The 115,343-nt window shown below is 67.2% G+C and carries 101 protein-coding genes, 4 tRNA genes and 1 pseudogene (2 of these 106 cut by a window edge); 31 read left to right on the top strand and 75 right to left on the bottom strand.

The window, feature by feature from the left end:
• The 3 genes from HLH27_RS07340 to HLH27_RS07330 all read left to right on the top strand — a co-directional run.
• A protein-coding gene (locus HLH27_RS07340) for an undecaprenyl-diphosphate phosphatase (protein WP_182949124.1) crosses the window boundary here: on the top strand, positions 1-614 show its 3' portion. The gene continues 229 nt to the left of window position 1, outside the view; only the last 614 of its 843 coding nucleotides appear in the window; its start codon lies off the left edge, out of view; its stop codon occupies positions 612-614.
• Between the two features lie 32 nt (positions 615-646).
• The gene (locus HLH27_RS07335) at positions 647-1,456 is read left to right on the top strand and encodes a GDSL-type esterase/lipase family protein (protein ID WP_182949122.1); all 810 of its coding nucleotides are present in this window, start codon (positions 647-649) and stop codon (positions 1,454-1,456) included.
• A 144-nt stretch (positions 1,457-1,600) separates the two neighbouring features.
• A complete protein-coding gene (locus tag HLH27_RS07330) occupies positions 1,601-3,139 on the top strand; it encodes an APC family permease (protein ID WP_182949120.1) in 1,539 nt (512 codons plus the stop codon).
• A gap of 48 nt (positions 3,140-3,187) precedes the next feature.
• On the opposite strand, the gene HLH27_RS07325 is transcribed toward HLH27_RS07330, so the two are convergent.
• Entirely contained in the window at positions 3,188-4,357 is a 1,170-nt protein-coding gene (locus tag HLH27_RS07325; RefSeq protein WP_182949118.1) for a mechanosensitive ion channel domain-containing protein, read from the bottom strand.
• A gap of 174 nt (positions 4,358-4,531) precedes the next feature.
• On the opposite strand from HLH27_RS07325, the gene HLH27_RS07320 reads away from it, so the two are divergent.
• Positions 4,532-4,606, top strand: a tRNA-Met gene (locus HLH27_RS07320).
• A 183-nt stretch (positions 4,607-4,789) separates the two neighbouring features.
• Here HLH27_RS07320 and HLH27_RS07315 read toward each other — a convergent pair.
• From HLH27_RS07315 to glmU, 10 genes are all read right to left on the bottom strand, one after another.
• Positions 4,790-6,052 carry a cytochrome c gene (locus tag HLH27_RS07315; protein ID WP_220790322.1) on the bottom strand — a complete coding sequence of 421 codons (1,263 nt, stop codon included), beginning with the start codon at positions 6,050-6,052 and terminating at the stop codon, positions 4,790-4,792.
• Positions 6,049-8,202, bottom strand: coding sequence for a xanthine dehydrogenase family protein molybdopterin-binding subunit (locus tag HLH27_RS07310; protein ID WP_182949116.1), 2,154 nt, complete (start codon positions 8,200-8,202; stop codon positions 6,049-6,051). Before HLH27_RS07310 ends, HLH27_RS07315 begins: the two co-directional genes overlap by 4 nt.
• Complete coding sequence (locus HLH27_RS07305; RefSeq protein ID WP_182949114.1) at positions 8,202-8,657, bottom strand: (2Fe-2S)-binding protein; 456 nt, start codon at positions 8,655-8,657, stop codon at positions 8,202-8,204. Before HLH27_RS07305 ends, HLH27_RS07310 begins: the two co-directional genes overlap by 1 nt.
• A gap of 113 nt (positions 8,658-8,770) precedes the next feature.
• On the bottom strand, positions 8,771-11,392 hold the full coding sequence (locus tag HLH27_RS07300) for a cation:proton antiporter domain-containing protein (RefSeq protein ID WP_182949112.1): 2,622 nt from the start codon (positions 11,390-11,392) through the stop codon (positions 8,771-8,773).
• A 161-nt stretch (positions 11,393-11,553) separates the two neighbouring features.
• Positions 11,554-12,186, bottom strand: a complete 633-nt coding sequence (locus HLH27_RS07295) for a thiamine phosphate synthase (protein WP_182949110.1) — start codon at positions 12,184-12,186, stop codon at positions 11,554-11,556.
• Entirely contained in the window at positions 12,183-12,953 is a 771-nt protein-coding gene (locus tag HLH27_RS07290) for a thiazole synthase (RefSeq protein WP_182949108.1), read from the bottom strand. Before HLH27_RS07290 ends, HLH27_RS07295 begins: the two co-directional genes overlap by 4 nt.
• Positions 12,954-12,957: 4 nt before the next feature.
• A complete protein-coding gene (thiS, locus tag HLH27_RS07285) occupies positions 12,958-13,155 on the bottom strand; it encodes a sulfur carrier protein ThiS (RefSeq protein ID WP_182949106.1) in 198 nt (65 codons plus the stop codon).
• A gap of 38 nt (positions 13,156-13,193) precedes the next feature.
• A complete protein-coding gene (locus HLH27_RS07280) occupies positions 13,194-14,204 on the bottom strand; it encodes an FAD-dependent oxidoreductase (protein ID WP_182949104.1) in 1,011 nt (336 codons plus the stop codon).
• Positions 14,205-14,328: 124 nt separating this feature from the next.
• On the bottom strand, positions 14,329-16,152 hold the full coding sequence (gene glmS / locus HLH27_RS07275; RefSeq protein WP_182949102.1) for a glutamine--fructose-6-phosphate transaminase (isomerizing): 1,824 nt from the start codon (positions 16,150-16,152) through the stop codon (positions 14,329-14,331).
• Positions 16,152-17,528, bottom strand: coding sequence for a bifunctional UDP-N-acetylglucosamine diphosphorylase/glucosamine-1-phosphate N-acetyltransferase GlmU (gene glmU, locus HLH27_RS07270; RefSeq protein ID WP_182949100.1), 1,377 nt, complete (start codon positions 17,526-17,528; stop codon positions 16,152-16,154). The genes glmS and glmU overlap by 1 nt, the downstream gene beginning before the upstream one ends.
• Positions 17,529-17,644: 116 nt before the next feature.
• On the opposite strand from glmU, the gene gph reads away from it, so the two are divergent.
• The gene (gph, locus tag HLH27_RS07265) at positions 17,645-18,325 is read left to right on the top strand and encodes a phosphoglycolate phosphatase (protein WP_182949098.1); all 681 of its coding nucleotides are present in this window, start codon (positions 17,645-17,647) and stop codon (positions 18,323-18,325) included.
• A gap of 15 nt (positions 18,326-18,340) precedes the next feature.
• Here the strand turns inward: gph and HLH27_RS07260 are convergent, their stop codons facing one another.
• From HLH27_RS07260 to mutM, 7 genes are all read right to left on the bottom strand, one after another.
• On the bottom strand, positions 18,341-19,135 hold the full coding sequence (locus tag HLH27_RS07260) for a DUF3108 domain-containing protein (protein ID WP_246375595.1): 795 nt from the start codon (positions 19,133-19,135) through the stop codon (positions 18,341-18,343).
• A gap of 157 nt (positions 19,136-19,292) precedes the next feature.
• Entirely contained in the window at positions 19,293-21,722 is a 2,430-nt protein-coding gene (gyrB, locus tag HLH27_RS07255) for a DNA topoisomerase (ATP-hydrolyzing) subunit B (RefSeq protein ID WP_182949094.1), read from the bottom strand.
• Between the two features lie 86 nt (positions 21,723-21,808).
• Positions 21,809-22,972, bottom strand: a complete 1,164-nt coding sequence (gene recF, locus HLH27_RS07250) for a DNA replication/repair protein RecF (protein ID WP_182949092.1) — start codon at positions 22,970-22,972, stop codon at positions 21,809-21,811.
• A gap of 22 nt (positions 22,973-22,994) precedes the next feature.
• A complete protein-coding gene (gene dnaN / locus HLH27_RS07245; protein WP_182949090.1) occupies positions 22,995-24,119 on the bottom strand; it encodes a DNA polymerase III subunit beta in 1,125 nt (374 codons plus the stop codon).
• Between the two features lie 252 nt (positions 24,120-24,371).
• Positions 24,372-25,814 carry a chromosomal replication initiator protein DnaA gene (gene dnaA / locus HLH27_RS07240; protein WP_182949088.1) on the bottom strand — a complete coding sequence of 481 codons (1,443 nt, stop codon included), beginning with the start codon at positions 25,812-25,814 and terminating at the stop codon, positions 24,372-24,374.
• A gap of 428 nt (positions 25,815-26,242) precedes the next feature.
• Positions 26,243-26,512, bottom strand: coding sequence for a 30S ribosomal protein S20 (gene rpsT, locus HLH27_RS07235; protein WP_114728253.1), 270 nt, complete (start codon positions 26,510-26,512; stop codon positions 26,243-26,245).
• A gap of 139 nt (positions 26,513-26,651) precedes the next feature.
• Positions 26,652-27,524: a bifunctional DNA-formamidopyrimidine glycosylase/DNA-(apurinic or apyrimidinic site) lyase gene (gene mutM, locus HLH27_RS07230; protein WP_182949086.1), complete on the bottom strand. Its 873-nt coding sequence runs from the start codon at positions 27,522-27,524 to the stop codon at positions 26,652-26,654.
• A 29-nt stretch (positions 27,525-27,553) separates the two neighbouring features.
• Here mutM and HLH27_RS07225 point away from each other — a divergent pair, with 29 nt between their 5' ends.
• Genes HLH27_RS07225 through HLH27_RS07205 form a run of 5 tightly spaced genes read left to right on the top strand, consistent with a single transcriptional unit; the run spans position 27,554 to position 33,205 of the window.
• Positions 27,554-28,348: a class I SAM-dependent methyltransferase gene (locus HLH27_RS07225; RefSeq protein ID WP_182949084.1), complete on the top strand. Its 795-nt coding sequence runs from the start codon at positions 27,554-27,556 to the stop codon at positions 28,346-28,348.
• Positions 28,349-28,350: 2 nt separating this feature from the next.
• Positions 28,351-29,607 carry a bifunctional phosphopantothenoylcysteine decarboxylase/phosphopantothenate--cysteine ligase CoaBC gene (coaBC, locus tag HLH27_RS07220; protein WP_182949082.1) on the top strand — a complete coding sequence of 419 codons (1,257 nt, stop codon included), beginning with the start codon at positions 28,351-28,353 and terminating at the stop codon, positions 29,605-29,607.
• On the top strand, positions 29,604-30,062 hold the full coding sequence (gene dut, locus HLH27_RS07215) for a dUTP diphosphatase (RefSeq protein ID WP_182949080.1): 459 nt from the start codon (positions 29,604-29,606) through the stop codon (positions 30,060-30,062). The genes coaBC and dut overlap by 4 nt, the downstream gene beginning before the upstream one ends.
• 45 nt (positions 30,063-30,107) lie before the next feature.
• Positions 30,108-31,835, top strand: a complete 1,728-nt coding sequence (locus HLH27_RS07210; protein WP_182949078.1) for an ABC transporter permease — start codon at positions 30,108-30,110, stop codon at positions 31,833-31,835.
• A 23-nt stretch (positions 31,836-31,858) separates the two neighbouring features.
• Positions 31,859-33,205, top strand: a complete 1,347-nt coding sequence (locus HLH27_RS07205; protein WP_182949076.1) for an ABC transporter ATP-binding protein — start codon at positions 31,859-31,861, stop codon at positions 33,203-33,205.
• A 19-nt stretch (positions 33,206-33,224) separates the two neighbouring features.
• Here HLH27_RS07205 and msrA read toward each other — a convergent pair whose 3' ends face one another.
• From msrA to HLH27_RS07180, 5 genes are all read right to left on the bottom strand, one after another.
• Positions 33,225-33,797, bottom strand: coding sequence for a peptide-methionine (S)-S-oxide reductase MsrA (gene msrA, locus HLH27_RS07200; RefSeq protein WP_182949074.1), 573 nt, complete (start codon positions 33,795-33,797; stop codon positions 33,225-33,227).
• A gap of 325 nt (positions 33,798-34,122) precedes the next feature.
• Positions 34,123-36,819, bottom strand: coding sequence for a valine--tRNA ligase (locus HLH27_RS07195; RefSeq protein WP_182949072.1), 2,697 nt, complete (start codon positions 36,817-36,819; stop codon positions 34,123-34,125).
• Between the two features lie 172 nt (positions 36,820-36,991).
• Complete coding sequence (locus HLH27_RS07190) at positions 36,992-37,402, bottom strand: hypothetical protein (RefSeq protein ID WP_182949070.1); 411 nt, start codon at positions 37,400-37,402, stop codon at positions 36,992-36,994.
• Positions 37,403-37,450: 48 nt separating this feature from the next.
• Positions 37,451-38,884, bottom strand: coding sequence for a TolC family outer membrane protein (locus HLH27_RS07185; protein ID WP_182949068.1), 1,434 nt, complete (start codon positions 38,882-38,884; stop codon positions 37,451-37,453).
• A gap of 200 nt (positions 38,885-39,084) precedes the next feature.
• Positions 39,085-39,765, bottom strand: a complete 681-nt coding sequence (locus HLH27_RS07180; protein WP_182949066.1) for a protein-L-isoaspartate O-methyltransferase family protein — start codon at positions 39,763-39,765, stop codon at positions 39,085-39,087.
• A gap of 177 nt (positions 39,766-39,942) precedes the next feature.
• Here HLH27_RS07180 and HLH27_RS07175 point away from each other — a divergent pair.
• A tRNA-Cys gene (locus HLH27_RS07175) sits at positions 39,943-40,016 on the top strand.
• A gap of 46 nt (positions 40,017-40,062) precedes the next feature.
• Here HLH27_RS07175 and HLH27_RS07170 read toward each other — a convergent pair.
• From HLH27_RS07170 to HLH27_RS07125, 10 genes are all read right to left on the bottom strand, one after another.
• Positions 40,063-40,794, bottom strand: coding sequence for a tetratricopeptide repeat protein (locus HLH27_RS07170; protein ID WP_182949064.1), 732 nt, complete (start codon positions 40,792-40,794; stop codon positions 40,063-40,065).
• A gap of 32 nt (positions 40,795-40,826) precedes the next feature.
• Entirely contained in the window at positions 40,827-41,744 is a 918-nt protein-coding gene (locus HLH27_RS07165; RefSeq protein ID WP_182949062.1) for a type II secretion system F family protein, read from the bottom strand.
• Between the two features lie 2 nt (positions 41,745-41,746).
• A complete protein-coding gene (locus HLH27_RS07160) occupies positions 41,747-42,706 on the bottom strand; it encodes a type II secretion system F family protein (RefSeq protein WP_182949060.1) in 960 nt (319 codons plus the stop codon).
• Positions 42,703-44,160 (bottom strand): CpaF family protein, encoded by a 1,458-nt coding sequence (locus HLH27_RS07155; protein ID WP_246375593.1) that lies wholly within the window; start codon positions 44,158-44,160, stop codon positions 42,703-42,705. The genes HLH27_RS07160 and HLH27_RS07155 overlap by 4 nt, the downstream gene beginning before the upstream one ends.
• The gene (locus HLH27_RS07150) at positions 44,160-45,401 is read right to left on the bottom strand and encodes an AAA family ATPase (RefSeq protein ID WP_182949058.1); all 1,242 of its coding nucleotides are present in this window, start codon (positions 45,399-45,401) and stop codon (positions 44,160-44,162) included. Before HLH27_RS07150 ends, HLH27_RS07155 begins: the two co-directional genes overlap by 1 nt.
• A 6-nt stretch (positions 45,402-45,407) precedes the next feature.
• Entirely contained in the window at positions 45,408-45,743 is a 336-nt protein-coding gene (locus HLH27_RS07145) for a hypothetical protein (protein ID WP_182949056.1), read from the bottom strand.
• Between the two features lie 4 nt (positions 45,744-45,747).
• A complete protein-coding gene (locus HLH27_RS07140; RefSeq protein WP_182949054.1) occupies positions 45,748-47,163 on the bottom strand; it encodes a type II and III secretion system protein family protein in 1,416 nt (471 codons plus the stop codon).
• On the bottom strand, positions 47,150-47,980 hold the full coding sequence (gene cpaB / locus HLH27_RS07135; protein WP_182949052.1) for a Flp pilus assembly protein CpaB: 831 nt from the start codon (positions 47,978-47,980) through the stop codon (positions 47,150-47,152). Before cpaB ends, HLH27_RS07140 begins: the two co-directional genes overlap by 14 nt.
• Positions 47,981-48,135: 155 nt before the next feature.
• Positions 48,136-48,336, bottom strand: coding sequence for a Flp family type IVb pilin (locus HLH27_RS07130; RefSeq protein WP_182949050.1), 201 nt, complete (start codon positions 48,334-48,336; stop codon positions 48,136-48,138).
• Between the two features lie 101 nt (positions 48,337-48,437).
• Complete coding sequence (locus HLH27_RS07125) at positions 48,438-49,910, bottom strand: hypothetical protein (RefSeq protein WP_182949048.1); 1,473 nt, start codon at positions 49,908-49,910, stop codon at positions 48,438-48,440.
• Positions 49,911-50,340: 430 nt separating this feature from the next.
• Between HLH27_RS07125 and HLH27_RS07120 the strand changes: the two genes are divergently transcribed.
• Genes HLH27_RS07120 through HLH27_RS07110 form a run of 3 tightly spaced genes read left to right on the top strand, consistent with a single transcriptional unit; the run spans position 50,341 to position 52,830 of the window.
• Positions 50,341-50,940 (top strand): TadE/TadG family type IV pilus assembly protein, encoded by a 600-nt coding sequence (locus tag HLH27_RS07120; RefSeq protein ID WP_182949046.1) that lies wholly within the window; start codon positions 50,341-50,343, stop codon positions 50,938-50,940.
• Positions 50,940-51,542 (top strand): TadE/TadG family type IV pilus assembly protein, encoded by a 603-nt coding sequence (locus tag HLH27_RS07115; RefSeq protein WP_182949044.1) that lies wholly within the window; start codon positions 50,940-50,942, stop codon positions 51,540-51,542. Before HLH27_RS07120 ends, HLH27_RS07115 begins: the two co-directional genes overlap by 1 nt.
• A gap of 37 nt (positions 51,543-51,579) precedes the next feature.
• Positions 51,580-52,830 carry a TadE/TadG family type IV pilus assembly protein gene (locus tag HLH27_RS07110; protein WP_182949042.1) on the top strand — a complete coding sequence of 417 codons (1,251 nt, stop codon included), beginning with the start codon at positions 51,580-51,582 and terminating at the stop codon, positions 52,828-52,830.
• Between the two features lie 171 nt (positions 52,831-53,001).
• Here HLH27_RS07110 and HLH27_RS07105 read toward each other — a convergent pair whose 3' ends face one another.
• The 6 genes from HLH27_RS07105 to HLH27_RS07080 all read right to left on the bottom strand — a co-directional run bounded on the left by HLH27_RS07105 (position 53,002) and on the right by HLH27_RS07080 (position 56,786).
• Positions 53,002-53,502 carry an A24 family peptidase gene (locus HLH27_RS07105; RefSeq protein WP_182949040.1) on the bottom strand — a complete coding sequence of 167 codons (501 nt, stop codon included), beginning with the start codon at positions 53,500-53,502 and terminating at the stop codon, positions 53,002-53,004.
• A 90-nt stretch (positions 53,503-53,592) separates the two neighbouring features.
• Positions 53,593-53,805 carry a hypothetical protein gene (locus HLH27_RS07100; RefSeq protein WP_182949038.1) on the bottom strand — a complete coding sequence of 71 codons (213 nt, stop codon included), beginning with the start codon at positions 53,803-53,805 and terminating at the stop codon, positions 53,593-53,595.
• A 2-nt stretch (positions 53,806-53,807) separates the two neighbouring features.
• Positions 53,808-54,926 carry a hypothetical protein gene (locus HLH27_RS07095; protein ID WP_182949036.1) on the bottom strand — a complete coding sequence of 373 codons (1,119 nt, stop codon included), beginning with the start codon at positions 54,924-54,926 and terminating at the stop codon, positions 53,808-53,810.
• Positions 54,926-55,954, bottom strand: a complete 1,029-nt coding sequence (locus HLH27_RS07090; RefSeq protein WP_246375591.1) for a glycosyltransferase family 2 protein — start codon at positions 55,952-55,954, stop codon at positions 54,926-54,928. Before HLH27_RS07090 ends, HLH27_RS07095 begins: the two co-directional genes overlap by 1 nt.
• Before the next feature lie 253 nt (positions 55,955-56,207).
• A tRNA-Glu gene (locus HLH27_RS07085) sits at positions 56,208-56,283 on the bottom strand.
• 107 nt (positions 56,284-56,390) lie between these two features.
• Positions 56,391-56,786 (bottom strand): hypothetical protein, encoded by a 396-nt coding sequence (locus HLH27_RS07080; protein WP_182949034.1) that lies wholly within the window; start codon positions 56,784-56,786, stop codon positions 56,391-56,393.
• 66 nt (positions 56,787-56,852) lie between these two features.
• Here HLH27_RS07080 and HLH27_RS07075 point away from each other — a divergent pair, with 66 nt between their 5' ends.
• Positions 56,853-57,821, top strand: a complete 969-nt coding sequence (locus tag HLH27_RS07075; RefSeq protein WP_182949032.1) for an RluA family pseudouridine synthase — start codon at positions 56,853-56,855, stop codon at positions 57,819-57,821.
• A 250-nt stretch (positions 57,822-58,071) separates the two neighbouring features.
• Positions 58,072-58,959: an RNA polymerase sigma factor RpoH gene (gene rpoH / locus HLH27_RS07070; RefSeq protein ID WP_182949030.1), complete on the top strand. Its 888-nt coding sequence runs from the start codon at positions 58,072-58,074 to the stop codon at positions 58,957-58,959.
• 66 nt (positions 58,960-59,025) lie between these two features.
• Here rpoH and HLH27_RS07065 read toward each other — a convergent pair whose 3' ends face one another.
• The 5 genes from HLH27_RS07065 to argC form a co-directional block, all read right to left on the bottom strand.
• Positions 59,026-60,315 (bottom strand): adenylosuccinate synthase, encoded by a 1,290-nt coding sequence (locus tag HLH27_RS07065; protein WP_182949029.1) that lies wholly within the window; start codon positions 60,313-60,315, stop codon positions 59,026-59,028.
• A gap of 67 nt (positions 60,316-60,382) precedes the next feature.
• Complete coding sequence (locus HLH27_RS07060; protein ID WP_182949027.1) at positions 60,383-61,528, bottom strand: ATP phosphoribosyltransferase regulatory subunit; 1,146 nt, start codon at positions 61,526-61,528, stop codon at positions 60,383-60,385.
• 94 nt (positions 61,529-61,622) lie between these two features.
• Positions 61,623-62,804 (bottom strand): phosphoserine transaminase, encoded by a 1,182-nt coding sequence (locus HLH27_RS07055; RefSeq protein ID WP_182949025.1) that lies wholly within the window; start codon positions 62,802-62,804, stop codon positions 61,623-61,625.
• A gap of 17 nt (positions 62,805-62,821) precedes the next feature.
• A tRNA-Leu gene (locus tag HLH27_RS07050) sits at positions 62,822-62,905 on the bottom strand.
• Between the two features lie 77 nt (positions 62,906-62,982).
• Positions 62,983-63,927 carry an N-acetyl-gamma-glutamyl-phosphate reductase gene (gene argC, locus HLH27_RS07045; RefSeq protein ID WP_182949024.1) on the bottom strand — a complete coding sequence of 315 codons (945 nt, stop codon included), beginning with the start codon at positions 63,925-63,927 and terminating at the stop codon, positions 62,983-62,985.
• Between the two features lie 179 nt (positions 63,928-64,106).
• On the opposite strand from argC, the gene mazG reads away from it, so the two are divergent.
• On the top strand, positions 64,107-64,892 hold the full coding sequence (gene mazG, locus HLH27_RS07040) for a nucleoside triphosphate pyrophosphohydrolase (RefSeq protein WP_182949022.1): 786 nt from the start codon (positions 64,107-64,109) through the stop codon (positions 64,890-64,892).
• Between the two features lie 15 nt (positions 64,893-64,907).
• Here mazG and HLH27_RS07035 read toward each other — a convergent pair whose 3' ends face one another.
• The 8 genes from HLH27_RS07035 to dusB form a co-directional block, all read right to left on the bottom strand.
• Positions 64,908-65,744 carry an inositol monophosphatase family protein gene (locus tag HLH27_RS07035; RefSeq protein ID WP_182949020.1) on the bottom strand — a complete coding sequence of 279 codons (837 nt, stop codon included), beginning with the start codon at positions 65,742-65,744 and terminating at the stop codon, positions 64,908-64,910.
• A 42-nt stretch (positions 65,745-65,786) separates the two neighbouring features.
• Positions 65,787-67,073 (bottom strand): GTPase HflX, encoded by a 1,287-nt coding sequence (hflX, locus tag HLH27_RS07030; RefSeq protein WP_182949018.1) that lies wholly within the window; start codon positions 67,071-67,073, stop codon positions 65,787-65,789.
• Positions 67,074-67,080: 7 nt separating this feature from the next.
• Positions 67,081-67,377 (bottom strand): RNA chaperone Hfq, encoded by a 297-nt coding sequence (gene hfq / locus HLH27_RS07025; RefSeq protein ID WP_182949016.1) that lies wholly within the window; start codon positions 67,375-67,377, stop codon positions 67,081-67,083.
• Positions 67,378-67,490: 113 nt separating this feature from the next.
• Positions 67,491-68,882, bottom strand: coding sequence for a nitrogen assimilation response regulator NtrX (gene ntrX / locus HLH27_RS07020; protein WP_182949014.1), 1,392 nt, complete (start codon positions 68,880-68,882; stop codon positions 67,491-67,493).
• Positions 68,872-71,088, bottom strand: a complete 2,217-nt coding sequence (locus HLH27_RS07015) for a sensor histidine kinase NtrY-like (protein ID WP_182949013.1) — start codon at positions 71,086-71,088, stop codon at positions 68,872-68,874. The genes ntrX and HLH27_RS07015 overlap by 11 nt, the downstream gene beginning before the upstream one ends.
• Positions 71,089-71,182: 94 nt before the next feature.
• The gene (ntrC, locus tag HLH27_RS07010) at positions 71,183-72,631 is read right to left on the bottom strand and encodes a nitrogen regulation protein NR(I) (protein WP_182949011.1); all 1,449 of its coding nucleotides are present in this window, start codon (positions 72,629-72,631) and stop codon (positions 71,183-71,185) included.
• A gap of 90 nt (positions 72,632-72,721) precedes the next feature.
• On the bottom strand, positions 72,722-73,843 hold the full coding sequence (locus HLH27_RS07005) for a two-component system sensor histidine kinase NtrB (protein WP_408870811.1): 1,122 nt from the start codon (positions 73,841-73,843) through the stop codon (positions 72,722-72,724).
• Entirely contained in the window at positions 73,843-74,904 is a 1,062-nt protein-coding gene (gene dusB / locus HLH27_RS07000; RefSeq protein WP_182949290.1) for a tRNA dihydrouridine synthase DusB, read from the bottom strand. Before dusB ends, HLH27_RS07005 begins: the two co-directional genes overlap by 1 nt.
• 229 nt (positions 74,905-75,133) lie before the next feature.
• Here dusB and ispF point away from each other — a divergent pair, with 229 nt between their 5' ends.
• Positions 75,134-76,288 (top strand): 2-C-methyl-D-erythritol 2,4-cyclodiphosphate synthase, encoded by a 1,155-nt coding sequence (ispF, locus tag HLH27_RS06995; RefSeq protein ID WP_182949009.1) that lies wholly within the window; start codon positions 75,134-75,136, stop codon positions 76,286-76,288.
• A 203-nt stretch (positions 76,289-76,491) separates the two neighbouring features.
• Here the strand turns inward: ispF and HLH27_RS06990 are convergent, their stop codons facing one another.
• The 8 genes from HLH27_RS06990 to HLH27_RS06955 form a co-directional block, all read right to left on the bottom strand.
• Entirely contained in the window at positions 76,492-76,704 is a 213-nt protein-coding gene (locus HLH27_RS06990; RefSeq protein ID WP_182949008.1) for a hypothetical protein, read from the bottom strand.
• Positions 76,705-76,837: 133 nt separating this feature from the next.
• Complete coding sequence (locus HLH27_RS06985; protein WP_246375589.1) at positions 76,838-77,581, bottom strand: ATP12 family chaperone protein; 744 nt, start codon at positions 77,579-77,581, stop codon at positions 76,838-76,840.
• A gap of 17 nt (positions 77,582-77,598) precedes the next feature.
• Positions 77,599-80,043, bottom strand: a complete 2,445-nt coding sequence (locus HLH27_RS06980) for an AsmA family protein (protein WP_338029858.1) — start codon at positions 80,041-80,043, stop codon at positions 77,599-77,601.
• A 3-nt stretch (positions 80,044-80,046) separates the two neighbouring features.
• On the bottom strand, positions 80,047-81,024 hold the full coding sequence (locus HLH27_RS06975) for an RluA family pseudouridine synthase (RefSeq protein ID WP_182949006.1): 978 nt from the start codon (positions 81,022-81,024) through the stop codon (positions 80,047-80,049).
• Positions 81,021-82,373: a replication-associated recombination protein A gene (locus tag HLH27_RS06970; protein WP_182949286.1), complete on the bottom strand. Its 1,353-nt coding sequence runs from the start codon at positions 82,371-82,373 to the stop codon at positions 81,021-81,023. The genes HLH27_RS06975 and HLH27_RS06970 overlap by 4 nt, the downstream gene beginning before the upstream one ends.
• 131 nt (positions 82,374-82,504) lie before the next feature.
• Positions 82,505-82,780 carry a hypothetical protein gene (locus HLH27_RS06965; protein ID WP_182949005.1) on the bottom strand — a complete coding sequence of 92 codons (276 nt, stop codon included), beginning with the start codon at positions 82,778-82,780 and terminating at the stop codon, positions 82,505-82,507.
• Positions 82,777-84,234 (bottom strand): PepSY-associated TM helix domain-containing protein, encoded by a 1,458-nt coding sequence (locus HLH27_RS06960; protein ID WP_182949004.1) that lies wholly within the window; start codon positions 84,232-84,234, stop codon positions 82,777-82,779. Before HLH27_RS06960 ends, HLH27_RS06965 begins: the two co-directional genes overlap by 4 nt.
• On the bottom strand, positions 84,234-84,521 hold the full coding sequence (locus tag HLH27_RS06955; RefSeq protein WP_182949003.1) for a hypothetical protein: 288 nt from the start codon (positions 84,519-84,521) through the stop codon (positions 84,234-84,236). The genes HLH27_RS06960 and HLH27_RS06955 overlap by 1 nt, the downstream gene beginning before the upstream one ends.
• 189 nt (positions 84,522-84,710) lie before the next feature.
• On the opposite strand from HLH27_RS06955, the gene HLH27_RS06950 reads away from it, so the two are divergent.
• Together HLH27_RS06950 and sodC are read left to right on the top strand one after the other, a co-directional pair.
• The gene (locus tag HLH27_RS06950; RefSeq protein WP_408870810.1) at positions 84,711-86,948 is read left to right on the top strand and encodes a TonB-dependent receptor; all 2,238 of its coding nucleotides are present in this window, start codon (positions 84,711-84,713) and stop codon (positions 86,946-86,948) included.
• Positions 86,949-87,109: 161 nt separating this feature from the next.
• Positions 87,110-87,649, top strand: a complete 540-nt coding sequence (gene sodC, locus HLH27_RS06945; protein WP_182949002.1) for a superoxide dismutase[Cu-Zn] — start codon at positions 87,110-87,112, stop codon at positions 87,647-87,649.
• Between the two features lie 48 nt (positions 87,650-87,697).
• Here the strand turns inward: sodC and HLH27_RS06940 are convergent, their stop codons facing one another.
• From HLH27_RS06940 to fzlA, 3 genes are all read right to left on the bottom strand, one after another.
• Positions 87,698-87,928, bottom strand: coding sequence for a hypothetical protein (locus HLH27_RS06940; RefSeq protein WP_182948999.1), 231 nt, complete (start codon positions 87,926-87,928; stop codon positions 87,698-87,700).
• Positions 87,929-88,011: 83 nt separating this feature from the next.
• On the bottom strand, positions 88,012-89,202 hold the full coding sequence (locus HLH27_RS06935; RefSeq protein WP_338029857.1) for a BaiN/RdsA family NAD(P)/FAD-dependent oxidoreductase: 1,191 nt from the start codon (positions 89,200-89,202) through the stop codon (positions 88,012-88,014).
• Between the two features lie 3 nt (positions 89,203-89,205).
• Positions 89,206-89,874: an FtsZ-binding protein FzlA gene (gene fzlA, locus HLH27_RS06930; RefSeq protein ID WP_182949280.1), complete on the bottom strand. Its 669-nt coding sequence runs from the start codon at positions 89,872-89,874 to the stop codon at positions 89,206-89,208.
• Positions 89,875-90,030: 156 nt separating this feature from the next.
• Between fzlA and minC the strand changes: the two genes are divergently transcribed.
• From minC to minE, 3 genes are all read left to right on the top strand, one after another.
• Complete coding sequence (gene minC, locus HLH27_RS06925) at positions 90,031-90,753, top strand: septum site-determining protein MinC (protein ID WP_182949278.1); 723 nt, start codon at positions 90,031-90,033, stop codon at positions 90,751-90,753.
• 104 nt (positions 90,754-90,857) lie between these two features.
• On the top strand, positions 90,858-91,673 hold the full coding sequence (gene minD, locus HLH27_RS06920; RefSeq protein ID WP_182948997.1) for a septum site-determining protein MinD: 816 nt from the start codon (positions 90,858-90,860) through the stop codon (positions 91,671-91,673).
• On the top strand, positions 91,670-91,942 hold the full coding sequence (gene minE / locus HLH27_RS06915) for a cell division topological specificity factor MinE (RefSeq protein WP_182948996.1): 273 nt from the start codon (positions 91,670-91,672) through the stop codon (positions 91,940-91,942). The genes minD and minE overlap by 4 nt, the downstream gene beginning before the upstream one ends.
• 42 nt (positions 91,943-91,984) lie before the next feature.
• On the opposite strand, the gene HLH27_RS06910 is transcribed toward minE, so the two are convergent.
• Positions 91,985-92,788, bottom strand: a complete 804-nt coding sequence (locus HLH27_RS06910; protein ID WP_246375585.1) for a GntR family transcriptional regulator — start codon at positions 92,786-92,788, stop codon at positions 91,985-91,987.
• Between the two features lie 4 nt (positions 92,789-92,792).
• Entirely contained in the window at positions 92,793-94,592 is a 1,800-nt protein-coding gene (locus tag HLH27_RS06905; RefSeq protein WP_182948994.1) for an ABC transporter ATP-binding protein, read from the bottom strand.
• Between the two features lie 301 nt (positions 94,593-94,893).
• Between HLH27_RS06905 and HLH27_RS06900 the strand changes: the two genes are divergently transcribed.
• Positions 94,894-95,928, top strand: a complete 1,035-nt coding sequence (locus HLH27_RS06900; RefSeq protein WP_182948992.1) for a glycosyltransferase family 4 protein — start codon at positions 94,894-94,896, stop codon at positions 95,926-95,928.
• A 58-nt stretch (positions 95,929-95,986) separates the two neighbouring features.
• On the opposite strand, the gene HLH27_RS06895 is transcribed toward HLH27_RS06900, so the two are convergent.
• Entirely contained in the window at positions 95,987-97,180 is a 1,194-nt protein-coding gene (locus HLH27_RS06895; RefSeq protein WP_182948991.1) for an MFS transporter, read from the bottom strand.
• Positions 97,181-97,717: 537 nt separating this feature from the next.
• Here HLH27_RS06895 and HLH27_RS06890 point away from each other — a divergent pair.
• The 4 genes and pseudogenes from HLH27_RS06890 to HLH27_RS06875 all read left to right on the top strand — a co-directional run.
• Positions 97,718-98,056, top strand: a complete 339-nt coding sequence (locus HLH27_RS06890; RefSeq protein ID WP_182948989.1) for a P-II family nitrogen regulator — start codon at positions 97,718-97,720, stop codon at positions 98,054-98,056.
• Complete coding sequence (locus tag HLH27_RS06885) at positions 98,053-99,438, top strand: ammonium transporter (RefSeq protein WP_182948987.1); 1,386 nt, start codon at positions 98,053-98,055, stop codon at positions 99,436-99,438. The genes HLH27_RS06890 and HLH27_RS06885 overlap by 4 nt, the downstream gene beginning before the upstream one ends.
• 120 nt (positions 99,439-99,558) lie before the next feature.
• The gene (locus tag HLH27_RS06880; RefSeq protein WP_408870809.1) at positions 99,559-100,794 is read left to right on the top strand and encodes an outer membrane beta-barrel protein; all 1,236 of its coding nucleotides are present in this window, start codon (positions 99,559-99,561) and stop codon (positions 100,792-100,794) included.
• A gap of 60 nt (positions 100,795-100,854) precedes the next feature.
• A pseudogene (locus tag HLH27_RS06875) lies at positions 100,855-101,308 on the top strand (hypothetical protein); the annotation flags it as partial.
• Here HLH27_RS06875 and HLH27_RS06870 read toward each other — a convergent pair.
• The 3 genes from HLH27_RS06870 to HLH27_RS06860 all read right to left on the bottom strand — a co-directional run bounded on the left by HLH27_RS06870 (position 101,296) and on the right by HLH27_RS06860 (position 105,376).
• Positions 101,296-101,985, bottom strand: coding sequence for a tetratricopeptide repeat protein (locus tag HLH27_RS06870; protein ID WP_182948985.1), 690 nt, complete (start codon positions 101,983-101,985; stop codon positions 101,296-101,298). The pseudogene HLH27_RS06875 and the gene HLH27_RS06870 sit on opposite strands and share 13 nt — an antisense overlap.
• A gap of 14 nt (positions 101,986-101,999) precedes the next feature.
• Positions 102,000-104,327 (bottom strand): TonB-dependent receptor, encoded by a 2,328-nt coding sequence (locus HLH27_RS06865; RefSeq protein WP_182948983.1) that lies wholly within the window; start codon positions 104,325-104,327, stop codon positions 102,000-102,002.
• A gap of 362 nt (positions 104,328-104,689) precedes the next feature.
• Complete coding sequence (locus tag HLH27_RS06860) at positions 104,690-105,376, bottom strand: Fe2+-dependent dioxygenase (RefSeq protein ID WP_182948982.1); 687 nt, start codon at positions 105,374-105,376, stop codon at positions 104,690-104,692.
• 224 nt (positions 105,377-105,600) lie between these two features.
• Here HLH27_RS06860 and HLH27_RS06855 point away from each other — a divergent pair, with 224 nt between their 5' ends.
• The gene (locus HLH27_RS06855; RefSeq protein WP_182948980.1) at positions 105,601-106,371 is read left to right on the top strand and encodes a tetratricopeptide repeat protein; all 771 of its coding nucleotides are present in this window, start codon (positions 105,601-105,603) and stop codon (positions 106,369-106,371) included.
• Between the two features lie 4 nt (positions 106,372-106,375).
• Here HLH27_RS06855 and HLH27_RS06850 read toward each other — a convergent pair whose 3' ends face one another.
• The 5 genes from HLH27_RS06850 to HLH27_RS06830 all read right to left on the bottom strand — a co-directional run bounded on the left by HLH27_RS06850 (position 106,376) and on the right by HLH27_RS06830 (position 111,933).
• Entirely contained in the window at positions 106,376-107,485 is a 1,110-nt protein-coding gene (locus HLH27_RS06850) for an anhydro-N-acetylmuramic acid kinase (RefSeq protein WP_182948978.1), read from the bottom strand.
• Positions 107,486-107,568: 83 nt separating this feature from the next.
• On the bottom strand, positions 107,569-108,537 hold the full coding sequence (gene coaA / locus HLH27_RS06845; protein ID WP_182948976.1) for a type I pantothenate kinase: 969 nt from the start codon (positions 108,535-108,537) through the stop codon (positions 107,569-107,571).
• A 293-nt stretch (positions 108,538-108,830) separates the two neighbouring features.
• Positions 108,831-109,253 carry a hypothetical protein gene (locus HLH27_RS06840; protein ID WP_246375583.1) on the bottom strand — a complete coding sequence of 141 codons (423 nt, stop codon included), beginning with the start codon at positions 109,251-109,253 and terminating at the stop codon, positions 108,831-108,833.
• The gene (gene recA / locus HLH27_RS06835; protein ID WP_182948974.1) at positions 109,237-110,289 is read right to left on the bottom strand and encodes a recombinase RecA; all 1,053 of its coding nucleotides are present in this window, start codon (positions 110,287-110,289) and stop codon (positions 109,237-109,239) included. The genes HLH27_RS06840 and recA overlap by 17 nt, the downstream gene beginning before the upstream one ends.
• Positions 110,290-110,421: 132 nt before the next feature.
• Entirely contained in the window at positions 110,422-111,933 is a 1,512-nt protein-coding gene (locus tag HLH27_RS06830) for a gamma-glutamyltransferase (protein WP_182949271.1), read from the bottom strand.
• Positions 111,934-112,091: 158 nt separating this feature from the next.
• Here HLH27_RS06830 and HLH27_RS06825 point away from each other — a divergent pair, with 158 nt between their 5' ends.
• Positions 112,092-112,883 carry a DsbA family protein gene (locus HLH27_RS06825; RefSeq protein ID WP_408870807.1) on the top strand — a complete coding sequence of 264 codons (792 nt, stop codon included), beginning with the start codon at positions 112,092-112,094 and terminating at the stop codon, positions 112,881-112,883.
• A 59-nt stretch (positions 112,884-112,942) separates the two neighbouring features.
• Complete coding sequence (locus tag HLH27_RS06820; RefSeq protein WP_246375581.1) at positions 112,943-114,235, top strand: cation:dicarboxylate symporter family transporter; 1,293 nt, start codon at positions 112,943-112,945, stop codon at positions 114,233-114,235.
• 37 nt (positions 114,236-114,272) lie between these two features.
• Here HLH27_RS06820 and hemA read toward each other — a convergent pair whose 3' ends face one another.
• A protein-coding gene (gene hemA / locus HLH27_RS06815; RefSeq protein WP_182949265.1) for a 5-aminolevulinate synthase crosses the window boundary here: on the bottom strand, positions 114,273-115,343 show its 3' portion. The gene runs 177 nt beyond the window's last position; the window shows 1,071 of its 1,248 coding nt (coding positions 178-1,248); the start codon falls outside the window, past its right edge; it ends in the stop codon at positions 114,273-114,275.

Here is a 115,343-nt window from a genome sequence, read left to right as displayed (position 1 = left end):
GCCGCAACGGCAGCCAGCGCCAGGCGGAGAGCATCCACATCCTGGCCCTGCTGGTCGTGGCCACCATTCCTGCGGTCATCATCGGCGGGCTGCTGGAACACTGGCTACGCGCCCTGTTCGGCAGCGCCCGCTATGCCGCGATCTTCCTCGTCCTCAACGGTTTCCTGCTGCTCATCGCCGACCGGCTGCGCGGCAGCCAGTCCGTCCAGCTCGGCCGCCCCATCGCGTCGCTCACCTATGCCGACGCCCTGATCATCGGCCTGTGGCAATGCCTCGCCTTCTTCCCCGGCATCTCGCGCTCGGGCGCCACGATGGTCGGCGGCCTGTTCCGCAAGCTCAATCACGAGGGCGCGGCCCATTTCTCGTTCCTGATGGCCCAGCCGGTCATCATCGGGGCCGCGGTGCGCGAGGCCGCGCACATGCGCCACGTCGCCATCCCGCCCGGGCAGATGCAGCTGGCCACGCTGGCCGCCGTGGTGGCCGCCATCACCGCGCTGGCCAGCACCGCCTTCCTGATGCGCTATTTCCGCAAGCACGAGCAATGGGCCCTGCGCCCGTTCGGCTATTACTGCATCGCCGCCGGCGCCGTCGCCTACATCGTCCTGGGCCATTGACCGGCCACCCGGCCCCCTGCATTCCGGATACCATGACACGCTCCGCCCGCCTTCGCCCCCTGCTGGCGATCAGTACCCTGCTCGCCCTCGCCGCCTCCGCCGTCGCATCGGCCGCCGCCCCCAAACCCAAAGCGGCCCCCAACCTGGCCATCGCGCAGGTCTCGCGCATGGACACGCCCTGGTGGCACCGGCGCTTCGCCGACAAGCAGGCCGAAATTGCCGCCGGGCAGTACGACGTGGTGTGGCTGGGCGATTCGATCACCCAGAACTGGGAGCGCACCGGGCCGGAGCCGTGGCGCGATTTCGCACCGGTCTGGCAGCATTATTACGGCGACCGCCACGCCATCAACCTGGGCTTCAAGGGCGACAGCACCTGCCATGTCCTGTGGCGCCTGGCCCATGGCGAGCTGGATTTCCGCAAGCCCCCGCGCCTGTTCGTGGTCATGATCGGGGCCAATAATTTCGGCCATGTCCACACCGACGCGGTCCAGACCTATCCGGGCATCGCCCGCATCGTCGATGCGATCCATGCCCGCTTCCCCACCACGCAGGTCCTGCTGCTGGAGGTCCTGCCCTCCATCCGCTCGGCCTGGATCAGCGCGAACACAAGCCAGCTGAACGGCATGCTGGAATCCGACATCCGCCGGGGCCGCCCGTGGCTGCACGTGCAGGATGTCGGCGCGGCCGTCGGCGGCCCCGGCGCGCCCGACCGGTCACGCTTCCTCGACCCGCACCTCACCCCGCCCGACCCGCCACTCCACCCCACCGCCGCGGCACAGCAGGACATCGCGCGAATGATCGAGCCCACGGTGGCGGCGATCCTGGGCGACCATCGCCATTAAAAGCCTGACCGGAAATGTGCGCTGGTGGCGATCCGACGCGCGTCCCTCACGACCCATGCGGCAGTGCCGGCGCGGCCTGTGGTCTTGCGCGGGAACACCTTTTGCAACGATACAGGCTTTCCCCGATATGATATTGTGAAATTTATGTCTCTCCCTCCAGCTGCTACCAGTCGCCTACGGCTTCGCAAGACCATCCAGCAAATCGAATCCGAAAGCCAGAACCACGGGTTACGGCGCACGCTTGGCCCGATCCAGCTCATGATGCTGGGCGTGGGCTCGACCATCGGCGCCGGCATCTACGTCATGACAGGGACCGCCGCCGCCAATTACGCGGGTCCGGCCATCCTGCTCTCCTTCCTCGTCGCCGGCATGGCCTGCCTGTTCACCGCCCTGTCGTACGGCGAGTTGGCCTCGACCATGCCCGTCTCCGGTTCGGCCTACAGCTACGCCTATGTCTCGATGGGCGAGGGCGTCGCGTGGGCGGTCGGGTGGCTGCTGCTGCTGGAATATGGCGTGTCCTGCGCCGGGGTGGCGGCCGGGTTCTCCGGCTACGCCACCAGCCTGCTGCACGATCTGGGCGTCCATGTCCCCACCTTCCTCAGCACCACCCTGGTCCAGACACTGCCCACCGCCCATGGCGCCAGCCTGCTGGTGGCGCCCCGGATCGACCTGGTGGGCGCGCTGTCGGTGGTCGTGGTCACGGCGCTGCTGGTCCTCGGCATCGAGGAATCGGCACGGATCAACACGCTGATCGTGTTCATCAAGGTCGGCGTGCTGATGCTCTTCCTGTTCTTCGGCATCCGCTACGTCCACCCCGGGAACCTGCTGCCCTTCATCCCACCCAGCGAGGGCGGGTTTCATTTCGGGGTTCCCGGCATCTTCCGCGCCGCCTCGGTGATCTTCTTCGCCTATGTGGGGTTCGAAACGGTATCGACCGCATCCTCCGAGGCCCGCAACCCCAGGCGGGACGTGCCGCTGGGTATCATCGGCTCGCTGCTGTTCTGCACGCTGGTCTATATGTGCGTGGCCACGGTGCTGATCGGGGTCGTTCCCTTCCGCCAGTTGGGCGTAGCCGACCCGCTGGCCATCGCGGTCGACGCCATCGGCCAGCCCTGGCTGGCACTGCTGGTCAAGGTCGGCGCCGTGGTCGGCCTGTGTTCGGTGATCCTGGGCCTGCTCTACGGCCAGACCCGCGTCTTCTTCACCATCGCCCGCGACGGGCTGCTGCCGCCGATCTTCTGCCGCCTGCACCCCACCTTCCGTACGCCGTGGGTCGGCACCATGGTGCTGGGCGCGCTGGTGGCGGTCGCCACCGCCACCCTGCCGATCGACATCATCAGCGACCTGGTCAGCCTGGGCACGGCGGCCGCCTTCGGCATCGTCTGCTTCACCGTCATCTGGCAGCGCAACGCGCGGCCCGACCTGCCGCGCCCCTTCAGCGTGCCGCTGGGCGGCATCCGGATCGCGGGGGTCTGGATCGGCGTGGCCCCGGCGCTGGGCATCCTGTTCTGCCTGATCATGGCGGGCCCCCTGTTCGTGGACATGATCCGCGCCCTGTTCAACGGCAACCCGCTCCCGATGATCCTGCTGGGCACCTACGTGGTGCTGGGCATCCTCAGCTATGTCTTCTACGGCCATTCCCACTCGCGCCTGGGCCGCGAGGACAGCACGGCCATCGTCTGAAACACATGCGCGCCGGCACCTGTCCGGCGCGCATGTCCAACCGGCCGGCTACGGCCCGGCCGGGCCGGTATAGGCCCCCGGCGGCGGCCGATCGATCGGCGGCGCCACCATCAGCGCCTCGTGGCCGGCAAGCGACGAGACATGGGCCAGCCGCTCGCGCGGCAGGGCCTCGGGGCACTCATCGCGCAGAAACACGATGATCTGCTCGCGGATCTCGCAGCGCAGGTCCCAGCTCCGCATGGCCGTACGCGCGCTGGCGATGATCCGCACGGTCATGACATGGGCGCTGCAATCGGCCACCTGCACGTCGAACACCTTGCCGTCCCACAGCGCGCTGCCATGCACGATCTCGCGCAGCCGGACGCGGATACGGTCCATGGGCGCGTGGAAATCGACGTAGAGGAACACGACCCCGATCAGCGCCGCCGAATTATGGGTCCAGTTCTGGAACGGATTTTCCAGGAACCACGAAATCGGCACGATATGCCGCCGCCAGTCCCACACCCGCAGCACGACATAGGTGGCGGTGATCTCCTCCACCCACGCCCAGTCGCCGTTGATGATGATCAGGTCTTCCATGCGGATCGGCTGCGTCATCGCAATCTGCATGCCCGCGATCAGGTTGGTCAGCAGCGGCCGCGCCGCAAGACCCACCACCACCGAAGCCGCACCGGCCGACGCAAACAGGCTCAGTCCGTATTCCCGCACCGATTCGAACGTCATCAGCGCCGAACCCACCGTCAGCAGCCCCACCAGGATGTCGGCCATCCGCCGCAGCACCCGTACCTGCGTCATGTGGGTGCGCAGCAGGATATCGTCGCGGTCGTCCTTGCCGGTAATCCGCGCCAGATAAGCATCGGACAGGATCCGCATGGCCACGATCGCCGCATACCCCACCATCAGCACGAACAGCACCAGCAATCCGTGACCGCCCAGCTGCATCGTGCGGTAGGAAAAGCCCGAGGCCGGCAGCGCGGTCGCGACGAAGACGATCGCCAGCATCACCCGCGCCGGGCGCTGCATCGCCGTCGTGAACGACCGGACGAACGCCCCCCTCTTCTGCCCCGGAATCCGCAGGACCAGCTTGGTCATGATCCGGCTGCAGATCTCGGCCATCAGCGCCGCCGCGCACAGCACCAGCACCGAGGCCATGGTGCCAGGCAGCCAGTCGAAGGAGATACGAATCTGGGTCAGAAGGTCGATAAAGGCGTTTTTCACGAATCCGGGTTCACTCTTTCCGTAGGGGCGACGCGCTCTGCCGACGGCATGAATGGCGTCAAATCAATAAGGACGAGGTGCTTCTTTAACCATGATGGGAAGCCTCCCTCCAAACGCCATCCGTGGGTTGACTTTACCCGGACGGGGCGATATCTCCCACTTCACCGACGCGATGGCGGCGTAGCTCAGCGGTAGAGCAGGGGAATCATAATCCCTTGGTCGGCGGTTCAAATCCGTCCGCCGCTACCATCGGTCGGTTTTCCCATTCTTCGCCTGTGTTTGCAAAGCCGGCCTCCGGGGCGAACCCGCAGCGCCGCTTTACGCCCGGCGTGCCTTTGCCCGCCCCCGAAACGCAGACAATCCGCATAACCGTCCAGACCGGCGGGCCCACCCATGGCGGGCCCGCGCGCACGACCGTCACATGCGTCCCGCTCAGGACGGCGGAACGGCACCCCGGGCGGCGGCCACGTCCTGCGCCGTCACATGCCCGACCCGATTCCCGAAATGCCCAATGGCATAGTTCGCGATGTCGGCCAGGTCCTGGTTGCGATATTCGGGCCCGAACCCCGGCATGACCATCGCACCATGCGCGCTTTGCAGCGTCGCACCCTCCACCATGGTCCGCACCAGGTTCCGCCCGTCGGTCTCGCCCAAGCTGCGTGCGCCCCACACGGTGGCGAAGTCGACCTGCCGCCCCTGCCCGTCCGTCAGATGGCACCCGGCGCAGGCACCGGCGAACAGCCGCCCGCCATTGCTGTGGTTGGGTCCCGCCTGGGCCAGGGCCTCGGGCGAGACGACCGCGATGGTTTCGTCCGAGCGCCGGGCCGGCAGGCTGCGCAGATACGTCACCATCGCCGCGACATCCTCCGGCGTCAGGTAGCGCAGGCTGTGGCTGACCACTTCCGCCATCGGCCCCACGGCCGTCCCGCGCCCGTCGGCATGGCCGGTGGACAGGTAGGCTGCCAGTTGCGGGTCGCTCCACGCGCCAATGCCGCTATCGACATCCGACGAGATATTATACGCCAGCCAGCCATCGATCGTGGCCCCGGCATAGGATTTCGTCACCGACAGCGCCTGGAGCATGTTCCGGGGCGAATGGCACTCCCCGCAATGCCCGGCCGCATCGACCAGATAGCGCCCCCGGTTCCACGCCGCCGACCGCCCCGGCTCGTCCGCCAGCGGGCCCGACGGGCGATAGAGCAGGTTCCACCCGATCATCGCGAGCCGGATATTATAGGGAAAGCGCACCTGGTTGGCCGGTGCCGGCGCATGGACCGGCCGCAGGCTCATCAGATAGGCACGAATGGCGCGCACATCCTCTTCCGTCATCTTCGCGTACGACGCATAGGGCATGACGGGATAGAGATGCCGCCAGCCCGGCCCCACGCCGCGCCGAACGGCGGAATCGAACTGCGCGTCGCTATAGCGCCCGATCCCGGTTTCCGGATCGGGGGTGATGTTGGGGGCATAGATGGTGCCGATCCCCGGCAGGTCGAACGCCCGCCCCCCGGCATAGGGCACGCCCCCCTGCTTGGTATGGCAGACCTCGCAATCCGCCGCCTGTTCCAGATAGGCGCCGCGCCGCACCAGGTCGGCATCCTGCGCCCGCGCTACACTGCCCGTCAGCACGATTCCGGCCAGGACGGCCATGCCCGCCGCCCGGCGCCCGAGGCGCCGCATGGTCGCGCCGCTCATGCCTGCGGCCCCGTCAGGGGCAGGCGCCGATAGCGGCGGCCGGTGGCGGCGGCCATCGCATTGGCAACGGCGGCGGCGGCGGCGGCCGTCCCGGTCTCGCCGATGCCGCCCGGGTCCTCGGTGCTGTCGATCAGATGCACCTCGATGGCCGGGGATTCGTTCATGCGCAGGATCCTGTACGTGTTGAAATTCTTCTCCTGCACGCGTCCCTTCTCCAGCGTCACCTCGTTGAACAGGGCGGCACTCAGCCCGAAGATCAGCCCGCCCTCGATCTGCGAGATAACCTGGTCGGGATTGACCACCCGCCCGCAATCGACGGCAACGACGGCCCGGCGAACGCGCACGGTGTCCATCGCGGACATCTCGACCTCCATCACGGTGGCGAGGTACGAGCCGAAGACATATTGCAGCGCCACCCCGCGCCCCACCCCGTCCGGCAGCTTGGTGCCCCATTCCGCCTTCTCGGCCGCCAGGTCCAGCACCGCGCGGGCACGCGGATGGTCCGTCGTCATGCGGCGGCGGAACGCCACAGGGTCGACCTTCGCTTTGGCCGCCAGCTCGTCGATAAAGCTCTCGATGACAAAGACCCCGCGCGTGCCGCCGACCCCGCGCCACCAGGCCGTCACCACGCCCGGCGCCTCGCGCCGCGCATAGTCCAGGAACATCGCGGGGATGGCATAGGGCGTCTCGACCGTGGCCACCAGCAGGTCGTCATCGACACCGTTGGGCAGCAGCGCCTCGGGCGCCCAGCGGGCAACCACCGCCGGCCCGACGATACGGTGCGACAACCCGACCAGATTGCCATGCGCATCCAGCCCGCCGACCAGATGGTCGACATAGGCCGGACGATACCGGTCCATCGTCAGGTCCTCCTCGCGGCTCCAGACGATCTTGAGCGGATAGCCGACCTGGCGGGCAAACTGCACCGCCTGCGTGACATATTCATGCTCCAGCCGCCGGCCGAACCCGCCGCCGATATACTGGTTGTGCAGAAAGACCTTCTCCTTCGGCAGCCCCGTCACCTCGGCCGCCGCATCGCGCGCCCGCATCGGCACCTGGGTCCCGACCCACACGTCGCATCGCTCGGGCGTCACATGCACGGTGCAGTTGATCGGCTCCATCGGCGCATGCGCCAGCAAGGGCTGCTGGTAGACCGCCTCCACCCGCGTCGCCGCGCCGGCAATGGCCCCCTTCGCATTGCCCTTGGTGTGGGCGACGATGGCAGGCCCCTGCAACGCCTCATGCAGTTCGCGATAGACCGTGTCCGTGGAGACGGTGGCATTCACCCCCTCGTCCCAGGAAATCGCCAGGGCCTCCAGCCCCTTGCGCGCGGCCCAGTAATGGTCCCCGACCACGCAGACCGCATTGCCGATGGTCAGCACGTCGCGCACGCCGGGCACCTGCCGCGCCGCGCTGTCGTCGACATGCAGCAGCACCCCGCCCATGACCGGGCAGGCCGCGACGGTGCCGATCTTCATGTCCGGCTGCTGGACGTCGATGCCGAAGGTCGCGGTGCCGGCCACCTTGGCCGGCCCATCCAGCCGGTGCTGGGCATGGCCGATCAGGCGAAAGGCCGATGGGTCGCGCAACGCGACGGGGCTGGCGGGCACCGGGAGGGCCGCCGCCTCGACCGCCAGCTCGCCATAGGTCAGGGTCCGCCCGGTGGGCACATGCCGCACCACCCCGCCCCCGGTCTGGCACGAGGCCGGATCGACCACCCAGCGGTCGGCGGCGGCGCGAACCAGCAGGGTGCGGGCCACGGCACCGGCCTCGCGCAGGCTGGTCCAGGTCGCAATCGTCGAGGTCGAGCCGCCGGTGGCCTCGGTCCCCAGTTCCTTGGTCACATACGCCTCGTCCGGCGGCGCGGGCTCGATCTGGATCTGGTCCAGCCCCACATCCAGCTCCTCGGCGATCAGCATCGCCTCGCCGGTATAGATCCCCTGCCCCATTTCGACATTCGGCAGGATCAGGGTGATGCTCCCATCCGGCGCGATCCGCACGAAAGCATTGGGCGCGAACGGCCCGGTCTGATCCTCGACAATCCGCGTCGCCGCTCGCGCCCGCCCGCGCGGCAGCATCGCCGCCATCAGCAACCCGCCCGCCCCGGCCAGGGCGCCGCGGCGCGAAATCCCGATCGTTCCGACCGCCATCAGACCACTCCAGCCACGTTACGGATGGCCGCGCGGATCCGGCGATAGGTCCCGCAGCGGCAGATATTGCCCGACATCGCCTGGTCGATCTCGTCATCCGAAGGATGCAGGTTGCCCTTCAGCAGGGCCACGGCCGCCATGATCTGGCCAGGCTGGCAATAGCCGCACTGCACCACGTCGATATCCAGCCACGCCTTCGTCACCGCCGCCGCCACCTGGTCGTCGGCCAGCCCCTCGATGGTGGTTACGGGCCGGTTGCCCACCAGCGAGACCGGCAGCGAACAGGCCCGCACCGCCTTGCCGTCGACATGCACCGTGCACGCCCCGCATTGGCCGATGCCGCAGCCGAATTTCGTGCCCGGAAGCCCCATGACATCCCGCAGGACCCACAGCAGCGGCATGTCATCGGGAACATCCACCTGATGCGCCGCGCCGTTTACCTGCAATGTCAGCATACAAATCCTCCGGACCAGACAAACCGGGTCGCGGACCGGCGATCACCCGCCGGCCCGCCGTACCGATATCCGAACAGTATCGAACCGACCACGCCCGATGGCCACCCCTGTCGTCAGGGCGGCGGCCGATGCCCCGGCTCGTCGGCCGATGCAGGCAGCGCATCCGACAGGTCGGCCGTCGCCAGCGCGATCGCATCGTCCGAGGGCGTCAGCACCGCGCTGTCGCCCGCCAGCAGCGTCACCCCCGACCGTTCGGTCGTATGCCGCGCCCGCGTCAGCTCATCGAGATTGGCCAGGATGTCCGGATACTCGGCCACCAGCCGGCGGAAACGGCGCGTGCTCATGCTCAGGAACTGCCCGAACTGCAACGACCGCGTGACCGCCCGCGCCGGCATGCGCGACAGCGCATCGTCCGCGCCGATCACATCCCCGGCCCCGAACCGCACGTCATGCTCGGGGAAATGGGTCTCGGCCAGCCCCGCGCTGATGAAATAGACGGTGCGCACCCGCCGCCCGCGCCGGTACAGCCGCTCGCCCGGCGAGGTAAAATGGATCGACAATTGCGGCGCGAGCGTATGCAGCACCTCGTCCGACAGGCCCCGGAACACCGGCAGCGCCCGCATCCTGGCCTCGATCCCGGCCTTGATATTGAAGGTCAGGGGCGCGCCCAGATGCCCCCGCCGCCGTTCGACATCCCGATGCAGCTCGCGATGCAGCTCGTCGCTGATCAGCGATTCGGACAACAGCGAATCATATTCCTCGCCCTCCAGCCGCAGCGAGACCTGTTGCAGCAGGCGCATCTCCAGCGCCTCCGAATAGCCCTGGTAATGCAGCCGCAGCGTCTGCAACGCCTCGTTCAGCAGCTTGCGCTGCCGCTCCAGCACCTCGCCGACGATCTCGCCGATGCGGCTGCCCAGCGTCGGCTCCATGCGGGTACGCATGAATCGGATCAGCGACAGCGAGACGAAATAACTGATCATCAGCATCTCGAACCGCTCGCTCATGCACGACATCAGCGGCTGGTCGAAATGGAAGCGATGATGGATCGCCTGCGCGATCCGGAACCGCAGCGACGGCCGCAGCCGCCGGCGCAGCGCCCGGACATAGCCGAAGCGCCCTTCCAGCCGGGCCCCGTCGACCATCGCCTCGGCCGAGCGCAGCAGCGTCTCCATCACCGGGCGCGACAGCCCCTGGATACGGAACAGGTCCAGCAGGATCGAACGCTCGCGGTTGGCAATCACGATCAGCGCCAGCGTCACCCTCTGCCGGTCGCCCAGCGCGGTATCGAATGTATTGGCCTGCTCTTCCTCCTCCACCTGCCGGCCAAGCTGGCTGATGACGGTGTCGGACACGGCGCGGGAGAAGCCCAGCTCCTCGGCCACCTCGCTGGTGCGGTCCCGCACCTCCCCCAGGCCGATCCCCAGCACCTGGTGGCGCAGCGCCTGGTCGATGGGCGAAAGCTGGTCCAGCTTCAGGAACAGGACCAGATAGCGCAGCGTGGTCCCGTTGACGAACAGCGTGATCAGCACGAACCCGGTGGCGATGATCCCGATGAAATGCGCGACGGGGGTCGAGACATGCCGGTTCTCGGTCACGGCCAGCGCCAGCGCCAGCGTGATCGCCCCGCGCAGCCCGCCCCAGACCATCGTCACCTTGAAGGGCGTGGGCACCGGCGGCGACAGGCGCGTGGCCGCCAGCAGTGGCAGCAGGCCGAACACCACGGCCCCGCGCGCCAGCAGCCCGGCCCCCGTCGCCAGCAGGATCAGCACGCAGTCCCAGCGCGTCATGCCCACCAGCAGCCGCGGCACCAGCATAGACGCCAGCACGAACACCAGCGACCCGGCCCAGAATACCAGCTGCTGCCAGAGTTCATTGAGAAACCGCCAGGTCTGCGGCCGAAAGGTCGAGGGCCCATAGACCGACATGGTCAGCCCCGCCGACGCGGCGGCCACGACGCCCGAAAAGCCCAGGAATTCGTCGCAGAGGATATAGACGATATAGGGCAGCGCCACCGTCAGCGTGATCTCCGCCGCCGGCGCCGCGCCGATGGTGGTGATCATCAGCAGCGTCAGCCGCCCGAACAGCACGCCCATGACGATGGCGCCGATGAACGAGACCAGGAATTCCAGCAGCGCGCTGCCCGGCGCGATCCGGTGATGCGACGTCACGGCCGCCAGCAGCAGCGAGAAGATCGAGATCGCCGCCGCGTCGTTCAGCAGCGCCTCGCCCTCGACCAGCCGGGTCAGCCGGCTGCTGGCCCCGATATCGCGGAAAATCCCCGCCACCGCCGATGGATCGGTGGTCGCCACGATCGCCCCCAGCAGCAGGCAGACCGAAAGCGGCAGCCCGGCGAAGGGAAACAGCGCCAGCCCGATGGTCGCGGTCGACACCACCACCGCCACCACCGCCAGCAGCAGCACGGTCGCCGTCTCATGCGCCAGACGGCGGACATCGATGGCCAGCGCGCCCTGGAACACCAAAGCGGGCAGGAAGATCAGCAGAAACGCCTCGCTGTTCAGCGGAAAATCTAGCAGCGTCTCGGCGGCACCGTTGAACAGTTCGGTATAGGACGAGCGCAGCACCAGGTCGGCGCTGCCGCCCAGCACGATTCCCGCCAGCGCCAGCAGCACCGTCTCCGAGATCTCCAGGCGTCGGGCGACCGGCTGTACCGCGCTGACGACCACCAGAAGCGCGGCGATCGCCAGAAGAACCGCAGCCAGACCCGTCACCGCCATCCGTCAACACCTCCCTGTCGCCTCACGCCCAGCCTGTCCATCGTGGCATGAAAGTATGACATTCCGATGGCCCGGGGCCGCTCGACACGGCACCGTACCTTCGCCCGCGCACCTGCCCCGAAAAAGCATACCGGATGATTAGCGGCAACGGCCCCGGCCGGTCACGTTATGCTGCCATGCTGAAACACGGCCCCCTCGGCCGTGGCCGCCAGCCACGCCCGGACCTGGGCCTCGGGGTCCGGCTGGCCGATAAAGTCCGACACCGCCGAAACGCAATCCGCCCCCGCCGCAATGCACGACGCGGCCCGCGCCAGCGTAATCCCGCCGATGGCCACCAGCGGCACCGCGCCCACCAGCCGCTTCCACTCCGCCAGCCGTTCGACGCCCTGCGGCCCCCAGGGCATCTGCTTCAGCTTCGTCGGCCAGACCGGCCCAAGGGCGACATAATCCGGGCCGACCGAAAGCGCCCGGTCCAGCTCGCCCGTGGAATGGGTGCTCACGCCCAGCTTCAGCCCCCCGGCCCGGATCGCCGGCAGGTCGGCCTCGTCCAGATCCTCCTGGCCCAGATGGATGAAATCGATCCCCTCATCCAGCGCCAGCCGCCAGTAATCGTTCAGCACCAGACACACGCCATGCCGCGCGGCGTGGGCACGCGCGGCGCGGATTTCCGCCAGTAGGGCCGCGCCCTCCAGGTCCTTGACGCGCAGCTGGATCAGCCGCGCCCCCGCCCCGCCCAGCCGGTCGATCCACGCCGCCCGGTCGACGACCGGATAGATCCGCGAGGGCAGGCTCATGCCAGCACCGCTTGGCCAAGGACGGGGGTGGAGGGTGCTGCCATGTCGCGCTGCTCCATCGGGTCGGCCGTGCGGGCGATCAGCCCGGCCTCGACCGCCAGCCGAAACGCCGCCGCCATTCGCGCCGGATCGCCCGCCTGCGCCACGGCGGTATTGATCAGCACGGCGTCATAGCCCAGCTCCATCGCCTGTGCCGCGTGCGACGGCAGGCCGATCCCCGCATCCACCACCAGCGGCACATCGGGAAAATGCGCCCGCAGCGCGCGCAGGCCGAACACGTTGTTCAGCCCCTTGCCCGATCCGATCGGCGCCCCCCAGGGCATCAGCACCCTGCAGCCCGCCCGCAACAGGCGCTCGGCGCCCACCAGGTCCTCGGTCATGTAGGGAAAGACGTTGAACCCGTCCTCGCTCAGGATCCGGGCCGCCTCGACCAACGCGAACATGTCGGGTTGCAGCGTGTCCGATTCGCCGATGACCTCCAGCTTGATCCAGTCGGTCTCGAACACCTCGCGCGCCATGTGGGCGGTCGTCACCGCCTCCTTCACCGTGTGGCAGCCGGCGGTGTTGGGCAGCACGGGCACGCCGAGGTCGCGAATCAGCGACCAGAACGCCTGCCCGGCACGGCTGCCGACCGATTCGCGCCGCAGCGACACCGTCACCACCCCGGCCTGCGCCGCCCGCACCGAGTCGGCCAGGATCTCGGGCGACGGATATTGCGCCGTGCCCAGCATCAGGCGCGACGACAGTTCGGTACCATAGAACAGCATGGGCCTATCCCCCCTGCATGGGCGCGAGGATCTCGATCCGCGCACCCTCGTCCAGCGTCCATGAAGCGCGACGCGATGCGGGCACGAACGCCCCGTCCACCGCCGTCGCCACCCTGGCGTCGCCATAGCCCAGTTCGTCCAGCAGGCCGGCCAGGGTCGCCGTCGCGATCTCGCGCGGCTCCTCGTTCACCAGTATCCTCACGTCATTCCTCCCTGCCCCGCACGGCGCCCGGCGGGGCGTCAGGCGGCAGAGCCGCCGAACACGATGTCGCCCACCCGCCGCGCCCGCGAGGGCGACAGCAGGAAACCGTGGCGATACATCCCGTTCACATAGACCGTATGCCCGTGGACGGTCACGGCCGGCACATTGTCCGGATAGGCAGGCCGCACGCCGACCCCGGTCTCGACGATTTCGGCCTCCCCGAAGGCCGGATGCAGCACATAGGCGGCAGTCAGCAACTCCACCATCGAGCGCAAGGTCATGCTGGCAAGGCTCTCGCTCTCCACCATCGTGGCCCCCACCATGAACAGATGGTCCGCCCGGGGCACGATGTAAACCGGGATGCGCGGATGCAGCATGCGGACCGGGCGGCTCAGCGTCACGTCCTGGCAGCGCAGCAGCACCATCTCGCCCCGCACCCCGCGCAATCCGGTCAGCCGGTTTTCGGCCGAAATCCCGGTGCAGTCCACCACCCAGTCGGGCCGCGCGCCATGCCACGGGTCGTCGGGCATGCTGTCGGCCGGCGCATTGACGCTGATCCTCCCCCCCAGCGCCACCAGCCGGGCCCGCAACGCCGCCAGGGCCTTGCGCGGGTCGAGATGCCCCTCCTCGGGAAAGAACAGCCCCTTGTCGAACCGCCCTTCCAGATCGGGCTCCAGTGCTGCGATCGCGGCACCGTCCACGGTCTGGAAATGGCTGGTCCGCCGGGCAAACCGCGCGATATCCGCAACATCGCGCGGCGGTGCCAGAACCAGCGTACCGTTGCGCGCCACGTCGGGCACATGGGCCGCCCACCAATCGACCGATTCGAGCGAATCGCGCGTGACCTCCGGCGGCGCGGATTCGGCCTCGCACCACGGCGCGAGCATGCCGCCCGCCATCCATGACGCCCCGGACCCTTCCCGCCCGCCGATCTCGGCCAGCACCACGTCGGCGCCGCGTTCGGCCAGCGTCACCGCGCTGGTCAGCCCCGCCACCCCGGCCCCGCGCACCAGTACCCGCGGCCGCGCGCCGGATTCCACCTTCGTCATGGATATCGCTCCCTTCCCACCGCCGGGCCGGCCCGGCGGTTCGCGGTGCGAGGATGTTTCCTCCAGCCGACGAAGACAACAGCCCGGGGCGACAGGCCAGGCCAGACCGCCCGTGGGCGCCCGGCTACTCCACCGTTACCGACTTGGCCAGGTTGCGCGGCTGGTCCACATCCGTCCCCTTCAGCAGCGCGACCTCATAGGCCAGCATCTGCACCGGAATCGTCTGGATCACCGGGGCGGTGAATTCGCTCACCGTGGGCAGAGCGACCACGATTTCGGCCAGCCCGCGCAGGCGCGCTTCCCCCTCGGTATCGGTAAAGACCAGCAGCCGCCCGCCCCGCGCCCGCGCTTCCTGGAGGTTGGAGAGCGTCTTCTCGAACAGCCGGCCCGAAGGCAGCGTGGCCACGATCGGCACCGTGCTGTCGATCAGCGAGATCGGCCCATGCTTCATCTCGCCCGCCGCATAGGCCTCGGCATGGATATACGAGACCTCCTTCAGCTTCAGCGCCCCCTCCATGGCCACCGGAAAGGACGATCCGCGCCCCAGATACAGCACGTCGCGCGCCTCGGCGACGACCGCCGCCATCTCGCGGATCGCGGGCGCCTGGTCGAAGACCTCGTTCGCACGGCTGGGCAGGTCCAGCAGTTCGGCCACCAGATCCTGCTCCTGCGCCGCCGTCAGCGTGCCCCGCGCCCGCCCGATCGCGATCGTCAGGCACGCCAGCACCGAAAGCTGCGCGGTAAAGGCCTTGGTGCTGGCCACCGAGATCTCGGGCCCGGCCACGGTCCCCAGCACGACGTCGCTCTCGCGCGCCATCGTGCTCTGTTCCACGTTCAGTACCGACAGGATATGCTGCCCCCGCGCCCGCATCCCGCGCAGCGCCGCCAGCGTGTCCGCCGTCTCGCCGGACTGCGAGATCAGCAGGCCCAGCCCGCCGGGCGTCAGCGGCGGATCGCGGTAGCGCAGTTCGCTGGCCACATCGATATCGACCGGCAGCCCCGCCATGCCCTCCAGCCAGTAACGGCCGATCAGCCCGGCATAGAAGGCCGACCCGCACGCCGTGATCGCCGCGCGCGGCAGCCCGGCCAGGTCGAACGGCAGGTCCGGCAGCATGACCCGCCGGGTCGCGGGGTCGATCAGCCGCTGGAGCGTCTGCCCGATCACCACCGGGTGCTCGTGCAACTCCTTGTCCATGAAATGCCGATAGCCGTCCTTGCCGACCGAACCGGCGATCAGCGCGGTGGTGCGCACCGCGCGCTCCACCCGCTCGCCCGACGCGTCGAAGAATTCCGCGCCGTCCGGCGTCACCATCACCCAGTCGCCATCGTCCAGATAGGCGATGCGGCGCGTCAGCGGCGCAAGGGCAAGGCTGTCGGACCCGAGGAACATCTCGTTCTCGCCATACCCCACCACCAGCGGCGCCCCATGCCGCGCGCCGATCAGCAGGTTGTCGTGCCCGGCAAAGATCATCGCCAGCGCATAGGCCCCTTCCAGCCGGCGCAGCGTCGCAAACGCCGCCTCGCGCGGCGACAGGCCGCGCGCCAGATGGAAATCGACCAGTTGCGCCACGGTCTCGCTGTCGGTCTCGGTCACGAAGACGTGCCCGGCCTGCTCCAGCTCCCGCCGCAGGGTCTCGAAATTCTCGATGATGCCGTTATGCACCACCGACACGCGGGGCGTGCCGTGCGGATGGGCGTTGTTCTCGGTCGGCGCGCCATGGGTGGCCCAGCGCGTATGGCCGATGCCCGTCACCCCCGCCAGCGGCGCGCGCGCCAGCACGGCAGCCAGATTGTCCAGCTTGCCCGCCGCCCGACGCCGCTCGATCCGCCCGTCCACCAGCGTCGCGATGCCGGCGGAATCGTATCCGCGATATTCCAGCCGCCGCAGGGCGTCGAAGATGATCGGTGTGGCATCCCTGCCGCCGACGACGCCGACTATGCCGCACATCACCCCTGCTCCTTCTTTTTGCGGCGCAGGGCGTCGCGCAGCGCCGCCCCCCGTCCGTCCTTGTTTTCCTGCCGCGCCCGGCCGAAGGCCAGGGCCCCTGCCGGCACGTCTTCCGTCACCACGCTGCCCGCCGCGACCAGCGCACCGTCACCGATGGCCACCGGCGCGACCAGGATCGCATCCGACCCAATGAAGCAGTCCGCCCCGATCTCGGTACGGTGCTTGAACACGCCGTCGTAATTGCAGGTAATCGTGCCGGCCCCGACATTGGTTCCGGCCCCGATCGCCGCATCCCCCAGATAGGTCAGATGGTTGGCCTTCGCGCCCGCGCCCAGCGTCGTACCCTTCAATTCGACGAAATTGCCGACATGCGCGGCCGCTCCCACATCGCTGCCCGGCCGCAGCCGCGCATAGGGCCCGATCAGCGCCCCCGGCCCCACCATGCAGCCCTCCAGATGGCTGAAGGCGCGGATCTCCGCCCCACCCAGCACCCGCACCCCCGGCCCGAACACCACATGCGGCTGGACCAGCACGTCAGGCTCGAAAACGGTATCGACCGACAGAAAGACCGTCTCCGGCGCCACCAGCGTCACGCCCGCATCCATCGCCGCCGCGCGCAGCCGCTTCTGGACGCAGGCCTCGGCCTCGGCCAGCTCGGCGCGGGAATTGATGCCGCGCAATTCGTCCTCGGGCGCCTCCACGGCACGCACCTGCTGCCCTTCGGCCACCGCCAGCGCCACCACGTCGCCCAGATAATATTCGCCCTGCGCATTGTCGTTGCGCACCATCGACAGCCAGCGGCGGAAGGTCCCGGCCTCGGCACACAGCACGCCGGCATTGCACAGGCCGATCGCGCGTTCCTGCTCGCTCGCGTCAGCCCATTCCACGATCCGCCGCACCAGCCCGTCCTCGCTGACGATCCGCCCATACCGGCCCGGATCGCGCGGCCGCATCGCCATCAGGGCCAGCCCCACGCCGGGGGTCGCCCGGCAGGCCAGCAGGTTGCGCATGCTCTCGGGCGTGATCAGCGGATTGTCGCCATACAGCACCGCGACATCGCCATCGCCGAACAGGTCGGCCGCCTGGGCTGCGGCATGGGCCGTGCCCAGCCGATCCGCCTGCACCACCACGGCGTGCGGCGCGGCAAGGGCGGCCACCTGCTCCATGCCCGGCCCGACGACGACGACGATCCGGTCGAAAACCGTGGCCGCATGATCCAGCAGGTAGCGCAGCATCGGCCGCCCTGCGAGCGGATGCATCACCTTCGGCTGGGCGGATTTCATACGCGTCCCCATCCCCGCCGCCAGGATGACGGCGGTGGCGGGATGACGGGCGGACAGGTCCGCTGGCGTCGCGGACAGAGGCGGGGCATTCATGTCTTGCGGGTAGCGGGCGGGGATCGGCCCTGTCAAATAAAGGGGTGATCGCGGCCCATCACTTAGGTTTACGAATTACTGCATCCAGCCCGACAGCCCCGCCCCGGGAGAAGCCCATGCCCTCACAGACCCCACCCCGCCTCGCCGTCTTCGACATGGACGGCACGCTCCTGGACAGCCTGCCGGACCTCGCCGCCAGCGCCGACCGGCTGCTGAAGAGCTACGGCCTGCCCGGCATCGCGCCGGACCTGGTACGCGCCATGGTGGGCGACGGCGTGGCCGCCCTGGTGCGCCGCCTGCTGGCCCATGCCGGCGAAGCCGCGGCGGCAATCGACGCGCAGCAGGCCGTGGATCGCTACATGGCCGACTACACGCCCCGCTCCACCGAACAATCCCGCCTGTTCCCCGGCACCGACTACGCGCTCGACACCCTGCGCACGCAGGGCTGGCGGCTGGCGGTCTGCACCAACAAGCCGGTCGCCGCCGCCACGCGCATCATCGCGGCACTGGGGCTGGAGGGCATGTTCGACGCCATCGGCGGCGGCGACAGTTTCCCCGCCCGCAAGCCCAACCCCATCCATCTGCTCGGCACGATCGAACAGGCACGGGGCACGCCACACCGCGCCGTCATGGTCGGCGACCATCACAACGATATTGCTGTGGCCGAAGGGGCCGGCGTCCGCGCAATCTTCGCCCGCTGGGGCTATGGCCGCCCAGACATGGAAGCCGGTGCCACCGCCGGAGGCGATTCGATCACCGAAATCCCCCATCTCGCCGCCGAGCTTATCCCCAGTTGAAACCCTGAGAACGCCCTACACGGTATCGGGCAGCAGCAGCACCGTCAGGTGCCCAAGCTTGGGATGGTCGAAGGCGATGCGCACGATCGTCAGCCCATCCCCCGGCACCTCCTGAAACCAGACCGAACCGTTGACCGGCTTGCGCGCCGCCGAATCCGGCCCGTCGGTCTTCCGGAATCCGGCAACCTGCACGTCGCTGAAATCACACCGCAACGCCGCCCCCTGATAGGGCTGGTGCGAATCCGTCGCCATGTCCTGCGTGCCGACCGTATGGGCATCCATCCGCAACAGGCGCGCCCCGTCGAACACGGTGGCCGACCCGTCGCACTGGTGATGCGCCCGCACGGTCTGCTGCAGCCGCATCAGCGCGCTGAGCGAATCCATCGCCGGCGCCAGATCGGTGGCGGGAATCGGGTCCCGATTGGGCTCGGGCGGGGTCTGGAGCGCGATATGCGTCTGCCCGCCGCTGTAATCCAGCACGACATGCCGGTCCGCCCCGCGCGAATAGCCCGCGCTGTCATAGGTCAGCGGCCGCACCCCATCGGCCACGAACTGCCCCGTCGCCTGCGACGTGATGTTCATGTGCACCAGCAGCCCCAGCAACCCGCCGCTGCGGATCGTCGAACGCACGGCATAGCCGTCTGGCGTCACCGCATAGCGCGCGGCAATCGTCAGCGCCCGGAACCCGTGATTATACACACCATAGACATGCACGATCTGCGCGGGATCGTTCGCCGCCCGGGCGCCGGGCGCCCAGACCCCCAGCATGGCCGCCAGCACCAGCGCCGGGACCTTACGTGACAGACGCATCACGGCTCTCCACGAAACAGGACCAAACCAGCCCATCAGTCTTTCAGAGACGATTTGAAAAAACGGCCCGCCGGGCGGGCGTGACTTTTCAGGCCTCGGAGCGGAACGGCTCGGATGGCCGCCCGCCGCGAAGCGCAGAATGTGCAAACCGCTTCTCTCAGACGTCCAGGTTCGCGACCTTCAGCGCATTGCCCACGATGAAATCGCGGCGCGGCTCCACGACATCGCCCATCAGGGTCGAGAAGACCTGCTCGGCATTCTCGACATCCCCGACCTTCACCTGCAACAGCGTGCGCATGGCCGGGTCCAGCGTCGTTTCCCACAGCTGGGCATCGTTCATCTCGCCCAGCCCCTTGAAGCGATTGATCGAAAGCCCCCGCCGCCCCTGCGCCAGAATCCGCTCGTACAACGAGGCCGGACCGGCGGCCGAACGCGCCGTCCCGTCCAGCGTCAGTTCGACCGGGGCGGCGAAATCCACCCCCAGCCGCTCCGCACGCTCGGCCAGCCAGCGGACCTCGGCACTGCGCAGCGCCGCCGGGTCCAGGCGATAGATCTCGCCCACCCCGCGCACGCTGCGCGCCATTTCCAGCCCGGATTCGGCCGTGGCCGTCACCTTCCAGCCCCGTTCGTTGGGCAGCGAAACCTCATCCAGCCGCGCCTGCAAGGTCGGTACCCGCCCCTGCACCACCTGGGTGTCGGCGCTCAGCGCGCCGGTCACCGCCGCCTGCTCCAGAATCCAGATCGGCGCCCGCACCGACAGGCGCTGGATCGCGCGCGTCACGTCGCGGACAAAGATCACCTCGGCCGCCAGCTCCTCCCCCTGGAGCACGCGCCCGTCGGCATAGCGCATCGACGCGTTGGCCAGCGCCTTGTCCAGCAGATATTGCTCCAGCGCCGCGTCGTCCTTCAGATAGCGCTCGTCATTGCCGCGCTTGGCGCGATAAAGCGGCGGCTGGGCGATATACAGATGCCCGCGCTCGATCAGTTCGGGCATCTGGCGGAAGAAGAAGGTCAGCAGCAGCGTGCGGATATGCGATCCGTCGACGTCGGCGTCGGTCATGATGACGACGCGGTGGTAGCGCAGCTTGTCGATCGAAAATCCGCCCTGATCCACCTCGCCGCGCCCGATGCCAGTGCCCAGCGCGGTAATCAGCGTGCCCACTTCGGCCGAGCCCAGCATGCGGTCGAAACGCGCGCGCTCCACGTTCAGGATCTTGCCCTTCAGCGGCAAAATCGCCTGGAAGCGCCGGTCACGTCCCTGCTTGGCGGTGCCACCCGCCGAATCACCCTCGACGATGAACAGTTCGGACTTCGCCGGATCGCGCTCCTGGCAATCCGCCAGCTTGCCCGGCAGCGAGGAAACGTCCAGCACGCCCTTGCGCCGCGTCAGCTCGCGCGCCCGCCGCGCCGCCTCGCGCGCCGCCGCCGCATCCATCACCTTCGCGACGATGGCCCGGGCCTCTTTCGGATGGGTCTCGAACCAATGGGCGATCATGTCCGCCGCCGCCGCGTGCACCACCGGCTGCACTTCCGACGACACCAGCTTGTCCTTGGTCTGCGACGAGAATTTCGGGTCCGGCACCTTCACCGACAGCACCGCGGTCATGCCCTCGCGCATGTCCTCGCCCACCAGCGACTGGTTGTCCTTCTTGCTGGCGTTGCTTTCGGCATATTTGCCCACCACGCGCGTCAGCGCCTGCCGGAATCCGGCCAGGTGCGAGCCGCCGTCGCGCTGCGGGATATTGTTGGTGAAGCACAGCATCGTCTCGTGGAAACTGTCGTTCCACGACAGGGCGAACTCGACCTTGATGCCGTTTTCATCGTTCTGCAGGCTGCCGGTGATCGGCGGATCGACGATGGCGCTCTTGCCCCGATCCAGCCACGAGACGAAGGCGGCCAGCCCACCCTCATAATGGAAATTCTCCTCGCGCGTCGGCGTATGCCGCTCGTCGCGCAGGATGATCTCCAGCCCGGAATTGAGAAAGGCGAGTTCGCGCATCCGGCGTTCCAGGATGGCGAAATCGAACTCGACCAGCTTGAAGGTCCCGACGCTGGGCTTGAACGTCACCTGCGTGCCGCGCGGCTCGGCGCTCGGCCCGACGATCGCCAGCGGGGCATCGCGCTCGCCATGCTGGAAGCGGATCATGTGCTCCTGGCCGTTGCGCCAGATCCGCACCTCCATCCACTCGGACAGGGCGTTGACCACCGCGGCGCCCACGCCGTGCAGGCCGCCCGACACCTTGTAGGAATTCTGGTTGAACTTGCCGCCGGCATGCAGCTTGGTCAGCACCACTTCGGCGGCACTCACCCCTTCCTCGATATGCATGTCGGTCGGAATGCCGCGCCCGTTGTCGCGCACGGTCACGCTGCCGTCGCCGTTCAGCGTCACGACGCAGCTCGACGCGAATCCGGCCTGGGCCTCGTCCACGGCATTGTCGATGATCTCGAAGGCCATGTGATGCAGCCCCGACCCGTCGTCGGTATCGCCGATATACATGCCCGGCCGCTTGCGGACGGCATCCAGCCCCTTCAGGACGGAAATGGAAGCGGCATCATAGTCCGAATCGTCGGGCAAGGTCCCGCTCATGTCCGCATCGGGTTTCTGAACGGGATTGGATTGATCGGACATACCGGGCAGATGCTCCAGACAGGGATCGTGGTCGAACGCCGCGATCATACAGGCTTCGGGTCCATCGAACCAGCATCGGCCGGGGGATTTCCCCCCATGGGCCGAAGCACTCCGTCCGACAGCGTGCAGAACGCCGCGCGACCGCGCAGCGGGTAAAACAGGTCGGCATCGGTCCCGGTCATCAGAACCGTGCCCTCGGCGCCTTCGAGACTGCGAAACAGCGCCTCGCGCCGCCGCTCGTCCAGATGCACCAGCGGCTCGTCCAGCAGGATCACCGGGGCCTCCCCCCGGTGCCGCGTCATCAGCGCCGCATGGGCCAGCACCACCCCCAGCAGCAGCGCCTTCTGCTGGCCGGTGCTGGCCTGCGCCGCCGGCCGGCCGCTGGCCCGGTCCGACAGCGCCATGTCGGCCCGGTGCGCCCCCATGCCGGCACCCCCGCGCGCCGCATCCGCCGCCCGGCCGGCCGCCAGCCGCCCGCGCAGCCAATCCTCCACCGCCAGCGCCGGCCGGGCACGCAACTGCTCGGCGATCGGGCACAGAAGCTCCAGCCGCGCGGAAGGAAAACCCTCCGGCGCCCCCAGCGCCCCCTCATCGTTCAGCCGGTCCGTCAGCACCAGCCGCGCCGCCGTGGCGGCCACGGCATGGCGCGCCATCGAATCCTCCAGCGCCGCCAGCCACGCCGGGTCGGCGCGCCCGCCGGCCAGCAGCCGGTTGCGCTGCGTCACCGACTGGTCATGGGCCGCCAGCTCCCGCGCATGGCCCGGCTCCAGCGCCACCACCAGCCGGTCCAGAAACCGCCTGCGCCCCGGCAGCCCGTCCTGGAACAGCCGGTCCATCTGCGGCGTCAGCCAGACGGCGGACAGGGAATCGGCCAGCGCGCCCCGCCCGCGCACGGTCTCGCCGTCGCGACGAAAGGCCCGGCGCTCGGGCCGCGCCGGATCGCTGCCGGTGGAAAGGTCGGACGGCACGCCGTCGGGGGCGACAAAGCGCGCGGCCACGCCCCATAACGGCGCCCCGTACCGCGCCATCTCGGCCCCGCGCGCCCCGCGCAGCCCCCGTCCCGGCACCAGCAGGGACAGGGCTTCCAGCAGGTTGGTCTTGCCGGTGCCGTTCTCGCCGGTAATGACGTTGACCGCCGCCTCCGGCCGCCAGGCCAGACGCGCGTAATTCCTGAAATCCGTCAGCGCCAGCCGCTCCAGGCGCGCCATGATGCGGCCAGCGCCCCCGCGATCAGACCCGCATCGGCATCAGCACGTACAGCGCCGACGGGCTGGCGACATCACGCACGATGGTCGGGGCGGAACTGTCCGAAAACAGGAACTCCACGTCGCGGTCGATCTGGTCGGTAATGTCGTTCAGGTAACGGGCCTGGAAGCCGATCTCCATCGGTTCGGCGTCGTAGGTCACATGGTTCTCGTCCAGTTCCTCCTTCGCCGTGCCCTGGTCGGGGCTGACCGCCGAAAGCGTCAGCAGGTTGTGCCCGATCGACAGCTTCACGGGGCGCGAACGCTCCTGGCTGATCGCGGCGACGCGCGCGACCGCGTCGGAGAAATCCTTCTTCCCCACGCGCAGGACCCGGTCGTTGCCGCGCGGGATCACCCGGTCATATTCGGGGAACGTGCCGTCGATCAGCTTGGAGGTCAGCGTGACGGGCCCGACCGAGAACTGGATGCGGGTGTCGGACAGGCCCACCACCACATCCTCGGCCCCCTCGTCCAGCAGCTTGCGCAGTTCGGCGATGGTCTTGCGCGGCACGATCACGCCCGGCATCTCCTCGGCGCCCGAAGGCACCTCGGTCTCGACCCGCGCCAGGCGGTGGCCATCGGTCGCCACCGCGCGCAGCATCGGCCCGGCCTCGCCGGGGGCGACATGCAGGTAGATACCGTTGAGGTAGTAGCGCGTCTCCTCGGTCGAGATCGCGAAGCGCGTGCGGTCGATCAGCCCGCGCAGCACCGAAGCCGGCACCGTGAAATGGTTGGGCAGCGAACCCGCCGTCATCGACGGAAAATCGTCCACATCCAGCACGTTCAGGCTGGTCGTGTAGCGCCCGGCCCGCAGCGCCAGCGGCGCGTCCCCACCCGCATGGTCCAGTTCCACCGCCACCCCGTCGGGCAGCTTGCGGACGATCTCGTGCAGCACGGCGGCGGGCGCCGTCACCGCCCCGTTGCGTGCGGTCTCGGCGCCGATTTCCTCGACCACCGCGATTTCCATGTCGGTCGCCGTCAGCGTCAGCCGACCATCCGCGACATTGATCAGGACGTTGGCCAGAATCGGAATGGTATTCCGCTTCTCGGCGACGCTCTGGATATGCGCCAGAGCTTTCAGCAACGTCGCGCGGTCAGCCTTCAGCTTCATAGGTACAGACTCTCCTTGCCCGGCACATCCACCGGGATCATGGCCACCCCGGCCATCCGCCCGGGCAGCCAGATATGACCTTCGGTCCCGTGATTCTAGCAGTCCCGGCCGGGTGCGCAAAGACCCACCCGGCGGCAACATCGTTCAGGGCGAAAAACACGCGCCGGCTACCCAACGGCGGCAGTCAGGGGCACTCCCCGGAGGCGGCTTGAAAAATCGGATCGCCGGCAGGGTGACTTTGCAAGCCGCCTCTCAGCTTTCGAGCATGCGGCGCAACAGCTCGACATCCTCGGCAAACGCGGTATCCCGCTCCATCAGTTCCGTCACGCGCGCGACGGCATGCATGACGGTCGTATGGTCGCGATTGCCGAACTTGCGGCCGATTTCCGGCAGCGAGCGACTGGTCAGCTGCTTGGCCAGATACATCGCGACCTGCCGGGGCCGCGCCACCGCGCGCGCGCGCCGGGCCGAGGACATGTCGGTCAGCCGGATGTTCCAGTGCTCGGCCACCTTGCGCTGGATCTCCTCGATCGTCACCCGCCGGTCGTGGGCCTTGAGGATATCGTGCAGCACATCCTGCGTCGCTTCCAGCGTCACCGGGCGGCCGAACAGGTTGGCATGCGCAATCAGCCGGTTCAGCGCCCCTTCCAGCTCACGCACGTTCGAGGTGATCTTGTGCGCCAGGAATTCCAGCACCTTGGCCGGCACCGGCACACCCGACGCCGCCGCCTTCGATTCCAGGATCGAGATCCGCAGCTCGAAGGTCGTGGCATGGATATCGGCCACCATGCCGCACCCGAGGCGCGTGCGCAGCCGGTCCTCCAGCCCCGACAGGTCGGAGGGCGACTTGTCCGCCGACACGATGATCTGCCGCCCGGCATCGACCAGCGCGTTGAAGGTATGGAAGAATTCTTCCTGCGTATTGTCCTTGCCGATCAGGAACTGCAGATCGTCGATCATCAGCACGTCGACCGACCGAAGCTGCTCCTTGAACTCCATCGTCGATTGCGAGCGGATGGCGGCAATGAAGCGGTACATGAACTTCTCGGCCGACATATAGGCCACCGAGACCTTGCCGCCCCGCGTCAGCTCCGAACCGATAGCATGCATCAGGTGCGTCTTGCCCAATCCGACGCCGCCATACAGGAACAGCGGATTGAACCCGGGGCTGGACGGCCGCTCCGCCACCCGGCGGGCGCAGGCATAGGCAAATTCGTTGGGCTTGCCGACCACGAACGTATCGAAGGTAAAGCGCGGGTCCAGCGGCGCCGCCAGATCGTGGCGGCTCAGCTCGCTGCGCGCCTCGGCCACCCGCTCGTCCACCGCGCCCGCAACGGGCGCCGCATCGGCCGGGGCCTCGTCACCCGGCGCCACGGCCGGGTCGGCGACCGGATCGGGCCGGCCCACCTGCAATTCCACCCGGCGGATCGCGGGCAGCTCGGCATTCCACAGCGCACTCAGCCGGTCGCCATACTGGGTACGCACCCAGTCGCGCAGGAAGCGGGTGGGCAGATGGAGCGTGATCTCGTCGCCATCGACCGGGCCGATGCTGATCTGCTTCAGCCAGGTGCGATATTCGACCTCGCCGACCTCGGTCTGAAGCCGTGAACAGATCCGCGACCAGTGGATGTCCAGAACGTTCCGGACCGACCGGGCTTCCGCGACGGCATCATATCCACTCACTTCGCCCGTCATGTCCAATCCCGGCCTCCTGGAGACGGTACCCTTCCGGCTATACGGAAGATCCGTCCCTGCGTTTTCCGTCCCCGTCACACCGCGCATCCGCGCAGTCCATCAGCCGCCGGCCGTCACGCAAGGAAAACACGTCTCCCCTTGCCCGACACCGAAAAAGGCGCGGCCACCATGTCCTGCTCAGTCGTCACGGAATGAAGAAGCCGAAGATAGGTCACCGGCCCGATAGAGGCAACGGAAAACTGGGTCGGCGGGGCGGGAAAATCCCTCGGCGCGCACAACACGACCAGTTACCGAAACCTGAAGCAGCCAGCCGGGACTTCACCCCAAAAACAAAGGCCGCTCCTCTCCTTGGACGAGAGAAACGACCTTATGCCTAGTTCTGTGCGTCTATTTGCCGGTTTTTTAACAATACCGGCCGGCGCAGCCGATCAAGCCGCGACGAGCGCCTTGATACGGGCCGACAGGCGCGAAATCTTGCGCGAAACCGTGTTGGCATGGATCACACCCTTGCCCGACGCGCGCTGCATTTCCGGCTGGGCGGCGCGCAGGGCGCTGGTCGCCTCTTCCTTGTTGCCCGAGGCAATCGCCGCCTCGACCTTCTTCACGAAGGTGCGCATACGCGAGACGCGCGCCGTGTTGCGCGCGTTGCGGCGCTCGTTCTGACGGATGCGCTTGCGCGCGGAAGCAGTGTTCGCCATGGTTCTCAGTTCAAAAAAATATGGTTACGAGGTCCGTCGCCAGCAGGCCTCGGACATCCAGATCAGGGTGGCGATCTAGTCCAAGCCTTCCACCTCCGTCAAGACAACTCTTCTGCACGGCAGGAAATACCGCCATGCCTCACCCGGCCGCCGCCGGCATACCGGCCGGAAGCACCTGCCGCAGCGGGCAGAAAAACGTCGCGCGTCCCGCCTGCTCGATCCGCACCACACCCCCGCAGGCCTTGCCGCCGGGGCAATCCGGGCAACCCTGCCCAGTCCGGCCGTAGACGCGCCAGGCATGCTGGAAATAGCCCAGTTCCCCATCCGGTTGGGCATAGTCGCGCAGGCTTGATCCACCGGCCGCGATCGCCTCCTCCAGCACGGCGCGGATCGCCTCGACCAGCCGCCCCTCCTCGGCCGCGTCCAGCCCGCAGGCCATCCGCGCCGGATGGATCCCGGCGCGGAACAGCGCCTCGGAGGCATAGATGTTCCCGATGCCCGCCACCACCGACTGGTCCATCAGCGCCGCCTTGATCGACGTCCGCCGCCGCGCAAGCGCCCGGTGCAGCCAATCCTGCGAAAATCCGTTCCCCAGCGGCTCGGGCCCGAGTCGGGCCAGCAGCCGGTGCTTTTCCTCGTCCGCCGTCGCCATCAGGTCCACGGTGCCGAAGCGCCTGGGGTCGATCAGGCCGAAATGGATGCCGTCGGCGGTTTCGAACGACAGATGCTCGTGCCGGTCGGGCGCCGGCGCCTGCCCGGGCAGCGACAGCAGCACCCGGCCGGACATGCCCAGGTGCAGAAGCATGGTCTCGCCCCGGTCCAGCCGCATCAGGATATATTTGCCACGGCGGGCAAAACCGCAGATCCGCGCGCCTTCCAGCCGGGCGGCCAGGTCGGGCGGAAAGGGCGTGCGCATGCCCTCGCGCCGCACCGTCACCCGCGCGATCGTCTTCCCGTCGAGATGCAACCGCATCCCACGCATCACTGTTTCGACTTCAGGGAGTTCCGGCATGAGTGGATCTGAGGTTATATCCCTGAACCATGACCGACAATACCAAGCCCTCCGCCTTCGACGCCGCCGCCGTCGCCCCTCCCTCCGGCGCGGAGACGACCGATTTCGGCTTCCGCGACGTACCCCTGGCCGAGAAGAAGCCGATGGTGCGCGCCGTGTTCGACAGCGTCGCCACCCGCTACGACATCATGAACGACGTCATGTCGCTGGGCATCCACCGGGCATGGAAGAAAATCTTCGTGACCGAGATGGGCGCCCACCCCGACCTGACGCTGCTGGACCTGGCGGGCGGCACGGGCGACATCTCGTTCGGCTGGCTGCGCGCGGGCGGCGGCCGGGCCATCCTGTCCGACATCAACGCCAGCATGCTCTCCGTCGGGCGCGGGCGGGCGCTGGAGCGCGGGCTGATCTCCAGCCTGAATTTCGCGGTGATGGATGCCGAGGCGATTCCCCTGCCCGACCGCTCGGTCGATCGGGTCACCATCGCCTTCGGCCTGCGCAACTGCACCGACAAGGACGCGGTGCTGCGCGAGGCCCGGCGCGTGCTGCGCCCGGGCGGGCGCTTCCTGTGCCTCGAATTCTCCCGCGTGCAGGTCGCGGCCCTGTCGCCGATCTACGATGCCTGGTCGTTCCACGTGCTGCCGCGCATGGGTGCCGCCATCGCCGGCGACCGCGAGAGCTACCAGTATCTGGCCGAGAGCATCCGCATGTTCCCCGACCAGGAAACCCTGGCCGGCATGATGCGCAATGCGGGGCTGGAGCATGTGACGGTCCGCAACCTGTCGGGCGGCATCGCGGCCATCCATTCCGGCTGGCGGATCTGACGATGTCCGCCGCCCCGGCCCCGGTCGGCGGCCGCACGGTCCTGCTGATCGTCTGCGGGGGCATCGCCGCCTACAAGGCGCTGGAGCTGATCCGCCTGCTCACGGGCGCGGGCCTGCGCGTCCGCACGGTGCTGACGGCGGCGGGCCGCCAGTTCGTCACCCCCCTCAGCCTCCAGGCCCTGACCGGCGAGAAAGTGTACGAAGACCTGTTCTCGCTGACCGACGAGAACGAGATGGGCCATATCGCCCTCTCCCGGTCCGGCGACCTGCTGGTGGTCTGCCCCGCCACGGCCGACATCATGGCCCGCATGGCCGCCGGGCTGGCCGACGACCTGGCCAGCACGCTGCTGCTGGCCACCGACAAGCCGGTCCTGATCGCGCCTGCCATGAATGTCCGCATGTGGGACCATCCCGCCACCCAGGCCAACCTGGCCACCCTGCGCGCCCGCGGCGTCGCGGTGGTCGGGCCCGAAATCGGACTGATGGCCTGCAACGAGACCGGCCCCGGCCGCCTGGCCGAGCCCCCCGCAATCGCCGAGGCGATTTTCCGCCACCTCGCCGGGCCGGCCGCCTCCGGCTCCCTGACCGGCCGCCACGCACTGGTCACGGCCGGCCCGACGCACGAGCCGATCGACCCGGTCCGCTACCTCGCCAACCGTTCCTCCGGTCGCCAGGGCTATGAAATCGCAGCCGCCCTCGCCGCCCTCGGCGCGCGCGTCACCCTGGTCAGCGGCCCGGTCGACCTGCCCCCGCCCCCCGGCGTCACCCTGCACCGGGTCGAAACCGCCCGGCAGATGCTGGCGGCCTGCCGCGACGCCCTGCCCTGCGACATCGCCATCTGCGCCGCAGCCGTCGCCGACTGGCACGTGGCGCAGGAGGCCACCAGCAAGATCAAGAAGACCGCCGGTGCCCCGCCCCCGGTGCTGACGCTGGTACCCAACCCCGACATCCTGGCCGACCTGTCCGCCCCCGGCCCCACGCGCCCCGCCCTGGTCGTCGGTTTCGCGGCAGAGACCGACACGGTCGGGCAGCACGCGGCCGCCAAGCGCCAGCGCAAGGGCTGCGACTGGATCGTCGCCAACGACGTACGGCCGGAAACCGGCATCATGGGCGGGCAGGAAAACGAGATCATCCTCATCACCGATACCGGCGCCGAGCCCTGGCCCCGCATGGACAAGCACGCGGTGGCCACGCGCCTGGCCGGCCGGATCGCCGCCTTCTTCACCCCGGATATGCCTTCGGGCCGGAGCCCCTCATGACCGCCCCCATCGTTTCCGTCGCCGTCCGCCGCCTGCCCCACGCGGCGGACCTGCCCCTGCCCGGCTATGCCACGGCCGGCGCCGCCGGCATGGACCTGCTGGCGGCGGTGCGCGATCCCGTCGCACTGGCACCCGGCGCGCGCATGCTGGTGCCCACCGGCCTGTGCATCGCCCTGCCCCCGGGCTACGAATTGCAGATCCGCCCGCGTTCGGGCCTGGCGCTGAAACATGGTATCACCCTGCCCAACAGCCCCGGCACGATCGACGAGGATTATCGCGGCGAAATCGGCATCATCCTGCTCAACACGGGCGACACGCCGCTGCCGATCACGCGCGGCATGCGCATCGCGCAGGCCGTGCTGGCCCCGGTGGTCCGCGTCGCGTGGCAGGAGGCCGGCAGCCTGGACGAGACCACCCGCGCAACGGGCGGCTTCGGCAGCACCGGCACCGCCTGACGTTGCCGGCAGGCCGGTAGCATCGGGCAGACAGGAAAGAGGTTCATGACGGCGCGTTGGCTTCCCGCCTTTTTATCCCGCGACAGCCGGCCCAACCTGTTCGACCTGGCCGCCCTGCTGTGCATGCTGGGGCTGGCCGTCCTGCTGGCCACGGCCGGCCGTCACATGCTCGCCCCCATCACGGCACCGAATGCGGCGGTGATCCATCTCGATCCCGCCTGGCTGCCCGGCTATGCGGTGCGCACCACCCTGCGCATGTTCGCGGCCCTGGGCGCGTCTGTGCTGTTCACCTTCACCTACGCCGTCTGGGCCGCCAAGAGCCGCCGCGCCGCGCTGATCCTGGTGCCGGTGCTCGACGTGCTGCAATCGGTGCCGATCCTGGGGTTCCTGACCTTCACGGTCGTCTTCTTCATGGGCCTGTTCCCCGGCCGCATCCTGGGCGCCGAACTGGCGGCCATCTTCACCATCTTCACCAGCCAGGCCTGGAACATGGCCTTCAGCATGTACCAGTCCCTCCGCGCCGTCCCGCCGGACCTGGAAGAAGTCGCGCGCGGCTTCGGCCTGACCGCATGGCAGAAATTCTGGCGGCTGGACGTCCCCTTCGCCGTGCCGGGCCTGGTCTGGAACGCCATGGTCTCGATGTCCGGCGGCTGGTTCATGGTGGTCTATTCCGAAACGATCACGGTCGGGAACACCGACATCCTGCTGCCCGGCATCGGCTCCTATGTCGGCACCGCCATCGCGCAGCGCAATCTGTGGGCGGTGCTTTACGCCATCCTGGCCATGCTGGTGGTGATCCTGGCCTATGACCAGCTGCTCTTCCGGCCGCTGGTCGCGTGGTCGGGGCGCTTCGGCACCGCCTCGTCCGACGCCGCCCCGGCCTCCGACCCGTGGATGCTGGTGCTGCTGCGCCGCACCGCCCTGCTGCGCCGCATCACCGACGCCATCGGCGAGGGCCTGACCGCCATCGGCGGCCTGCCCCTGGGCCGCCGCCCGCACGAGGCCCGCAGGGTCCCCGTCCTGCCCTCCCGCCTGCTCGACCTGGGGTGGAGCGCCCTTCTGGCGGGCCTCAGCCTGCTCGCGCTGTGGCAGGTCTGGATCTACGCGCGCGCCACCTTCTCGCCGTCCGAGCTGCTGCATGTCGTGGGGCTGGGCGGGCTGACCCTGCTGCGGGTGATGGCGATGGTGCTGCTGGCCTCGCTGGTGTGGGTGCCGGCGGGGATCTGGCTGGGGCTCGATCCGGTCCGCGCCCGGCGCACCCAGTTCGTGGCGCAATTCATGGCCGCCTTCCCCGCCAACCTGTTCTTCCCGATCTTCGTGGTGCTGATCGTCCATTTCCATCTCAGCAGCGATATCTGGCTGACCCCGCTGATGATCCTCGGCACCCAGTGGTATATCCTGTTCAACGTGGTGGCCGCCGCATCCTCCTTTCCCGCCGACCTGCTGGAGGTCGCGCGCAGTCTTCAGGTGCGCGGCCCGCTCTGGTGGCTGCGGGTCGCCCTGCCGGGCATCCTGCCCCACTACGTCACCGGGGCGATCACCGCTTCGGGCGGGGCATGGAACGCCGCCATCGCCGCCGAGGTCGCAAGCTGGGGCAACGACCACCTGGCCGCCCACGGGCTGGGGGCCTATATCGCCCGCGCCACGGTCGCGGGCGACACCGCCCATGTCGGGCTGGGCATGACGGTCATGGCGGTGTTCGTTCTGCTGTTCAATCGCGCGGTATGGCGCCCGCTGGCCGATTACGCCCGCCGCCACTTCGCCTTCGTCTGACACTCACCGTCCGGGACCCCGCCATGACCCTGCCCCCCACCCCCCAGGTCGAGGATCAGGAGGACCTGATCCGCGTCATCGACTGCCGCCAGGCCTACCACAAGGGCGGCGCCGCCGACCTGGTCGTGCTGGACGACGTCAACCTCACCCTGCGCTCGGGCGAGATCGTCGGCCTGCTGGGCCGGTCGGGGTCGGGCAAATCGACGCTGCTGCGCATCGTGGCCGGCCTGCTGCCCCCTACCGAGGGCAGCATCCTGTGGAAGGGCCGCCCGGTCTCGGGCCCGGTGCCCGGCATCGCGATGGTGTTCCAGTCCTTCGCCCTGTTCCCGTGGCTGTCGGTGCAGAAGAACGTGGAGCTGGGGCTGGAAGCCAAGGGCATCGCCGCCGCCGAGCGCGACCGGCTGGCCGAGGGCGCAATCGACCTGATCGGCCTGGGCGGCTACGAAAACGCCTACCCCAAGGAACTCTCGGGCGGCATGCGCCAGCGCGTGGGTCTCGCCCGCGCCCTGGTGGTCCAGCCCGACCTGCTGCTGATGGACGAGCCCTTTTCGGCGCTGGACGTGCTGACGGCGGAAAACCTGCGCACCGACCTGATCGAGCTGTGGGCCGAGCGCAAGCTGCCGGTCAAATCCATGCTGCTGGTCACGCATAATATCGAGGAAGCGGTCCTGATGTGCGACCGCATCCTGGTCTTTTCCTCCAATCCCGGCCGCGTGGCGCACGAACTCGCCGTCCCCTTCGCCCACCCCCGCAACCGCGAGGATCCGGCCTTCCGCCAGCTGGTCGACCAGATCTATGCGCTGATGACGCGCCGGGCCCCGATCGTGTCCGAGGCCGAACTCCCCGTGGGCGAGGCCGCGCCGCAGCCGGCAACCCCGATCCAGGTCGCCCTGCCCGACCTGCCGATGAACACGATGGTGGGGATGATGGAAACCCTGGCCGCCGACCCGCTGGACGGCCGGGCCGACCTGCCGCTCCTGGCCTCGCGCCTGCAACTGGCGCTGGACGACCTGTTCCCATTGGGCGAATCGCTGCAATTGCTGGAATTCGCCGAACTGGAAGACGGCGACATCCTGCTGACGCCCGAGGGCGCACGCTTCGTCCAGAGCAGCCACGACGAACGGCGGCAGATCCTCTGGCACAGCCTGCTGCACAACGTCCCGCTGGTCCGCGTGATCCGCGCGGTGCTGGACGACCGGCCGAACCACCGCGCCAGCGCCGAGCGTTTCCGGGCGGAACTGGAAGACAGCATGTCCCCCGACTACGCCAAGCAGACCCTGCAAACCCTGATCGGCTGGGCCCGCTACGCCGAACTGTTCGATTATGACGAGGAAGCGGACCAGCTCTTTCTCGACGACGAGACCGAGTGATCCGCCGCAACCCCGGCGGTTACTGGCGCGCCAGCGCCAGCCGGTCGAAGAACACCCGCCGCACCTTCGCCACCTTGGGCGCGATCACGGCTGCGCAATAGCCGCGTTCCGGATGCTTGGCGAAATAATCGTGATGATAGGCCTCGGCCTCGTAGAACTGCGTCAGCTTCTGGATTTCGGTCACGATCGGATCGGGCCACAATTGCGCCGCCGCAATCTCGTCCCGCACCTCCTGCGCCACCCGCTCCTGCTCCGGCGTCGCGTGGAAGATGACCGAGCGATATTGGGTGCCCACATCCTCCCCCTGCCGGTTCAGCGTCGTCGGATCGTGAATCGTGAAGAAGATCCGCAGCAGGTCGGCATAGGACAGTATGGCGGGGTCGAACGTCACGCGCACAAGCTCCGCATGGCCGGTCTGCCCGGTGCACACCTGCTCATAGCTCGGGTTCGGCACATCGCCACCGGCATAACCCGGCGTCACATCCTCGATTCCCGCCAGCTCACGCAACGCCGCCTCGGTGCACCAGAAGCACCCGCCCGCCAGATAGGCGGTCTGCCAGGACGGGTCGTGCTCTTTCGTTCCGTTTGTCATCTCATGTCTCCCACGTCGGATTCGCACCGCATCGTCTGAAGATGTGATGCCCCGACATGGATTGAAAGAGAAGCACTCGTGATGGAGAGAACGTGACCATTGCCGGAGCCCGCCCGGAAACGCGCGCCTGATCGCCGCCAGCGCGCATTTCATTCAACCGTCCGGAGCCTGACCGAAATGTGGGCTGGTGAGCGAGAGCGCCGCAAAGCGGCGCGCCCGTCGTGCGTTTCCGAGCACCGAAGCGGAGCGGCCTGATAGGCCGTGAGCATCGGAGCACAGGAAACGCGCGTCGGATCGCCACCAGCGCGCATTTCGGTCAGGCTCCTCAGGCGAGGTATCCCAGCGCGGCTTCCACTCGCACCCGCTCGTCGCGAAACTGCGCCAGGCGCTCACGATTTTCCTCGACCACCTCGGGCTTGGCACGGGCAACGAAATCCTCGTTGCCCAGCTTGCGCTCCACCTTCACGATCTCGCCGTCCAGCCGGCCGCGCTCCTTCTCCAGCCGCTGCCGCTCCTGGTCCAGGTCGATGATGCCCGCCAGCGGAATCACCAGCGTCGCCTCGTCCACCACAAGCTGCGCGGCCCCGCGCGGCATCTCGCCGGCCAGGGGCTCGACCGCCGACACGCGCGCCATGCGGCCGATCGCCTCCGCCCAGCGCGTCGCGCGCTCCACGGTCCGGGCATCGGCATCGCGCAGCAGCACCGGTGCCAGACGCGAGGGCGGCACGTTCATCTCCGCCCGCACGGTCCGGATCGCGGAGATGAAGCGCACCACCCAGTCCAGCTCCGCCACCGCCTCGGCCGCATCGGCCGGGCGCTCGGGCGTCGGCCACGGCGCCACCATCAGGCTGCCACGCGCGCCAAAGCCGAACTGCACCCACAATTCGTCGGTGACAAACGGCATGACCGGCTGCAACAGGCGCAGGATCAGCCCCAGCACATGCGCCGCCACGGCACGGATCTCGGCCGCCAAGGCCTCGTCGCTACCGGTAAAGACCGGCTTGGCGAATTCCAGGAACCAGTCGCAGAAGCAGTTCCAGACAAACCGGTAGCAGACGGCCGCATATTCGTCGAAACGATAGGCCTCCAGCGCCGCATCGGCGTCGGCGACCGCGCGGGCGGCCTCGTCCAGCAGCCAGCGGCCCAGCGGCGAGGTCACGCTCTCGGGCCGGAAATCCGCGACCGGGGCTACGCCGTTCATCTCGCAGAAGCGCGCGGCGTTCCAGATCTTGGTCACGAACGACCGATATTCCTCGATCCGCTTCTGGCCCAGCTTCACGTCGCGGCCCAGCCCGGTCAGCGCACAGACGGTAAAGCGCAGGGCATCGGCGCCATACTGGTCGACCATGTCCAGCGGATCGATGCCGTTGCCCTTGCTCTTGGACATTTTCTGCCCGCGCTCGTCGCGCACCAGCCCGTGGATGAAGACGGTGCGGAACGGCACATCCTTCATGAAATGCAGCCCCATCATCATCATCCGGGCCACCCAGAAGAAGATGATGTCGAAGCCCGTCACCAGCACGTCGGTCGGATAATAGCGCGCCAGGTCCGCCGTCTTCTCCGGCCAGCCGAGGGTCGAGAACGGCCATAGAGCGGACGAGAACCAGGTATCCAGCACGTCATCGTCGCGCGTCAGCACTTCGTCCCGCCCGTAATGCACCCGGGCCTCGGCCTGGGCCCCGGCCTCGTCATGCGCCACGAAGACATGCCCGTCCGGCCCGTACCACGCGGGGATGCGATGCCCCCACCAGAGCTGCCGGCTGATGCACCAGGGCTGGATATCGCGCATCCAGGCGAAGAACGTGTTCTCCCACTGTTGCGGCACGAAGCGTACCTGCCCGGTCTCCACGGCCGCGATGGCGGGCCCGGCCAGGGTCGCGGCATCGCAATACCATTGCGTGGTCAGGCGCGGTTCCACCACCGCGCCGCTGCGCTCGGCATGCGGCACCTGGTTGCGATGCGGCTCGATCTTTTCCAGCCAGCCCAGACGCTCCAGCTCGGCCACCACGGCCTTGCGCGCCTCGTCACGGCCCAGCCCTTCCAGCCCGCGCGTAAAGGCGGGGTCGGCCAGCCCTTCGACCGCCTGCAACTCGTCGGCGATGTCCGCCAGCGTCACCCGCGCGTCCTCGTCCAGCACGCTGGGCATCGCCAGCCCGTGCCGCCGCCCGACCTCGAAATCGTTGAAATCATGCGCGGGCGTGATCTTGACCGCGCCGCTGCCCTTCTCGGGGTCGGAATAGCTGTCGGCCACGATGGGAATGCGCCGCCCGGTCAGCGGCAGCACGACCGCGCGCCCAACCAACCCGGCATAGCGCTCGTCCTCGGGATGCACCGCCACCGCCATGTCGCCCAGCAGCGTCTCCGGCCGCGTGGTCGCAACCGTGATGGTCCGCCCCTCCGCGTCGTCGGCAACCGGATAGCGGATATACCACAGGCTGCCCTGCACCTCGCGATTATCGACCTCGAGGTCGGAAATCGCCGAGCGGAATGCCGGGTCCCAGTTCACCAGCCGCCGGTCGCGATAGATCAGCCCCTCGCGATACAGGGTGACGAACACCTCCCGCACCGCGCTGGACAGGCCCTCATCCATGGTAAAGCGCTCGCGCGGCCAGTCGAGCGACGCCCCCAGGCGCCGAAGCTGGGTCGTGATCCCGCCCCCGGATTCACCCTTCCACTGCCACACGCGCTGCTCGAAGGCCTCGCGCCCCAGCGCCTGCCGGCTGGTGCCTTCCTTCTGCAAGGTCCGCTCCACCACCATCTGGGTGGCGATGCCGGCATGGTCGGTCCCCGGCTGCCACAGCGTGTCGCGGCCCTGCATCCGCCGCCAGCGGATCAGCGTATCCTGCAACGTCATGGTCAGCGCGTGGCCGACATGCAGCGTGCCGGTCACGTTGGGCGGCGGGATCATGATCGTATAAGGTTGCGCGCTGCTGCCCGGCACGGCCGAGAACGCGCCCTCGCGCTCCCATTCCGCATAGAGGGCGGGTTCGATCTCGCCGGGCGAGAAAGACTTGTTCAGCATCGCAAAACCAGACCTGAGCATGAAGGAAGATCGCCCGGACAGGGCCAACCCCGCCGGTCCGCCGCTTATAGCGAACTTCGCCCCGAAAGAAACGCCGCACGGGCAGCAATGGCCCCAGACCGGCCGGGACCGGCCGCCCGACAACCGCCGGCGGCCCTTTGCAGACAGAACGCTAGCGGGTCATCAGGGGGCTCGCCCCCTCATACGCCTCGCCGAACGGCGCCAGATACGTACCCGTCACCGGATCATGATCCGGGTCCGCACTCCCGCCCAGGCGGAATGTCCCCAGCGGGCCGAGCGGGATGCCGAAATCGCCGTCCCCCGCCGGCGCCCGGGCCCGCTCGTCGGGCACCGGTGCCGCCACATACGCCGTCCGCCTGCCGACCACTTCCACTTGCTCCGCTCCGCCTCCCGGCGACGCCGCGGCGGCGGCGGTAGAGGGCGCAGCTGCCTGCGACGGAATGGCGACATAGACATTGGTATCGATGGGCCGACGAGCCGGCCGGGCCGCGGCGACCGACGACAGGGCCACCGGCATCGTCAGCAACACCAGCATCATCCCCCGGCGCACCGTCATGGCCATGTCGCCCCCTTGCCCAGCAGCGCCCGGCACCGGCCGGACGGGATGACGTCAGCGCCCCGGCTGGTTCTCCGCCTGGTCGCTGATTCCCCATAGCCGACCCTTCACCGCCTTGTAATAGGCGGTCTCGTCATAGCGCGGCACGTCCAGCTTCAGATCCTGCGCCGTCAGCCGGCCGATGGCGGCGGCCACGCCGTACGATGCGGTCACGAGGTTGCTCAGGCTCTGCACCAGCGCCACCTGCGCCTGAAGCAGCGTCTGCTGCTGTTGCAGCACTTCCAGCGTCGTGCTGGTGCCGACGATCGCCTGGCGCTCGACACCCTCCAGAGCAACGATGTTCGACGAAATGGCAATCCGGTTGCTCTTGATCGCCGCCGTATAGGCCACAAGCTGCTGCCAGTTCGACGAGGCCAGCTGCATCGCCGCCCGGCGCTCGATATCCACCGCGCGATGCGCCTCGGACACCTGCTGGCGCGCCTGCCGCACGGCGGCATATTCCGACCCGCCCTGATAGAGCGGAAACTGGATGTTCACCGCCGCATATTTGTCGTCCATCAGCGACCGGCCGCTGCTCTGGTTGATCGCGCGCTCATAGGTCGCCTCGGCCGAAATCTTGGGCATGATCGCCGCCATGGCGACGCCCACCGCATCCTTCTGCGATGCCTCGGTAAACAGGGCGCCGATCACGTTCGGATTGTTCTGCACCGCCAGGGCAATCGCCTCGTTCTGCGAATGCGCCGGCAGCACCAGCGGCTGCGGTGGTACCAGGTTGGGCGGCGGCGACATGCCGATCACCTGGGCATAGGTCGCCTGCGCCGTCTGCAGGATGCCCTCCGCCTCCTGGCGCGAGGCCCGGGCGCTGGCCAGCGCCGCCTCGGCCTGGGCCACGTCGGTCCGCGTGATCTCGCCCACGCGGAATCGCTCCGACGTCGCCCGAAGCTGCTCCTGCAAAACTTTTTCGTTGTTGATGTTGAGCTGAAGCAACTGCTCGTTCTCGATCACGCCGACATAGGCGCTGACCACATCGCTGAAGACCTGCTGCTCGGTCGCGATCAGCCGCGCCCGCTCGGCCATCACGGCATTGACGGCCTTGTGGGTGCTGGCGGTGGTCCGCCCCCCCGAATAGAGCGGCTGCGAGATCGTGACCCCGGCCGTATAACCGGGCACGTCGTATTTGCGGTCGTACCCGGCATACCCTTCCTGCCGCGCCACGGTATTTACGCCGGAAAAATAGGTCATGCCGGCATTGCTGGTGACGGTGGGCCGCCAGCCGGCCAGCGCGGTGGGCACCTGTTCGTCGGTCGCGCGCAGGGTCGCGCGCTCTTTCTGCAAGGTGGGGTTGGTCAGGTAGGCCGCCGCCATGGCCTCCTGCAACGTGTGGGGGACAAAGCTCGGCGACCCGCTGCCATCATAGCGCTGCGCCCACGCGGCCGCGTTGCATAACAGGGCGGCCATGCCGACCCCGATTCCGCATCCGCGCTTCATTCGCCCCTCCCCGGAAATGCTACCCGGGGTTGGGTATCGCATTTCCGGGTAAAGAATATATCAAACGGTGTCAGGCCTCGGAGCCTGATCGTAAATGCGCGCCGGTGACGATCCGACACGCATCCGCCGCGCGCCGACACAGGCCGGGCGCGGCCCTGCGGGCCGCTCTCGCTCACCCACCCACAATTCCGGCCAAGCCCTCAGAACGCGAAGGCCGGCGCCGGTTCCAGTTCGGGCAGCAGCGGCAGCGCGACATCGAACACGGGCCGCGTCGCCAACCCGGTGGCGGAGGGCTCCCCGATGCTGGCCGCCGCCACACCGCCTTCGGGCCAGATCACGCAGACAACCCTGCCATGCGCCGCAAGCTGCCCTGCCAGGGCCGGCGGCACCGCGCGCACCGCGCCATCGATCATGATCAGGTCGAACGGCGAATCGCCCGCGGCACCGGCCGCCAGCTTGCCGTCCCGCCACACCACATCCGGCGCCTCGACGGCACAGAAACGCTTGCCGATCGCACTCAGCGCCGCATCCGATTCCAGCGCCACCACCTTCAGGCCCAGCCGGGCCAGCAGGGCGGCGACATAGCCCGTCCCGGCCCCCACCACCAGCGCGCGCTGCCCGGCCTCGGGCTCCGCGATCTGGACCATGCGGCCGGCAATGCGCGGCTCGGTCAGCACGCGCCCATGGCCCAGCTCCAGGCTCTGGTCGGCATAGGCAATGGCCCGCAGCGAATCCGGCACGCAGGCCTCGCGCGGCAGCACGCGCATCGCCGCGACGATTCGCGGATCGTTGATCTGCACGGGACGGATCTGGGCATCCACCATCCGCTGCCGCGCGGCATCGTAATCGAGGATGGCATCTCCAGGCGCGGACTGGTTCATGGCGTTCCCTTCGCAACGTAACCCACGGCACGGGCCCCTTCATCGACGGTTCCCAGGGGCAGTTCCCTAGCCTGAGCCCGTTTTATGTCCCCACGCGGCATCTGCCTAGCAGGTCGCGTGCACACAACGGCTTGACCAGCGCCGCGAGAGCGTGGATATAGCCAACGCACCATGTCGGGTCCGGTGGCAGAATGGTGATGCAGCGGACTGCAAATCCGCGTATGTGGGTTCGATTCCCGCCCGGACCTCCACCCGACCGTTCCACAAAAAATACAGTCTTCCTCACGGAACGCGCGGTTACGGTGTGCGCGACGTCGCCTTCAGCTGACTATACGTTCCCAGCACCTTGTCGGCCTGCTCGGGAGACATGTCGTGCATCAGCGTCTGGCGTGCCCCCGCCTCGTTTCCCGACATGAACTGCGCATAGGCCAGATTGGCACGAATCCGCGACGTGGCATCGGCAGAAGATGCCAAGGGCACCAGCATGGCCATGGCCTGCTCGTGCTGGCCGCTGACGGCGTAGGAAAGCCCCAGATTGTTCTGGGCCGACACCAGCAGCGGGTCCAGCTTCATAGCCCTGTAATAGGCCGCCTGCGCCTCCTGGTGACGCCGGGCATAATCGTACGCTACCCCCAGATCGTTCCAGATCTGCGCATCCTGCGGGAACCGGCGCTTCATGTCCTCCAGCCGCTGCAACGCGCGCGGGGGGTCCTGTAGCAGGTCGATCCGCGCCAGCCCCTTCTCCGCCTCGACGCAATTGCCGTCGTGCGTCAGCGCATCCTGGTAGAACAGAACCGCCGACTGGTTCCGCCCCAGCTGGGCATTGGCGCGCCCCAGCGCCACCAGGGTCGGCACGTCGTCGGGATGGTCGTGTATTCTCTGCTGCAACAGTTTCAGCGCCGCCATGGCCGCGCCGTTATCCATCTCCACGCGGGCGGTTTCCAGTTGCCGGTCGGCCTTCTGCTCCGCGCAGGCGGCCAGCCCCAGGAGCACGATCGCGGCCCCCCACCATCCAGCCCGGCCCGCCATGCGTTGCCTATATCCCGACATTCCGTCCCTTTTTATCGTAGCTTCAATGCGATAAGCGCCGGCCCGATGACCACGATGAAGATGACCGGCAGGATAAAGAGCACCATGGGCAGCGTCAGATACACCGAAAGCTGGGCCACGCGGCTCTGATAGCGCAGCATCGTGTCGTTCTTGACGTCTTCCGACAGCGTGCGCAATGCCTGCGCCAGCGGCGCGCCGACCTCGAAGGACTGGATCAGGACCGTGGCCAGCTGGTTCATGACGGCAAGCCCGGTCCGTCGCGCCATCTGCCGGAACACCCCATAACGGTCGGGCAGCACGCTCATGTCCCGCGACGTCAGGTTCAGCTCGTTGGCCGCGCTCTTGTTGATGGCCTCCATATCCTTCCCGACACGCTGGATCGCGGCCTCGATCGGCATGCCCGCATCCACGCAGATCGTCAGCAGGTCCAGCGCGTCGGCCATGCCGGCATCCACCTCCTTGAGGTATTTCTTGTGCATCGAATTCAGCACGTAATCCGGCGCTAGCAGGCCGACCACCGGCATCGCGACCGGAAGCACCAGATGGGTCAGAAACCCATCTCCCAACTCCAGGAAAAAATAGATCCCGAGAACCACGCCCCCCGCCAGCAGCATGATCTTCGCACCGATGAAGATATAGAAATTACGATATTGCGAAGCCCCCGAACTCGACAGGGACTGGAACATCTCATCGATGGTCTTCTTGGGAATGACGTTGAGCTGGGCGATATAATAGCCGACATCGTGGACCAGGTCATTCAGCGTCAGCTTTTTCCGGCTGACCGTCCTCTCCCCATCCGGCTTGTATTTTTCCAGATGGAGGAGACGTTCCTGCCTCTGGTTCCATTTTTTATTGTACAGATGCAATAAAAGGGTACAGCCGACCAACAGGAGCACCACCATCACAGCCAGGAGATAGCGGATCATCATGCTCAATTGACAACCTTGTTGGTGATGTACTTGATCGAACCCAACCCAAGCAGCCAGAGCCCGATGATCCCGGCCAGCAGATAGTGCCCTTCGGTCGAGGTGAACAGGATATTGAAATATCTCGGGTTCTGGATTTCCATGAAAGCGACGACGGCCCAGGGAATGCTGAGCAGGACATAGGAACTCAGCCTGGCTTCGCTGGACGCCGCGATGGCCTGCTTCTTCATCGCGGCGCGACGCCGCAGCGTGGACTCCAGGTTGGCCATGATGTCCGCCAGCATGCCGCCGGTCTGGGCCTGGACATCGACCACGGTCGCCAGGAAGATATATTCCGACAGCGTGACCCGCCCGGCCAGGTTCTGGAATGCCTGCGCCAGGGGAATACCGACCGACACGTCCTGCATGACGCGTGAAAATTCCAGCGATGTCGGATAAGTCGCCTCATCACGCACCAGCAGCAGCGCGCGCTGCAAGGGTACGCCCACCTTCAGCGAACGGACGATGATACCGATCGTATCGGGCAATTGTTCATACAGCTTGGCATTGTAGCGCCGGCCGACATAGGTATAGAACATGCGGATCAAAAGGACCCACGCCACCACGAGCGGCGGAAACCCCAGCAATCCGAAAAAATGAAAGACCGGCCAGGCCAGGATCAGAAGCACGGCGAGCGAGCCGAACACGACATAGTCGTTCTTCTTGATCGCCGCCTCCGCCAGGCCGTAATTGACCAGCGAATAGATGATTTTCCGCCCCCTGTCCCGAATCTCATTCAGGACATCGGCACTCATCTGGCCATACTGGTCGGACAGGTGAAGCGGCTCGCGGAATTTCTTGAGGGCATCCCCCAGGCGGGCCTGCCGCATTTTCTGCGCCACACCCATCCGGTAGGCGCCCCACGCCAACGCGCCCCATCCGGCAAAATAGACCAAGCCAAACGCAGCGATGGACCCGCGGTTCATATCTTGCTCTCTGCCAACGCCTCGTTCCAGAGCCTCTCCATTTGGTAATACTGAAGTTTCTCAAAAAAACTCGGCCGCACGTTCGAGATGTCATAATGGGTCAGCAGGCGTCCCTTGCTGTCCTCACCGTCGAATTCCAGCCGGAACAGGTCGTTGAGAACCACCACATCGCCTTCGAGGCCCGCCACATCCGTAATCTGCACGACCCGCCGCGCACCGTCGCGATGGCGGCCGATCTGGATGATCAGATCGACCGCACCCACGATCTGGGTCCGGATGGCACTGGTCGGCAGGCCCAGGCTGCCCATCTGCACCATGTTCTCGATACGGGTGATGGCATCCTTGGTCGCATTGGCATGAATGGTCGACATGCTTCCGTCATGGCCGGTATTCATGGCCTGCAGCATGTCGAAGGCCTCGGCGCCACGTACCTCGCCGATAATGATGCGGTCGGGGCGCATACGCAGCGCGTTGCGGACCAGATCGCGCTGCGTGACCTCGCCCTTGCCCTCGATGGATGACGGGCGCGTTTCCATGCGCACCACATGCGGCTGCTGAAGCTGCAGTTCCGCCGCATCCTCGACGGTAATCACGCGCTCGCTGAAATCGATGAAATTCGAAAGCGCGTTCAAAAGCGTCGTCTTGCCCGAACCGGTTCCGCCCGAAATGATCACATTCAGCCGGACGCGAGACGCGATTTCCAGGATTTTCGCCATGGACTTGGTCATGGCCCGGTTCTCGACCAGCTTGGCCATGTCGATCCGGTGCTTGGCAAATTTTCGGATGGACACATACGGCCCATCGAGGGCCAGCGGCGGAAAGACGATATTGACGCGCGAGCCGTCCTTCAGCCGCGCATCCACCATCGGGCTGGCTTCGTCGACACGCCGCCCCACCCCCGACGCGATACGCTGGCAGACGGAGATCAGATGCCGCTGGTCGCGAAAGCGTACGGGCGACAGAACCGTCTTTCCCTTCCGTTCGACAAAGACGCGCGTCGGCCCATTGACCAGGATGTCATTCACGCCCTCATCATCCAGCAACGGCTGAATCGGACCCAGACCATTGATATCGTTGACAAGCTCGACCGAAAGCTCTTTCTGCTCCCGCAGGTTCAGATGGATGCGCTGCTCCGACGCTACCTGATCGACCATCCGCTCGACGGCCTCGGAAAGCTGGTCCGGCGTAAGCGACAGGATAAAGGCCGGATCGAGCCGGGAAAGACAGGCAGCCCTCAGGGCGAGAGTCTGTTCGCGGGAAAAGCGCGATTCCGCATTTTCGGCGGGCTCGGCACCGGATTTCCCATCCTCGACCGGCACGATCACAGGCACGGCGACGGGCGCCGGTACGCTGCCGTCCCGCTGGTCGGAGGTCACGAGCACGCCCTGCATCGGCTTGAGAGATTGCAGGCGTCTCAGACGAAGGGCCCGTTCGCTTTCTGCCCCATTTCCCATTACCGCCTCCTCAGATTGCCCTTCAGGACCCTGTTCAGCCAGTTCGTGGCATCACCACTCCCTTCTGCGCCCAAGTGCAGCGACAGGCCATCGGAGGCCAGCTTGCGGATCGCGGCGCGATACTGCTTGCTGGTCTTGATGATCGGAACGCCGTTGATCTCGGCCTCGCCACATTCCTTCGGCAGGTACGGAATCACGATATCCGGTTCGGCATTCAGGCTTTTCCTGATTTCTTCCATCGAAAGCGTGCCCGGCCGCCCATACTGGTTCAGGACCAGGATCGGCATGGCCGACAGACGAACGCGCGGCAGCGCGGCCAGAAGGCGAAGCGTGTCGCGCACCGACACCAGGGTAGGATCGAGGACAAGCACCAGCGAACGCGCATGTTCCAGCAGGCTGAAATAGATTTCTCCCTCGCTCCAGTCCATTTCCGTCATGACGAAATGGAACTGCCCGCGCACGAAATCGATCAGCGCGCCAAGCGTGGCGGCAGGCAGGGGCGAACGCTGGCCGATATTGCCCAGGGACGAGAGCAGTTTCAGCCGATCCGATACCGGCTGAAGACTGCGTTCGACCAGCAGGTCATCCATCCGGTCCGGCTCGTCGATCACGACCTGCAACCCGTAATTATCCTCGGCATTCAGCAGAATACCAAGGCGGGAAGACTGAAGATTGAAATCGACCAGCAGCGTATGCCGCCTTACCTCCTCCGCCACATACCAGCCCAGATTGGCCAACAGGGTAGACGCGCCGACACCGTTGCGAATACCGGTCAGCATGACGAAGCTGCCCCCTTCCGGACTGGAAAGGGATTTCTGGCCATGCAGGATGACATCGCCGAAGAAGCGGACGACGAGATTGCGGTTGAGCGGACGGTACAGATACTCCGAAACGCCATAGCCATGCGTGACCGAGCGATAGAAATTCACATCCCCCCGGTCGCCGATCAGCATCATCTTGACGTCGGGCGGCACCAGCCCCTTGAAGGTCCGGACGGTCGCCAGCGGGTCGGCGCTGCCGCAGATATCCAGGATCACATAGGGCGGGCTGTCCTTGTGGGACAGATAATTCCGGGCCTGATCGACGGACATGCGCAGGAGCTGGCTTTCCTCCGGGCAGACCGTATTGAGAAAATCGGACAGGATTTCTTCCGTTTCCATGTCCTGGGCAATGGCCAGAACACGAACCGGACGTTTCTGCTCCTCCCCGCCGGCGGAAAACTGCGCGTTATTGTCAGCCATGACGCGTCAGTCTCCCCCACCGCCGCCACCACCGCCGGACGAGCCGCCCGAGGTAGCGTCCGACGTCTGTGTGGACGCCAGGTCCCGCAGCTTGTTGTCACGCAGGCGCTGCACCGCATCCGCCGCCTCATGCCCGTCACTGGGGCCGAGGGGGCGCCCGGAAACGAGATCGCCCGGCCGTTCGACCTCCGCCACCACATTGGCGTGGTTCGCCCCAAGCGGCCGCCAGCTATAGGGCTGGTCCAGCGGCTCCATGGTCGAACATCCCCCCAGCCCGGCAACCAGAAGAGCGCCGGCTGCATGGACTGCATATCGGCGCGCGGTCAGCGAATACCTGCCCATCTTCTCACTCCACCATGAAGCCGGCATCGCCGACATCCATCGTCTGCCACGGGCGGCGGCGATGGACATTCGTGCCGCTCTGACGCATCAGGAACATGCGCTCCATGTCGTTCGGCGGCGTCCATCCGTCATCGGGCCGATGCAGTTCCCGGACATTGTTGACCGGCTTCACCAGATACGGCGTCACGATAATCACCAGTTCTGTCTCATCCTTCTGGAAGCTGGATGATTTGAACAGCGCCCCCAGAACCGGAATGTCCGAAAGCCAGGGCAGACCTGTGGAATTGATCTTGGTATCGTCCGACAGCAGGCCGGCAATGGCGAAACTCTGCCCGCTTCCCAGTTCCACCATCGTATCGGCACGGCGCACCGTAATGGCGGGAATCTGCACCGACGAATTCCCGTTCTGCAACGTGACGGCTCCAGCCGTGGTCAATGCGCTCACCTCCGGCCTGACCCGCATGTTGATCCGCCCGTCCGCCAGGACGGTCGGCAGGAAATCCAGACCGATGCCATACCGCTTGAAGGTCACGTTGGTCGTCCCGCCATAGCTCGAGGTCGGGATGGGGTATTCACCGCCCGCCAGAAAACTGGCGGGATGGCCGCTGATGGTCGTCAGGTTGGGTTCGGCCAGACTATGGATCAGATTGTCCTGCGCCAGCGCGTCCACCACCGTCTCCAGCGTCACCTTCTGGTGCCCGATATTGAAGCGGGACAGAAAGCCCATGCTGTTCTGGATATCGGCCATGGTCGCAAGCGGGCTCTGGGTCGCCACGCCAATGGCCGCGGACGTGCCCAATGCGTTGACGTTCTGCCATTCCACACCCAGTTCCCGCACCAGGCTGCGTGCCATCTCGACAATCTGGACACGCAGATTAACCTGGAGGGAGCCGGGCACGGTCATGTAGTCCGCCACATACCCGTCCTTGTTGGCGGCAAGGGCCTTGGCCTTTTCGGTCAGTTTCTGGGCCGCCTGCGGATCCCTGGCCTGGCCGTCGAGGTTCAGCCCGTCGGGCGAGGACGCAATCCGCACATCGGGACTGGCAGGCGCTTCGTTCTGACGAAGAAACGAGGCATCATACGATGCCGGCATGATCCGCACGACATAGCGCGCGACCAGTTCCCCCTCCGGCGAACTCGCTTCGATGGTGGTATTGCCAGGCCCCACACCGAACACGAACATGCTGTGCGGACTGGCCGAACGGACTTCCGCCACCTTCGGATCGGCCGAGAACAGGCTGCCGGCTTCCTGCGGCAACTGGATCATCCGCCCGGTGCCCGCGGCCAGAACGATGCTGGCCTCTGGCGCAACCGCCGCGGACGAACCCGGCTCGGCACGAAGCGACGGGGCCCACAGGGCGACGGCAACCATCAGGATCGCGCCGGCGGCATGCGCGATTCCCTTTTTAAAACTCGACATTACTTGCACTCGCCGTCCCGTTATAGACCCGCACCGAAGACCGCCTGGTGGTGTTCTGCAGCTTCATGGATACTTTCTCGCCGTCGACCTGCGGTACCGAGGATGCCTGCCCTTCACTGCTCCGGGGGCGGATCGCAAGCACCAGATCCCCCATCTTGGATGCCACACTCAGAACCCCGACATCCTCCGGCGACACTTCCAGCGTGGCGGTCGACGGAGAGGGCATGGTCCCACCTGCCTCCTTCTTGGGGTCGACCTGGATCTTGCGCACGGATTGCCCCACAGCCAGGATGCGCGCGCTCGCCACCACGCCCTTGGCGCCTGCCGCGCCCTCATGGCCATCAGGGCCGTCATGGGCCTGCTGCACCAGCACCACATCCACCTGGTCGCCCGGCTCCACAAGGCCGGAAACACCCGTGACGGGCGTGATGAAGATACTGATCGCGCGCATGCCTGGCGCCAGGACTTCCCGCAGGAATCCGGTCTCATCCGGCGTCACGAACCCGTCCGCCTTCAGCACACCGTCCGCGGCAAGCTCCTGCCGTGCCACGGCCCCATCCAGGCCATGCCGCGCCTTCAGCGATGCATCAGCCGCCCCTTGCGGAATCTTTGAAATCGGGAACGAACGGGGGGTAAAATCAGCCGCACGCAGGAAGTCCCCCGGACGGACAGAATGCACCGCCACGAGAACCTCGCGCCTCGCCTCGGGCGCGGGCCCTGCGGGGAGCGGTGCGGGTGCGGAAAGAAGGCGGAAGAACAGAAACGCCCCCCCGCCTCCCATCAGAAGCAGGGCCAGCAACAAAATGCGCGGATTCAAGCCTTGACCCCCTCACGCCAACCAAGGCATGGGCAGCGGATCATGTCCGCCCTTCCACAGATAAAAGAAAGGGAGCACGACCCGCTCGCGGACATGCTCCCTTCCCCGCTCTCTAGCCTGTTTTCGTCCGCCGAAAACGCCGACTACAGCCACACTTAGCTACTGGTCGACGAACCAAGCTGAGCATTAATACTGCTGAACGTATTATTCAGCTTACCACCGATCAGCGACACCGACCCCATGATCACCGCCGCGATCAGGGCCGCGATTAAGCCATATTCCAGCGCCGTGACGCCACGCCGATCGCCGCGCAACCCACGAGCGACCGATACCAATCTTTTACTAACTCGTAGCATATGTATTCTCCTTACTCTTTCGCAATATACTAATTTTGGGCCTTTTTGCTAGTCCCCAACCTGGGCAGGAAAAAAAATTTAACTATCTTCCCGGAACCGTGTCATTTCGGTTTCGCGACGCCGTCGTCATCCGCGACGCGCATATGAACAACGGCAAACCGGTCGGAATAAACGCGCCGCCAGCCCGGCTGCGTATCCAGCATCTGCCCGATGGCGCTGTCAGACGGGAAAATGGTCCAGCCCAGATGGAAACGTTCGGCGGCGCGGGCAAAATCCGCATGGTCCGGATAGTCCGTCAGCCCTCGATAATCATTGATGAACGATCGATACATGTCGGCCCGCCCATCGACGAAAGGACGGATTCCCCTGAAGATCAGATACCCCCCGAATTGATAGGCATTCAGGACCGGACGAGCCGTGACGGCCGCCGGCAGGCTGTTCAGGGCCGAAATCGGCGTCATGTTGCTGTCGTCCAGCGTCACAGGACGCAACAGACGACCACCAGTCACCAGCAGCAGCGCACAGATCAGAACGACGACCTCACGCGCCGGATGCCCGGGCTTATGGAAAGCACCCTCCGCACCCTCCCGCCCGTCCAGCGCGCGACCCAGCGGCGCTGCCAGAATCAGTGGCGCAATCACGCCCACCACCATGCTGTTCCGCACATGGTGCAGGCAAAGATGAATTAGTCCCATCAGGATCAGCAGCCGGATCGGTGGCAGGCTCAGCCGGCGGGTCAGCGCGATATAGACCAGCGCCAGCAGCGCCACTTCCGGCGCCGGGTTTCGCGCGACGTTTATCGGTTGCCATTCGGCGATGCGCGCCAGTTCAGGCATGCGGATCAATTCCACCGGAAAAAGCAGCCCATGCCAGCCGTTCGGCGTCAGCCTCGCCGCCAGCACGGCCAGCAGAAAGAAGCCGCCCCATCGCCCTGCCGTCCGCAGGCGCGCATCCGGCCGGTCCGCCACGGCCTCGACGGCAAAGGCGATGGTCAGCGCCAGCCCCAGGGCAAAACTGCCATGCAGGTTGGCCCAGACTACCATGATGACCAGTACAGGCAGTCCCGGCGTGGTATTTCGGGCACGGGCCCGCAGCAGGGCAATCGTCCAGGCCGCCATGGCAGGCAGGGCCAGCATATGCGGGCGGGCCAGCAGGCTGGGCGTAACACAGCCCAGCGCCACCATGGTCGTCAGCCACGTGGCCAGCACACCCATGTAGCGGGCCAGCACGCCCGCCAGCAGGATAGCGGTCAGCGCAACGGCAAGGCTCGTCAGGATCAGGACGCCGCTCCACCCGGCCAGGTCGAAGGCCGCGGCAAACAGCACTTCCGACAGCCATTCATGCGCGGTCCATGGCTGCCCGACGAACGTGTACGAAAATGGATCGACATGCGGCACCGCCCGATGGGCCAGGATCCAGTTGCCGCTGGCAACATGCCAGAACGTGTCGCCGTCGCCCAGAAGGCCGCTCGAAAACAGTGCCAGCGCATAGATCGCCGGAATCATCAGGCCAGTCAGCGGCGGCATGCCCAGGCGAAAAGAGCGGAGCGAAAACGAAGCACGCGGATCCGTCATCAGGACACCTGACCACCAACATCGCCCGCGGGCACCATAGCGCCACGCCCCGGGACCAGACGCGCACGCAAACGCCCGATCACCTCCCCGGCAACGGCCACGATGAGATCCCTCACGTGCCTGACGACCCGATCCATTCGATTATTCATGCGGCCCGACGCCTTTCATTCGACGCCCCGCCCGGGGACACTACCGAGACCCACGCTAATTGACCCAGTATCCGCACCATGTCCAGACAGGACCAGCAAGGGCACAGACAATGTCATCCGGCACTTCCGGACGCCACACGACCACTGCCTCCGCTTTTTCCCGTTCCTGTACTGAAAGCCGGGACAAGAAATAAAGCTTCCACCGAAGCCCCCCACCCAGCTTGAGCACGCAAGCTGCATGGCGTATGGGTGATATCAACGATTGAAAAGGAACGACGCCCTTGGCGCTACCGCGCAGGATACGATGCCGCGAGGGTGACAGTTCATTTGTCCGGACCAAGATTCCCGCATTCCTGGCCTGCCGACGCGGTGTCGCCGCGCTGGAGTTCGGCCTTGTCGTCGTCCCCTTCATCGTCCTGCTCGTCGCCACCCTGGTCACGTCGCTCAGCTTTTTCATCCAGTCCTCGCTGCTCACCTGCGCCGAGACCGCGTCGCGATGGATCATTACGGGCCAGCAGCAGAAGCTGGATGCAGCATACAAGACCCAGACGGCGGCAGCGCTGCAACAGAATTTCCAGACTGAAGTCTGTGCTGTGCTGCCTGCCTTCATGCAATGTTCCAACCTGATCGTGCAGGTCGAAAGCGCGGCGAGTTTCGATGACATCGATACGACGCTGCCGACAGTCAGCGTCGGCCAGAACGGCACGCTCACAAGCAACGCCTCCTACACGCCCGGCGGAACCGGCGTCGTCGTTCTCGTTCGCCTGCTCTATTCATGGAACCTGCCATCCAGCATTCTGGGATATAATTTCGCGACCACGGCTACGAACGGGCAGCAATTCGTCGTGGCAACGCTGGTGGCGAAGTCGGAGCCCTTTTGATGAAGCGCAGGCCTCGCCCATTTCGTCCGTCCGGCCGGTTGCGGCATGACACATCCGGCGTGGTGGCGCTGGAATTCGCCCTGATCCTGCCTGCGATGCTCATTCTCTACCTCGGCGGCATCGTGATCCTGAACGCTATCGCATGTAATCGCAAAGTCACGATCACCGCCCGCGCCGTGGCCGACCTGGTGTCCCAAAGCACCGTCAGCTCAACCACCGCCGCGGAAGTCGATTCCGAACTGAGCACGGCCAGCGTGATCCTGGCCCCCTACAGCGTGACGAACGCAACGATCCGCATCAGCGAAGTCACGACCTGCCCCAATCTGAAATCCTATGTCATCTGGAGCCGGGGCCTTGTCGGCGGCGCCTCCGGCGCAGCCCTCACGCCTGGCACGACGGTCACGCTCCCCTCGTCCATGACTGTACAGGGCGTGTATTTCATTTTTTCCGAGATCAGCTACAATTACAGCCCCGCCGCCAGTTTTGGCTTTGCCGTTCCCAACCTGCTGGGCGACAATGTCTACATGGTGCCGCGTAATTTCACCAACATCCCCTGCGCCGATTGCAATGCGATTCCGTTCGATTGCAGCAAGGCCCAGTAATCGGACATTTCGACCACGCGAGCGGAAACCATACTCCATGCCCCAGCGCACGTTTTTACGCGGATTACGCAATGACCGGCGCGGCGGCGTACTGCTGATTTTCGCCTTCGCCGCCATCCCGCTCATTTTCGCCGTCGGCATGGCGATCGATTATTCGCGCGCGATGAAAACACGCACCAAGCTGGATGCAATCGCCGACGCGGCCGCCCTTTATGCCGTCAGCGCGCCGATGATGGAGCTGAGCGACGCGGACGCCCAGACCGAGGCAACGGCCCTGTTCTGCTCCCAGGCGGAAAAACAGACCGGCACCGCCGACCAGGCCGACGAATCCTGCTCCCAGATCCGGAGCCTGCCCAACGCCAGCGACTTCAAACTGGATTCCCTGACGGTCACGTCCTCCACCAGCGCGGGAAAGCGCGTGGCCTCCGTCAGCTACGTGGCGGAATCGCCCAACGCGTTTGCCACCGTCCTGGGGCGGCCCACCCTGACCGTGCGGGGGGAATCCGACACCACCAATTCCATCGCGCCGAACATGGATTTCTATTTCCTGCTCGATACATCGATGTCGATGGCCTACCCCACCACGACCGACGGCCTGATCGCGGTGGCCGGCTATAATAATTCCGGCTGCCGCTTCGCCTGCCATTATTCGAGCTTCACCAAAGGGAAGGCCGACCCGTATATGTGGGCCATAAGCCAGTCATCTTTCGATCTGCGTATCGACGCGGAAGGCAAGGCCGTTTCGCAGCTTTTCACCCTCGCCGAAAGCATGGCAAGCAAGAACAATACGATATACCGTATGAACATTTCAACATACGGCACAGCCAATACCGCCTATACATTCACCAATCTACAGAAAACCGATACTATCGATAACGTCCAGGCCAACTATAGCACCAAGGTTTCTCCCTATATCGTGCCCCCCCCTGTATGTTTCCGACAACAACCCGGGCAGCGCCAATCCGCACCTGTCGGGGGACAGCGATACGATGACCGCCGGGGCCCTTTACAGCATGCTGCAAAACGTCCTGCCCCAGCAGGCCGGAACCGGGATCAACGGCGATACGCCGCAAGCAGTCCTGTTCATCGTCACGGACGGCATGAGCGACGAACCCAACCCCAATGGCGCCTCCACCCCGCCTACCAGCGGATCGCGCATATACAAGCCGATCGGCCTGCCCGATCTCTATCAGTGCGCCAAGATCAAGGCGCGCGGCATCAGGATCGCGATCCTCTATACCGAATATATCCCGGACTCCCTGACTGGAGATTCATGGTCGGTCAATAATGTCGGGCCGGTCCTGAACAATAATTACGAAAACTATGTCTCTCAATGCGCCTCATCACCCGACCTGTTCATAACAGTTTCGACCGATCAAAGTATTTCAGACGCCCTGGCAACGCTTTTCCAGGCTTCCATCTCGTCGGCGCGCATCACCCAGTAAAAAGAGTCCCATCCCTACCGCCGCAGCAGCAGAAACAACCCGGCCGAGGCGATCGCCACCGCGTAGGGCAAGGGCCCGCGCCGGGCGATGCGCCAGCGCTCGGCCCGCGCCACCCGCGCCAGCACGCTCTTCCCCGCGCGCGCGCCCTGCGGGGCCTTAACGACCCGATGTAAAAACAGATAGATCAGCGCCAGGCCGCCGCCCATCAGAGCCGTCAGGAAAATGAAATCCGCACTGTCGGCCAGGGGAAAGGCCAGCATCCCGGCCGCCAGCAGCTTGACGTCTCCCCCACCCAGCCAGCCGCGAAACCAGCAGAACAAAGCCAGCAGGAACACAAGCAACGCCGCACCGCAAACGGCCGCAAAATCGCCGTGCAACAGCCTCAACGCCGCGCCGTCGACAAGCAGAAACAGGGAAATTCCATTCGGAATGGACCGGGTCGCCAGATCGTTCAGGGCAGCGGCCAAAAAGAACAGGGCGGCCGCGACTTGCAGGATAAGAATGCAGGACGTCATTTTATTCCCATATGCCGACCGCCATCATACGGTCAGGTGTGTCGATGCCCACGCCCGGTTATACCGGCATTTTAGGGGCGGCCGCCGTCGTCATTCTTTTGAACGATCCCTTATCTGCCGCCCTGGCGCGAAACTTTCCGGATCGGCCCCGCCCGCGCGCGCAGTCGCAAGATAAGCGTCCCTCGAAATCGTATGCCGCAGATAGAAATCCCGATACGCCGTCGAAACATGTGGACGGATCCCGCACAGAAAAGCGTAAGCATCAAAAGCCAGCAAAAGAACGATCAGGAATATCTGGCGCATCGTCACATCACCAGATAGCTGCCGGAATACCATAGCAGAAGCATTCTCACTGAAAGTACGCCCATGCCTGCCATGACCATTCCCCGCGCACGAGGCGGAAGGGAAATCACCATATAGGCCAGAAACTGTATCACCAGCGGATTGCCAAGCGCATATCGTTCAACCGACACGACACTGGTCGAAGTGGCGAGCAGCGTGGTCGTCCCCACCAACAGCGCACTCAGTGCCCAGACGGGTGTACACATCCGCCACACAAGCGCAAATGCCGCCAGAGCGTAAATCCCAAAGGGAATCAGCACGGAATCCAAGGCATACAGGACATGCAACAGGAAGAAGTGAAACTCCCTGCCCCACGCAGTTTCCACATGCACAAAACCAAATCCATCACCCGTCAGGTGAAACAGATACAGCACGAACACCGAAAGCCCGGCCCCTCCGGCTACGACCAGCAGCAGGCTTTCACGCACGCGGACCATCATGGATGCACGGGTGACAGACACACCGGAGGCAAGCCACCATCCGGCAAGGCAGACTGCCATGACGAAGCCCGTGGGCCGAGCCAGCGCCAGCAAAGCGCATGCCAGGGCAGCAAGGGCCACCTGTTCCTGCCGCAATGCGACAATCGCGGCCATCAGCAGGACACCATATAGCGCCTCTGAATATTGAACCATGTACCAGACGTTGAACGGATATAACACGAAGAACAGAACAAAAAGCAGACGGTCTACCCCGAGGCCGCGTAATTCGAGATCCCGCAGGCAAAGAAAGATCAGGACCGGCCATAACAGGATGTTGACCAGTATCTCCGCCAATACAGCATCGAGATGCAATCCCGATCCGACCGCGCGTGCCAGCAAGGGGTAAAGAGGAAAAAAAGCCCAGTTCGCCTGCGCCAGCCGCAAAGGGTCATCCAAGCGCGGCAGACGTGAATATCCGTTCCTGACGATGTCGGAGTACCAGAAACAGTCCCATTGGCATGATGCAGCGACCAGCCCACCCCATGGCAGGGCAAGCAACGCCTTTAAGACCACGGTGATGGCACAGACACCTGTCATGACCACGACCAATCCCGCGCTGCTCGCGGCGCTCAGGCGTCGCAGGGCCGCGAACAGCCCGGCCATCAAGAGCGATCTGCGGTGTTCACGGCGGATGCGATATGGAAATGCGGCCTTCGTTTAGTCTCAAGATAGATCTTGCCGATATATTCCCCGATGATTCCCAGAGAGAGCATTTGCACACCCCCCATGAAGAAGATCGCGATAATGACCGATGTCCATCCGCGTATCGAATAGCCGCTGGTCTTGACCGCCAGCGCATAGAGAACGGCCACCGCGGACAGGCATGAGATCATGAGGCCAGCCAGGGCGATCATCCGCAGGGGCGTGATACTGAACGAGGTGATCCCTTCCACGGCCAAGGCAATCATGCGGTGGAGCGGATACTTGGATTCGCCCGCACTCCGCGCCAGTCGCGCATACCGAACGATCGTCGAGCGGAAACCAACCAGAGGCACGAGTCCCCGCAGAAACAGGTTCCGCTCCCGATATTCGAGCAGCGCATCCAGCGCCGCCCGGTCCAGAAGACGAAAATCCGCATGATCGAGTATCAGTTCGACACCCGCCAGACGCATGAGGCGATAAAACAGGCCCGCGGTCTTTCGTTTGAAGAGCGTATCCGTCATCCGGCAGTCACGAACCCCATACACCACGCCAAATCCCGCGCGCCAGGCAGCCAGCATGGCCCTAATGGCGGACGGATCGTCCTGAAGGTCCGCATCGATACTGACGACCACATCGCAATCCGGAACAGCGGAAAGACCGGCCAGGAGAGCCGTCTGATGCCCGCAATTACGTGAAAGCCTGATCCCGCGTATGCGGCTATCGCGCTTTGCAGCCTGCGTAATCAGTTCCCATGTCGCATCGACGCTGCCATCATCCACGCACAGGACAAAGCTGCACTCACCGACACTCTCGTCTGCCATGACAGCAGAGAGAAACCCGGCGATCCGGCTCACTGTCCGGGGCAGAATGCTTTCTTCATTGTAGCAGGGCATCACGATCGCCAGACAGGGCGGGATCCGACGCGGCATTTCGGTATTATCGACGGCACCCGACGCATGAAACTGGGGCATTACCCGGCTTTTCGACAAGACGTCCCATTCCCCTATCGGCGGGCAATCGCATTCGGCAGCAACCCTATCACGGGCATCAGGGAACGAATACTGTGCGTGCCTTCGGTCGCGCATACATCAATGTGAAATGATGACACGAACGGACCAGACACCGCACCTGCGAACCATATGAGAGATCATGCTGAAAGCAGCAGCCCACTCGTACGACCCATATGGCGCACAAAGCGGGGAACCTGCATTTTTTATCAATAAAACCACACGCTTTGCGTGTTGGCGTCCCGTACGGGATTCGAACCCGTGTTACCGCCGTGAAAGGGCGGTGTCCTAGGCCTCTAGACGAACGGGACGTTGGACGAGGCAGCTTCTATGACATCGCGAGAGGGGACGCAACCCACCCCATGCAGGAAAATCGGCTCGCGATGCATTTTTTCCAAGATTGAAGCTTTTCAGGTGATTACGGAGCGGGCGCGACCGCCCCCGGCGCCGCATTCATGACCAGCCGGCCGATGATTCGCCGATGCGCGACATCCCACAACAGCACCCGGTCCGGCCCGCCGCCCGACAGCGCGACCGCCAGCAACCCCTCATCCTGTCGCGTCAGGGCCGTGACATGCGTGCCGGCCGGCTCGCCCAGCACCAGCTCGCCATAATCCCCCGCCGGCAGCGCCACCGGTTCGGCGGCGGGCCGGGCCATCGCCGCCGGGCGCGGATGCGCGATCCGATGGACCAGCACGCCGACCAGCACCAGCGATCCTACCGCCAGCAGCACGCCCATGCCGATCACGGCAGCCAGCAGCCCCCGGGACCCCGCCACGCCCGATCCAGCCCCACCCACGCCCTGTCCACTCATGATAGTCCCGATCCATCCAGGCCCGGCACGATGTTCCGACCGGGCAATTTCCGTTAAGAGCCGTGCATGACCGACGACACGCCCCCCCTCCGCCTCACCGCGACCGAAGAGCATGCCGGCCAGCGCACCGACCGCTTCCTGGCCGATGCGCTCGATACGCTGTCGCGTTCGCGCGTCAAGGCCCTGATGGAAGCCGGCCACGTGCTGCGCGACGGCCAGGTGCTGCGCGAGCCCGCCGATCCGGTGCGACCCGGACTGTGTTATGAAATCAGGGTCCCCCCGGCAATCCCCGCCACCCCCCAGGCCCAGAGCATCCCCTTCGCGATCCTGTACGAGGATGCCGACCTGATCGTGCTCGACAAGCCCGCCGGCCTGGTGGTGCACCCGGCCCCGGGCAACGAGGACGGTACGCTGGTCAACGCCCTGCTGGCCCATTGCGGCGACAGCCTGACAGGAATCGGCGGCGAGCGGCGGCCGGGCATCGTCCACCGGCTGGACAAGGACACGTCGGGGGTCATGGTCGTCGCCAAGACCGAACAGGCCCACAAATCCCTGTCCGACGCCTTCGCGACCCGCGATATCGACCGCACCTACCTGGCCCTGGCATGGGGGCTGATGACCCCGGCCAGCGGCGGGTTCGAGGGCGCGATCGGCCGCGACAAGCGCGACCGCAAACGCATGGCGGTGGTCACGCATGGCGGCAAGGCGGCCCTGACGCATTACCGCACCCTGGCCACCCATCATGGCGGCCTCAGCCTGGTGGAATGCCGGCTGGCGACCGGCCGCACGCACCAGATCCGCGTGCATTTCTCGCACGGCGGCCACCCGTTGGTCGGCGATCCGGTCTATCTGCGCCGCATCCCCGCCGCCGCCCGCACCCTGCCCGACGACGCAAAGCGCGCAGCGCTCGATTTCCCGCGCCAGGCCCTGCATGCCGCGCGGCTGGGCTTCACCCACCCGCGCACCGGCGAGCCCATGCTCTTCGAAACCGCCCCCCCGGACGATTTCAAGGCGCTGCTGGCAAAGATTGCTTAGTTTTAAGGCAATATCCAAGGAGCTTTCTTGACGCTCCCAGACCGGGCCGATAGGCTCGATCCATGCTCCGACGGGTGACGCTACCGTCGGAATGGACGTCTCGTGGTGGCGCAGCCCTCGGAGGGGGTGCCACGCGGGGACGTGAAGTCCATCCACGCGTCATACGGGCCGGCCATGCAACCCTGTCGCCAGATGTGCCTTTAGGACATCAGCGGGGCATGGCCTCCCTCAGGGAAAAGGAGTCCGACCAATGGCCTCTTCCGTTCTCAATGTTGGTCCCGAGACCAACCTTTCAAGGTACCTCCAGGATATCCGCAAGTTTCCCATGCTCTCGCCGGAAGACGAGCAGCGGCTGTCGCGGAGCTGGCGGGACAAGGGCGACACCAAGGCCGCGCACGCGCTGGTCACCTCGCACCTGCGGCTGGTCGCCAAGATCGCGATGGGATATCGCGGCTACGGCCTGCCGCTGGGCGAACTGATCAGCGAGGGCAATATCGGGATGATGCAGGCGGTCCGCCGCTTCGACCCCGATCGCGGCTTCCGCCTGGCGACCTATGCGATGTGGTGGATTCGCGCCGCGATCCAGGAATATATCCTGCACAGCTGGTCGCTGGTCAAAATGGGCACCACCGCCGCCCAGAAGAAGCTGTTCTTCAACCTGCGCCGCCTGAAGGGGCAGATGCAGGCCATCGACGACGGCGACCTGCAACCCGAACAGGTGAACCAGATCGCCAAGTCGCTGGGCGTGCCCGAACAGGACGTGATCAACATGAACCGCCGCCTGTCGGCGCCCGATCACAGCCTCAACGCCCCCCTGCGCGCCGACAGCGAAGGCGAATGGCAGGACTGGCTGGTCGACGAGCACGACAACCAGGAAGAAACGCTGGCGGAAAGCGAGGAATTCAGCGGCCGCAAGGCCCTGCTGGACAATGCGCTGAAGACACTGAACGAGCGCGAGCGCCACATCCTGACCGAACGCCGGCTGAAGGACGAACCCTCGACGCTGGAAGACCTGTCGCACACCTACAACATCTCGCGCGAGCGGGTGCGGCAGATCGAGGTCCGGGCCTTCGAAAAGGTCCAGGCCGCGATGAAGGCGGAAGTCGAGGCCCATCGCGGCGCCACCATGGTCGACTGACCGCCCGCCCCCGCTCCCCAACGAAAAAGGGCCGGACCATCAGGTCCGGCCCTTTCCGTATGGGCCTCAGCCCTCGAACGGGTCGCGCATCAGGATGGTATCGTCGCGCTCGGGGCTGGTGGAAAGCAGCGTCACCGGCGCCTCGACCAGTTCCTCGATCCGGCGGACATACTTGATCGCCTGCGCCGGCAGGTCGGCCCAGGAGCGCGCGCCACGGGTGCTGTCGGTCCAGCCTTCCATCGTCTCATAGACGGGCGTGACGCGGGCCTGCGCCGCCGGGGCCGAGGGAAAGCTGCGGATTTCCTTGCCGTCCAGCTCGTAGCCGACACAGACCTTGATCTCCGGCAGCCCGTCCAGGACGTCCAGCTTGGTCAGCGCCAGCCCATTGATGCCGCCGACGCGCACGGCGCGGCGCACCAGCATGGCGTCGAACCAGCCGCACCGGCGCGGACGGCCGGTCACGGTGCCGAATTCATGCCCGCGCGTGCCCAGGGTCCGGCCCATCTCGTCATGCAGCTCGCTGGGGAACGGCCCCTCGCCCACGCGGGTCGAATAGGCCTTGGCGATCCCGAGCACGAACCCGACGCTCCCCGGCCCGACACCGCTACCGGTCGCCGCATTGGCCGCGATGGTGTTGGAACTGGTCACGAACGGATAGGTCCCGTGATCGACATCCAGCATCACCGCCTGCGCACCTTCGAACAGGATGCGGCGCCCGGCCCGGCGCGCATCGTCCAGCAGGTCCCACACCGTGTCCATATAGGGCAGCACGCGGGGCGCCAGCGCGTTCATGTGCTCCAGCAGCGCGGCCTTGGTAAAGGTCGGCGCCCCCAGCCCGGCCAGCAGCGTGTTGTGATGCAGCAGCAGCTCGTCCAGCTTCCAGTCCAGCGTTTCCGGCTCGGCCAGGTCGCACAGGCGGATGGCCCGGCGCGCCACCTTGTCCTCATAGGCCGGGCCGATGCCCCGGCCGGTGGTGCCGATCTTGCGCGCGCCGCGTGCTTCCTCGCGGGCGCGGTCGATGGCACCGTGCACCGGCAGGATCAGCGGCACGTTCTCGGCGATGCGCAGGGTCTCCGGCGTCACCTTCAGCCCCTGTGCCGTCACGCGGTCGATCTCGGTCAGCAGCGCCTCGGGGTCGACGACGACACCGTTGCCGATCACGCCCATCTTGCCGCGCACCAGGCCCGAGGGCAGCAGCGACAGCTTGTAGGTCTGGTCACCGACCACCAGCGTATGGCCGGCATTGTGCCCGCCCTGGAAACGGACGACGATATCCGCCCGGCTGGCAAGCCAGTCGACGATCTTGCCCTTTCCCTCGTCACCCCACTGGGCGCCGATCACGGTGACGTTGGACATCAGAAGCTCCTCAGAAAAACGATCCGGCCGGGGCGCAACACGGCAGCCGCCCGGCTTAACAGGCGCATCACGTCAGCGCCACCACTCCATCGCCGGCCACGATCATATCGCATTCCAGGCGCTTCGCCTCGGCCCGGCTGTCCGCGACGGGCACCAGCCCGTCGACGGTCGCATAGCCCTCGGCCCGCAGCCGCCGGCCCAGCGCCGGGTCGCTGCCCACGGGCAGGAACACCCGCACCCGGCCCGCCCGGGCGGGTGCCGCGCGCAGCAGGGCTTCGGGCCGCAGGGTCAGGCCACAGGCCGGCTCGTCATTGTTCGAGACATAGCGCCCACCCCGGCCCAGCTCTTCATGCTGGCCACGGGCATACACCGTCACGCAGACGCCGGTATGATAATGCAGGCCCCGGAACTCGACCGGGTCGATGGTCACGCGGATATCGGGCACCCGCGCCTTGATGGCGGCGAAGGTGGCAGCCAGCCGTTCGCTCAACACCCGCACCGGCGCCGGCAGCACCAGCCCGCCCAGCACCGACAGGGCCCTCTCGGCCGGCCCGGCCGCATGCAGCAATTCGGTCAGCACCGGCGCCAGCCCCCCGGCCAGCTTCGCCACCGCTGCCGCGTCCTTGCGGTCCAGCGCCCGCATCAGCGCCTGCCGCTCGGCGGGGGTAAAGCCCACTTCCGCGATCAGCGCCGGCGCCAGCGGCGGCATGGTCAGGTCGAACGACACGCCGGGCACCCCCAGCGCCGCCAGCGCCTCGGCACCCAGCGCCACCACTTCGGCATCGGCTTCGGGCGTATCGGGCCCGATCAGCTCGATACCGGCCTGCGAAATCTGCCGGTCGCTCTCCCGCGCCCCACCGCTCGCCTGCACGCACAGCCCGGTATAGGACAGGCGCAGCGGGCGCGGCGCATCGGCCAGCCGCGTCGCGGCAATCCGCGCGATCTGCGGGGTAATGTCGGGCCGCAGCGCCATCATGCGCCGCGTATCGGGGTCCATCAGACGAAAGGCCTGGTCGGCCACCGCCGCCCCGGACCCGCTCAGCAGCGTGTCCTCGAATTCCAGCAGGGGCGGCTTCACCCGGCTATAGCCGTGCGAGGCAAAAACCCGCATCAGGCTTTCCATGCCGGCGGCCTCGGCCTCGGCATCGGAAGGCAGCAGATCGACAAAGCCTGCGGGCAGCAGGGCGGGATTGGGAGGCGGATCGTCCGTCATGCGCGCGCCTATACCATCCTTGCGCCCGTTCGTCATGTCCGCGCGGGCCGAATCCCGCGCTTGGCCACGACGACGCGCAAGCGCCGCCGGGCTCTCAGGAAAATTCGGTCCGCACCCGGGCCTCGGCCCAGTCCAGCCACGGCATCAGCGCGTGCAGGTCGTCGGCCTCCACGGTCGCCCCGCCCCACAGCCGCAGGCCCGGCGGCGCATCGCGATAGCTGCCGATATCCAGCGCAACCCCCTCGGCTTCCAGCAGCCCGACGATCCGCTTGGCCGCCTTCGCCTGCGTCGCCGCATCCAGCGCCACGAACCAGGGCGCCACGATGGTCAGGCAGATCGCGGTGCTGGAACGCTCGGCCGGGTCGGCGGCCAGAAAGGCCGCCCAGCCGGACCGCGCGACCCAGTCCGCCACCACGGCCAGGTTGGCCCGGCTGCGGGCAATCAGCGCCGGCAGGCCGCCGATCGCTTCCGCCCAGCGCAACCCGTCCAGCGCATCCTCGACGCAGAGCATCGAGGGCGTATTGATCGTATCGCCCTTGAAGATCCCCTCGATCAGCCGCCCCTTCGCCGTCAGGCGAAAGATCTTGGGCAGCGCGCGCGGCGGCGGGGTTTCCTCCAGCCGGCGCACGGCACGCGGCGACAGGGCCAGCATCCCGTGCGCGGCCTCGCCGCCCAGCACTTTCTGCCAGGACCATGTGACCACATCCAGCCGGTCCCAAGGCAGGTCCATCGCAAAGGCGGCCGAGGTGGCGTCGCAGATCACCAGCCCGTCCCGCTCGGCAGGAATCGCCGCCCCATCGGGAAGACGTACCCCCGAGGTCGTGCCGTTCCACGCCAGCACCACATCATGCGCCCAGTCCACCTGCCCCAGATCCGGCAGGCGACCATATTCGGCCGTCAGCACCCGCGCGGCCGGCGCGTGCAACTGGTTGACGATATCGTCGGCCCAGGTCGCCGAAAAACTCTCGAACGCCAGCACATCGACCGGGCGTTCGCCGACCAGCGACCACAGCACCATCTCCACCGCGCCGGTGTCCGATGCCGGCACGATCCCCAGCTTCCAGTCGTCCGGCAGGCCGAGAATGGCGCGCGAGCGGGTAATGACCTCGTTCAGCCGCGCCCGCCCCTCGGGCGCGCGATGCGAGCGGCCGAGCAGGGCACCGGACAGCGCATCCAGCGACCATCCCGGACGCTTGGCGCAGGGGCCGGAGGAAAAACACGGATTGGCAGGGCGCACGCCCGGTTTCGCGATCGCGTCGGAAGAGAGAGCAGACATCATCCGGTCCGGAGAAATGGTACGAGAGAGGGGACTCGAACCCCTATGCCTTGCGGCGGTCGATTTTGAGCCGACTACGTCTACCGTTCCGTCACTCTCGCCTGCGGGCCTGCTTATCAGCAAAATGGCCCGGCAGGCAATCGCGCAGCCACGATCGACCGATCATCCCGGCAGACGATCACCCGGCCCGGGGCGCGGGCGCCGGCAGGCCCAGCATCAGGGCGATGTTCTGGATCGCGGCGCCCGAGGCCCCCTTGCCCAGATTGTCCAGCCGCGCGGTCAGCACCGCCTGCCGCCGCGATTCGTTGGCGTGGACCCGCAATTCCATCAGGTCGGTCCCCGCCAACGTCTCGGCCGAAAGACCCGGCTCGGCCTCCGCCACGCCGATCCGGTCCGACCCGGCATAGAAATCGGCCAGCACCGCCCGCACGTCGCCCCCCGTCGCCGGCTGGGCCAGCAGGTCCAGATGCAGCGGCACCGACACGATCATCCCCTGCGCAAAATGCCCGACCGACGGCACGAAGACAGGCGGCCTCGTCAGCCCCGCATAGCGGGTGATCTCGGGCAGATGCTTGTGCTCCAGTCCCAGCCCATACAGTTCGAAGGCCGGGCCGCCTTCGCGCTCATGTGCCTCGATCATCGCCCGGCCGCCGCCGCTATAGCCGCTCACCGCGTTGATCGTCAGCGGCGCATCGGGCGCGAGCAGCCCCGCCTGCACCAGCGGCCGCAGCAGCGCGATCGCCCCGGTCGGATAGCAGCCGGGGTTGGAGACCCGCGCCGCCCCCGCGACCTCCGCCGCGCAGCCGACCCCCATTTCCGGAAAACCGTAAACCCAGTCCGGATCGACGCGAAACGCCGTGCTGGCGTCCAGCAGCCGCGGCGCCCGCCCCCCGGCGGCCGCGATCTCCGCCGCCATCGCGGCGGCCTCGCGTGAGGCCGCATCGGGCAGGCACAGCACCACCAGATCGACCGATTCCATCATCGCACGGCGGGCAGCGGCATCCTTGCGGTGTTCCGGCGCGATCGAGCGCACCGTCACCGGCAGCGCATCCAGGCGCTGACGAATGCCGAGCCCCGTCGTCCCGGCCTCGCCGTCAATGAAAACCGTCGCCTGTCCGTCCATGGTCCGTCCGCCTTTCCGGGTACCCCGTCCGGTACCCCTGATCCTGGGCGCGGGACTATAATCCCTGTCCGCCCCCCCAGCCAGAGAGCGCGCCCGCAAATGAGCACCACGCTGGACGCACCCGCACCATCCGGTGCAGACAGGAACCATCCCGCCGACCCCAGCACGGAGCCCCCCGGATGCAGGACGCCGCCCAGGCCCTCTCGCGCCTTCTCGACATCATGGCCCGCCTGCGCGACCCGGTAAGCGGCTGCCCGTGGGACCGCGAGCAGGATTTCGCCTCCATCGCCCCCTACGCGATCGAGGAAGCCTACGAGATCGAGGACACGATCGCCCGCCAGGACTGGACCGCCCTGCCCGACGAGCTGGGCGACCTGCTGCTCCAGGTCGTCTACCACGCCCGCATGGGCGAGGAGGCCGGATTATTCGATTTCGCCACCGTCGCCGGCATGATCGGCGACAAGATGGTCCGCCGCCACCCCCACGTCTTCGGCGACGCCGCCCTGGCCCCCGGCCAGTGGGAAGACGGCAAGGAACAGGAACGCCTCGCCCGGCGCGAGAGCGGCACGCTGGCCGGCATCCCCACCGCCCTGCCCGCCCTGCTGCGCGCCCGCAAGCTCTCGGCCCGCGCCGCCCGGGTCGGCTTCGACTGGCCCGATGCGAAGGACGTCGCCGAAAAGGTCGACGAGGAAATCGCGGAACTGAAGGTCGAGCTGGATTCCGGCGACCGCGAACGCATCGCCGACGAGCTGGGCGACGTACTGTTCACCCTCGCCACCCTGGCCCGCAAGCTGGATATGGATCCCGAGGCCTGCCTGCGCCAGGCCAACGCCAAGTTCACCCGCCGCTTCACCGGCGTCGAACATCATCTGGCCGAACGCGGCCAGACCCCGGCCGACAGCACGCTGGCGGACATGGAAGCCGCATGGCAGGCGGTCAAACGGCAGGAACGCGGCGAGGCCTGAGCCGACCTCGGCCTCTCAGCCCGGGTCCAGCAGCAGGTCACGCAGATCCTGCCAGCTCGCCCGGTCGGGGGCATACAGCAACCCACCGGCACGGTCGGTCGCGCGATAGGGCGTGCCATCGAAATGGGCGCAATACCCCCCGGCCTCGCGATGGATCAGCCAGCCGGCCAGATGGTCCCACGGCATGGTGCGGTTGAAGAGCAGGAAATGGCATTTCCCGTCCACCAGCATCAGATATTCCTGCGCGGCACAGCGGAAATCCCACGACCCCATCACGCGTGGCAGGTTGCGCGCCACCAGGTCGCGCACCGGCCGCGGCAGATAGCGCCACGAGGCATTGCCGCACATTTCGGCCGCCGGCACGGGCGGCGCGCAGCGTAGCGGGCGCTCGGCATCGTCTGGCCCCGCCAGCCACGCCCCCTCGCCCCGCACCGCCAGCGCCGCGACATTGCAGATCGGGTCGAGAATCGCCGCTCCCACAACCTCGCCCCGCCGCAGGACCGCCACCATGACGCCGAACAGCGGCACCCCCGCCGCATAATTCGCCGTGCCGTCGATCGGGTCGATCACATAGGCCAGGTCCGCATCCTCGATCGCATCCAGCAGGCCGGGCCGGGCACAGACCGCCTCCTCGCCGATCACCACGGCACCGGGGGAGAGGCGCAGGAAGGCCTCGGTCATGTCATGCTCGGCCGCCTCGTCGGCCACCGTCACCACATCCAGCTTGCTGGTCTTGCAGCGGATGGCGTCCGCGTCCAGGTGGCGGAAGGACGGCATGATCCGCTCCGCCGCCGCCTGCCGCATGATGTCCAGGACCGTGCGCATATGCGCGCCCGAAACCGCGACCGTCATGACATGTCCTCCCCTTCCCGGCCATCCGGCGCGGGCGGGCGCCTACCCGTCGCGACTGGTCCGTTGCTGTTCGAACCGCGCGCGATCGGCCGGCAGCAGCCGCACCGTCACCACGATAGCCTGCTCGCCATCCTCGCGCGACGTCACTTCGCCATGAGCATACAGCCAGGCCAGCAACGCCCCCTCCTTCACCGGGATGGTATAGTGCACGACCTCCATCGCCTCGGTCAGGCGCTGGTCGATCGCCGCCAGCAATTCGGGCAGCCCGTCGCCGGTAATGGCCGAAATCGCGACACTGCCCTCCCGGGGCGGCACCGCCTCGCGCCCGCCCAGCAGGTCGGCCTTGTTCTGCACCTCGATCACCCGCCGGCGCCAGTCGCCCTCCAGCGTGCCGCTGGCCGCCATGCCCTCCAGCACCTCCTCCACATCGGCGCGCTGCGCCGTGGTGTCGGGGTGCGAGATATCGCGCACATGCAAAATGATGTCGGCCTCGGCCACCTCTTCCAGCGTCGCGCGAAAGGCCGCGATCAGCTCGGTCGGCAGATCACTGATGAATCCCACGGTGTCCGAAAGGATGATCCGCCGGCCCGACGGCAGGCGGATACCCCGCATCGTCGGGTCCAGCGTCGCGAACAACTGGTCCTGCGCATAGACCGAGGCCCCGGTCAGCGCATTGAACAGGGTCGATTTCCCGGCATTGGTATAGCCGACCAGCGCCACGACGGGAAACGGCACCCGCCGCCGCGCGGCCCGATGCAGCCCGCGGGTGCGACGCACCTGCTCCAGCTCGCGCTTCAGCCGCACGATGCGGTCGCCGATCATGCGCCGATCGGCCTCGATCTGGGTTTCGCCCGGCCCGCCCAGAAAGCCGAAGCCGCCGCGCTGCCGCTCCAGATGGGTCCAGGTCCGCACCAGCCGGCTGCGCTGATATTCCAGATGCGCCAGCTCGACCTGCAGCGCGCCTTCCTTGGTGGCGGCGCGCTCGCCGAAAATATCCAGGATCAGCGCCGTCCGGTCGATCACCTTGCAGCCCAGCGCCTTTTCCAGGTTCCGCTGCTGCACCGGGGTCAGGCGGGTATCCACCACCACGACGGCCACCCGGTCCTCCTGCACCGCCTGGCGCAGGGACTCCACCTGCCCGCTGCCCAGCAGCGTGGCCGGCCGGCGCGCCCGCAGCAGCAGCACCGCCTGGCGCACGATCACCAGGCCGATCGACGCCGCCAGCCCCACGGCCTCTTCCAGCCGGGCTTCGGCGGCGCGGATCTCATCCTGACGGTCCGGCCGCTCCCATGGCAGGATGACGGCGGCCCGCGTGGGGGACTGCGCCACGCGCCCCTCAGACGAGATCGGAATCCCCCGCCAGATCCTTGTCCGACAGGTCGGCCGAGGCCCCTTCGGGGCGCGAGGGGTCGAACAGCACGACCGGCGTCGCCGGCATCACGGTGCTGATCGCATGCTTGTAGACCAGCTGCGTATGGCCATCACGCCGCAGCAGCACGGAAAAATTGTCGAACCAGGTGATGATGCCCTGCAACTTGACACCATTGACCAGAAACACCGTGACCGGCGTCTTGGAGCGCCTGACATGGTTGAGAAAGACATCCTGAACGTTCTGCGTAGGTTCTTTTGCCACGGTTGGGCCTTACTTGCTCTGTAGGCGAGGACGAACGCCAACCAAGCCGCTCCGTTCCCCGCCAATAATACGGTTGGCCCTCTCTAGCAGGCCCTTTCCCGAGGGGCAAAACCTCATCCTGCCCCCCGCTCGTCCGAGGTCACGCCCAACTGCTTCAGCTTGCGGTGCAGCGCGCTGCGCTCCATGCCCACAAAGCCCGCGGTGCGGCTGATATTGCCGCCGAATCGCAGCAGCTGCGCCTGCAGGTACTGGGTTTCGAACAGGTCGCGCGCCTCGCGCAGCGGCAGGCCCATCACGTCGGCGGCGGGGTCGAACTTCAGCAGCGTCGGCGCCCCCTGCCCGACCGAAGGCGGCAGCATCTCGGCGCGGATCGGGTCGGTGCCGTTCCCCGGCATCATGATCAGCAGCCGCTCCATCAGGTTGCGCAGCTCGCGCGAATTGCCGGGCCAGTCATAGCTCTGCAAGGCCGCGATGGCATCGCCCGACAGGTCGCGCAACGGCAGGCCGGCATTTTCCGCCGCCCGGTGCAGGAACATCCGCGCCAGGCCCGGAATATCCTCGCGCCGCTCCCGCAGGCTTGGCACCCGCAGCGGCACCACCGCCAGCCGGTAATACAGGTCCTCGCGGAACCGCCCGGCCGCGATCGCTTCCTGCAGGTCCCGATTGGTCGCCGCCAGAACGCGGACATCGACCTTCACCCGCGTCGCCCCGCCCAGCCGCTCGAAACTCTGGTCCTGCAACGCCCGGACGATCTTGCCCTGGGTCTCGATCGGCATGTCCGCCACTTCGTCCAGCAGCAGCGTGCCCCCGTGGGCGCGCTCCAGCACCCCCGTACGCCGCCCGCTGCCATCGGCAGTGCCCTCGATGCCGAACAGCTCTTCCTCGAACCGGCCGGGTGCCAGGGTGGCGCAGTTCAGGGCGACGAACGGCCCTTCTGCCCGGCGCGACCGGGCATGGATCATCCGCGCCGCGACTTCCTTGCCCGCGCCGGCGGCGCCCGAAATCAGCACCCGCGACCCGCTGGGGGCCACGCGCTCGATCTGGTTGCGCACGGCGGCAATGGCCGGGCTGTCGCCGAACAGCATGGCCTCCGGCCCCGCCCGCAGGCGCAGCTCGGCATTCTCCCGCGCCAGGCGCGACGCCTCCAGCGCACGGCGGACAACCAGCAGCAGCCGGTCGGACTGGAAGGGCTTCTCGATAAAATCGTAGGCACCGTGCTGCAGCGCGGCGACGGCCGTCTCGATGGTGCCATGGCCGGAAATCATGATGGTCGGAACGCCCGGCTCCTCGCCCTGGATCGCCTGCAGGATACCCAGCCCGTCCAGGCGCGATCCCTGCAGCCAGACATCGAGGATGACCAGCGACGGCCTGCGCGCCCTGAACGCGCTGATCGCCGAATCCGAATCTCCCGCCAGCCGGGTCTCGTAGCCCTCGTCCCGAAGAATGCCTTCGATCAGCAGCCGGATATCCGGTTCGTCATCAACAATCAGGATTTCATGCGCCATGCTCGTCCTTTACTGGCAGTATCAAGACAGAAACAGCTCCCCGTCCGTCTGGCCTGTCTTCCAGACGGATGCTTCCCCCGTGATCTTCCAGAATTTTCTTGACGATCGCCAGCCCAAGCCCGGTTCCCTTCGGCTTGTGGGTCACATAGGGCTCGGTCAGCCGACGCCTGTCTTCCTCAGGCAGACCGATCCCATCGTCGACGACCGCGATGTGGGCGGCCGCCCCTTCGATACGCAAGACAATCCGGACAGTGCCGACCGGTCCGGCCGGGCGATCGGCAGCATCACCATCTTTCGGAAGCATTGCAATGGCATCGGCGGCATTTTGTAACAAATTGGTCAAAGCCTGCCCGACCAGCCGCCGGTCGCACGAAACGATGGGCCCGTGGTCGGGCAGATCGGTATCGTAACGGATCTCGGGATGCGCGTTGCGTTGCAGGATCAGCGCCTCGCGCACGATTCGCGACAGGTCCTCGGGCCGGATGATCGGCTGCGGCATCCGCGCGAACGCCGAGAATTCGTCCACCATGCGCCCGATATCGCCCACATGGCGCACGATCGTATCCACGCACTGGCTGAACGTCTCGGGGTCCGAGGTGATCTCCCGCAGGAAGCGCCGCTTCAGCCGCTCCGCCGCCAGCTGGATCGGGGTCAGCGGGTTCTTGATCTCATGCGCGATCCGCCGCGCGATATCGGCCCACGCCGCCTTGCGCTGGGCGGCCTGCAAGGCCGTGATATCGTCGAACGTCACCACATACCGGTCGGGCGCCCCCCCGGTGGTCTCCCCCCCGATCCGGACCAGCAGCGTGCAGGCCTTGGTCCCCGATCCCACATGGATCTCGCCCGTCCACACCCGGTCGGGCGCGCTGGCCGCCTCGGTCAGCATCGGGCCGAACTCGGGCACGACATCGACCAGCCGCTGCCCGACATTGGCCGGCAGGTCCTGTTGCAGCAGCACCCCCGCCGCCCGATTCGGCAGCTCGATCACCTGCTGCGCATCCAGCCCGATCACGCCCGCCGATACGCCCGACAGCACCGCCTCGGTAAACCGCCGGCGCTCGTTGATCTGGCCATAGGCGATCATCAGCTCCGACCGCTGGCTGGAAAGCTGGTCGGTCATGCGGTTGAACGCGCGCGACAGGCTCGACACCTCGTCGTCCCGCTCCCCCTCCGGCACCCGCACCTTCAGGTCGCCGTCGCTGATGCGCTCCGACGCCAGGATCAGCAGCCCCAGCGGCCGCACGATCTGGTTCGCCAGCACCAGCCCCACCAGCACGGCGGCAAACAGCACCAGCAGCCCCACCAGCGCGAAGATCAGCACGAAGGTAAACTGGATCTTGGAGCGGTTGCGGTTCAGCCGCTGATAATCCGCCACCACCATCTCGGTCTTGTGCATATGCTCCAGGATCGCGGGATCGACCGGCCGGGTGATGACGAGCATCAGCGCCGGCGTATCGCCCAGCGAAATCACCGCCCGCACCGTCTTCTCGTCCGGCGAATCGAGAATCGCGATCTCGTTGGTCCGCGCCATCATGGTGGCCGAGGGCGGCGGCAGCGCCTGCATGTCTCCCGGCCGGCTCATCAGCCCACCCTTGGCGACCACGGTGTTGGTCAGCGGGTCGTAGATCACCGCTTCGTTCAGCCCGCGCAGGGTCGCCTGCGAATCCAGCACCTGGTCCAGCGCGTCCGGGTCGTGCATCAGGTCCGACCCGGACCCTTCCAGGCTGTTCGCCGCCCCGGCCAGGTAATTGGCCAGCGAGAACGCCTCGGTCCGGATATTGGCGTTATGTTCCTGCAGATACCCGCGCGAGGCCTGCAACGCCTCGTTCAGCGCCGTGTTGACCCGGTCGCTGAACCAGATCTGGATGCCGTAATGGAAGAAGATCGCGGCAAAGGTGCCCACCACCACCGTCGGCGCCACCGCGACGATGCCGAACAGCGTGACAAGCCGCACATGCAGCCGCGCCCCCGCCAGCCCGCTGCGCCGGTCGGCCATGACCCGCCCCAGCCGCTCCGCCAGCGCCAGCGCCAGCAGCAGCAGCACCAGGAAGTTCAGGATAAAGATCAGGGCCTGGACGCGCGGATAATGCGTCACCGACATGCCGCCCGACAACACGACAAAGGTCGCGACGCCGAAGCACAGTGCCAGCGCCACCAGCGCAATGGCGACATTGCGCCGCGCCAGCAGCCCGAACAGCCCGCGCATCAACCCCATTCCCGACGCCAGGCGCCGGATATCGAAACCGTGCCCGGGGGTCAGCACCCGATTGTCGCCCGACGCATGCAAACACTCATGGAACTCAGCTTACGCCGCGTACGACTGGAATTTCCAGATCCCGTATCTTCTTGCGCAGGGTATTGCGGTTCAGCCCCAGCATCGCCGCGGCCTTGATCTGGTTGCCCCGGGTCGCGGCCAGCGTCATCTGGATCAGCGGCCGCTCCACCTCCGCGATCACCCGGTCGTAGATATCGTGCAGCGGCATGCCGTCCTGCCCCGCCGCGAGAAAATGCCGGATATGCCGGGCCACGGCATCGGCCAGCGGCTCCTTGGCCAGGATCTCCGGCGCCTCGGCGTCCTGGTCGTGCGCCGTCTCCGCCAGTTCCTGGTCGATCAGGTCCGCCGTGATCGTCTCCTGCGGATACAGGGCCGCCAGACGCCGCATCAGGTTTTCCAGCTCGCGCACGTTGCCCGGCCAGCGGCTGGCCTGCAGCCGCTCCAGCGCACCGTCGGCCAGCAGCTTGGGCGGCAGCCCGTCCTCGCGGCACCGGTCCAGGAAATGCCGCGCCAGCAGTGGAATATCCTCCACCCGCTCGCGCAGCGGCGGCAGGCGGATCGGCACCACGTTCAGGCGATAGAACAGATCCTCGCGAAACGTCCCGTTGCGGATCGACTGGCGCAGGTCGCGATGCGTGGCCGCCACGATCCGCACATTAGCCCGGATCGGCTGCCGCCCGCCCACGGTCGTGAATTCCCCTTCCTGCAACACGCGCAGCAGGCGGGTCTGGGCCTCGGGCGGCATGTCGCCGATCTCGTCCAGAAACAGCGTGCCGCCCGCCGCCTGCTCGAAACGGCCGGGATTGCGGCTGGTCGCCCCGGTAAAGGCCCCCCGCTCATGCCCGAACAGCTCGCTCTCGATCAGCTCGCGCGGAATCGCGGCCATGTTGACGGCCACGAACGGCCCGCCCCGCCGCCGCCCGTAATCATGCAGCGCACGGGCCACCAGTTCCTTGCCGGTGCCGCTTTCGCCGTTGATCATCACCGTCAGGTCCGACGTCGTCAGCCGCGCGATGATGCGATAGATGTCCTGCATGGCCATCGACCGGCCGATCAGCGGCATCCGCTCCTCGGATTCGGGCGCCACCGGCTCGGCCAGCGTGCGGGCCGGCGAGGCCAGGGCCCGCTCCACCACCGCCAGCAATTCCTTCAGGTCGAACGGCTTGGGCAGATATTCGAACGCCCCGCGCTGGGTTGCCTTCACCGCCGTCATCAGCGTCGATTGCGCGCTCATGACCAGCACCCGCATGTCCGGCCGCGCCCGCTTGATGCGCGGGATCAGGTCCAGCCCGTTCTCGTCGGGCATCACCACGTCGGTAATGACCAGGTCGCCCTCGCCTTCCTCGATCCACTGCCACAGGGTCGCGGCGCTGGCGGTGGTGCGCACCTGGTAGCCGGCGCGCCCCAGCGCCTGGCTGAGAACGGTGCGGATGGAACGGTCGTCATCGGCAACAAGGATGGTCGGAAGGGGCATACGAAATCCGGTCTCTCACTCGAAACGGGCAGCAGGAAACAAAACGAAATTGAAACGGAACAAAAAAAGACGACCGCGCGGCGCCGCGGGTCAGGGGTGCAGCCGCCCCTCCGCCACCACGGGCAGATGCAGCAGGACCTCGGTCCGGCCCGGACGGCTGTTGACCTCGATCACACCGCCATGATCGCCGATGATCTTGCCCGCCAGCGCCAGGCCCAGGCCGCTTCCCCCGGCCTTGGTGGTCAGGAAGGGCTCGAACAGATGGGGCCGGATGCTTTCGGGAATGCCCGGCCCGTTATCGCGCACCGAGACCACCAGCGGCAGCTCGACCCGCTGCTCCATCCCCGGCACCGCCAGGCGCACGCCATGGCGATAGGCGGTGCCGAGCGTGATCTCGCCCGCCCGTCCCTCGCCGGCAATGGCCTCGGCGGCATTCTTCACCAGGTTCAGCAGCACCTGCACCAGCTGGTCGCGATTGCCCCAGACCGGCGGCAGCGACGGGTCGTATTCCTCGACAAAGCGGATATCGGCGGCAAAGCCCTGCTGCGCCAGCAGGCGCACGTGCTCCAGCACCCGGTGGATGTTCACCGCCCGCCGCTCCAGCGGCTTGTCGCTGAAGATCTCCATCCGGTCGACCAGATCGCGGATCCGGTCGGCCTCGTCGCGGATCAGCACCGCCAGTTCCCGGTCGCTCTCGCAGACCGAGCCCTCCAGCAGCTGCGCGGCCCCCCTGATGCCCGAGAGCGGATTCTTGACCTCATGCGCCAGGATCGCGGCCATGCCCGAAACACTGCGCGCGGCAGAGCGGAATGTCAGCTGCCGGTCCAGCGCCCGCGCCGCCGACGAATCGTGAAAGGTCAGCAGCACCCCGTCCGGATGCTCGGCCACCAGCGTCCCCTGCACCGTGATGCCACTGCGATGCAGCCGGGGCCCGTCCAGGGTCAGCTCATGTTCCGCGATCGTCACGCCGTCGCGCCGCACCTGCTCCACCAGCAGAAAGATCGGATGGTCCGCCGCCAGCACGTCGGAGAGATGCATCTGCACCAGATGCTGGCTGGACATGCCGAAGAACGGCTCGGCCGCGCTGTTGACGTGGCGGATGCGGTTGCTCTTCCCCACCAGCATCACCGGCAGGGGCATGGCGTCCAGCAGCGACGCGCCGTCCGGCCGCGGCAGTTCGTCGGATGCCAGGTCGGCTTGCATGATGGGCATCAGGCCGCCTGCGCGGCGTCCTGGCCGCCCGACGCACTGCCCCGGCGCTCGCGGCGCGAACCGGCGGCAATCTGCCGGTCATAGAATTCGCCGATCATCGCAATCGCCACCGCCGCATCGTCCACCCGGTTGATCGCGGCGCGGAATCCCGCCGAATCCGGCAGCCCGGCCGAGTACCAGGATACATGCTTGCGGGCCAGGCGCAGGCCCGGATGCGCGCCGAAATGCGACAGCATCATGTCGTAATGCTCCAGCACGATCGCCTTTTCCGCCGCCAGCTCCGGGTCGGGCACCTCCTCGCCGGTCGTCAGCGCATGGCCCACCTGCGCCAGGAACCACGGCCGCCCATAGCAGCCGCGCCCGATCATCACCCCGTCGGCGCCCGACTGCGCCAGCGCCTGCCGGGCATCGTCCACCGTCAGGATATCGCCATTGACGATCACCGGCAGCGACACCGCTTCCTTCACCGTGCGGACGAAGGCCCAGTCGGCGGTACCGGTATAGAATTGCTGCCGCGTGCGGCCATGCACCGTCACCATGCGAATGCCCGCCTGCTCGGCCATCCGGGCCAGCACCGGGGCATTCAGGTTGGCATGGTCCCAGCCCATGCGCATCTTCAGCGTCACCGGCACGTCCACCGCCCGCACCACGGCCTCCAGCAGCCGGCCCGCCAGCGCCTCATCGCGCATCAGCGCCGATCCCGCCTGCTGGCCCACGGCAACTTTCTTGACCGGACAGCCAAAATTGATGTCGACCATGTTGGCGCCACGATCGACGGCAATCCGCGCCGCCTGGGCCATCGCCTCCGGCTCGCACCCCGCAAGCTGCACCGCGTTCGGCCCGTCCTCGTCCGCGACCTCGGCCATGCGCAGCGTCGCCTGGTTCTCGCGCACCATGGCCCACGACGCGATCATCTCGGACACCACCAGGCCCGCGCCCAGACGGCGCGCCAGGCGGCGAAACGGCAGGTCGGTCACGCCCGACATCGGGGCGAGAATGACCGGGGTGCGCAGCACCACGCCCCTCCCCAGATCGACTGGACGCAACAATTCGGACGACATGGACGGCACGACCCCCATCTGGGCTGACAAATCCTGCTTCGTCCCATGGCGCTGCGCCGACGTGGACGAATTTCCAGCATGGATGCTCAGGATTTAAGCAGAATATCGAATTCGCGAGCATCACGCAATCGCGATAGCAGCCCCCCGGCACCGAAGACGGGCAGCGAATGCCCGAAACAAATACGCGCGGGCGCTTGACGACGCGGGGCGTCCGCCGCATTGCTCCGCCATGCGTGTTGCAGCCATTCTTCTTGCCGCGGGCGTGGGCCGACGTTTCAGCGCCACGACGGCATCGCCTGTCGCCAAGCAGTATCTGACGCTCGGCGGCCGGCCCATCATTCGCCATGCGGCGGATGCCCTCATTCCCCATGTGGACCTGCTCCAGCCGGTCGGCGACACCGCCGCGCTGGCCGAAGCCCTGCACGGGCTGGACACCCTCCCGCCCGTCGCCGGCGGCGCCACCCGGCAGGAAAGCGTGCGCGCGGGGCTGGAGGCGCTGGACCGCCTGCCCCCGTCCCAGCGGCCCGACCTGGTGCTGGTCCATGACGGCGCCCGCCCCTACGTCCCCGCCGAGGTCACGCAGGGCGTCATCGCGGCGCTGGCCACCCATCCCGGCGCGATCCCGGCCGTGCGGGTGGCCGACACGCTCAAGCGCGGGCATGACGGCGTGATCGCGGCCACCGTCCCGCGCGACGATCTCTATCGCGCCCAGACCCCCCAGGGCTTCCGCTTCGCGCTGCTGCGCGACCTCCATCGCGGTGCCGCCGCCCTCGACGCCACCGACGACGCCGCCCTGCTGGAAACGGCGGGCCACGCGGTCGCGCTGGTTCCCGGTTCGGAAGACAATATCAAGCTGACCTACGAGGAAGATCTGATGCGCCTGGAACGGCTGATCGGTCCGACATTGCTGCCGCGCACCGGCATCGGGTACGACGTACACGCCTTCGCCGAAAACCGGCCGCTGATCATCTGCGGCATCACGGTGCCCCATGATCGCGGCCTCGCCGGCCATTCCGACGCCGACGTGGGCATCCATGCCCTGTGCGACGCGATCTACGGCGCCCTGGCCGAAGGCGATATCGGCCGCCACTTCCCCCCCAGCCAGAACGAATGGAAAGACGCCGACAGCGCCCGCTTCCTCGTCCATGCCGGCCAGCGCATCCGCGACCGGGGCGGCATGCTGGTCAACGCCGACGTCACGCTGATCTGCGAACGCCCCAAGATCGGCCCGCATTCCGAAGCCATGCGCCAGCGCCTGGCCGACCTGCTGGAAGTCGGCATCGACCGCATCTCGGTCAAGGCCACCACCTCCGAACGCCTGGGCTTCACCGGCCGCGAGGAAGGCATTGCCTGCACCGCCAGCGCCACCGTCCTCGTCCCCTAGACCCTGCCCGGAAATGCGGGCTGGCGGCGATCCGGCGCGCATTTCCTCCGCTCCGATGCTCACGGCCGTCAAGGCCGCTCCGCTTCGGTGCTCGGAAACACACGCCGGCCGCGGCCCTATGGGCCGCTCTCGCTCGCCAGCCCGCATTTCCGGGCAGGGTCTACCTTTTTCAGACCCAACGGTTTGTTTTTGTCACGGACAGATCAGCCGTCGATCGCCATGATCACGACGACGACGGGTACGACGGCCAGCAGCACCCATGCACCCATGGCACAGGTCGCGACCCACTGCGCGATGCGCTGCCTCATCCGGCGCGACGACACAGGACGATCGACCGGGCCATTCGGGGCCAGATCCATCTCGTGCCCGGCAATACCCGGCATTTCCGAAAGCGGCCGCCAGTCGATCAAGGCCATGCGATCACTCCTGAGTCGTCGTGTGTCCATTCCTTCTACCGCGAAGCTCTGTAACAGAGTGTTTGGCTCGGTGTCGGAACGCAAACCGGAAGATGCCGACACTTTATGGCGGTTCCGTGACCGCGCCCCACCCTCACGAATCGGCGCGTAACAGTCCCAGAAACGCCGCCGCATCAACGACATCCAGCCCCAGCATCTCCAGGCGCCCGGCCTGCTCGGCATCGTGCCCCCACAGTTCCATCTGCGTCCGTTCGTCCAGCGTCGCGCACGCAATCGCCTGTTCCGCCGTCAGCCGGCCATCCGCCAGCGCCAGACCCAGCACCAGACTGCCCAGCGCCGGCACGGCGACACCCAGCGCCGCCAGCACCCCGTCGGGCAGCGCCTCCAGCACGGCCCGCAGCCCTGCCAGCGCGCCGGCGGGCTGGTCGACCGGCATCACCCCGTCCGTGGTCCGCAAGGCAACCCCATACCGGGCCCCCAGCCAGCCCAGCCACGGGTCCCATTCCTGCTGCTGGCGCTCGACCAGCAGCGCGGGATAGCGCACCCGGTAACACAGCAGTTCGTGGCGGGCGTATCCCAGCAGCCCATCGATGACGGCCGCCCGGTCAGGCGCGATCCGCTCCAGCATCGTACCCGCAATCCGCGTCAGCCTCAGTTCCGAAGGCGTGAAATCGCCCCCCTTCTGCCCATCCGCCGCGCCCTGCCACTCCGCCGCCAAAGCCTCGGCCAGCGCACGACTGCCGACACGCAGCACCGTCCCGCCCGGCAGCCGCACCGGCCGCCCATCCAGCCGCACCGAAAACCCGTCCGCCTCCGGCACCACCTCGGCACGATCCCAGAACCGGCGACGCGCGCCCGGGGCAGAAGGCCGAGGCATCACAGGCTTGCCGTCACTCATCGAAACAACCCCAACCCGCGCAGCACATCCATCACCTTCGGCCCCTTGCCCTTGGGCGCGGCATCCGGCGCCGGCCCCGGCTGCTCCTCGCGCGCGGCCTTCAGCGTATCGGGGCACGAATCGGCGCTCCCCGGAGGCCCGATGGTCAGCATGAAGCGATGCCCCGGCCCCGCCGGCTCCGGGCGCGGCTGCGGCGCCAGCAGCGTACCCGCCACCATGATCGGCATCGAGGCCCCCGTCCCCCCGATCAGCAATTGCGGCATCAGGTGCAGGTCCAGATCCTGCCGCGCCAGGCCGATGGTACCGTGGCCCGTGACCGTCAGCCGAAAGGTCTGCAACCCGATCGTATCCAGCGCCGCACGCCCGTCGCCCAGCGTCATGTGCACGCCCAGGCAGCGCAGCGCGACCGAAGTCCCCCGCGTGGCGGCGGCGGCATCCGGCCCCAGCAGGCGGCCCAGCGTATTGCCGTCGATCTGTCCCTTGACCATCGACAGGCCCACATGGCCGCCCAGGCCCGCGCGCAGCGCGGCCCGATCGCTCCCTTCGGTCTGCACGCTGCCGACCAGTTGCAGACTGCCGCGCAGCATCGGCGCCATGTCGAAGGCCTTGGCCAGCCACTCGGCCGGCAGGACCAGCGTATGCACATCGGCCGACACACGCGGCACTGGGCCCGACGCATCGACCGACAATTTGCCGTCCAGGCTGCGCCCGGATCCGTCGGCATGCAGCGGATCGATCGTCAGCCTGCCCCCGCGCAACACCAGATGGGCCGCCGCCGTGTGGTAATCCTCGCCATACAACCGCATCTGGTCGGCCGTCAGGTCCAGGTCCCCCTCCGCCTGCCGCAGACGCTCGAAGGGCAACGGCGCCGCATCCGCCGAATCCCCCCCCGACGAAGGCGAAGGCGCCGGCGCGGCCCCGGCCGGCGCGCCATCGACGGCGCGCAGCGCATCGATATCCAGCCGGCTGGCATGAATCCGCCCGTTCAGCAGCGGAACGCCATCCGTCCCCCCGTGCCGGAGAAAGGACAGTTCCCCATCCAGACTGGTCTGGGTGGAGGCCAGTTGCAGGCCGCTCAGCCTGACATCGCCCCCGTTCCGCACCTCCAGATGCGCATCGGCGGTCAGGTGGTCCAGCACCACCTCGCCGGGCAGCGCCAGCCGGCCGGCCGTCAGATGAGTATCCAGGGCCGATTGTCCGCCCCCGACCGTTCCCCCCACATGCAGCGACCCACCGGCCGCATCCAGCACCAGGTCCAGCGGCATCGGGCTGCCCAGATCGCTGCGCACCGCCGCCAGCGTCTCGGCGGGCGTGCCCACGGTGCCATGCAGCGCAAACGGCCGCCCGGCATATTGGCCGGCGGTCTCGATCGCCACATGATCGGCGGGCGTGGGCGCATCGACCGCCAGATGATCCAGCGTCAGCCCGCCCGCCAGCGGCAGGCCGTCGATGGCTCCGGTGCGCAGCCGCACCTGCCGCAGGCCGGGCATCGGCGCGTCGCCCCTCCCGAGCTCGACCACACGGGTCGTCAGGTCGATCTCGTGGATGTCGGGCAGGTTCGCATGCACGAACAGCCGGTTCAGGTCCGTCAGTTGCCCGATCGTCGCATGCACCCCGACATCATACCCACGCAGCCGCGCGGGGTCGGCAAGGCTGCCCTCCAGCGTGGCACTGCCCGCCTCCCGCCCATCCACCCGCAAGGCGGCTTGCAGGCGCACCGGCCATGCCGAAGGCGCCGGCATGAAGATCGGGCCGAACTGCCCCGACACCGTGACGACGGCCAGCGGATCGCCCAGCCGGTTCCCCTGCGCGGCGATGGAAGGCGCGGAACCCGTCAGCCCGGACAAGTCCAGCCGGCTCAGCGTCACCGCCCCGCTGGCATGCCCCCGCCGATCGTCCCAGCGCAGCGCGGCATCCCGCACGCGCACACTGCCGATCCGGATTCGCCAGCGGGTCGCGGGCGCCGATACCCCACCCGGCGGCCGGTCGGATTCGGCGGGCGGCTGCACCTGCCAGTTCGCACGCCCGTCCGCCAGCCGCTCGACCAGCAGGTCGGGATGGGTCAGGCGCACATCCTCCAGCCGGATCTCGTGCCGCAACAGCGGCAGCAGGGCCAGCCGCGCCTCCAGCCCCGTAGCCGTCAGCATGTCCGGCCGCGCCCCGTCCGCCATGTCCGACAGGGCCAGATCCCGGATCGAGACCGAGGGATAGGGCAGGATATGCACCTGTATCGCCCCCACCCGCAGCACGCGGCCGGTCTGGTGCCACACCGCGGCCACCGCCTGCTCGCGCAACCCGGCACGATCGATCAGCGCCCGCGCGGCCAGCATGCCGCCAGCCCCCAGCACCACCATTCCGGCAACAGGCACCAGCAGCCACAGCCCCGCCCGCCGTTTCGGTCGCGGCGGCTGGGGCTTGCCTTCCCATACGACCGGCAGCACGGCTCAGACCCGCCGCGCAGCCGGCGTGGCGCCAGCGGTAAAGCCAAGCTGCCGGAAGGTCTCGCGCATATGGGGCGGCAGTTCGGCCGACACCTGCAAGCGCCCGCCCGCCGGATGCGGCAGGTCCAGCGACCGCGCATGCAGGTGCAGCCGGTCGACGAACCCCTCCGGATGCGCGGCATCGCCGCCATATTTCGGATCGCCCAGGATCGGCGTCCCCAGCGCCTCGCAATGCACGCGCAGCTGGTGCGTCCGCCCCGTCAGCGGCGACAGCGCCAGCCAGGACAGGCGGCGCCCGGCGGCATCCAGAACCTCGTATTCCGACAGCGCGTGGGCCGCATCCTCGTCCTTGCGCGACGCCACCACGGTCAGCGCGCCCGGCCCCACCCCCAGCCGCGCCAGCGGCTGGTCGATCACGCCGCTGGCCGGCGTGGGCCGGCCGACCACGACCGCCCAGTAGGTCTTGCGCACATCGCGTCCACGAAAGGCGGCCGCCAGCTTCGCCGCCACGCCGGGCGTGCGCGCCAGCAGCAGCAGGCCCGACGTATCCCGGTCGATCCGGTGCACCAGGCGGGGGCGCGGATCGTCGTCATTCTCCTTCAGCGCATCCAGCATGCCGTCGACATGATGCACGATGCCCGGCCCGCCCTGCACCGCCAGCCCGGCGGGCTTGTTCAGGACAATGACCTGCGCATCGCTGTACAGCACCATGCCGCGGATCTCGCGCACCAGCCGGTCGTCCAGCACCGGCCGGGGCGGCGGGGCAGGCCGCGCGGCGGCAGGGATCGGCGGCACGCGCACCGCCTGCCCGGGCACAAGCCGGGTCGAGGTATCGGCACGCTTGCCATCCACCCGCACCTGCCCGGTGCGGCACAGTTTCTGCAAGGCCCCCTGGGTCAGGTGGGGATAATGGCGGCGAAACCAGCGGTCGAGGCGGATATCGGCTTCGTCATCGCTGACGGTCAGGGTCACTACACTCATGACTGACGGCTTTCCCGCAGTCTGGCCCACCTGTCCAGCCGTCGCGCGATCTCGGCCTCGAATCCGCGCCCGCTCGGCCGATACAGCGATTCGCGCCGCATGCCGTCGGGGAAGTAGTTCTGGCCGGAAAATCCTTCCTCCGCATCATGGTCGTATTCATATCCCTTGCCGTAGCCGAGATCTTTCATCAGCCCGGTCGGCGCGTTCAGGATATGGGCCGGCGGCATCAGGCTCCCGGTCGCCTTCGCCAGCCGCCGCGCCGCCTTGTAGGCGCTGTAGACGGCATTCGATTTCGGCGCGGTGCCCAGATGAACGACCAGTTGCGCCAGCGCCAGCTCCCCCTCGGGCGAGCCGAGTCGCTCATAGGTCTCCCACGCCGCCACGGCCAGCGGCAGCGCCTGCGGATCGGCCATGCCCACATCCTCGGCCGCGAACCGCGTCAGCCGCCGCGCGATAAAGCGCGGGTCCTCGCCCCCTTCCAGCATGCGCGCAAACCAGTACAGCGCCGCATTGGGGTCGGAGCCGCGCAGCGATTTATGCAGCGCCGAGATCAGGTTGTAATGTTCCTCGCGATCCTTGTCGTACAACATCGCACGCCGCGCCAGCAGGCTGGAAAGCCCCTGCCCATCCAGCGGCCGGTCGTCGGGCAGTGCCAGAACCTGCTCGACCATGTTCAGCAGATACCGCCCGTCCCCGTCGGCCATCGCCCGCAGGGTCGCCCGCCCGTCCGGCGTCAGCGGCAACGGCCGCCCCCGCTCGGCCTCGGCCCGGCACAGCAGCCGCTCCAGCGCCTCGTCGTCCAGCCGGCGCAACACCATCACCTGGCAGCGCGACAGCAGCGCGCCGTTCAGCGCGAAGGACGGGTTTTCCGTCGTCGCCCCCACCAGCACCACCGTCCCATCTTCGACCACGGGCAGGAATCCGTCCTGCTGGGCGCGGTTGAAGCGATGGATCTCATCCACGAACAGCAGCGTCCCCTGCCCGGCGGCCGCCCGCTGCCGCGCCTCCTCGAACACCCGCTTCAGATCCGCAACGCCCGAGAAAACGGCCGAAATCTGCACGAAACGCAGCCCCGCCGCATCGGCCAGCAGGCGGGCGATGGTCGTCTTGCCCACCCCCGGCCCGCCCCACAGGATCAGGCTGGCCAGCGTCCCCCGGTCCAGCATGCGCCGCAACGCGCCCTCCGGCCCCAGAAGATGATCCTGCCCCACCACCTCGTCCAGCGATGCCGGGCGCAGCCGGTCGGCCAGCGGCTGGGTACGCGCCGGCGCCGCACGCCCGCGACGCGCCTCCACGGGCGGCCCACCAAACAGATCCCCGCTTTCCAGCCCATCCCGCCTGCCTGCCATGCCGCCCCGCCCGTCCCGCATCCCGTCCGCGCCGCCATCCGCCGGCCCCATGACCACGCGTCCGATATCACGGCCACGGACAGAAATGGGGCCGCCACGCGGCAAATGCCATACCAACCCACCGATACGGGTCAGCACCCACCCCGCCGATACACCGCCACCGCCGCCAGCGCGCCACCGGCCAGCAGCCCACCGACCGAAAACGTGCCCACCCAGACCAGGATCGCAAGCGGCATGTCCAACCGCGCAGACACCGCCAGCGCCACCAGCGGCAGACCCAGCCGCATCACCCGCAGCATGCCCCGACGCCCGTCCCCGACATGCAGAAGCCGCCGGATTTTCGGCTGAAGCAACCCGTGCCCCAGCAGCGCCAGCCCCCAGCAGACCAGCGAGGCCAGGACGATCATCGCGCCCGCACCATCATGCGCTGCCCCCACAGGGCCAGCAGCCCGAACCCCAGCGCGCAGGCATCCACCCCCAGATAGAGATCCCAATGCAGCCTCACCCCCGTCCCAGAGCGTGACACGATATCGAGAAACGGCAACGCACAGCCCAGCACCGCAATCCCGCAAGCCTGCTCCCGCCACCCATGGCGGACAGCCCCGCGAAAGCAGCGCAGGGCGGCATGCACCAGCGCCCCCAGCCACAGCAGAAAGAAGATGCGCGTCTCCAGCTCCGCCCGATGCGCTAGGTCCGCCGGCAGCAGCCGATTGCCCCACAGGAACCCCAGCGCCGCAAGCGGCAGGCCCAGCGTGACCGCCAGCGCCAGCGTCTCCGCCAGGCCGAGCATGACCCCGCCGCCCTGCCCCCGCCGATGCTTCATGAGAAAGAGCACCAGCCCCGCCGACATCATCATGCTGCCGACGACACCCCCCACGAAATACAGCCAGCGAAGCCCCGGCGTCCCCCAGCGGATGAAATGCAGCCCCCGCATGGCGCCATCCAGCCGCCGCATCCCATGCCCGACGCGCGTCACCCCCACCAGCTTGCCATCGACGGCCGAGAAATCGGCATGGTCCCGCGTCATCGCAAAATCCGCCGCATCCGCCCTGTAGAAGGAGACCGTGCCGCTGCCGAACATCACGAAGCCGATCCGCCCCCGCCCGAAAATCTCCTCCGCCTGCGCGAAGATCGGGGCCAACGGCGCATAGGCCCCCCCATCGCGCCGCTCCCCGCCACCGGCCCGGCTCGCCGCCTTGGCGGCATGGCCGGCCCCGATCATCGGGAACAGCCGGGGCGCGTGGATGACGGCCCCCGTATAGGCCATCATGGTGACGAACGGCAGCAGTAGCACCCCCGCCATGATATGCGCGTCCAGCCACGCCCGCCCGGGCGCCGCGAAGGGCCGGAACAGCAGCAGGTCAGGCACGAGGTTCCGCCAGTGGATGATCACGCCCGAAATCACGGCGACGATCAGCCCGATGCCTGCGGCTTCCGTCATCAGATTACCCCAGACCGGCCCGCGATACAGCGACTGGTGCAGGTCGAAGAACAATTGCCCGCCCTCCGTCGCACGGCTCTTCACCTCGACCCCGTCGCGCGGGTCCAGCACCGGCCCGACGAACGCATGCCCGTCATAATGGAGAATCCGCAGCACCGGGTCGCGCGCCGACGGCAGGTTCAGGAACACGATCTGCCCCTTCTCGCGCAGCGCCCACACCTGCGCGCCCGCATGGTCCAGCGCCTGGCCGGTCATGGCGGCGGCAGGCAGCGCCGCCAGTTCCGGCTGCATCCAGCGCGTGATCTCGGTATCGAACAGCGCAAGCGTGCCACCGGTAAACGCCACCACCAGAACCAGCCCGCCGACAAAGCCGACCCAGGCATGCAGCCACCCCATCCGGGTCCGCAGGACATCGCGCATCAGAACAGGGTCGGATGCGGCAACGCCACGGCAAGCATCGCAAGGACCGACGGCCCCGTCCCACGCCCCGGCAGCGCAAACAGCGCGACGATCAGCAGCGGCAACCCACCGACCACGATGCTCTGGGCCAGACTCGCATCGAGTCGCCCCGAGGAGCCGGACATGAAAAAGAGGAATCCCACCGCGCAGAGATAGGCGCAGCCCACCCCCACCACGAAGCGGCCGAGCCACCGCTTCCAGAGTCCCCCCGTCGCGGACCGCGCTTTTCCGGTGAATTTAAGAGTCATTCGCATGTGTCTTTCGGGCAACATCGCTGTGGAGAATATCACGAAGACCGCTTCATGACCCACACCGTATTGCGACCCGTTCTCATTCGCGCGTATGTGTCCCCTCCTTTCAAGGCTTGTCCATTGAGGCCGCTCGTGCACGCTCGTTCCATTCTCGGTTCCCTCCGCCGCACCGCGGCCTGCTCAACGATGCTGATGCTGTCGGTGTCCATGCCCGCCCTCGCATCGGCCCAGGACCAGGCGCCGATCGCGGCCGGCGGCCGAAAGCCGGCCAAAATCGCCCCTACTTCCACACCGGCGCCCCATCCGGCCGCCAGCCCGGCGACCGCCACGGCGGCCGCGCCCGCCACGCCCGCGACCGGCGCGCCCCCGACCGACGAGCAGATCGTCGTGCAGGCCAAGCGCCGCAACCAGATGGAAGTCATCTCCGGCGGCCAGCTCGGCGCGCTCGGCACCAAGAAGGGGCTGGACGTGCCCTTCAACGTCCGCAGCTACACCTCGGCGCTGATCCTGAACCAGCAGTCGCAGACGCTCGGCCAGGTGCTGGAGAACGATCCATCGGTGCGCACCACCTACGGCTACGGCAATTTCTCCGAGCAGTTCGTGATTCGCGGCTTCCCCGTCTATGGCGACGACGTGTCGATCAACGGTCTGTACGGCATCGTGCCGCGCCAGCTCGTCTCGCCGCAGCTCTACGACCAGGTGCAGGTGCTCAACGGCGCCAGCGCCTTCCTCAACGGCGCGGCCCCCGGCGGCTCCTCGATCGGCGGCAACATCAACCTGATGTTCAAGCACGCCGACGACACCCCGGTCACACGCCTTACCGGCGATTACGAAAGTGCCGGCATGGGCGGCGGCAATATCGATGTCGGCCGCCGTTTCGGCGCCGACAACCAGTTCGGCATCCGTATCAACGTCGCGGGCAAGAGCGGCCAGACCGCAATCGACTTGGAACGCCGCCATTCGGTCGCCGTCGGCGGCGGCTTCGACTGGCGCAGCCGCGACGGCGCAACGCGCGTGACGCTGGACATGGATTACGAAAACCAGGGCGTCGAACAGGGCCGCCCCGGCGTACTGCTGGGCTCGGGTCTGACGAACGTCCCGCGCGCCCCCTCTCCCTCCAGCAATTACGGCCAGCCCTGGACCTATACCGAGCTGAACTACATTTTCGGCATGCTCAACGTGGAGCATGATTTCTCCAAGCACCTGACGGCCTACGCGGCCTTCGGCGGCCTAGGCGGCAACGAGAAGGGGAATTATTCGACCCTGACCGTCACCAACGCCGCGACAGGCGCCGCCAATGCCGGCTCGATGTACGTCCCCTACGTGCAGACCAACGAGAGCACGCGCGCCGGCATCCGGGCACATTTCACCACCGGCCCGCTGAAGCACGAGATCAACGCCGGCGGCTCCGGCCTGTGGTCCGAAAAGGACACGGCCTACGCCTTCTCGCTGACGTCGCTGGCCTCCAACCTCTACCGGCCGACCTTCTACCGGCAGTCGGCGCCCGAGACCTTCGTGGGCGGCAACGTCAACAATCCCCAGAAGGACGGGTACACCCGCCTCTACAGCCTGTTCTTCTCCGACACCGTCTCCGCGTTCGACGACCGCGTGGCCCTGACGGCCGGCTTCCGGTACCAGAACATGCTGGTGAACGATTACGGCTACGGAAACTACTTCACCCGCTACAATCAGGATGCCTTCACCCCCGTCGTCGGGCTGGTGGTGCACCCCACCCGCCAGACGTCCATCTATTTCAACCGGATCGAGGGTCTGGCCCAGGGGCCGCAGGCCAGCGGCAATGTCATCAATCTCGGGCAGACCTTCCCGCCCTACCAGACGGTCCAGTACGAAATCGGCGCGAAATACGATATCGGGCGCTTCAGCACCTCCCTCGCCTTCTACCAGATCGCCCAGCCCAATGCCTACGCGGTGCCCTACGGCAATGGCGGGCAGTCCATCTTTTCCGTCGACGGCCAGCAGCGCAATCGCGGCATCGAATGGTCGGTCAACGGCGAGATCACGAAGGGCCTGCGCTTCAACGGCGGCACGGCGATCATCGACGCGAACCAGCGGCGGACCTCGGGCGGAATGTATGACGGCAACCGCGCCATCGGCGTGCCGGGCTACACCATCAACGCCAACCTCGAATACGACCTGCCGTTCCTCAAGGGCGGCACGCTGACCGGCCAGGCCATCCGCACCGGCCACCAGTGGGCCGACAACGCCAACACCCTGCGGGTTCCGGGCTGGACGCGCTTCGACCTCGGCGCCCGCTACACGTTCCTGGTCGACCACAAGGCCCTGACCGCCCGATTCGGCGTCGAGAACCTGGCCAATACACGCTACTGGGCCTCGGCCTTCGGCGGCTTCCTGCTGCAAGGCATGCCCCGGACGTTCAAATTCTCGATCACGGCGGACCTGTAACCCCGCACGCCCCCCGCCCCGGGGCGGGACGACGTCACGTTTCGGTCAATGCGCCCGATCGCGACAACCCGCCCCGGACCCGGCGCGCGAATGATGCTAGGTTTTCAGGATATTGCGCGACCCGGCCCACGCCGGGCCGCACGAAACGCGAGGAGACAATGATGGCACATTCCTGCAGGAACCGGCTGGCGGCACTCGGCCTGGGGCTGCTCACCCTTCCGGGGTCCGCCCTGGCGGCCGACCGGCTGACGGGCGACCTCAAGGGCACCGACGGCGCCTCCCACGGCACGGTCGAGGTCACGGAAGCCCCCAAGGGCGTGATCCTGCGCATCGCCGCAACGGGCCTCGCGCCCGGCTGGCACGGCGTGCATTTCCACGAGAAAGGCAATTGCGCCCCGCCCGCGTTCAAGAGCGCCGGCGGCCATGTCCACGCGCATGATGTCGCAAAGCCGGTGCACGGCCTGCTGAACGCGAATGCCGACGATGCCGGCGACCTGCCGAACATCCATGTCGGCCCCGACGGCACCGCGACGGTCGAACTGTATTCGACCCTGGTCTCCTTCAAGGGCGATGGCGGCCGCCCCGCCCTGCTCGACGCCGACGGCGCATCGCTGGTCATCCACGCCAGGCCGGACGACTACCAGACCCAGCCCATCGGCGGCGCCGGCGACCGCGCCGCCTGCGCGGTCCTGGCCCAATAAACCCAACGCATGCGGGGAGGCGAGCGGCCCCCTCCTCCCCGCACGCTCCTAATGCACGTTCCCGTAAGACGGCGCCCCCAGCCCGGGGCATGAGCATGCCGCCCCCAGCGGCACCTGCATCGGCAGATGGCAGCTATAGACCCCGGCCTTGCAGAGATACCCATACCCGGCAATCGGCGTCCCCGGCGGCGGCGGATAGGCCTCCGCCACCCCCTGGCAGCCGGCCAGGGCAACTAGCCCGGCCAGCACCAGCCCGCGCGCAATGCGATCGATCGCCATTCCACCCTCCCGTTCAAACAGGCACACAGCCTGAACGCACAGCCTGAAACGGCCGTCGGGACCGGGTGGTTGCGCCGCCCGCGCTACCCTTTCCCGGCGATGGCACATCCCGCCGCATGGCCGCTGGCCCAGGCCCACTGGAAATTATAGCCCCCCAGCCAGCCGGTCACATCCACCGCCTCGCCCACCGCATACAGGCCCGGCACCGCCGCGGCCTCCATGGTCCGCGACGACAGGTTGCGGGTATCGATGCCGCCGCGCGTCACCTCGGCCTTGGCAAACCCCTCGCTGCCCGACGGCATCAGGCTCCAGCCGGCCAGCACCTGCCCCAGCCGGTTCAGCACGGCGTCGGCAACATCGCCCACCGGCCGTTCCGGCAGATGCCGCGCCGCCAGCGCCTGGGCAAAACGCTGCGGCAGCAGACCGGCCAGCATCGTCCGCCCCTCCACCCGTGGCCGCTGGCGCTTCGCCTCGCGCAGCACCGCCCCGGCATCGCAGCCGGGCAGCAGGTTCAGGCTGATCGCCCGCCCCGGCTCCCAATAGGACGAAATCTGCAGGATCGCCGGGCCGGACAGGCCGCGATGGGTAAACAGCATCGATTCGCGAAACCGCGCCCCGCCGCATTGGGCCAGCACCTCCAGCGAAACGCCGGCCAGCTCGCGCGTCCAGCCATCGGCCACCGCATCCAGCGTCAGCGGCACCAGGGCCGGCGCCGTGGGCGTCACGCGCAGCCCGAACTGGCGCGCCAGCGCATGCGACAGCCCGCTCGCCCCCATGCGCGGAATCGACAGCCCCCCGGTCGCCAGCACCAGCGACGGCGCGCGAAAGACCCCGCGATCGGTCTCGACCGTAAACCCCTCGCCGCCCGAAACATTCACGATCCGGTGCGACAGGCGGATATCCACGCCCCCCGCCGCGCATTCCGCCAGCAGCATGGCCACCACCTGCCGCGCCGATCCGTCGCAGAACAATTGCCCCAGCGTCTTCTCGTGCCACGCAATGCCATGCCGGCCGATCATCGCCAGAATGTCGGCGGGACGGAAACGGGCCAGCGCCGATTTGGCGAAATGCGGATTACCGGACAGGAACCGCCCGGCATCCGTATCCAGGTTGGTGAAATTGCAGCGCCCACCGCCCGAAATCAGGATCTTGCGCCCCGCCTCGGCCGCATGGTCCAGCACCACCACCCGCCGCCCGCGCTGGCCGGCCGCCAGCGCCGCCATCAGCCCGGCCGCACCCGCGCCCAGGACGATGGCATCGGTCTCGAACGTCACGGGTCAGAAATCGAGGTCGGCGTAATGATCCGGCGGCACGATCCCCGTCACCCGGTCATTCAGCAGCGGCCGGAAACACGGGCGCGATTTCATGCGGGCATACCAGTCCTTGGCGGCCGGCGCCTTGCTCCAGTCGACATCGTTGATGAAATCGAGGCAGGACAGGTGCGAGGCCGCGGCGAAATCGGCCAGCGACAGGGTCGGCCCCGCCAGCCATTTCCGCGTCTCCGCCAGCCAGTCCAGATAGGACAGATGATAGCGGATATTGGCATAGCCGGCCCGCAGCGCGTTGCCATCCGGGTTCCCGCGCCCGGCGATCCGCTTCATCACCTTCTCATGCAGCAGGTTCTGCGTGACCTCGCTGGCGAATTTCTCGTCGAACCAGGCCACCAGCCGCCGCACCTCCACGCGCTCGGCCAGCGTGCGGCCCAGCAGCGGGGTATCGGGGTAGGCTTCCTCCAGATATTCGCAGATCACCGACGAATTGGGAATCGACAGCCCGTTTTCCTCGACCAGCATGGGCACGGTCCCGGCCGGGTTGACCGACAGATAATCGGGCCGGCGTTCCCACACCCGCTCCATCATCGGTTCGAACGGCAGCCGCTTCTCGCCCAGGACCAGACGAACCTTGCGGCAATAGGGCGATAAAGGAAGATGATAGAGGATACGCATTGTCACACTTTATGCCATCGAATCCCGCCTCGCCAAGGGCCGCCGCATCCCGCGACGGAAATCGCGATCCAGGCCCTCGGATCGCTCGACAGCGCCCCGTTCTCACGGTAGCTGGAACGGGTTCCCTTCCCCGCAACGTGAAGGTCCGTGACGCCCTTGTCCGACGAAACCCGCCCGCTTCCCCGCATCCGCGCCCGTGGCCGCTCCTTCCTGGCGCTGGTGCTCTCCCCCGAGGCCGAACTGGACGACTGGCTGCGCGGGCTGGATGCCCAGATCGCGCGCTCGCCCTCCTTCTTCGTCGGCAAGCCGATCATCCTCGACCTGGGCCTGCTGGCGGGCGACGCCGAAGGCCTGGCGGGCCTCTACCCCGCCCTGCTGGAACGCGGGGTCCGCATCATCGGGATCGAAGGTGCCGACCCCGACTGGCCCGCCTTGGCGGGCTGGGACTGGCCGATGGGGTTCGAGGGCGGCCGCGCCGCCGGCACGGTCGAACTGCCCGATGAAGACGCGGGCGACACGCCGCAGCCCCCCGCCCCGCCGTCGGGCCCGTCATCGGCCCTGATCGTCGAGGGCCCGGTCCGGTCCGGGCAGGCGATCCAGAACCCCGACGGCGACGTGGTCGTCATCGGCTCCGTGGGCTCGGGGGCCGAAATTTCGGCCGGCGGATCGGTCCATGTCTACGGCATCCTGCGCGGGCGGGCGATCGCCGGCATGGGCGGCCAGACCGGGGCACGCATCTTCGCGGCGGGCATGAAGGCGGAACTTCTCGCGATTGACGGCTATTACATGATCGCCGAGGAAATCGACCCGGCCCTGCACGGCCGCTCCGCCCAGGCCATGCTGGAGGACGATACCCTGGTCGTCCGGCCCCTGAACTGACGACACGCCCCGCTTTCCCGTTGCCCTCATCATATTTTCGCCACTAGATTCATATTCAAAGACGACGCCGCAGACCGGCGATCCGGACATAAGGAAATACGCATATGGCCAAGGTGCTGGTTGTCACTTCGGGTAAGGGCGGTGTGGGCAAGACCACATCGACCGCTGCCCTCGGCGCGGCACTGGCCCAGACGGGGAAAAACGTCGTCGTCGTCGATTTCGACGTCGGATTGCGGAACCTGGATCTGGTGATGGGCGCGGAACGCCGCGTGGTGTTCGATCTCATCAACGTCGTGCAGGGCGACGCCAAGCTGGCGCAGGCCCTGATCCGCGACAAGCGGGTGGAAACCCTGTCGATTCTCCCCGCCTCGCAGACCCGCGACAAGGACGCCCTGACCCCCGAGGGCGTCGCGCGCGTCATCGAGGAACTGCGTGAGAAATTCGACTGGGTGATCTGCGACAGCCCCGCCGGCATCGAGCGCGGCGCCCAGCTGGCGATGTACCATGCCGACCAGGCCGTGGTCGTGACCAACCCCGAGGTCTCGTCGGTGCGCGACAGCGACCGCATCATCGGCATGCTCGACAGCACGACCGAGCGCGCCAAGAAGGGCGAGAAGATCGACAAGCACCTGCTGCTGACGCGCTACGATCCGGCGCGCGCCGCACGCGGCGAAATGCTGCGCACCGAAGACGTGCTGGAAATCCTGTCGATTCCCCTGCTGGGCATCATCCCCGAGAGCGAGGAAGTCCTGCGGGCATCGAACCTCGGCATGCCGGTCACGTTGTCCAATCCCACCAGCGCGCCTGCCCGCGCCTATTTCGAGGCGGTACGCCGCCTCGAGGGCGAGACGCTGGACGTCAGCGTGCCGACCGAACGCAAGGGCCTGTTCGACTGGCTGTTCAAACGGAGTGTCGCATGAGCTTCCTGACATCCCTGTTCGGACGCAAGAGTTCAGCCCCCGTCGCCCGCGACCGGTTGCAGATCCTGCTGGCGCACGAGCGCGCGGGCGAGGGCCAGTCGGAACTGATCGCCAAGCTCCAGGAGGAAATCCTGGAGGTCATCAAGCGGCACATCACGGTCGACCAGGACAAGGTCCAGATCAAGATGGATCGCGGCGCCGGCGTCTCGATGCTCGAAATCGACATCGAGGTTCCCGAATCCGCCAAGCCGGCCGCCAAGGCCGGCTGAGGAACGGGTCCGGACCGGCCGCGCCGGCTCCGGACCCTCCCCTTACTCCGCGCTCTCCAGCGGCAGCAGCGGCTCGATCCAGCTCCGGGCATAGTCGGCATCGCGGATCAGCGCCCGGGTGGCGGCCTCCGGATCATGCGCGCGCAATGCCGCGATCAGGTCGTCATGCGGGTGGGGTACGCCGGGCGGCCGCGCGGGCGGCGCGGTACGCGCCAGCGCATAGAGCGGCCCGATCCGCGCCCACAGATTATGCAGGATGTTCGCCGTCAGCGGCAGGCCGGCCATGGTCGCCAGCATGGCATGAAAATCGGCATTCCCCGCCGCCATCATGCCTTCGTCCTGCCGCGCGCAGGCCTGCTGGAACCGCTCGTGCAGCTCCGACAGCGCGTCCAGTTCCTCGGGCGTGGCGCGCAGCGCCGCCGCCTGGATCAGCCGGCTTTCCAGGTCCACGCGCAGCCGATGGATCTCGCGGAAGCTGGCGGGCGTGATCTCGGGCACGACGGCCGTATTGCGGTCGTTCAGGTCCAGCGCCTGTTCCGACACCAGGCGCAGCAGCGCCTCGCGCACCGGCGTGGGGCTCAGCCCCAGCTCGGCGGCCAGCGGGCGCAGCACCAGCCGCTGGCCCACCCGGTAGCGGCTGCGGATCAGGCCGCTGCGAATATATTCGTAGGCATCGGCACTCAGGGCCCGCCTGCCGCCCTCCACCGCCGCGCGGGCAGGCCGGCCCGGCCCGGCGCCCTGGCTCTCCTTCTCTCCGGCCGGCGCGCCGCTCTCCCGTCCGCCAGGCAATGCCGCTACGCGCAGCATGATGTCCTGTCCATTCCCGTCGGTACGATAGTTCGTCATCTCGTCACGCGGCGCCCTCGATGAACATGGACTGCCGTTCCAGAAAGTCGCGATAGGGTCCGGCGGTCCGTTCCAGCACGCTCACCGGCCCGTCCTGGACGATCCGGCCATGATCCATCACCACGATCCGGTCGAAATCGCGCAGGGTCGACAGGCGATGGGCCACCGCGATGACGGTGCGCCCGACCTTCAGCCGGTCCAGCGCCTCCTGCACGCGCTGCTCGCTCTCGCTGTCCAGCGCGCTGGTGGCCTCGTCGAGGATCAGGATCGGCGCATTGCGCAGAAACGCCCGGGCAATGGCGATCCGCTGCCGCTGGCCGCCCGACAGCTTGACGCCCCGGTCCCCGACCTCGGTCTGGAACCCCTCGGGCATCGCGTCGATGAAATCGCGACACCCGGCGGCGATCGAGGCGGCGATGACCTCGTCATCCGTCGCATCGGGCCGGCCATAGCGGATATTCTCCATCACCGAGCGCCGCAGCAGTGACACCTCCTGCGGCACCACCGACATGCAGGCCCGCAGGCTCTGCTCGTCCAGGTCCCGGATATCGACCCCGTCGATCTGGATCGCCCCGCCCTGCACGTAGCGCAGGCGCTGGATCAGGGCCAGGATGGTACTCTTGCCCGACCCGGACCGCCCCACCAGCCCGACCCGCGTCCCGGCCTCGACCACCAGGTTGAAATGCGACAGCACCGGCCGCCCGCCCGGATAGGCGAACATCACGTCGCGGAAGGCGACCTCGCCATGCACCGGCCCGGCAAAGCCGTGCGCGTTCGGGGAGTCGACCATCTCATGGGGCACGAGAATGGCGGAAAGCGCCTCGTCCAGCCGGGCGATATGCTGGATGGTCTCCACCAGCGCCACGGCCAGGTCGCGCGTCCCGTGCAGGATCATGAAGCCCAGGTTGGCCACCATCACCACGTCGCCGATGCTGGCCCGGCCCAGGTGCCACAGCGTCACCACCCAGAACAGCAGGCCCGCCGTCAGCACCGCCGTCAGCACGGCGTGCACCAGCCGCAGCTTTTCCATGTAGCGCAGCGACCGGCCACGGGCGCCCATTTCCTGGCGCATCGTCTCGCCCAGCCGCAGCCGCTCGTACCGCGTCATGCCGAACGAGCGGACCAGCGGCAGGTTGTTGACGATGTCCAGCATCTCGCCGTCCACCCGCGCCGCCTCGGCGGCATAATGCTGGTGCATGCCCCGCCCGCCGGCCGCCATGCGGAACATCAGCAGGCACAGCCCCGCCGACAGCGCCACGATCACCCCGGCCATGACGGGGCTGATCGTCAGCAGCAGCGCCACCGACAGCGCCACGTTCAGGCAGGGCGGCAGCACGTTCCATGCCGCCAGGTTCTCCAGCGTGAACACCGACATCGACGCGGTGGAAATGCGCGACGCCATGGCGCCCGACATCCGGTCGGCGAAATATCCGGCGGAATGGCTGGTCAGGTAGCGAAACAGGTCGCGCCGCACGTCGCCGGTCATGTCCACGAAGGCATAGGTCGCAAACCACCCGGCCACCCGCCACGACATGTTGTCGAAGGCAATGACCACGACCAGGATCGCGACGGCATTCCAGACGGGGTGCATGTCTCCCACACCGTGCACGGTCATGGTATCGACCAGGAACCGGGTGGCATATGTGGCCCCGACGGTGCAGCCGACGGCGACCATGACCGAAAGGAAGATCACGGCATGCAGCAGCGCATGACCCCGCGCATAGCGGAAGACGAAGGAAAGCGGCCGGCCCAGATAATGAACCAACTGGTCGTCTGAAATGGTGGTCTCTTTATCAGTCGCCAAAATCGGCTGCCCTCTCTGCTGCCGGCCTTTGTGCCGCCGGCGGGTCCGGTCGTCATGATGCGCGGAAAGTTCCACGCCCTTAAATGTTTATCTATCCGGATCGCGGGGAAGAAAGATAGGCTCTCGCTGCCCTTCCCCGCAGATGCCGGGCGGGCTGGCCCCGGGGATGGAACATCCTTTACCCCGCTTCGTTCCACCATTGCCCCGGCCCGCCCGTCCGGTGTGCCATCGATTTGCCGTTTCCGGATCGCACGCTAGCATCCCCTGTCCATTCATGCGGAAGAAAGAAGTGAACTGCCCCATGCGTATCGCCCAGATCGCGCCGCTCCATGAAGCCGTACCGCCCAAACTCTATGGCGGCACCGAGCGCGTCGTGTCTTTCCTGACGGAAGAACTGACGGCCATGGGCCATGACGTGACACTGTTCGCCAGCGGCGACAGCGTGACCTCCGCCCGGCTGACCGCCTGCTGGCCGCAGGCCCTGCGCCTCGACCCCGCGATTCGCGACCCGATCGCGCCGCACATGCTGATGATGGAACAGGTGGCGCGCGCGGCAGAGCAGTTCGATATCCTGCATTTCCATATGGATTACTGGCCCTTCACCTATTTCAGCCGCCAGAAGACGCCGATGCTGACCACGATGCACGGCCGGCTGGACCTGATGGAACTTCAGCCGGTCTTCGATGCGTTCCCCAGGGTGCCGATCGTCTCGATCTCCAACAACCAGCGCCTGCCCCTCCCCCAGGCCCATTATGTGCGCACCGTGCTGCACGGCCTGCCCGAGAAGCTGCTGACGCCCCAGCCGGGCCCGCGCGACTATTTCGCCTTCCTGGGCAGGATCTGCCCGGAAAAAGGCGTGGACAAGGCAATCCGCATCGCCCGCGCCCTCAACGTGCCGCTCAAGATCGCCGCCAAGATCGACAAGGTGGACGCCGAGTATTTCGAGCGCGAGATCGTGCCGATGCTGGGCGAGGGCGTGGAACTGATCGGCGAGATCAACGACCGCCAGAAGCCCGCCTTCCTGTCGGGCGCCCGGGCACTGCTGATGCCCATCGACTGGCCCGAGCCGTTCGGCCTGGTGATGATCGAGGCCATGGCCTGCGGCACCCCCGTCGTCGCCTTCCGCCGCGGCTCGGTCCCCGAAGTGCTGGAAGACGGGCTGACCGGCCTGATCGTGGATGACGAGCACGAGGCGATCGCCGCCTGCGCCCGCCTGCCCGAACTGCACGCCGACCGCATCCGCCAGCGATTCGAGGAACGCTTCACCGCCCGCCGGATGGCCGAGGACTATCTCGACATCTACCGCGAGCTGATCGAAGCCAAGAAGACCGCCTGATCCCGGCCCGGGCCCGGCTGGAAACGCGCGCCGGCTCGCCACCAGCGCGCCTTTACGGTCAGGCTCGCCGCCGTGCGGTTTCGCCGGCCAGCGCCTGCCGCCCCAGTGCAACCAGCGGCAGCACGGCGCCGGCGACCGAGACCGCCTGCCACCCGCCCTGGTGAAACAGGGCGGCCGCCAGCACCGATCCCGCGGCGCCGCACAGGAAGACGATGGTCATGAACAGCGCATTCAGCCGTCCCCGGATCTCGGGCCGCAGCAGGTAGATCGCCCGCATGCTGACCACCTGGTTGGTCTGCACCCCGGCATCCAGCACGATCGCCGCCACCGCCAGCGGCACCAGCGCATGGGCCGCCACGGCCGACAGGCCCAGCATGAAGGCCCCCGCCACCATCACCATCGCCCCGGTGGTGGCAACATTCGTCAGCCCCCGGTCCGCCAGCCGCCCGGCTACGGGCGCCGCCAGCGCACCCCCCGCCCCGGCCAGGGCGAACAGCGCAATGCCCGTCTGCCCCAGGTGAAAGGGCGCCGCGGCCAGTTGCAGCGGCACCGCCGTCCAGAAGATATTGAACGCGGCAAACACCGACCCCTGGTAGAAGGCCCGGCGGCGCAGCAGCGGCGTATCGCGCAGGATTCCGGGCAGCGAGGCCAGGATATGCCCGTAGGTCAGCCCGTCATGCACCGGCTGCCGGCGCGGCAGCCCGCGCGCCAGCGCCGCCATCAGCACCAGCGTCATCGCGCACGACGCCAGGAAGACGGCATGCCAGCCCGCATGATCCGCGACGACGCTGGCAAACGGCCGTGCGAGCATGATCCCGCCGATCAGCCCGCCCATCACCGTCCCCACCACCCGGCCGCGATCCTTCTCGGCCGACAGATGCGACGCCAGCGGCACCAGCACCTGGGTAGCGGTGGCAAACACCCCGATGGCAAACGCCATGAGCAGGAACGCCCCCGCCGACCGCACGAAGGCCGAGGCCAGCAGCGTCGCCGCCAGCCCGCCCAGCGCCACCAGCACCAGCCGCCGGTTCTCCACGATATCGGCCAGCGACACCAGGCCGATCATGCCGCACCCATATCCCAGCTGCGTCAGCATCACGATACTGCCCAGCCATGCCGGCGCCAGGCCGATATCCGGGCCGATCAGGCCGATCAGCGGCTGGGCATAATAGATATTGGCCACCACAAGCCCGGCGGCGCACGCGATCAGGCGAATGATCCCGGCGCCGGCCGGTGCAGAGGAAACTGTCATGTCGTCGTCCCGTCCTGAAGGGCGGCACTCTATCCCCCGATGGCCAACATTTAGAAGCCACGGCCGCGAAACCCGACCGTCCCTCGTCCGTTCGATACGCGCCAACCAACGTGACCGAACGGTGCATCCCCGATGTCCACTCAAGATCACTCTTTTGCGTTGACAAAACATTTCGATTATGCAACGCTTTTCGCGCAAAACTGGCAGCCCGGCACCAATCAATCAAGAACCGCCGGTTTCCCCGTTTTGAATCGTCGGGACCGAACGCCCCGGCAGGCGGGCCCCAATGGGCCGTCCCGCCGGAACATGGTCTCCATTATTCACTTGAACACCATGACGGGCCTATCGGGAGGCATCGCCTTCCCTTCCCCCCGACACGGTACCAAACCCCGCTGAACGGCTCATCGCCCGCAAGCGCTGCGCATTTCGGCGCCTTCGTGACCGCCCGATATCTGTATTCGGCTGCAAGCAGCCATCCCTGATCGTGTCGCATGACTCGAATCATGCGATGGCGAGCACTTCCTCAGCGAGGAAATCATGAAGCTGATCGTTGCAATAATAAAACCGTTCAAACTGGATGACGTGCGCGAGGCCCTGTCCGCCGTCGGCGTCGCAGGGATCACCGTCACGGACGTGAAAGGCTTCGGTCGCCAGAAAGGCCAGACCGAAATCTATCGCGGCGCGGAATATTCCGCCCATTTCGTTCCGAAATCAAAACTTGAAATCGCGGTACCCGACGCCCTCGTCGATCCGACGATGGAAGCCATCCGACTGGCCGCCAATACCGGCAAGATCGGCGACGGGAAAATCTTCGTTCTTGATCTGGAGCAGGCAATGCGCATTCGTACGGGAGAAACGGGGGAAAGCGCGCTATGAAAAGCCCCTCTTTCAAGATCCCAGCTTTCCGGCATGCAGGGTGGATCGGGGCCCTTGTTCCCCTGCTCCCCCTCCTTGCCCTGTCCACGCCTGCGCTCGCGGCCGACGCGCCGCCGGCGATCGACACCGGCGACACGTCGTGGATGCTGGCCAGCACGGCGCTGGTGCTGATGATGACGATCCCGGGCCTGGCCCTGTTCTATGCCGGCATGGTCCGGCGCAAGAACGTGCTGGCCACGCTGATGCAGTCCTTCGCCATCTGCTGCATCATCACCGTCGTCTGGATGGTGGCCGGCTACAGCCTCGCCTTCGGCACCGGCACGCCCTATATCGGCGACCTGTCGCGCTTCATGCTCAACGGCATCGGCGCCCATATCGCCAAGGGTGCGGATATCGGCTTCACCATGGGCGCGGGCACCCCCAACGCGGTCACGATGACGATTCCCGAAAGCATCTGGATGATGTTCCAGATGACCTTCGCCATCATCACCCCCGCCCTGATCGCCGGCGCGTTCGCCGAGCGCATGAAGTTCAGCGCCCTGTGCGTCTTTACCGTCCTGTGGTCGCTGATCGTCTACGCGCCGGTCGCCCACTGGGTCTGGAGCCCGCTGGGCTGGGTCGCGGGCCTGGGCGCCATCGATTTCGCGGGCGGCACCGTGGTCCATATCAATGCCGGTATCGCCGGCCTGGTCACGGCGCTGGTGCTGGGCAAGCGTCGCGGCTACGGCCAGGACGACCTGTCGCCCTTCAACCTCACCTATGCCGTCATCGGCGCCTCGCTGCTGTGGGTGGGCTGGTTCGGCTTCAATGCCGGCTCGGCCGTCGGTGCCAACGGGCGCGCCGGCATGGCCATGGCGACGACGCAGATCGCCACCGCCGCCGCCGGCCTGGGCTGGATGCTGGCCGAATGGGCCCGCACCGGCAAGCCGACCGTGCTGGGCATCATCTCGGGCGCCGTCGCGGGCCTGGTGGCCATCACCCCGGCGGCGGGCTTCGTGCTGCCGGGCAGCGCGCTGATCATCGGCATCGTGGCCGGCGTGGTCTGCTACTGGGCCGCCACCTCGCTGAAGCACATGCTGGGCTATGACGACAGTCTGGACGCATTCGGCGTGCACGGCATCGGCGGCATCGTCGGCGCGCTGCTGACCGGCGTATTCGCCTACGGCCCGCTTTCGGCCACCGATGCCAATCCCGGCGGGGTCGTCGGCTCGTTCGCGCAATTCGTCACCCAGGCCAAGGCCGTGGGCATCACCATCGTCTGGTGCGGCATCGCGACCTTCGTCCTGCTCAAGCTCGTCGACCTGACCATCGGCCTGCGCGTCACGGCGGATCAGGAAGATGAAGGGCTGGACATGACCCTGCACGGAGAACGCATCAGCTGACCACCAAAATTCAGACGCGGTTCCTACAATAAAGAGGGGGGACGCTATATCCTCCCTCTCGACAAAGAGAGGAAATGAAGCGTGTCGGACCCCCGAAACAGATCTGCCATCTCTGGATATGTGTCACTTTTCCTTGCGGTCGGTGGCTTTCTTCTTCCAGTTTGCGCCCAAGCACAGGTAGCGATCTTCGGCAACACGACGGGAAAGGACGGGTTCTCGCAATGGCTGAACGACGTCACCCTGGTCGGACAGATCGAAGGCGGGATCATGGCCAATCCGGCCCGCCCCGATAACGGGATCAATTTCGGCAACTTCCTCGCCGACCACGCCAACCAGGTCCAGCTCAACCAGCTCGAATTCACGCTCTCCAAGGCCATCGACCCGGGCAAGAGCGAATATCAGATCGGCTTCACGCTCGAAGGGCTCTACGGCTCCGACGCACGCTACTACCACCTGCTGGGCGTCTCCGACCACGCATTCTCCAACCGCTACCAGCTTATTCCCGCCCAGGCCCATGTCGATGTGCACCTGCCCTGGCTGACCGGCGGCGGGCTGGACATGCAGGCCGGCATCCTCCAGGCCCCGATGGGAGTCGAAACCCTCGACCCGACGACCCGCCCCTTCTACACGCTCGCCTATACGTCCGAATATTCGGTGCCGTTCGAACATGTCGGCGCGATGTTCAAATGGCATGTCATCCCGCTGCTCGACGTCACCTTCGGCGTCGACACCGGCAACCAGACCACCTTCGGCAAGAGCGATCCCAATCACGAGGCCGCGGGCTATTTCGGCTTCAACCTCAACGGGCTTGCCGGCGGCAAGCTGAATATCATCGAACTCAGCCGCATCGGTCCGGAAAACGCCGTCGCAGCCTTCGGGCGGCGCGCCGACAGCGACATGCGGTACTGGAACGACATCAACGCCGCCTACCAGGTCACCGACAAACTGTCGGTAACGGGCGAGTTCAATTACCTGCACGACGAAGGCTTGCGCGCCGATACCTACAGTTTCGTCAGCTTCCTGAGCTACAAGATCACCCCCTCCCTCACCTTCAACTATCGCGGTGAGATCTATCGCGACAATACCGGCCAGTTCGTCCTCAGCTTCCTGGACAACACCGCCTACATGCGCGCCTTCTCCGGCGCATCGGTGCCGGTCGAGGCAGCGCCTCCCACCACCTACGGCGCATTGACGCTGGGCGTGACCTACAGGCCGACCCTGGGCCACGGGCTCCGCGTCTTCGAACTCCGCCCCGAAATCCGCTTCGACCGCTCGCTCAACGGCACCTCCCCGTTCAATGACGGTCGCAACACCGGTGTCTTCACCTTCGGGATGGACGGCGTACTCGGTTTCTGAAAACCCGACCCAGCGGCGCACGCATCGGGCCCTGAGACGCAGGTAGAGGCCGCGCCGATGTTCCGACAACAGGATCCCCACGTCGAAACCGCGCTGCGCTCCACCGCCAAGCTGGCCGAGGCGTACCTGAAGTCGACCGGCTTGGGGCGATACCGCCTTCTTCAGTCCGGAAGCCGAATTCTTCATCTTCGACAACGTCAAGTTCGGCACCGGCCCGAATTTCGGCATCTATCAGCTCGACAGCATCGAAGGCCCCGGCGCGCAACCGCTCGGCCTCGTGCCGTATCCCCTACGCGACCAGCCCCAGGGCCAGGCGCGTCGAGGTGCGGTTCCCCGACCCGACCGCCAACCCCTACCTGGCCTTCGCCGCCATGCTGACCATGAGTTCCTGCTCGCCGGCGGCGTGTTCACCAAGGACCAGATCGAGAGCTATATCGACCTGAAGTGGCAGGAAGTGTTCACGTTCGAGCACACGCCGCATCCGGTCGAGTTCGCGATGTATTACTCCGTCTGATCCCGTTCTGGCGCCGGACCCTCCGCAAGAAACTGCTCCATCCGCGCCAGAAAACCCGGCGTCGCCCCCTCGCGCGCTCTCTCGAAATGCCACCGCGCCCGGGCCTGCTGCCCCTCGGTCAGCAGGAATCGCCCGAAATTGAAATGCCCGCGAAAATCCCCGCCATCGGCGGCGCGGGCATACCATGCCCGCGCCTGGTCCAGGTCCCTCGTCACGGCCCACCCATCTTCGTAAAAGCCGCCGATGATGTTGAAGGATTTGCAATGTCCTCGCGCGGCGGCCCGGCGGAACCAGGCCAGGGCCCGCGCATGGTCTGGCGGCCCGTCCCAGCCCAGGGTCAGGCCGGTGGCATAATTGTACATGCCCCAGTCCAGGCCGGCGCACGCGGCACGACGATACCAGCGCATCGCCTCGGCGGGCGCGGCCGGCATCCCCCAGCCCAGTTCGCAGCACCGGCCGACCATGTTGCACCCCATGGCATCGCCCTGCCGCGCCGCCGCCAGAAACCAGCCCAGGGCGGCACGCGCGTCACGCGGCAGCAAGGTACCGTCCAGCAGGATCTGCCCAAGCGCCAGTTGCGCATCGGCCAGCCCGCCGCCGGCCAGGTCGCAGATCGTCGCGACACTGGCCGCCGCCGCATCTCGTTCGGCCTCCGGCATCGCGGCGGCATCCTGCATGGGCGCCCGCCCGCTCAGAAATGAACGTTCAGGTTGACCAGCGCCGTGCGCCCCGGCGCCTGCATCGCGTAATGCGTGGTGTAGGCCTGAGTGAAATAGCGCATGTTGGCCAGGTTCTGCATGTTCAGCTGCAGGCTGTAATGCTTCATGAACTTGTAGGTGGCCATGAAGTCGAACCGCCAGTAGCCGGGCACGAATTTCGGCGCGGTCGGCGAATCCGTGCCGTAGACCTTGCTCATGTAGTAAACGCCGGCCCCAAGCGTGACGGGCTTGATGATGCGATAGGTCGTCCACAACGCCAGACTGTTCGCGGGCGTGTTCGGGGCATGGCGCCCATCCATCAGCCCGTTGGCGGCACCGGCACCACCGGCCTTGATCAGCCGCGCATCCAGATAGCTGTACCCGGCATTGATCGCCCACTCGCGGGTAATCTGCCCGTTCAGCCCGATCTCGAAACCGCGAACCCGCTTGGTGCCGCCATTGTCGATCCCGCCTGTCGCCGTCGTGATCTTGAAATTGGTGGCATCGATCTGAAACAGCGCACCGCTGACCAGCAGCCGGTTATGCAGCACGTTCCACTTGGTGCCGACCTCGATCGTCCGGTCCCGCTCCGGCTTCAGGACCGACCCGATATTACCCGACCGGTCCGCGCCCAGGCTGATATCGTCCGATCCCTGCCCGACCGAATTGCCCGGCGGGATCGCGGACGTGGCATAGGACGCATAGATCGACCCGTTGGAACGCGGCTTGTAGACCAGCGCCCCCTGGTAGGTGAACAGATTGTCCCCGCGCCCATACTCGCCCGCGGCCGAGCGATAGGTGCTCTGCACATTGTCGTAGCGCACGCCGACATTGGCCTGGAGCTGCTTCAGCAGCGTGATCGTATCGAACAGATAGACGGCCTTGGTATCGAAGCGCGTGCTGTTCGGGTTGCCCGTATGCTTCAGGTCGCCCGTCCACAACTGGCCCGGATCCGGGTTGAGCAGCGAGGTACAGGTGCCCGACGAAAAGGCCAGCGCGGTCGCGCAATGTGTGAAATTGGTGCCCGACGTCACGGCCTGTCCGTTCACGGTGGCCGTATACGTATCGTTCTTGCCCTGCTCGCGCGTAAACTCCGCGCCGGTCGCAAACTGGTTCTTGAATCCCGCCAGGTCGAACGACCCGTAGAAATCGGTCTGGTTGGTCGCGGTATCGAAGGTCGAGATACGGCTGTTCAGGCGGCGATAGACATAGCCGTAATAGATATTGCCCTGGCTGTCGTCCGGCATCGTCCAGCGGTCGTTCTGGGTCGTTTCGGAATAGCGCGTCGTATTGCGCAGATGCAGCGTGCTGCTGAAATCATGCTCCAGCCGCAACGTACCCATGTCGATGCCGTCCTGGTTGGCATCCCGATTTTCCAGCCCGTACCAGGTATCGAACGGCACCTTGACCGGCGCCCCGCTTCCCGTCGCCATCACCCGCTGCGCGCCATCGGTGCGCGCGTTGAAGGTCGGGTTGTTGTAGGGAATACCGACATCGGGCAGATCGTCATTCTGCATGTGGTAATACATCACGGTCACGCGGTTGGGCGTGCCCAGCCCGAACGATACCGACGGCGCCACGCCGAAACGCCGATAATGGGTGGGTCCGCGCCCGGCCACGCCCTGGTCGTCGCCCATCAGGTTCAGGCGGAACGCCCCGGTATCCGTAATCCGCCAGTTGCCGTCGAACGTGCCGCGCTTGTAGTCGGCATTGCCGAAGCCCAGATTGGCATCGATCGCATTCTTCAGCGTGGGCATCTTGGTGTTGATCAGGATCGCACCGCCGGCCCCGCCGCGCCCGGCGATCGAGCCGGTATCGCCCTTGACCACCTCGATCGATTCCACGTTGAACGTCTCGCGCGACTGCGCGCCCACATCGCGCAACCCGTCGACGAAGGTGCTCGACTGCGCGTCGAAACCGCGCAGGAACGGCCGGTCCCCGACCGGATTCCCGCCCTCGCCCGCACCCATCGTAATGCCGGGCACGTTGCGCAGCGCATCGGCCAGCGTGTTCGACGCGGTCTGGGTCAGCAACTGGCGCGAGATGATCGAAACGCTCTTGGGCGTATCCAGCAGCGAGGCCGTGAATTTCGGCGACATCTCATGCCACAGGCCGACAACCTCGATATGCTCGTGATGCGGATTGGGCCGGTCCTGTTCCGCCTTCTTCTTTTCCTCGTCGGTCAGCTTGTCCGACGACGCCACGCCCGGCGTCGCCGCCAGCCCCTGGCTCCCGATCATCGCCATCGCCAGACCACACAGGACCTGACCGCGCTGGGGCGCCACCTGCTGCACCGCACGCCATTTTCCAGTGACACCCATTCGTCCGGGTTTCCTCGATGCCATACATGATAATGCGAACAACTCGCATTTGCGTCGTATGTTTCACGACAGATACAAGCCGTCAAGAAATTCATTTGTGACAAAAAACGTCTACCGTGCCGCCATCGGCGGCCGACCGCCGTCGAAAAACCCCGTCAATCCTGAAATTATTCGTTTTTTCAGGATGAAAAAAAATCCGCCCCGGCCAGCCCACGGCTCCGGCCATCAGGCCTTGTTGCGGATGTTCCGAAGATCGACGGAACGCAACAGAATCCACATGCGCGAAGGCCTTCGAATCCTCCGGCACTCCCGGTCGGAGACGCACGCCGGGTCGCTTCCGGCGCACGTTTCCGGTCAGGCGCTCAGAGTTCGCACCATTGGCGCATGAGATTATGATAGCAGTTCACCAGTTCCAGAACCGCCGGGTCGTCATCCGCAAGGCGCGTGCGCAGATCCATGATCGTGCGATCCAGGTCGAACAGGATCCGCCGCCGCTCGACATCGCGTACCATCGACTGCGTCCAGAAGAAGGACGCCCAGCGGCTCCCGCGCCTGACCGGCGCCACGTCATGCAGCACCGTGGTGTCGTAGACGATCATGTCGCCGGCCGGCAGCTTGATCTCCTGCACGCCCGAGGCATCGTGTATCCGCAATTCCCCCCCCTCATACTCCTCCGGATCGGTCAGGAAGAGCGTGGAAGAAACATCGGTGCGGATGCGCATTCCGCCGGAATTGGGGATGGGCCGGATGGCATTGTCCACATGCGCCCCGAACGACATGCCCTCGTCATAGCGATTGAACAGCGGCGGCACGACACGCAGCGGCACGACCGCGCTGTTGAACAGATTGTTCCGCCCCAGCGCACGCAGCACGATCTCGCCAAGCGAACGATGCAGCGGATGGTCCAGCGGAATCTGAAGGTTGTTCTTGGCCGAAGCCGATTGCGGCCCCGCCGTCACCCTGCCGTCCGCCCACGTCGCGTCGGCAAGCGCGCGACGACAGTGCAGGACTTCGTCGGGCGAAAGAACATTCTGGATATGCAGCAGCATGGCGGTCTCGATTGATGGCGCCGGCAGGGTCCGGCACGGGCAGCGACGTTTCCCGCACAGGCTTCGACAATCGGCAGGCCGGGCGAAACCGACGCACGCCGTGCGGGCGACATGGCAAAGTCGCTGAATAGCTTCATTGCAACAGATTATCAATTGCATAAATAACCCGGCCATGTTTTGTAGCGCCCACTGCGAATCGTCCAATCGTCACGGGTCCTCACCACATGCGGATTTTCCACGGCCTGAAGCAGGCCGCCCTCCGGCGCCGCCGCGCCAGGGAAACACCCCCCGCCCTGCCCGACTTCATCGAGAACATCCGCATCCGGGCCACCCAGGGCCACGTTCCCGAGCAGGTGCGCTGGGGCGACATCCTGCTCGACAGCATCTACGTGCCGTCCGACCCGCAACAGGCCCGCAAATGGTACGAAATCGCAGCCTCCGCCGACTACGCGCCTGCCCATAACATGCTGGGCCGCTGCCATCATTTCGGCTGGGGCGGCCCGATCGACCTCCCGGCCGCCGCCGCCAGCTACGAAAAGGCGGCCCGCCTGGGCGATCTCTGGGGTTGCTACAATCTGGGCATCATGACGATGCGCGGCATCGGCATGCCGGCCGACCTGCGCCGCGCGCTGGCGCTGTTCCGCAGCGCCGCCGAACGCGGTCATGCCAAGTCCATGAACCTGGTCGCCCGCTTCACCGAGGAAGGCTGGCACACCGAACGCAATCCGGCCCAGGCCCTCGCCTGGTATCGCCGTTCAGCCGAAGGCGGCGATTATCGCGGCCAGCATAATTACGCCTCGGCACTGCTGGCGATGGGCGAGCACGCCCAGGCACTCGACTGGTGGCGCCGCGCGGCGGGCGATGCGACATCGGACGTGCTGCTGGCGATGGAGCGTACCCTCCACACACTCGGCCCCGACGGCGACGCCGCCCTGCTGCAACAGGTGCGCGACCGGCTGGACACCCTCGGCATCCCCCGCCCGACGCACGATTGACGCCCTATCGCCGCCGCAGCCGCTCCACCCCCTGCATCGCGGCGGCGGGCAGTCCCCGCCACTCCAGCCTGCCCCCACTGACCGGGCGACCGACCCCCGTCGTTCCGGGAAACGAGAGCGGCAACCCGCGCACGGTACGCGCGGCCAGAAAGCCGAAACACTGCGCCTCCAGCGCATCGCCCTGCCACCCCACGGCCTCGACGGGCTCGACGACCGCCCCCAGCGCATCCCGCAACCCGTCCATCAGCACCGGGTTATGGCGCCCCCCGCCGCAGACCAGCCAGCGGCATGGCCGAAACGGCAGCCTCAGACCGGCCACCGCCCGAACGGTAAAGGCCGCAAGCGTCGCCGCCCCATCCACCGGCGAGAGACCGGCCAGCAGGTCCATGGCCCGATGAAACGACAGCCGATCCAGCGATTTCGGCGCCGGCCGATCAAAGAACGGGTCGTCCATCAGCCGCTCCAGAACCCGCTCATCGACCCGCCCCGCCCGGGCCATCGCCCCGTCGCGGTCGCACGGCAGACCGGTATGGCGCATGGCCCAGTCATCCAGCAGCGCATTGCCGGGCCCCACGTCGCAGGCCAGCAATTCCCCCGACGCCCCGATCAGCGAGACATTCGCCACCCCGCCGATATTCAGCACGGCCAGCGGCTGTTCCAGCCCCCGCGCCAGGGCCTGGTGAAAGACCGGCACCAGCGGCGCCCCCTCCCCGCCCGCCGCCAGGTCGGCACTGCGAAAATCATGCACCACCGGCACCCCGGTTTCCGCCGCCAGCAGGCCGGCATCCCCGATCTGCCAGCTTCGATGTACATCGGGGCGATGCAGAATCGTCTGGCCATGAAAGCCGATCAGCTCGGCCGGCCAGTCCAGCGCACGCACGGCCGCGACATGCAGTTGCGTCAGCTCCCGCTCGACAGCCAGCAGATCCGGATCATCCGCCGCCAGGCTCCCCGCCCGGTCGAGAATGGCACGTGCCCGCGCGCGCAATCCGGGCGGAAAGGGAATGGTCGTCACCGGCCCGGCCGCGCCCACCGCCACCCCATCCGTCTCGATGGCAGCGGCATCGACCCCGTCCAGCGACGTACCGCTCATCAGGCCGATCACCCGGATCATCGGACTCACCCTCCCGAAACAGCCTCAAACCTATCGCACCGGGAGAGATTGCGGAACCTGACCGGCAGACGGCGCCGGGCCTCTTACAGATAGCGCAGCCGGACTTCGTTGATGGCGTGCGACCGCGCCTTGCGCATGATCAGCCGCGCACGTTCGCGCGTGGGCAGGATATTGGCTTCCAGATTGGGCAGGTTGATCCGGTTCCAGATCTGCCCCGCCACCCGCTCCGCCTCGGCCGGCGACAGGTCGGCATAATGATGGAAATAGGATGTCGGCTTGCGAAACGCCGTGCGCTGCAACAGCTGGAACCGCTCCACGTACCACGATTCGATATCGCTGGTGGTCGCGTCGAGATAGATCGAGAAATCGAAATAATCCGACGCCACCATCGACCGGTCGGTGCCGGTCTGCAACACGTTTAGCCCCTCGAAGATCAGGATATCCGGCCGGTCCACCGTCTGGAACCGGTCGGGCACGATATCGTAGGCCTCATGCGAATAGAGCGGCACCTGCTGCAACCGTTCGCCCGCCTTCACGGCGGCCAGAAAGGCGATCATCCGCCGCAAATCATAGCTCTCGGGGAAGCCCTTGCGCTGCATCAGGCTCCGTTCCTCCAGAACCCGCGTCGGCAGCAGAAACCCGTCCGTCGTCACCAGATCGACCCGCGGATGGTCCGGCCAGCGCGACAGCACGGCCTGAAGCAGGCGGGCAAATGTGCTCTTGCCCACCCCCACGCTGCCGGCGATGCCGATAATGAACGGCACCGAAATGCGCGGACAGCCCAGGAACGCACTCTCGACCATGCTGTTCAGCCCGCGCGAGGCCATGACATACAGGTTCAGCAACCGCGACAGAGGCAGATAGACCTCGGTGATATCGGCCAGCGACACGGGCTCGTTCCGTCCCCGCAACGCCGCGATATCCTCCTCGGACAGCGAAAGCGGCACATTGGCCCGCAACGCCGCCCAGTCCGAACGCGAAAAGGTCAGATACGGAAGCGGCGGATCGCCATCACGCGACACCGACCCCCATGGAGGCATGCGGAGCATCATGATCTAGGTCCGGCCCGGACAAATGCCGCCGGATTTCGTGCCAACCGTCATGAATCCACTTCCCCAGGAAGGACCGTCATTCCGGCCTCGCTCAGCGCGGCGTAACACCAACGGATGGACCGATCCAGTGGACCCCGTCCTCCACCCCAGCACATTCGGTCAGGAAATGGCAGAAAACCGCCATATTCCGGCCATCTCAATGACAGAGACGTGACTCGGAAGCCGGCAGGGAAAGACATGCGGAGCACCACACGCGCCCCTTTTTCCCATCGAAAGCCCCCAACCGCCCGGCCTCAAGGTCCCGGCGTCGTCTGCCCCCGGCCCCGTGCGCCGTAGCTCACCTGCGTATCGGGTATGACGAAATGCCCGGAATCTTCCTTCTGCCCGTCATCCCCGGCGGCATTGGAATCGAAGCCGGACGCGATCATCTGCATGCCCCAGGCATCGGGAAGCGGCTGGTAGTCGGGCTGCCGCCCCGCCGGCGCGGCAGACATGGGCTGCGACCCGTCATGCTTCTGCTGCCCGGCGGATGCGGTCTGGGCCGAGCCCGGCCGTTCCTGCCCGCTGAACAGGGTCAGGGGCGGCACATCGATCGAATCCCCCTCCGGCCGCTTGAGCGCGCAGGCCGACAGACCGGCCAGCAGAACCAGCAGTCCCAGGCCGCGCGGCCCCGCCTGCCGGCTCCTCGCCCCGCGCCGGTCACTCGGCGTCGGCAAGATCCTGTTCACCGGGGGACACCAGCATGGCCTCGGCCACCACGCCCGCCTGCTCGCGCACGCGCCGTTCGATATCGGCCGCCATTTCAGGATGCTCGCGCAGGAACTGCTTGGAATTCTCGCGCCCCTGGCCGATCCGCTGACTGTCATACGAGAACCAGGCCCCCGATTTCTCGACAATGCCCGCCTTGACGCCCAGGTCGATCAGTTCGCCCATCTTGCTGATCCCCTCGCCATACACGATGTCGAATTCGACCTGCCGGAACGGGGGGGCCATCTTGTTCTTGACCACCTTGACGCGGGTCTGGTTGCCCACGACCTCGTCCTTGTCCTTGATCTGCCCGATCCGGCGGATATCCAGGCGCACCGAGGCATAGAATTTCAGCGCGTTGCCGCCCGTGGTCGTCTCCGGGCTGCCGAACATGACGCCGATCTTCAACCGGATCTGGTTGAGGAAGATCATCATGGTGTTGGAGCGCGAAACCGTGCCGGTCAGCTTGCGCAGCGCCTGGCTCATCAGCCGGGCATGCAGGCCGACATGGCTGTCGCCCATGTCGCCTTCCAGTTCCGCGCGCGGCACCAGCGCCGCGACACTGTCCACCACCAGCACGTCGATGGCGCCCGAACGCACCAGCGTATCCGCGATTTCCAGCGCCTGCTCGCCCGCATCCGGCTGGCTGATCAGCAGATTGTCGACATCCACCCCCAGCTTGCGGGCATAGCCGGGGTCCAGCGCGTGCTCGGCATCGATAAACGCGCAGACGCCGCCCTTCTTCTGGGCCTCGGCGATCGCATGCAGCGCCAGGGTCGTCTTGCCCGAGCTTTCGGGGCCGTAGATCTCGACGATACGGCCCCGCGGCAGCCCGCCGATCCCCAGCGCGATATCCAGCCCGAGCGAGCCGGAGGAAATCACATCCGCCGCCTCGTTGGGGCGCTCGCCCAGGCGCATCACCGACCCCTTGCCGAACGCGCGTTCGATCTGGCTCAGCGCGCCTTCCAGCGCCTTGCTCTTGTCAATGCCCGGTGCCTGCGCCATCGCCTTCAATCCCGTTCCGATATCATGAAAACCCCGGGTCCCACCCGCCGCGCCACGGCGGTCCCGACCAAACCAAAACTAGAACAAAACATGATCATCCACAAGCGGCGACACCGGCCCCGGCCCGCGCCATCAGTCCGATCCCACCGACAGGCCGGCCGAACGCGCATCGGTGCCGCCGGCACAGCTCACCTCGCCGCCCGGCAGCCCCGCCGGGCAGGAAATCGCATTGATACGCCCATCCGCCGTCACCGGCCGCGCACCCGGCTTCTCGCCCGCCAGGACCTGCTTCATTTCCACCGCGACCGCATCGGCGGCATCGTTCTGCCCCGACCCCGTCACGGCGGCCCGGAACCGGCTGCCCTCGCTGGCGATCGCGGCGGTCAGCAGCGGCGGCGGCAGCCGGCGCGGCGACGCCCCCATCACAATCCCCGTGCCACCCGCGACGCGCCCGGTGCCGAACAGATTGTCCATCGTCAGGCTGCACGCGACAGCCCCGCCATGCCGGTCGACCACGGCGAACGAGGTCGAGGCCGGCAGATGCGGCAGGCTTCCCCCAGCCGGCACGGTGCCGGAATCGACCACCGCCTGCGCCCGGGCAATCAGCTCGGCGGTGGATTGCGTGCCGGCCGCCTGCGCGCGCCAGGCCGCCACCGCCGACTGGCCGGCCCGGTCGCCCTGGCCGCCATCGTTCAGGGCATGAAACGCCACCGCGCTGCCCAGCCCGCCATCGGCCGGCGGCGGCAGGAAGCTCACCGTCACCTGCCCCGCACGCACCGTCAGCGGATCGGTCTCGACCGGCACGGCACCCCGCAGGTCCGCCACGGTCAACCCGCCGCCGGCCCCCTGGCTGCCGGCGACGAACGAGCGCGCCAGCGCGCCGTTATACAGGTCGCCCACTCCCATGCTGCTGATCTGCTCCAGCACGCCGGTCAGGCGCTGCTGCACCAGCGTATCGCCCTCGGCCAGCACCTTGCCGTCGCCCCGGCTGAAGATCGCCCGCGCGCCCGGATCGGCCAGCAGCGGCCCCTGCACGGCCGCAAGATCGGTCGCCAGCGCCCGGCTGACCGAGATCCCGCCGCGCGCCAGCTCCAGCGCCGGGGTCAGGGTCTCGGCAAACTCCACGCTGCCATAGCGCAGATGCATCAGGTACAGCCCGCGTGCCAGCATCGGCGCCGCCGCCGGCCGGTCCACCGGCGCACCGCCCTGCTCCGGCGTCGTCGATCCCGCGACCGGCAGGAACAGGAACGCCCGCCCACCGCCGGAATCGCCCGAACGCCACGCCAGGCACGCACCGCCCCCGCCCAGCGAGGCCCGCGAGGGCAGCGTGACCGCCAGCGTCATCCCCATCGCCGCCGCCGCGTCGGCGGCATTGCCGCCCCGCGCCAGCACGTCACGGGCAACCATGGCCGATTGCGGCTCGTCCGAAACGACATTGCCGATATAGCCGGTCAGGTAGGTCGGCCCCTTCGGCGTGTCGGAACCGCCGCCGAACAGGGCGTGGCTGGCCGTCCCCAAGGGGTCGTTGAATGTCTTGGCCGAACACCCGCCAAGCGCCGTGGCCAGGACCGTGGACAGCAGCAAGGCCCCGCAACGACGCAACGGGTGGTTCAGGGGACGTTCACGCACGCACAGATTCTCCATTGCCGCCGTCATGCCCCGACGCGAAACCACCGGGCTATCGGGAATTAGCGGTCTTCTGGAGCATCGGCAACTCGCCTTGTCCCCCGCCGCCCTTCCGCGCCACCCCATTCTGCTCTACAGACAGCCCCGATACGGAACCCGAGCGCCGGAGGCCGCCCTTGTCATTTTTCTCGTCCCGCAGCCTCGCCAGGCTGCGCACGGCCCTTCCGGCCGGCATCGGCCTGATGCTGGCCCTGTCGTCCGCAGCCCCGGCCCATGCCGACGACAATGGCTTCACCCCGGCCCAGCGCAAGGAAATCGTCGCCATCGTCCGCGACGCGCTGAAGACCGATCCCTCGATCCTGTCCGACGCCATCGCCGCCCTGCGCGCGGGCGCCGAGGCGCAGGAACAGACTCGCACCCGCGACGCCCTGCTCGCCAACCGGGCGGCCCTGACCACGCCCGCGCCCAGCGACGCGATCCTGGGCGCCCCCCGCGCCCGCACGACGGTGATCGAATTCTACGACCCGCGCTGCCCCTACTGCCGCAAGGTCCTGGCCGACATCGACCGCCTGGTCCATGACGACCCCGACGTCCGCATCGTGGAGAAAGTCGTGCCGGTGCTCGGCCCGGCCAGCCTGCTGACGGCGCAGGCCATCGCCGCCGCGGCCCTGCAAGGCGGCCAGGACGCCTATTTCCGCATGCAGCACGCCATCATGACCGACACGACCAAGCCCGACGCCACGCGCATCCGCCTGCTGGCCAAACAGGCCGGCCTGGACCCGGACCGGCTGGTGTCGGACATGGCGGGCACCGCCGTCGCCGCGACCCTGCGCGCCAATTCCGAACTGGCCGAGGCGATCCACCTCGAAGGCACCCCCACCTTCGTCTTCGACGCCCGCTACGTCATCCCCGGCGCGGTCGATTACGACGCCCTGAAGGCCGCGATCGAGAAAACCCGGCGCAGCTGAGCGACTCCGCCCCTCCCCACCGAAACGATCTCGAAGCCGGCCCGCCACCAGGGGACCCCATGAGCGAGACGACCCTCCCCGCGACACAGGCCGCCCGGCCCCGCCGCCCCGGCATGTTCCTCCAGGTCGTCATCGCCACCCTGCTCGGCCTGGCGCTGGGCCTCCTCGCGCCCGGCCTGGCCGCGCAGACACGCTGGGCGACCGATCTCTTCCTGCGCCTGATCGTGATGGCGGTCGGCCCGCTCCTGTTCTGCATCGTGGTGACGGGCATCGTCGGCGCCGGCTCGCTGCGCACCGTCGGGCGGCTGGGCGCCAAGGCGCTGCTCTATTTCGAGGCCATGACCACGCTGGTCCTCCTCGTCGCCACAGGTATCGCGCTGCTGGTCCAGCCCGGCCGCGGCATCGTGTTCACCCCCACGCCCGACGATGCCCGCGCCATCTCGTCCTACGCCCACAATGCCCATGTGATGCACCAGGGCGGCGTCACCGAATTCCTGCTGGCCCTCATCCCCCACACGCCGGCCGACGCCTTCGCGCAGGGCAATGTGCTCCAGATCCTGTTCTTCGCGATCCTGTTCGGCTGCTGCCTCAGCCAGACCGGCGAGGCCGGGGCGCCGATCGTCCGCCTGATCGATTCCCTGTCCGCCCTGTTCTCGCGCATGATGCACATCATCATCGCGCTGGCCCCGCTCGGCGTCTTCGGCGCCATGGCCACCACCACCGCGCGCTACGGGCTGAACGCCATCTGGCACCTGGCCACCTTCGTCGCCCTCTATTGCGTGCTCGTCACCCTGTTCGTCGCCGGCGGGCTGGGCCTCTGCCTGCGCCTGTCGGGCGTCAGCCCGCTTGGCTTCTTCCGCTATTTCCGTACCGAATTCGCCATCACCTTCGCCACCACGGCGTCGGATTCCGTTCTGCCCAGCGTCATGGCCAAGCTGGAAGAAATGGGCGTGGACCGCCAGGTGGTGGGGCTGGTGGTGCCGGCAGGCTATTCCTTCAACCTCGACGCGCTGTCGATCTATCTGGGGCTGGCCGTCATCTTCCTGGCCCAGGCAACCGGCACGGTGCTGGACGCGTGGCAGATCCTGATCGTGCTGGCGACCGCGCTCATCACCTCCAAGGGCGCGCACGGCGTACCCGGCATCGCCATCGTCGTGCTGGCCGCCACATTGCAGGCGATTCCCTCGATTCCCGTCGCCAGCCTGGTCATGCTGCTGGCCGTGGACTGGTTCGTCGGCATCGTGAGGGCAGTGGGCAACCTGGCCGGCAACTGCGTGGCCCCGGTCGTGATCGGCGCCTGGGAAGGCAAGCTGGACCGCAAGCGCGCCGCCGAAATCCTGGCCCGCCCCTAGGCCGCACCGATCCCCCGCCCGCGAACGGGCAACCGGATCAGGCGGCCTCTTCTTCCGCGTGGCGGGCATTGATCCGCAGCAGCTTGGCCAGCGCCGAGACCATCTCGTCCATCATCTCGTCCGTATGGTGCGGCCCCGGCGTCAGCCGCAGCCGCTCGGTCCCGCGCGGAACGGTGGGATAGTTGATCGGCGTGGCATACAGCCCGAAATCCGACAGCAGGCGCCGGCTGATCTCGTTGCAGCGATCGGCATCCCCCACCGGAATCGGCACGATATGGCTGGGCGTCGGCATGAACGGCACGCCCGCCTTGTCCAGCCGCGCCCGAAAGGCCGCCACGCGCTCGAACATCTTCTCCCGCCGCCACGCCTCGCGCCGCACCATGCGCACGCTGGCCAGCGCGGCCGCGACCACCGACGGCGGCAGCGCGGTGGTGAAGATGAAGCCCGACGCGGCACAGCGCAGATAGTCGATCAGCTCCGCCGACCCGGTGACATAGCCGCCATGGACGCCGAACCCCTTGGCCAGCGTGCCCTCGATGATGTCCACCTGGTCGGCCACGCCGTCACGCTCGGCCACGCCGCCGCCCTGCGGCCCGTACAGCCCCACGGCATGCACCTCGTCCAGATAGGTCATGGCACCGTATTTGCGCGCCAGCGCGCAGGTGGCGCCAATATCCGAGACGTCGCCATCCATCGAATAGACGCTCTCGAACGCCACCAGCTTCGGCGCATCTTTGGGCGCGGCGGCCAGCTTGGCCTCCAGGTCCGCCAGGTCGTTATGCTCGTAGATGACGCAGGTCGCGCCCCGCGCCCCCTTGATCCCGGCGATCATCGAGGCATGGTTCTGCCGGTCGGAAAAGCAGATCCAGCCGGGCATGCTGGTCAGGATCGTCTGCAGGCTGGCCTGGTTCGACACATAGCCCGAAACGAACAGCAGCCCCGCCTCCTTGCCATGCAGGTCGGCCAGCTCCGCCTCCAGCGCCGCATGCAGCGGGCTGGTGCCGGCAATGTTGCGGGTGCCCCCCGCCCCGGCCCCATGCTCGCGGATCGCGGCGATCGCGGCCTCGGCCACCGCCGGCTCCACGCCCATGCCCAGATAGTCGTTGGC

The sequence above is a fragment of the Gluconacetobacter takamatsuzukensis genome (assembly GCF_014174275.1).
Taxonomy (GTDB): domain Bacteria; phylum Pseudomonadota; class Alphaproteobacteria; order Acetobacterales; family Acetobacteraceae; genus Gluconacetobacter; species Gluconacetobacter takamatsuzukensis.
This window is presented reverse-complemented; position numbering and strand designations above follow the sequence as displayed.

Bases quoted from the DNA above. Each gene is read 5' to 3' on its own strand.
- HLH27_RS07335 (WP_182949122.1), top strand. From the start codon at position 647: ATGACACGCTCCGCCCGCCTTCGCCCCCTGCTGGCGATCAGTACCCTG.
- HLH27_RS07330 (WP_182949120.1), top strand. From the start codon at position 1,601: ATGTCTCTCCCTCCAGCTGCTACCAGTCGCCTACGGCTTCGCAAGACC.
- HLH27_RS07315 (WP_220790322.1), bottom strand. From the start codon at position 6,052: ATGAGCGGCGCGACCATGCGGCGCCTCGGGCGCCGGGCGGCGGGCATG.
- HLH27_RS07310 (WP_182949116.1), bottom strand. From the start codon at position 8,202: ATGGCGGTCGGAACGATCGGGATTTCGCGCCGCGGCGCCCTGGCCGGG.
- HLH27_RS07305 (WP_182949114.1), bottom strand. From the start codon at position 8,657: ATGCTGACATTGCAGGTAAACGGCGCGGCGCATCAGGTGGATGTTCCC.
- HLH27_RS07300 (WP_182949112.1), bottom strand. From the start codon at position 11,392: ATGGCGGTGACGGGTCTGGCTGCGGTTCTTCTGGCGATCGCCGCGCTT.
- HLH27_RS07295 (WP_182949110.1), bottom strand. From the start codon at position 12,186: ATGAGCCTGCCCTCGCGGATCTATCCGGTCGTCGACCGGGCGGCGTGG.
- HLH27_RS07290 (WP_182949108.1), bottom strand. From the start codon at position 12,953: ATGCTGTTCTATGGTACCGAACTGTCGTCGCGCCTGATGCTGGGCACG.
- HLH27_RS07280 (WP_182949104.1), bottom strand. From the start codon at position 14,204: ATGACGAAGGTGGAATCCGGCGCGCGGCCGCGGGTACTGGTGCGCGGG.
- glmS (WP_182949102.1), bottom strand. From the start codon at position 16,152: ATGTGCGGCATAGTCGGCGTCGTCGGCGGCAGGGATGCCACACCGATC.
- glmU (WP_182949100.1), bottom strand. From the start codon at position 17,528: ATGAATGCCCCGCCTCTGTCCGCGACGCCAGCGGACCTGTCCGCCCGT.
- gph (WP_182949098.1), top strand. From the start codon at position 17,645: ATGCCCTCACAGACCCCACCCCGCCTCGCCGTCTTCGACATGGACGGC.
- HLH27_RS07260 (WP_246375595.1), bottom strand. From the start codon at position 19,135: ATGCGTCTGTCACGTAAGGTCCCGGCGCTGGTGCTGGCGGCCATGCTG.
- gyrB (WP_182949094.1), bottom strand. From the start codon at position 21,722: ATGAGCGGGACCTTGCCCGACGATTCGGACTATGATGCCGCTTCCATT.
- recF (WP_182949092.1), bottom strand. From the start codon at position 22,972: ATGGCGCGCCTGGAGCGGCTGGCGCTGACGGATTTCAGGAATTACGCG.
- dnaN (WP_182949090.1), bottom strand. From the start codon at position 24,119: ATGAAGCTGAAGGCTGACCGCGCGACGTTGCTGAAAGCTCTGGCGCAT.
- dnaA (WP_182949088.1), bottom strand. From the start codon at position 25,814: ATGACGGGCGAAGTGAGTGGATATGATGCCGTCGCGGAAGCCCGGTCG.
- rpsT (WP_114728253.1), bottom strand. From the start codon at position 26,512: ATGGCGAACACTGCTTCCGCGCGCAAGCGCATCCGTCAGAACGAGCGC.
- mutM (WP_182949086.1), bottom strand. From the start codon at position 27,524: ATGCCGGAACTCCCTGAAGTCGAAACAGTGATGCGTGGGATGCGGTTG.
- HLH27_RS07225 (WP_182949084.1), top strand. From the start codon at position 27,554: ATGACCGACAATACCAAGCCCTCCGCCTTCGACGCCGCCGCCGTCGCC.
- coaBC (WP_182949082.1), top strand. From the start codon at position 28,351: ATGTCCGCCGCCCCGGCCCCGGTCGGCGGCCGCACGGTCCTGCTGATC.
- dut (WP_182949080.1), top strand. From the start codon at position 29,604: ATGACCGCCCCCATCGTTTCCGTCGCCGTCCGCCGCCTGCCCCACGCG.
- HLH27_RS07210 (WP_182949078.1), top strand. From the start codon at position 30,108: ATGACGGCGCGTTGGCTTCCCGCCTTTTTATCCCGCGACAGCCGGCCC.
- HLH27_RS07205 (WP_182949076.1), top strand. From the start codon at position 31,859: ATGACCCTGCCCCCCACCCCCCAGGTCGAGGATCAGGAGGACCTGATC.
- msrA (WP_182949074.1), bottom strand. From the start codon at position 33,797: ATGACAAACGGAACGAAAGAGCACGACCCGTCCTGGCAGACCGCCTAT.
- HLH27_RS07195 (WP_182949072.1), bottom strand. From the start codon at position 36,819: ATGCTGAACAAGTCTTTCTCGCCCGGCGAGATCGAACCCGCCCTCTAT.
- HLH27_RS07190 (WP_182949070.1), bottom strand. From the start codon at position 37,402: ATGGCCATGACGGTGCGCCGGGGGATGATGCTGGTGTTGCTGACGATG.
- HLH27_RS07185 (WP_182949068.1), bottom strand. From the start codon at position 38,884: ATGAAGCGCGGATGCGGAATCGGGGTCGGCATGGCCGCCCTGTTATGC.
- HLH27_RS07180 (WP_182949066.1), bottom strand. From the start codon at position 39,765: ATGAACCAGTCCGCGCCTGGAGATGCCATCCTCGATTACGATGCCGCG.
- HLH27_RS07170 (WP_182949064.1), bottom strand. From the start codon at position 40,794: ATGGCGGGCCGGGCTGGATGGTGGGGGGCCGCGATCGTGCTCCTGGGG.
- HLH27_RS07165 (WP_182949062.1), bottom strand. From the start codon at position 41,744: ATGATGATCCGCTATCTCCTGGCTGTGATGGTGGTGCTCCTGTTGGTC.
- HLH27_RS07160 (WP_182949060.1), bottom strand. From the start codon at position 42,706: ATGAACCGCGGGTCCATCGCTGCGTTTGGCTTGGTCTATTTTGCCGGA.
- HLH27_RS07155 (WP_246375593.1), bottom strand. From the start codon at position 44,160: ATGGGAAATGGGGCAGAAAGCGAACGGGCCCTTCGTCTGAGACGCCTG.
- HLH27_RS07150 (WP_182949058.1), bottom strand. From the start codon at position 45,401: ATGGCTGACAATAACGCGCAGTTTTCCGCCGGCGGGGAGGAGCAGAAA.
- HLH27_RS07145 (WP_182949056.1), bottom strand. From the start codon at position 45,743: ATGGGCAGGTATTCGCTGACCGCGCGCCGATATGCAGTCCATGCAGCC.
- HLH27_RS07140 (WP_182949054.1), bottom strand. From the start codon at position 47,163: ATGTCGAGTTTTAAAAAGGGAATCGCGCATGCCGCCGGCGCGATCCTG.
- HLH27_RS07130 (WP_182949050.1), bottom strand. From the start codon at position 48,336: ATGCTACGAGTTAGTAAAAGATTGGTATCGGTCGCTCGTGGGTTGCGC.
- HLH27_RS07125 (WP_182949048.1), bottom strand. From the start codon at position 49,910: ATGACGGATCCGCGTGCTTCGTTTTCGCTCCGCTCTTTTCGCCTGGGC.
- HLH27_RS07115 (WP_182949044.1), top strand. From the start codon at position 50,940: ATGAAGCGCAGGCCTCGCCCATTTCGTCCGTCCGGCCGGTTGCGGCAT.
- HLH27_RS07110 (WP_182949042.1), top strand. From the start codon at position 51,580: ATGCCCCAGCGCACGTTTTTACGCGGATTACGCAATGACCGGCGCGGC.
- HLH27_RS07105 (WP_182949040.1), bottom strand. From the start codon at position 53,502: ATGACGTCCTGCATTCTTATCCTGCAAGTCGCGGCCGCCCTGTTCTTT.
- HLH27_RS07100 (WP_182949038.1), bottom strand. From the start codon at position 53,805: ATGCGCCAGATATTCCTGATCGTTCTTTTGCTGGCTTTTGATGCTTAC.
- HLH27_RS07095 (WP_182949036.1), bottom strand. From the start codon at position 54,926: ATGGCCGGGCTGTTCGCGGCCCTGCGACGCCTGAGCGCCGCGAGCAGC.
- HLH27_RS07080 (WP_182949034.1), bottom strand. From the start codon at position 56,786: ATGAGTGGACAGGGCGTGGGTGGGGCTGGATCGGGCGTGGCGGGGTCC.
- HLH27_RS07075 (WP_182949032.1), top strand. From the start codon at position 56,853: ATGACCGACGACACGCCCCCCCTCCGCCTCACCGCGACCGAAGAGCAT.
- rpoH (WP_182949030.1), top strand. From the start codon at position 58,072: ATGGCCTCTTCCGTTCTCAATGTTGGTCCCGAGACCAACCTTTCAAGG.
- HLH27_RS07065 (WP_182949029.1), bottom strand. From the start codon at position 60,315: ATGTCCAACGTCACCGTGATCGGCGCCCAGTGGGGTGACGAGGGAAAG.
- HLH27_RS07060 (WP_182949027.1), bottom strand. From the start codon at position 61,528: ATGACGGACGATCCGCCTCCCAATCCCGCCCTGCTGCCCGCAGGCTTT.
- HLH27_RS07055 (WP_182949025.1), bottom strand. From the start codon at position 62,804: ATGTCTGCTCTCTCTTCCGACGCGATCGCGAAACCGGGCGTGCGCCCT.
- argC (WP_182949024.1), bottom strand. From the start codon at position 63,927: ATGGACGGACAGGCGACGGTTTTCATTGACGGCGAGGCCGGGACGACG.
- mazG (WP_182949022.1), top strand. From the start codon at position 64,107: ATGCAGGACGCCGCCCAGGCCCTCTCGCGCCTTCTCGACATCATGGCC.
- HLH27_RS07035 (WP_182949020.1), bottom strand. From the start codon at position 65,744: ATGACGGTCGCGGTTTCGGGCGCGCATATGCGCACGGTCCTGGACATC.
- ntrX (WP_182949014.1), bottom strand. From the start codon at position 68,882: ATGGCGCATGAAATCCTGATTGTTGATGACGAACCGGATATCCGGCTG.
- HLH27_RS07015 (WP_182949013.1), bottom strand. From the start codon at position 71,088: ATGCGCGGGCTGTTCGGGCTGCTGGCGCGGCGCAATGTCGCCATTGCG.
- ntrC (WP_182949011.1), bottom strand. From the start codon at position 72,631: ATGCCCCTTCCGACCATCCTTGTTGCCGATGACGACCGTTCCATCCGC.
- HLH27_RS07005 (WP_408870811.1), bottom strand. From the start codon at position 73,843: ATGCCCATCATGCAAGCCGACCTGGCATCCGACGAACTGCCGCGGCCG.
- dusB (WP_182949290.1), bottom strand. From the start codon at position 74,904: ATGTCGTCCGAATTGTTGCGTCCAGTCGATCTGGGGAGGGGCGTGGTG.
- ispF (WP_182949009.1), top strand. From the start codon at position 75,134: ATGCGTGTTGCAGCCATTCTTCTTGCCGCGGGCGTGGGCCGACGTTTC.
- HLH27_RS06990 (WP_182949008.1), bottom strand. From the start codon at position 76,704: ATGGCCTTGATCGACTGGCGGCCGCTTTCGGAAATGCCGGGTATTGCC.
- HLH27_RS06985 (WP_246375589.1), bottom strand. From the start codon at position 77,581: ATGCCTCGGCCTTCTGCCCCGGGCGCGCGTCGCCGGTTCTGGGATCGT.
- HLH27_RS06975 (WP_182949006.1), bottom strand. From the start codon at position 81,024: ATGAGTGTAGTGACCCTGACCGTCAGCGATGACGAAGCCGATATCCGC.
- HLH27_RS06970 (WP_182949286.1), bottom strand. From the start codon at position 82,373: ATGGCAGGCAGGCGGGATGGGCTGGAAAGCGGGGATCTGTTTGGTGGG.
- HLH27_RS06965 (WP_182949005.1), bottom strand. From the start codon at position 82,780: ATGATCGTCCTGGCCTCGCTGGTCTGCTGGGGGCTGGCGCTGCTGGGG.
- HLH27_RS06960 (WP_182949004.1), bottom strand. From the start codon at position 84,234: ATGCGCGATGTCCTGCGGACCCGGATGGGGTGGCTGCATGCCTGGGTC.
- HLH27_RS06955 (WP_182949003.1), bottom strand. From the start codon at position 84,521: ATGACTCTTAAATTCACCGGAAAAGCGCGGTCCGCGACGGGGGGACTC.
- HLH27_RS06950 (WP_408870810.1), top strand. From the start codon at position 84,711: ATGCTGATGCTGTCGGTGTCCATGCCCGCCCTCGCATCGGCCCAGGAC.
- sodC (WP_182949002.1), top strand. From the start codon at position 87,110: ATGGCACATTCCTGCAGGAACCGGCTGGCGGCACTCGGCCTGGGGCTG.
- HLH27_RS06940 (WP_182948999.1), bottom strand. From the start codon at position 87,928: ATGGCGATCGATCGCATTGCGCGCGGGCTGGTGCTGGCCGGGCTAGTT.
- fzlA (WP_182949280.1), bottom strand. From the start codon at position 89,874: ATGCGTATCCTCTATCATCTTCCTTTATCGCCCTATTGCCGCAAGGTT.
- minD (WP_182948997.1), top strand. From the start codon at position 90,858: ATGGCCAAGGTGCTGGTTGTCACTTCGGGTAAGGGCGGTGTGGGCAAG.
- minE (WP_182948996.1), top strand. From the start codon at position 91,670: ATGAGCTTCCTGACATCCCTGTTCGGACGCAAGAGTTCAGCCCCCGTC.
- HLH27_RS06910 (WP_246375585.1), bottom strand. From the start codon at position 92,788: ATGACGAACTATCGTACCGACGGGAATGGACAGGACATCATGCTGCGC.
- HLH27_RS06900 (WP_182948992.1), top strand. From the start codon at position 94,894: ATGCGTATCGCCCAGATCGCGCCGCTCCATGAAGCCGTACCGCCCAAA.
- HLH27_RS06895 (WP_182948991.1), bottom strand. From the start codon at position 97,180: ATGACAGTTTCCTCTGCACCGGCCGGCGCCGGGATCATTCGCCTGATC.
- HLH27_RS06890 (WP_182948989.1), top strand. From the start codon at position 97,718: ATGAAGCTGATCGTTGCAATAATAAAACCGTTCAAACTGGATGACGTG.
- HLH27_RS06885 (WP_182948987.1), top strand. From the start codon at position 98,053: ATGAAAAGCCCCTCTTTCAAGATCCCAGCTTTCCGGCATGCAGGGTGG.
- HLH27_RS06870 (WP_182948985.1), bottom strand. From the start codon at position 101,985: ATGCAGGATGCCGCCGCGATGCCGGAGGCCGAACGAGATGCGGCGGCG.
- HLH27_RS06865 (WP_182948983.1), bottom strand. From the start codon at position 104,327: ATGGGTGTCACTGGAAAATGGCGTGCGGTGCAGCAGGTGGCGCCCCAG.
- HLH27_RS06860 (WP_182948982.1), bottom strand. From the start codon at position 105,376: ATGCTGCTGCATATCCAGAATGTTCTTTCGCCCGACGAAGTCCTGCAC.
- HLH27_RS06855 (WP_182948980.1), top strand. From the start codon at position 105,601: ATGCGGATTTTCCACGGCCTGAAGCAGGCCGCCCTCCGGCGCCGCCGC.
- HLH27_RS06850 (WP_182948978.1), bottom strand. From the start codon at position 107,485: ATGATCCGGGTGATCGGCCTGATGAGCGGTACGTCGCTGGACGGGGTC.
- coaA (WP_182948976.1), bottom strand. From the start codon at position 108,537: ATGATGCTCCGCATGCCTCCATGGGGGTCGGTGTCGCGTGATGGCGAT.
- recA (WP_182948974.1), bottom strand. From the start codon at position 110,289: ATGGCGCAGGCACCGGGCATTGACAAGAGCAAGGCGCTGGAAGGCGCG.
- HLH27_RS06830 (WP_182949271.1), bottom strand. From the start codon at position 111,933: ATGGAGAATCTGTGCGTGCGTGAACGTCCCCTGAACCACCCGTTGCGT.
- HLH27_RS06820 (WP_246375581.1), top strand. From the start codon at position 112,943: ATGAGCGAGACGACCCTCCCCGCGACACAGGCCGCCCGGCCCCGCCGC.